This is a genomic window from Caulobacter sp. 1776, from assembly GCF_040545685.1.
Lineage (GTDB): Bacteria > Pseudomonadota > Alphaproteobacteria > Caulobacterales > Caulobacteraceae > Caulobacter.
The window spans coordinates 332,236-437,874 of sequence record NZ_JBEPMI010000006.1 but is presented as its reverse complement, the minus strand read 5'-3'; the positions used below and the strand labels follow the sequence as shown (position 1 = coordinate 437,874).

Sequence of the window (105,639 nt, the reverse complement as noted above, 5' to 3'; positions counted from 1 at the left end):
CTGGAACTTGGCCGGATCCTTCAGGAAGTCGACGACCTCCTGCAGCTCTTCCTTGGCCTCGTCGACGCCAGCGACGTCCTCGAAGGTGATGCGGTTCTTGTTCTCGGTCAGCAGCCGGGCCTTGGACTTGCCGAAGCCCATGGCCCCCTTCGCCCCGCCCTGCATCTGACGCATGAAGAACAGCCAGACGCCGACGACCAGCAGGATCGGCAGCAGCTGGACGAGGATGGCCAGGAAGCTGATCGAGCCGCTCTTGAACTTCACGTCGGCGTTCTTGGCCACCATGCGGTTGACCAGTTCGTCGGAATTGATCGGCGCGTTGACCGTCAGCACCTTGTTGTCGGCGGTCTTGGCGACCACGGTCTGGCCCGAGATCTCGGCCGATTTGACCCGGCCGGCGTCGACGTCCTTGAGGAGCTGCGAATAGCTGACTTCGCCGCCGCTTTTGGTTCGGGCGTTCTGGCTGACGACGAACACGCCCGCCAGCACCGCGACGATCACCAGCCAGATGGCCAGGTTCCTGAAATTCATACGCTTCGTCTTCCCAACGATAGGTCTTGACCAACCAAGATAGGCGGTCAGGAGCACTTGCGCCACGCGCGTGACATCAGGTCACGGATTCTTGGTCATAAAGACCGATCGCCGACCTGAAACGATCCAGAACGAGCAAGCGGATCCATCCGCCTCCTTCGACTGCAAGCTCCGGGCCGTCAAGCGGAGCAGGAACGGGCGCCGCGCCATGCCGCAGGACCAGCGGCAACGAGGGCCGCGCCGCCGCCGGCGCGATCGAGAGGCTCGCACGCTGCTCCGGCGACAGGCTGGAAGCCCGCCCCTTCAGCGCCGTGACGGTCAGGGGCGCGTCGCCGGCCGTGATCTCCCAGCGGCCGTCCCAGACGCCAGTCTCGCCGGGCGCCAGGGCCAGCGGGGCGAGGCCGCCGCGCGCGGTTTCGCCGGCGTCGCGACAGATCAGGACCTCGTCTCCCGCCTCGACCCGCGCCCCGGCCAGGGTGGCGGCGAAGACTTCTCCCGAACGCAAGCGCTCGACCAGGCGCGACAGGCGCTCGCCGCGCGGCGGCCGCTCGGTTCCAGCCGCGCACAGCAGGGCGGCGGCGAGAGGGGCGGCGGCGACGTCGCGCGGCAGGCGGATCGCGCCCGCCGCATCGACCGCGAAGGTCGGCGGCGGAGACCCTGGCGTCTCGACCGGGAGGATCTCGTCCGCCCCCGCGGCGCGCGCCCGCGCCCGGGCGTAGCGGAGGTCGTCGTTGGCGGGATCGTCCAGCCAGGTCTCGCCCTTGGCGGTCAGGGCTTCGCGGATGGCCGCTCGCGTCAGGGACAGCATCGGCCGCAGCAGGAAGACGCCCCGTCCCTCCGGCCAGACGGGCGACGGCGCCCATTCGCGCGGATCGGAGACGCTGGAGCCCTCGGCCCGCATGGCCGCGCCCTCGGCCAGGTCGCTGGCGGTGTGGCCCAGCAGCAGCACCTTGGCCCTGGCCGCGCGGGCGGCGTCCGCCAGCAGGGCGTGGCGGGCGCGGCGGGCGGCGGCGGGCAGGCCGGTCGCGGGCTTGTCGCCCGTCCAGGTCAGGGCGCGCGCCTCGGCGCCCAGCGCACGGGCCTTGGCGAGCGCATCGGCGGTCCAACGGGCGCTGTCGGACTGCAGTTGATGATCGACGGTCAGGGCCAGCACGGAACGGTCATGCGCCCGGGCCCAGTCCAGGACCGTCTTCAGCAGGAAGAGGGAATCACCGCCGCCGGAAAAGCCGACGGCGAGCGGGGCGGCGGAAACAGCATCGAGCCGTCGATCGAGAACGGCTCGAACCGTCCCTACGAACACTTCGCCGCGACGCGGGTCGAGGCGGCGCGCGAGACCACCTGGGCCGGGGCCTTGGGGTAGCGCTTGGTCAGCTCGTCTAGGGTCCGGCACGCCTCGGTGGTCTTCCTCAGGGCGACCATCGAGCGGGCTAGCTTCAGGGTGGCGTCCGGCGCCCAGCTCGTCTGCGGCCAGCCACGGATCGCGCCGATATAGCTTCCCGCCGCGTCCGAATAGGCCTCGCGCACGAACTGGGTCTCGCCCAGCCAGTAGCGGGCCTCCGGCGCCTTGGCGTTGTCTGGATAGTTGGCGACATAGGCCGAGAAGGCCTGCTCGGCGTTGGCGTAGTCGCCGGCCAGCAACAGGTCCTTGGCCTGCTTGAAGGCCACGGCCGGTTCGGCCGGCGGCGCGGGCGGCGGCGGTACGGTTCCGCCAGCGAGCGGCAGGCTCCCGGAAGTCTGGGCGGCGACCTGGGCGGCGGTCGCGGCCTGCAGGTCCGCGAGGGTCTTTTCGACGGCGGCCAGGCGCTGCTCCAGGGCGTCGGCGCGGGCCTTCTGCTCGGCGCTGCTCCGACGAGCCTGGTCGAGATCGTGGGTCACGGTCTCGTTCTGGCCGTTCAGCTTGGTCAGGGTCTGTTCCAGGTCGCCGACCCGCTCGTTCAAGGCGGCGATCTGCGCGTCGGTCTCGGCCGGCTGAACCACCACCGGCTTGCCGGTGTCGCGGCCCTGGAAGACGATCGCGCGCAGCTCGCGCACCACCTTCTCCATCCGCTCGACGCGCTTGGCCGAACGGTCGTCCAACGGATCGGCGGGCGGCAGCGGAGTCTGGGCCACGGCCACGGCGGCCGAAGAGGCGAACAGAACGGCGAGCAGGGCGGATTTCAGCGTCATGACCGTGATTTACCGATACCGACTAGACAAAACTAGGGCGGCCTTGCGTTCGCAGGGCCGCCCCGTTGTAGCGCGATCTTAGCGGGCGCCGTCCGTGATGGCCGTGTGGCCGTTACGGTTCTTGGCCCAGGCTTCCTCGGTCGTGCCCGGATCGATCGGACGTTCCTTGCCGAACGAGATCGTCTCGATGCGCGCGCCGGCGACGCCCTGACCGATCAGGAAGTCGCGAATGGCGTTGGCGCGGCGGGCGCCGAGCGCCAGGTTGTACTCGCGGGTGCCGCGTTCGTCGGCATTGCCTTCGATGCGGACGCGGACCGCCGGATAGCGGTTCAGCCACTGGGCCTGACCGGCCAGGACCGGCTGGGCGTCGGCGCGGACGCTGTATTCGTCGGTGTCGAAATAGACGCGGTCGCCGACATTGACGACGAAGTCCTGCACCGAGCCGGGCAGAACGCCGCTCGAGACGGGCGGCTGGGCCGGCGGGGTGTAGGGGTTGCTCGGCTGGCTCGGCGCCGGCTGGGGAGCCGGAGCGACAGGCTGGGGCTTCGGACGCGAAGCGCAGGCGGCGAGCGAGGCGGCGGCCAAGCCGACGAGCGCCAGTCTAACGGCGCGCTGGGTGTCGAAGCTCATCCAGTTTCTCCTCAAGTCTACGAATTCTGGACCTGATCCATACCTGCGGGAGGCAGGGAATGGACCCTTTAAATGTCTGACCAATCTCACAATGATGTCAGATAGACGTCAAACGGTGCGGATTCACTTGCGGCGCGAATAGCAAACTAGCGCCGAGCTTGCGCCAAGAACGCCTGCGCCAGGCGCAGGTTGCCCTCGGGATGTGTCAATCAGTCCAGCAATGGCGACCAGGCCGGGTCGGAACCCGAGCCGTTATAGGCCGCCGGCCGCAGGATCCGGCCGGTGATGTCCACCGTCCAGAGCTTGGGATTGCCGCTGGCCCCCTCGCGGAAGAACATCAGCACCCGGCCGTTCGGCGCCCAGGTCGGGCCCTCGTCCAGATAGCTGGTGGTCAGCAGGCGCTCGTCGCTGCCGTCGGGGCGCATGACGCCGATGTGGAACTCGCCGCCCGTCTGCTTGGTGAAGGCGATGAAGTCGCCGCGCGGGCTCCAGACCGGCGTGGTGTAGCGGCCGCCGCCGTACGAGATGCGGCGCACGCCCGAGCCGTCGGTGTTCATCACATAGAGCTGGGCCTGGCCGCCGCGGTCGGAGTTGAACGCGATCTTGGTCCCGTCCGGCGAGAACGACGGCGAGGTGTCGATCGACGGGTCGGTGGTGATGCGGTTCGACGAGCGGCTGCGCAGGTCCATCATGTAGATGTCGCTGTTGCCGGCCTTCTCGACCGAGAACGCCACCTTGCTGCCGTCCGGCGAGAAGCGCGGGGCGAACACCATGCCGGGGAACTTGCCGATGGTTTCCTGGCGGCTGGTCTCCAGGTTCAGCAGATAGATCGACGACCCCGTCGGCCGCAGGGCCATGTAGGTCAGCTCCTGGCTGGTCGACGAGAAGCGCGGCGTCATCACGATGTACGAGCCGTCGGTCAGGTACTGCGGATTGGCGCCGTCCTGATCCATGATCGCCAGGCGCTTGACCCGGTTCAGCTTCGGACCGCTCTCGGCGACGAAGGCCACGCGGGTGTCGAAATAGCCCTTCTCGCCGGTCAGGCGCTCATAGACGGCGTCGCTGATCTTGTGGGCCACGCGGCGCCAGTTGTCGGGCGTCGAGCTGAACTGCAGGCCCAGGAGCTGCTGCTGGCTGAACACGTCCCACAGGCGGAAGTCGACTCGCAGGCCGCCGTCGGGGCCGACCGTGACTTGGCCGTTGATCAGGGCCTGGGCCCCGGTCGCCTGCCAGTCGGGAAAGCGCGGCTGGACATTGACGTCCTGCAGCTTGTCGGGAACGGCCGAGACGTTCAGCGGCTGGAACAGGCCCGAGCGCTCGAGATTGCCGGTGATGACCTGGGCGATCTCGGCCCCGCGCGTCGCGCCTGAGAAGGCGGGGACCGCGATCGGCAGCGGCTTGACCGCGCCCTTGTCGATGTCGACCTCGATCTGGGCGCTGGCCACGGTCGGCATGGCCGCGACCGAGAGGGTCACGGCGAAGACGGCGGCCAGGCCGGCGAACACGGACTTGAGGCTCATGTTTTTCGTCTTCCCTATCGCGCGGCGCAGGCGTCTCGCGCCTTGAAGTTCAAGTTCAACGCTTGGCCATAGTAATCGGGCGGCAGGCCTTCGAAAGGCGCCGACTGATAGACCGCGCGGATCGCCCGGTCCGCCGCAGCTTTGACCGTGGAGTTTGGCGAGTTTTCGGCGCCGCCGGCGGTCACTTGGCCGACGATGCGTCCGCCAGTCGCGAGCTTGAACGTCACCTTCACCTGCACGTCCGAGCCGCCCTCGACCTCGCAGTTGGGGTTCCAGCGCCGCTGGATCTCGTCCTTCATGCCGGCGATCGCCGCGGCTTGCAGGCCGGTCATCGCCCCCGCGCCGGGACGCGCCTGGGTCGCGGTCTCCTGGCGGGCGGCGCCGGGGGCGGCGTTAGCGGTCGGCTTGCCGGTCGCCTTCTTGGTCTTGGCGATCGAGGCTTCCAGCGATGAGAAGAAGTCGTCGCTCTTCTTCTGCTGGGTCGGCTTGGTCGGGGTCGGGGTCGGCGCGGGCTTGGGGACTGGCGTCGGCTTGGGCGGGGCGGCGGCCGGAGTCGGCGTCGGGGCGGGCGTCGGGGCCGGCGGCTGCGGCGTGGCCTCCGGAACCGGATCCGGCGTCAGGGCCGTCTGGTCTTCCGGCGCTTCCTCGGCCGGCCGCACGTTGGTCGGGCCCTCGGTGACGATGGTCACCGGCACCGACTCGCCGATGGTGATCGGCTTGGACGATGTCCAGGGCAGGCCGAACACGATCAGCGCCGCCACGGCTCCGTGCAGCGCGATCGAGCCCAGCAGGCCCGGGGACACAGCGTTGTCGCGGCGAGCGCTCATCTAGGCCCTACTGCGCGGGCCGCAGATCGCCCGAGCCCTCCGGCTGGGCGTCGCGCGCGGCCGCTCCGGTGGAGGGACCGCCCGTCTCGGTGATCAGGTTGATCTTGGTGAAGCCGGCGTTCGACAGGCCGGCCATCACCTGGGCGACGACCGCGTAGGTCGCCCCGCCGTCCGCGCGGACGAAGATCGGCTTTGTGTAACCGCTGCCGGCGAGCGCGGTCAGGCGCGGCGCCAGGTTGTCGAACGGGATCTCGGTCTCGCCCACGAAGATGTGGCCGTCCTTGCGGATCGACACGGTGATCGGTTCGTCCTGGTTCTGCAAGGCGGCGGCCTCGGTCTTGGGCAGCTCCAGCGGCACGCCGGCGGTCAGCAGCGGGGCGCTGATCATGAAGATGATCAGCAGAACCAGCATCACGTCGACCAGCGGGGTGACGTTGATCTCGGACAGGGCCCCGCGCGAGCGGCGGCCCCGGCGACGACGGCCCCGGCCGCTGTTGGTGGCGAAGGCGTCGCTGGACGACATCGACATGGGATCAGCCCCGCTCGGCCAGGCGGCGCTGGATCGCCGTCGACAGGTCGTCGGCGAAGCCTTCCAGGCGGCCGGCGTACTTGCCCGCGTCGGTCGAGAATTTGTTGTAGGCGATATAGGCCGGGATGGCGGCGATCAGGCCGACGGCCGTGGCGAACAGGGCCTCGGCGATCGACGGGGCCACGACGGCCAGCGAGGTGTTCTTCGAGATCGCGATGTTCTGGAAGGCGTGCATGATGCCCCAGACCGTGCCGAACAGGCCGATGAACGGGCTGGCCGTGGCGACGATGGCCAGGCTGCCCAGGCCTTCCTCGACCTTGGCGCTCTCGCGGGCGATCGTGGTGTCCATGATCCGGTCGATCCGAGCGACCAGGAAGGCGGCCTGGTTCTCGGAGAGGCTGCCCCGCGCCTTGGCGTCGCGCCATTCCTTCAGCGCCGCCTGCAGCATGCGCGGCAGGGCGTGGCGCGGATTGGTCCCGGCCTCGCCGGCGACGTCCTCCAGCGAACGCCCGCCGCTGACCTGCTCCTCGAAGCGGTCGGCCGCGCGGTTCAGCGTCGAAAAGCGGAACAGCTTGTCCAGAATCACGGCCCACGAGCCCAGCGAAGCCAGGATCAGACCGATCATCACCCCCTTCACGACCCAGTCGGCTTGCATGAACAAGGCGAAGAACGAGAAGTTGGGGGCGGCTGCCGAGGCGTCCATGCGGGCGAGGTCTCCGTTGGGGCGTCTGAATCTTTGAGTCTGCGCCGTATGGCATGAAGCGGCGCTTGGGTGAAACTATGACAATCGCCGAGCGATCCCGAAAATCGATGACGTTTATTCGCTGATCGCCAGCCAAGGCTCCAATTGCGCCTTCATTTCGGCCGTCGGCTTCCGTGGCCGCCCGTCCAGCGTGATGCAGACCGCCTCGCCCGCCGCCTGGCAGATCAGCTCGTCGCCCCGCGTGATCCTCTGGCTGACATACAGGCGCGGCCCCTTGATCCGGTCATAGGTGGTGCGCACCACCAGGGCGTCGTCGACCCGCGCCGAGCGCTTGAAGTCCAGCTCCATCCGCACGATCGCGAAGGCGGTGTCGGCCTTGGCCAACTCGGTGTGCGAGATGCCGACCTTCCGGAAGAAGTCGCTCCGCCCGCGCTCGAAATAGCGCAGGTAGTTAGCGTGATAGACGATCCCCGAGAAGTCGGTGTCCTCGTAATAGATCCGCACGGGCAGCTGATGCTCGCGGCCGTCGAAGACGCCGGCGGTGGGTTCGGGCGGGGTCGTCATAGGGTCCTGCTTAGCGGCTGAACTACTCGTCGAACAGCCCGCCCTGCCCCGTCGGGGTCGGCGGTGCCTTGAGGCCCAGGTGCAGATAGGCCTTGCCGCACGCCACCCGGCCGCGCGGGGTGCGCTGGATGAAGCCCTGCTGCATCAGGTAGGGCTCGATGACATCCTCGACGGCGTCGCGGGCCTCGGCGATGGCGTAGGCGATGGTCTCGACGCCCGCCGGGCCGCCGCCATAGTGCTCGATCAGGGCGCGGAGATAGCGGCGGTCGAGGCTGTCCAGCCCCACCTCGTCGACCTCCAGGCGGGCCAGCGCCAGGCCGGCGGCCTTGCGGTCGATCACGGTCGCGCCGTCGGCGGTGGCGAAGTCGCGGACCCGGCGCAGCAGGCGGCCGGCGACACGCGGCGTGCCCCGGGCGCGCTTGGCGATCTCGTCGGCCCCGTCGTCGGACAGCGGCGCGCCCATCTTGCGGGCCGCGCCCAGCAGAACGTGGCGCAGCTCGGCCGGGGTGTAGAACTCCAGCCGGATCGGGATGCCGAAGCGGTCGCGCAGCGGCGTCGCCAGCATGCCCGCCCGCGTCGTCGCCGCCACCAGGGTGAACGGGGCCAGGTCGATGCGGATCGAGCGGGCCGAGGGCCCCTCACCGATCACCAGGTCCAGCACATGGTCCTCCATGGCCGGATAGAGAATCTCCTCGACGTTCGACGACAGCCGGTGGATTTCGTCGATGAACAGGACGTCGTTCGGCTCGAGATTGGTCAGGATCGCGGCCAGGTCCCCCGGCTTGTTCAGCACCGGACCCGAGGTGGCGCGGAAGTTGACGCCCAGCTCGCGGGCGACGATCTGGGCCAGGGTGGTCTTGCCCAGGCCCGGCGGGCCGAACAGCAACACGTGGTCCAGGGACTCGCCCCGGCCCTTGGCGGCCTCGATGAAGATGCGCAGATTGCCCTTGGCCTGCTCCTGGCCGACGAACTCGGCCAGGGTCTGGGGCCGCAGGGCGCGGTCGGTGGCCGGGACCTGGTCGCCCAGTTGCGGGTCGCCGGAAATGATGCGGGTCACTTGCCCCCTCCGCGCTGCGCGCTCCTCCCCCGGAGGGGGAAGAAGGCTCGCGCGCTATCCTTCCGCCCGCCTTTGGGGGCGGACGACCTGCGCAGCAGGTCAGGTGGGGGGAGCCTCATCGCCCCAGCTCCTGCAGGCCCGCCTTGATCAGCGCCTGGACGGTGGCCTCGTCACCCAGCTTGGCGGCGGCGGCCTCGACGACGCGGCGGGCGTTCACCTCGGCCACGCCCAGACCCATCAAGGCGGCGACCGCGTCGCCGGTCGGGGCGGGCTTGGCGGGCGCGGCCGAAGCCGAGGTCGTGGCCGGGGCGGCCGTCAGCACCGGCCCGTCGGTGATCGGCTTGTCCTTCAGCTCGGTGACGATGCGCAGGGCGAGCTTGGGTCCGACGCCATTGGCGCGGCCGACGGCGACCTTGTCCTCCCGAGCGACGGCGGAGGCCAGTTCCGCCGGCGACAGCACGTCCAGCACGGCCATGGCGGCCTTGGGCCCGACGCCCTGGATCGCCTGCAGCAGCACGAAGGCCTTGCGGTCCTCTCGCGTGGCGAAGCCGTAGAGCCGCAGGCCGGCGCTCTCGCTCCACTGGCTCTCGATGTGCAGCAGCGTCTCTTCGCCCAGGGCCGGCAGGCGCTGCAGCGTGCGGTGGCCGCAGCGGACGACATAGCCGACGCCCATGACGTCGATCAGGGCCTCTTCCTCGCCGACCTCGGCGACCGCGCCCCTGAGCCGGCCGATCATGCCACTCTCCGGGCGGTGCGCGCGTGGGCGTGGGCGATGGCCACCGCTAGGGCGTCGGCGGCGTCGGCCGTCGGCGAGCCGGCGGTCGGCAGCAGGCGGGCGATCATGAAGGCGATCTGAGCCTTGTCGGCCCCGCCCGTCCCGACCACCGCCTTCTTGACCATGGCGTTGGAATATTCGGCGACCAGCAGGCCGGCGCGGGCCGGGGCGATCATGGCGGCGGCGCGCGCGTGGCCCAGCTTCAGGGTCGACTGGGCGTTGGTGTTGACGAACGTCTCTTCGACCGCCGCCTCGTCGGGCCTGTGCTGCTCGATCACCGCGCAGATCCCTTCGAACAGGTGCAGCAGGCGGTCGGAGAAGGCGGCCTTGTCGTCCGGCGCGATCACCCCGTGGGCCACGTGGGTCACCCGCGAGCCGAGCACGCTGACGACGCCCCAGCCGGTGCGGCGGAGGCCGGGATCTAGTCCGAGGATGCGAATGGCGTTCATCATGTGTTCTCGCAACATCGTCTGATCCGCCCCGGAGGAAAAGCCCCTGTATTGCTAACGCGCGGTAAACGGCGCCCCTTGCGCGCGCCCGCCAGGCAAGCTCTGCTGCCGCCTTCGATGGCTTGGGAGAGTACGGATGAAGCGCGTGGTGTGGATGACGGCGGGCGCCTTGATGGCGCTGGCGACGACGGCGAGCGCGCAGACGGCCGAGCCGCCCAAGACCGTCCGCCCCGACCAGCTGGCCTTCCGCGACCTCTACAAGGAGCTGGTCGAGATCAACACCACCCTGTCGGTCGGCAGCTGCACGGCCGCCGCCGAGGCGATGGGCGCCCGGCTGAAGGCGGCCGGCTTCCCAGCCGAGGACGTCAAGGTCGTGGTCGCCGACGGCCATCCCAAGGAGGGGTCGCTCGTCGCGGTGCTCAAGGGCGCGGACGCCAAGTCCAAGCCCATGCTGCTGTTGGCTCACATCGACGTGGTCGAGGCCAACCGCGCCGACTGGACCCGCGACCCGTTCAAGCTGGTCGAGGAGAACGGCTATTTCTTCGGGCGCGGAACGTCGGACGACAAGGCCCAGGCGGCCATCTGGGTCGACAGCCTGGTTCGTCTCAAGCAGTCGGGCTTCAAGCCCAAGCGCGACATCAAGATGGCCCTGACCTGTGGCGAGGAGAGCCAAGCCTATAACGGCATCGAGGACCTGGTGAAGAACCACCGTCCCCTGGTCGACGCCGAGTTCGCCCTGAACGAGGGCGCCGACGGCCTGCTGGACGAACACGACAAGCCGGTGGTGCTGGAGGTCCAGGGCGGCGAAAAGGTCTATCAGGACTTCACCCTGACCGTGACCAATCCGGGCGGCCACTCCAGTCGCCCCGTGCCAGCCAACGCCATCTACCAGCTGTCGGCGGCCCTGGACCGGATCGGCGCCTACAGCTTCCCGCCGCGCTTCAATGACGCCACGCGGGGCTATTTCACCCGCATGCAGGGCCGCGTGACGCCGCCCCAGGCCGCGGCGATGAAGGCCCTGGTGACCGACATCAACGACTCGGCGGCGCTGAAGACCGTGGCCGCAGATCCGATGTGGAACTCGATGCTGCGCACCACCTGCGTCGCCACCATGGTCAAGGCCGGCCACGCGCCCAACGCCCTGCCCCAGCGCGCCGAGGCCAATATCAACTGCCGCATCCTGCCGGGCACGCCGGTCGAGGAGGTCCGCGCCAAGCTGGCCGAGGTCGCCGCCGATCCGGCCGTGGCGATCGCCCTGACCAATCCGCCGAACCCCGTCTCGCCGCCCCCGCCCCTGACACCCGCGATCATGGGCCCGATCGAGAAGGAAGCCGCCAAGCTGTGGCCCGGCGTGCCGGTCGTGCCGATCCTGCTGACCGGCGCCACCGACGGCGTCCACACCAACGCGGCGGGCATCCCGACCTATGGCGTCTCCGGCATCTTCGGCAGCTCGGACGGCGACGGCATCCACGGCCTGAACGAGCGGGTGCGGGTCAAATCGCTCTATGACGGCCGGGACTTCCTCTACGCCCTGATCAAGGACTACGCGGGCGGGAAATGAGCTATCTGACTTGCACTGCCTGCGGTCGGCGCCTGACCCGAAACTGCCGCATCGGAGAGGCGTGGGAACATGACATGACGGTCGGTGAGCGCCAACCGACGACGGCCACCGGCGTCATGGTGCGGCTGCATGAGGAAGCCTCCTCGCCGGTGACTGGTCCCGACGGTCAGGTTCTGAAGATTCACGTCTTCTCCCCAGCCGGCGCGATCTCGATCAATCCAGAGGATCTCCTGCGGGAGGACCTGCGCGCGATCGGGAGCGGAAACGGTTGCTGCGGTCCCGACGGCATGGACGGTCCAGACATCGGCTGCGCCTGTGGGGCCGTGTTGGCAACGGAATGGGGCGATTGCTGGACCCAAGCGGAAGTCCGTTTCCTACCCGAGGCGATTGACATGCACGACTAGCCTAACCCGAGATGTGCATTTCCACTCTTCGGTTGTTGCACCCGGCTTCGGCCTCACCATCTCCCCCGTCAACGACAAGGGAGACGGACGATGGTGAGTACGTCGGACGATGGGATCCTGACCGAGTACATGGTCAGCTACTGGTCGATGAAGCACGAGAAGATCGACCGCCCGACCAAGCTCCTCGAAACCCTCTACATAACCGAACGATACCAGGCCGGCGAAAACCTGCGCGAGGCCCGCTCGGCCTATGACCACGCCGTCTGGAACGGCGTCCCGGTGGCCGAGATGGACCGCCGCCTGGCCGAGCTGGACCAGTTCATGCGCGACCTGGTCCGCGAACGCGCCGCCCAGTGGGGCCAGCCGCATTGAGGCCGACGAGTGTTCAGGTATCCGAGCCGTGAGCAACTTTATAGCTCCGTCATTCCCGCCCTTGTGGCGGGAACCCCTGGTTCAGCTGACACCTGCGATGCAAGCGAGCCGCCAGCGGCTCGCCCCTACTGCAACTGCGGCGGACAGAGGGGTTCCCGCCACAAGGGCGGGAATGACGGAATGGTTTGTAGTGTTGGTGAATATCGATCGGCGCTACGGTCCTAGGCCGCTTCCACCGCGCTCCAGCCGAACAGGCCGCCCAGGATCAGACGCTTGACGGCCGCGACGTCTAGGCCCGTGCAGACCTCGGCGTTCGCGGGCCCGTCAACGCGCTCGACCCGGCCCAGGTGCTCGCCGTCGACGATCACCCGCAGGCGCGCCGGCTCGAAGGCGAATAGCTCGGGCGCGACCAGGCTGGCGGCGGCCACCGCGTCGTGCGGCCGGCAGCCGTCACCGCCCCAGACCTGCTGGTGGAAGGCGATATAGGGCCCGGCGGCCTTGGTCAGACGCTGGGACAACGGCGAGCCGCAGCAGATCGCCCCCTTGGACAGGTCGTCGGTGGTGATCGTCACCTGGTGGCTGACGTCCAGCGGCATCAGGCGCGGCATGACCCCGGCCTCCAGCGTGCGCTGCAGGGCCTCCGGATCGCTCCAGCTGTTGAAGTCGGCGCCGCCCTGGGCCTTGCCCTCGACGGCGAAGGCGCCGGCCATGATCGTCGGGCGCCAGTCGCGGAAGGCGGCCGGATCCTCCAGCAGGCTCTTGGCCAGGTTGGTCAGGGGCCCCAGGAACAGGCCGGCGAGCTTGCGACGCGCGGCGAAGGCCAGGAAGTTGGCCGAATGGCCGCGCTCCAGCTCGGGAAGCTTCCAGCGCTGCGAGAAGCCCGCGCCGTTCAGGCCGTCGACCCCGTGGGCGGGCCGCATCCGCTCGACCCGGCGCTTGGCCAGGCCCGCGCCGGCGCCGATATAGACCTCGGCCCCGCAGCCGGCCAGGCGCAGCACGCCCCGGGCGTTAGCCGCGGCCTGATCCACATAGGTGTTGCCGAACACGGCCGAGACCGAGACCACCTCGACGGCCTGCCGCGAACGCGCCAGCAGGGCCAGCGCCAGGGCGTCGTCCACGCCGCAATCGGTGTCGATGTGAACCCGCAGGACCATGGAGCGCAGTCTAGCCGGACGGCGTGACGGGGAGAAGCTCGGTCCTCGCGCTTGGCCCCTGGGTCCCGGATCGGCCCCCGCGGGCCGTCCGGGATGACACCGAAGCGTTGGACTTAACCCAGCTTCGCCAGGTCCTCGTCGCTGATGTCCTCGTTCGAGTAGACCGCCTGGACGTCGTCGTCCTCGTCCAGCAGGTCGAGCAGCTTCATCAGGGTGGCGACGCTGTCGCCCGTCACCGGCACCTGCATCTTCGGGCGCCAGGCGATCTTGGTGTTCGAGGCCGCGCCGAACTTGGCTTCCAGGGCGGCGGCCACTTCGTTCAGGCTTTCGAAGGCGGTGTAGACCGTGTGGCCCTCGCCCTCCTCGGACATGTCCGAGGTGACGTCGTCGGCGCCGGCCTCGATGGCGGCTTCCATCATCTCGTCTTCCGACGCGACCTTGGCCGGATAGCTGATCTGGCCGACCCGGTCGAAGTTGAAGGTCACCGACCCGGTGGCCCCCATATTGCCGCCCATCTTGGTGAAGTACGAGCGGACGTTGGCCGCGGCGCGGTTCTTGTTGTCGGTCAGGACCTCGACGATGATCCCGACGCCGCCGGCGGCGACGCCTTCGTAGCGGATTTCCGAATAATCGGCCGCGTCGCCCATCTGCGACTTCTTGATCGCGCGGTCGATGACGTCCTTGGGCAGGCTCTCGGCCTTGGCGTTGTTCACGGCCAGGCGCAGGCGCGGGTTCATGGCCGGGTCAGGCAGGCCGGTCTTGGCCGCGACGGTGATTTCCCGCGACAGCTTGGAGAACAGCTTGGAGCGCGCGGCGTCGGCGCGGCCCTTGCGGTGCATGATGTTCTTGAATTTCGAGTGGCCGGCCATTCGGAGGCTCTGTCTCTGGTCTGAAAATGGAGAGTGGGCGCTTCTAACGTCCGCGGGCGGGTTTTGTCACCCCCACGGGGCCGAAGCGGGGTTGCGAGCCGTGGCGCGCGATGATAGTTAGGCAATTACTTAACTATATGGAGACGCCGCCATGAGCCTGTCGCTGCACGCCCACCCGCTGGCCTCGTTCTGCTGGAAGGTGCTGATCGGGCTCTACGAGAACGACATCGCGTTCGAGAACGTGCTGGTCGACCTCGGCGACCCGGCCGGGCGCGAGGCGTTCCTGAAACTGTCGCCGATGGGCAAGATGCCGGCCCTGCGCGACACCGGACGCGACGAGACGGTGATCGAGACCAGCGTCATCCTCGACTATCTGGACGCCCACTATCCGGGCCGCGTGCGGTTCGTGCCGACCAATCCCGACTTCGCCTGGCGTATGCGGTTCTGGGACCGGTTCTTCGACCACTACGTCCAGACCCCGATGCAGAAGATCGTCGCCGACCGCCTCCGTCCAGCGGAGGCCAAGGACGGCTTCGGGGTCGACGAGGCCTATGGTCAGCTCAAGGTCGCCTGCGACCACCTGGAGAAGGAACTGGCCGACGGCCGGACCTGGATGCTGGGCGACTTCGGCCTGGCCGACTGCGCGGCCATGCCGGCGCTGTTCTATGCCGACAAGGTCCAGGCGCTCGAAGGCCACTGGCCGCTGTGCCTGGCCTATCTGGAACGGCTGAAGGCCCGGCCGTCGGTCCAGCGGGTGCTGGCCGAGGCCGAACCGTTCTTCAAGTTCTTCCCGACGGAATGAATCCGCGCTTCCCGGCGCTGGGATTGATGGGAAGGGCGCGGCGTTCCTAGAACCCACTCAAGCGCTCTTCCATCTGGACCCAGGCTTTCGCCGGGGGGCTGAAGATGGGATGGCCTAGGCCACTTCCAGCGCCACATCCACATTGCCGCGGGTGGCCTTGGAGTACGGGCAGACCTCGTGGGCGGCGCGCAACAGCTTCTCGGCCGTCTCGCGGTCGAGCTCGGGCGCGTTCAGCTTCAGCCGAACGCCGACGTGGAAGCTAGTCTCGTCCTTGATCAGGTCGACCTCGGCGTCCAGGCTGTGCTCGCCCAGCTTGACGCCCTGATTGCGGGCCACCAGACCCAGCGCGCCGAGGAAGCAGGCGCTGTAGCCCGCCGCGAACAGCTGCTCGGGATTGGTCCCGTTCCCGTCGCCGCCCATCGACTTGGGGAAGGCCAGCTTGACGTCCAGATGCCCGTCGTCGGACTTGGCGGTCCCGTTGCGACCGCCCACGGCGTGGGCGTGAGCGGTGTAGATGGCGTCGGTCATGGGGAGGCTCCTTGGGGGCTGTGCGCCGGATCATGAAACCCGAACCATGACAGCCGCAAGCCCAACCCAATTGAACGAAACCGCCTAGACCTCCGGAACTGTCTGCTGCAGCCGCCCGCCCACGCGGATCGGTTCGACCCGCACGGCCAGGCCGGTGCGGTCGTCGGTCTCGACGAACACGCCGCACACCGTCGCCGGACCCGAGGCCGGCTGGTAGCGGCCGCCGCTGATCTTGGTGGTGAAGCGCCGCAGGGGCTCGTCCTTCTGGTTGCCGATCACGCTGTCGTAGTCGGCGCAGGCCCCCGCATCGGTCTGGTAGGCGGTGCCGCCCGGCAGGACCTGGCAGTCGGCGGTCGGGACGTGGGTGTGGGTGCCGACCACCAGCGAGGCGCGGCCGTCGCAATAGTGGCCCATGGCCATCTTCTCGGAGGTCGCCTCGCAGTGCATGTCGACGATCACCGCGTCGGCCACCTGGCCCAGCGGGGCCTTATCCAGCTCGCGGTCGGCGGCGGCGAACGGGTCGTCCATGGCGTCCATGTGCACCCGGCCCAGCAGGTTGACGACGAAGACCGTCTTGCCGCTGTCGGTCTGGAACAGGTGGCTGCCGCGTCCCGGAGCGTCGGACAGAATCGGGTAGTTGGCCGGGCGGATCAGGCGCGGCTCGCGGACGATGTAGGTCAGGGCCTCGCGCTGGTCCCAGCTGTGGTTGCCCAGGGTCAGGCAGTCGGCGCCGGCCTCGAACAGCTCGCGGGCGGTGTTCTCCGTGATGCCGAACCCGGCAGCCGCGTTCTCGGCGTTGATGATCACGAACTCGAGGGAGAGCCGGCGGCGAAGATCGGGCAGATGGTCGGCCAGGCCGTCGCGACCCGACTTGCCGACGACATCGCCGAAGAAGGCGAAACGCATCGATAGTCCTTAAGGAGGCCGTCAGCGGCCCATGTCTTTGACGGTCCTATACTCTTTTTCGGTGAGAATGGCGTCCAGCCTTTGATCGTGCGGCTCGTGCGGCAAATTCTCCGCCTGCTGACCGCCATAGGCCAGGCCCAGCACGAACACCGGCTTGCGGGCCCGCAGGGCTTCCAGCGCCCGATCGTAGTAACCGCCGCCCTGCCCCAGCCGCACGCCGTCGGCCTGGAAGGCCAGCAGCGGGGTGATCACCAGGTCGGGCTCCAGCGCCGGCTGGCTCGGCGGCGGCGCGCGCAGGCCGATGGCGTCGTGGATCAAGGGCTGGGCCGGGTCCCAGGCGCGGAACACCATGTGGCCGGTCTCGGCGTCCTCGACCGCCGGCAGGGCCAGGGTCCAGCCGGCATCGCGCAGCTGGTCGGCCAGGATACGCGGCGACACCTCCGAGCCCAGGCCGTAATAGAGCGCGGCCACCTTGCCGGCGGGGTTTGGAAACAGCTTGGCCAGCGGCTCTCGCGCCAGCTCGGCGATCATCCAGTCGGCTTCGGGATGCTCCAGCGCCAGCTGTTTGCGCTGGTTGCGCAGGAAGACGCGCAGGGCGGTCTTGGCCACGCCGGGGTCGGTGATCGTCATTCCGCGACTATAGGAGAAAGGTGGCGGCGCCGCGAAGAACCGTGAAGACGTTTCAATCCACTCGAACCTGTCAGTAACAGGTGGGCCCCGTGTTCCCGCAGCCACGGCCACGGGAGGGAACAGGTCCCGATAGAGAGATTAAGGTCCCTGGGAATAGAAATCTTCGACGAGAGCCACAGCAAGACCCGCCACTGACCAAGATAGGGGTTCGCGGGTCGGATTGCCAGCGGGGCTTTGACGCGGACGGGCTGGTGCCGAGCGATATTCAGCCTAAACACCGCTCATCCCCGCTTTCGCGGGGATGAGCGGGTTGTGGGAGACCATTCCGCTGAATGCGGATCGGCCATAGTCGCCAGCGCTAAGACCTCACCGCTCCGGGAACGCCACCACCGCGTTGCGCACCGGCGTTTCGCTACGCCGCTCCTGGGCGGGCTCGGTCGGTCGCCAGCCGGTTCCGTTGGCCAGCACCTGGCCACGCCGGACTCGTTGCCCGACCCGGACCTTGAGCGACCCCGGCCGCAGGTGGGCGTAGGTGACGAAGCGGCCGCCGCCGATGTTCAGCACCAGGTGATCGCCGGTGGCGTTGTCGACCGTGATCGGGACGGCCTTGTCGTCGGCGACGGGGTTGTTCTCCGGGATCCCGTCGACGGCCTCGACCACGGTCCCGTCGGCCGCGGCCAGCACCTCGGCGTTCCACGGCGTCCAATGGGCGTTGTCGGCCGGGGTCACCGGCGCGAAGATCAGGCGATGAACGAGGGCGCGCGGCGTCGGCGCCGTGGCCGGCGCGGCCACGTCCAGGAACAGGACCGCGCCCGTTCCGCCGGCGATCGCGCGGCGGTCGGCCAGCTTGCCCAAGCCGGGCCGGGCGATGATCGCCTCGAGATCCTTGTCGCCATAGCGAGCCAGCACCGCGCCGCTGGCCGCGTCCAGCGCCTAGACCGCCCGCAGGTCCAATCCCTGGGCGCCCAGATTGTCCAGCCGAAGCGCGTAGATCAGGTGGCGCTGGCCCTCGGCCAGAACCGGGGTCGGCGCGATCGTGGCGCGAAGGTCGACGGGGATGGCCTGCAGCGGCGTCGGGGTCTTGGCGCTTGCAGAAGCGCTCAGGATCAGGGCGGCGGTCAGTCCAATCCGCGCGCCCGCTAGCATGTCAGTCCACCGCCAGCTTTTCGATCTTCTCGGCCGCCGCGTCCAGCGCGCGGATGGCGGCGATCTCGGCCTTGGTGCCCTCCTGCTGCATGCGCAGGATCTCGCCATTGGCGTGCGCCAGGCGCAGCTTCATGTCCGACAACTCGTCGGCCAACAGCAGGGCGCCCATCAAGAAGAGCCGGGTCTCGCCCAGCTGGCCGACGTCCTGGCTGACCTGGCGGACCTGGCGGTCGAACAGCCGGGCCAGCTCGGTCAGGTGCGGTTCCTGGCCGTCCTCGCAGCCGACCATGTAGGGGCGGCCGTTCACGTGGATGGTCACCTGGGACATGGTCACGCCTCCTCGGGATCGTCGAACAAGTCGTCCTCGGAACCCGGCAGAGGCCCCGCATCGTCGTCATGGTCGTGATCGTCATTGGCCACGGCCTCGTCGCCGAGGGCGGCGCGGATCTCGGCGATGGCGCGGCCCAGGGCCACCGACGCCTGCTCGCCAGCCTCCTCCAGCGCCTTCTCGCGCTCGCGGGCCGCCTCCAGTTCGACCAGTAGGCGGGCGCGTTCGTCGTCCCCAAAATGGTCTGGGAACAGGCCGGGCTCACCGGACGCCACCGCCGCGGCGACAGGCGCGCGGGCGGCCTCGGCGGCCTTGGCCGCCAGACGCTGTTCAAGCTGGCTCACCGCCCGCTCCAGGCGGCGCACGGCGAGGTCGAGGGCCGTACCGTCGGCCGGGATCATCGGCGGATTTCCATCATGCAACGCAACATATAGATCGAGAGCGTCTAAGCCATACGGCAGGGCGACATTTGGGCGATGCGCAGCCCATAGCAGCATTCGTGGGGCGGGTCCCAGTTTCTCAGCCCTTGACTTCGCGTCTCCAGCCCGCAAAACGCGCTGCAAAATAGGGAACGTCGGTCGAACCCGACCCGGCGGTCATGACAGGAGAACGACCCATGGCTATTCGCGTCGCCATCAACGGCTTCGGCCGCATCGGACGTCTGGTCCTGCGCTCCATCGCCGAGCATGGCCGCCGCGACATCGAGGTCGTCGCCATCAACGACCTCGGGCCCGTCGAGACCAACGCTCACCTGCTGCGCTACGACAGCGTTCACGGCCGCTTCCCGGGCGTCGTCACCTCGGGCGAGGACTGGATCGACGTCGGCATGGGCAAGATCAAGGTCACGGCGATCCGCGACCCGAAGGAGCTGCCGCACAAAGAGCTGAACGTCGACATCGCGTTCGAGTGCACCGGCATCTTCACCGCCCGCGACAAGGCCGCCCTGCACCTGGAGGCCGGCGCCAAGCGCGTGCTGGTCTCGGCCCCCGCTGACGGCGCCGACAAGACCATCGTCTACAAGGTCAACCACGAGACCCTGACCGCCGACGACATCGTCGTCTCGAACGGCTCGTGCACCACCAACGCCCTGGCCCCGGTCGCCAAGGTCCTGCACGACCTGGTCGGCATCGAGCGCGGCTACATGACCACGATCCATAGCTATACCGGCGACCAGCCGACGCTGGACACCATGCACAAGGACCTCTACCGCGCCCGCGCCGCGGCCCTGAGCATGATCCCGACCTCGACCGGCGCCGCCAAGGCCCTGGGCCTGGTCCTGCCGGCCCTGAAGGGCAAGCTGGACGGCAGCTCGATCCGCGTCCCGACCCCGAACGTCTCGGTCATCGACCTGAAGGTCGTGCCCTCGCGCGACACCACGGTGGACGAGGTCAACGCCGCCCTGCAGGCCGCCGCCGACGGCGACATGAAGGGCGTGCTGTTCACGACCAAGGATCCGCTGGTCTCGTCGGACCTGAACCACATCGCCGCCAGCTCGACGGCCGCCCTGCCCCAGACCCAGGTCATCGAGGGCAAGCTGGTCCGCGTGCTCAGCTGGTACGACAACGAATGGGGCTTCGCGACCCGCATGAGCGACACCGCTCTGGAAATGGCGAAATTCCTGTAAGAGCTAAAGCGCCCCCGCCCTTTCCAAGGGCGGGGGTTTTGCTTGCCATAGCCGCAAGAGACAGATGCCAAGCTCCCGCCTGCGAAGCTGGATTGCGTCGATCGCCCTGACCCTGGTCGCGGCACCGGTCGCTTTCGGCGGTGTGTATGGCCTGGTCCACTGGGGCCTAGCGCATCGCTACCCGGTCGGCGCGCCGAGGCCGCTGCTAGACCTGCCGATATTGCAGACCTCGGGATCGCTTGGGATCGGCCTTATCTGCTGGCTGGTCGCCTGGGCGCTACATCTCTATGCCTCGCGCCGACGCCGCATGCCTCTTGCCCACGTCATCGTTCCGGCGGTGGCGTTCTTGACCTTCGCGGGGCTGGGCTTCTCGGCCCCGCCACCCGTGCCGCCCTCTGAATGGAAGACGCCATGACGTTCCGCACCCTCGACACCGCCGACCTCGCCGGCAAGCGCGCCTTGGTTCGGGTGGACTTCAATGTCCCCGTCGACGGGGGGAAGATCACCGACGACACCCGCCTGCGCGCCGCTCTGCCGACCATCGCTTACCTGTCCAAGCAAGGCGCCAAGGTCGTGCTGCTGGCTCACTTCGACCGCCCCAAGGGCAAGGTCGTGCCGGCGATGAGCCTGGCCTTCGTGGCCGAGCCGCTGAGCAAGCTGCTGGAACAGCCGGTCGCCTTCGCCAGCGACTGCGTCGGCCCGGCCGCCGCCGAGGTGATCAACGGCCTCGAGAACGGCGGCGTCGCCCTGCTGGAGAACGTCCGCTTCCACGCCGGCGAGGAGAGCAACGACGCCGCCTTCGCCCAGGCCCTGGCCGCCAACGGCGACGTCTATGTCAACGACGCCTTCAGCGCCGCCCACCGCGCCCACGCCTCGACCGAGGGCCTGGCCAAGCTGCTGCCGGCCTATCCGGGCCTGTCGATGCAGCGCGAACTGGAAGCCCTGGACGCCGCGCTCGGCAATCCCAAGAAGCCGGTGATCGGCATCGTCGGCGGCTCCAAGGTCTCGACCAAGCTGGACCTCTTGAACAACCTGGTCGCCAAGCTGGATCGCCTGGCGATCGGCGGCGGCATGGCCAACACCTTCCTGTTCGCCCAGGGCCACGACGTCGGCGGCTCGCTCTGCGAAAAGGACCTGGCCGACACCGCCCGCGAGATCATGAAGAAGGCCGACGCCGCCGGCTGCGAACTGCTGCTGCCGGTCGACGTGGTGGTGGCCAAGAAAGTCGCGCCCGGCGTCGAAACCGCTGTCCGCGCGCTGAATGAAGTTCAAGCCGACGACCTGATTCTGGACGCCGGCCCGGAGAGCGCCAAGCGCCTGCTGGCCGCCATGGACCAGAGCCTCACCCTGATCTGGAACGGCCCGCTTGGCGTGTTTGAAGTCCCTCCGTTCGACGAAGCGACCGTTTCGGCGGCGAAACATGCCGCTTCCCTGGCGAAATCGGGTAAGATCGTGGCGGTTGCGGGCGGCGGTGATACGGTCGCCGCGTTGAACCACGCGGGCGTCTCGGCGGATTTCACCTTCGTCTCGACCGCCGGCGGCGCGTTCCTCGAATGGATGGAGGGCAAGACGCTCCCGGGCGTCGCCGCTCTGAACACCTGAAGCGTGACAGCCGAAAGTGGGTACCGGTTTCGGCGACCGTCACGCGTAAAAGATTGAGACACTTCGTTGGCGCGGATCGTGCAGATCCGCGTTCAACCTCTATAAGACTGACCCGGGCAGAGAACGCACAAGCGTCACGGCCCCAACAACAAGAAACGACCAACCTCACTTCACGCTTGCAGGAGAGAATTACGTGGCTCGCATTACGTTGCGACAGTTGCTGGACCATGCCGCCGAGCATGAGTACGGGCTTCCGGCCTTCAACATCAACAATATGGAACAGGGCCTGGCGATCATGGAGGCGGCCGACGCCGTCAATTCGCCGGTGATCATCCAGGCCTCGCGCGGGGCGCGGAACTACGCCAACGACATCATGTTGGCCAAGATGATCGACGCCCTGGTCGACATCTATCCGCACATCCCGGTCTGCATGCACCAGGACCACGGCAACGGCCCGGCCACCTGCGCCACGGCGATCCAGTACGGCTTCACCTCGGTGATGATGGATGGCTCGCTGATGGAGGACGCCAAGACCCCGGCCACCTACGAGTACAATGTCGACGTCACCCGCAAGGTGGTCCAGATGGCCCACAGCTGCGGCGTCTCGGTCGAGGGCGAACTGGGCGTGCTGGGCAGCCTGGAAACCGGCATGGGCGAGGCCGAGGACGGCCACGGCTTCGAGGGCAAGCTCAGCCACGACGAGCTGCTGACCGACCCGGACCAGGCGGTCGACTTCGTCCAGGCCACCGGCGTCGACGCCCTGGCCATCGCCATGGGCACCAGCCACGGCGCCTACAAGTTCACGCGCAAGCCGGACGGCGACGTCCTGGCCATGAACGTGATCGAGGAGATCCACCGCCGCCTGCCCAACACCCACCTGGTGATGCACGGCTCGTCCAGCGTTCCGCAGGACCTGCAGGACATCATCAACCAGTATGGCGGCGAGATGCCTCAGACCTGGGGCGTGCCGGTCGAAGAGATCCAGCGCGGCATCAAGCATGGCGTGCGCAAGATCAATGTCGACACCGACAACCGGATGGCCATCACCGGCGCGATCCGCAAGATCCTGGTCGAGAAGCCGCACGAGTTCGACCCGCGCGCCTATCTGAAGCCGGCCAAGGAGGCCATGCGCAAGGTCTGCCAGGCGCGCTTCACCGAGTTCGGCTCGGCCGGCTGGGCCGACAAGATCAAACCGCTCTCCACGGCCGCCATGGCCAAGCGCTACAGCGCCGGCGAACTGAACGCCAAGTTCGGGGCCAGCGCGGCCAAGGCCGCCGCCGAATAGGGCTTTCGGTCCACTGAAGACGAACAGGCCTCCCGGAGCGATCCGGGAGGCCTTTTTCGTTACTTCTAAGCTAACCTCACCTCACGAAGTGGGATTGCGTCATTATGGTTGGTGGAAGCCCAGCCCTGCACTAAATTGATTGAATGACCGCCATGCTTGCCCCGATGAACCAAGTTCGAGATCTCGTGCTCGATTCCACCAGGAATTTGAAACCTTCCGTAGAGGTCTTAGATGCTGATGTGGAAGAAGTTGTTGGTTCTGACGAGGAACCCGCGCTATTGATCAAGCTACATGTAGTACATCAGAAATCTGAAAAGGATTGGACTCTCTCTCGCGTCCGGATGATTCAGAAAATTAGAGACGAGCTTATTAATTCTGGCGATCAAAGATACCCCTTCGTCACCGTGTTGACCGATGATGAATGGAAAAGACGGCGTAAATGATCGACCCGCTTCGCCTTCTGGTTATTGCGGACGATCTAGCTGGACGGACCAAAAAGGGGGCGCCCAACCAAACTCTACTGAGACGATCGGTTTCCACCGCCTACTACGCGCTGTTCCATCACTTGCTCCAAGCCGGAACAGATGCGCTAGTAGGGAAGAGAAGTCGAAAATCGGCCCGCTATGCACTGATATATCGGTCATTCGAACATGCGCGGATGAAACAAATCTGCCAAGCCGTTGACAAGCCGGTACTAGCGGACAAGGAAAAGATCGCGCTAGGCGTGGCTGCGCTACGGCAAGAGTTGCGTGACGTAGCGAACATATTTGTTCAGTTGCAGCAGCAGCGACATTGGGCGGATTACTCGCCCCACGGGAAAATCACTCGGTCTGATGCGTTGGACCTCGTAAACCAAGCGGAACTAGCCATAAGGCAGCTCGACGCCTGCCCTATCGAAGAGAGAAGAAATTTTCTCGCGCTGGTAATGACTTCGTCCCGATAGACACCATGCCTCTGGCGACACGTTTCACTCGGCCGGAAACCTTAGACGGCGACGGGCGAGCAGCGCGATCGCGCTGGCCCCGAGCGCGCCGCTGGCCAGCATGGCCAGGGTGAACCAGGGACCGACGAAAGCGTAGGTTCCCTGCCAGCAGTGCAGGCCGTCGATGCTCGCCGCCACGCCGCCACAAAACAGGCCGCAGGCGAAGCCCGTGAGCGCGGGTCGCGGCAGGTCGACGTCGCGCAGGCCCGCGACTGTCAACGCCAGCATCGGCGCGGCGAGGATCAGGATGTCGCCCAGGCAGATCGCGCCAGCGGGCCAGAGCAGGGCCGCCAGGATCGCCGGCGCCATGGTCGAAGCTTGGACGGCGGCGGCGATCAGCATGGCGCAGCCGCCCGCGCCGGCGACCGCCAGGGCGATAACCCCGCCGCGCTGGCCTCGCGCCAGCCAGGTGGCCGCCAGCAGGGCGCACGCGGCGACAGCGGCGGGATAGGCCGCCTTGATCCAGAAGAACGCCTGACCCGCCGCGGCGCGCAGGTCGGGCCGCGGGTCCAGCCACAGCAGGATGATCAGCACGCCGGCCAGCGCACCGGCGGCGGCGATCTCGGCCAGTCGCCAGGGCAAGGTCGCGGCCGACCAGATAGGCGCGCCGCCCGCATGGCCCGCGGGAGCGAGAGTGTCGTCGATCGTCACCCGCCTCTCCCCACAGAGCCGTATGGCGGTTGAAGCAAAGCTTATCGCGTCTCATTCGCGAAAAGCAGCGGCACTTCAGTGGCGGAACGATGGTTTGTCAATCGACCAGGCGGCGACGGAACAAAGTTTGATCGGACGCGGCCCTTGTCCCGGTACGGCGCTACCAGCGCAGCGCCCAGCGCCCGATCAACGCGCCCAGGGCGGCCGTCCCCAGCACGCCCAGGCTGTACCAGAGGGCGACGAAGGTGAAGGTGTGCTCGGGGCAATGAAGGCCGTAGACCGTCGCCGCCACGCCGCCCGAGAAGAGGCCCATGGCCAGGCCGGCCAAGGTCGGTCTTGTCGGCGCCATGCCGCGCACGACCCACAGCCCCAGGGCCAGCATGGGCAGGCTCAGCATCAGGATCCGGGGACTGCAGGTGCGCCAGGAATGGCCGCGCAGCATGTGCAACGCCATCTGGATGTCCGGGCTCATCATCGCCTGGATCGCGCCGACCAGGGCGAAGAGTCCCAGGACCACGCCGCCCAGGATCCAGCCGCGCCGGCCCACGCCGGCCGCCGGCCGCGCCAGCCGCTCGACGGCCATATAGCCCGCCACGCCCAGCAGGGCGGTGTAGGCGGCCTTCATCCAGAACATGCCGCCCAGCACGGCCTCTCCGAGGTCGGGGCGGGTGTGCAGCATGGCCAGCAGCATCCCCAGCGCCGCCAGGGCGCCGAGGCCGGCGACCATGGCCAGGCGCTGCAGCAGGCTGAGCCGCCCCCTCGAGGCTTGGGCGTCCGAAGCCAGGGCGTCGATCAGATCATCCGTTCGCACGGCGCATCCTTTCGGCCAGGGACTTCAACGCCCGGTGCAGGGCGACCTTGGCCGCGCCTTCGGAAATGCCGGCCCGGGCTCCGGCCTCGGCCAGGCTGAGGCCTGTCAGTTTGACGTCGGACACTAGGATCCGTTGCCGGTCCGGCAGGCTGGCCAGGGCGCGGTCCAGCTCGAGGCCGACGCCGGGCTCGGGCTCGTCGGCGGCCAGGAACTCGATGTGATCCTCGATCGGCAGGGTCTGGCGGACCTTCCGGCGACGCCAGTGGTCGATCAGCTTGTAGCGCGCCACCGCATGCGCCCAGGCGGTGAACGACTGGGACGAATCCCAGGTCGACCGCTTGAGATGCACCGCCAGCAGCGTCTCCTGCACAAGATCCTCCACATCGCCGGGCGCGCCGGACATCCGTCGCGCGAAATAGGCGCGAAGCCGGATACCGAGAACGGCCAGACACTCGCGATAGGCGGCGGCGTCGCCGTCCATCCCGCGCAGCATCAGCGCCTTCAAACGGGTTTCGGTATCCGTCACGCCAGCCCCTATTCGCGTGCGAGAGGCGGATGGTTACACGGTGTCGCGTCGCGCCGAAACCGCCGGAAAACACGTCGCCGAAATTTTGTTGGCGGACCGTTGTAACCTTCACCTCGGGACCTTCGTATCTCCCATCGACCGAGCGGCGAGAGCGTCGTTCGGCGAAAGAAACGCTTCCCCAGACTGCTTCAAGGAGAACCCCATGAGCCGCACCGCTTCCACCGCCGCCCTCGCCGCCGTCTTCGCCCTGGCCGCCGGCGTCTCGATCGCCGCCGCCGACGACATGAAGAAGGTCGAACAGGAAAAGTGCTACGGCGTGGCCAAGGCCGGCCAGAACGACTGCAAGGCCGGCGCTGGCACCTCGTGCGCCGGCACCGCCAAGGCCGACTACCAGGGCAACGCCTGGAAGATGGTCGCCAAGGGCACCTGCACCACGATCAAGACCCCGAACGGCATGGGTTCGCTGACGCCGAAGGCTTAAGGCGCTTCCTTGAAAACTGTCATCCCGGCCCAGCGCGAAGCGCGCCGAGCCGGGACCGCCGGAAGCTCTGAGCGTGTTGCGGTCCCGGCTCTCCCCCCGGCTTTCGCCGGGGTGCGGCCGGGATGACAAGTTGATGGAATTTCCCATGATCACCGCCGGCCTCGGCCTCAAGCCCCAGCACTACGACGACGCGGTCGCCGCGACCGCCGACGGCCTGTGGTTCGAGGTCCATCCCGAGAACTACATGTCGGCCGGCGGGCCGCGCCTGGCCGCGCTAGAGGCCGTCCGCGCGCGTCGGCCGCTATCGCTGCACGGCGTGGGCCTGTCCCTGGCCGCCGACGCCGATCCGGATCCCGAGCATCTGGCCGCGCTGAAGCGCTTGGTCGACCGGTTCGAGCCGTTCGTGGTTTCCGAGCATCTGGCCTGGTCCACCCATCGCGGCGCGCACCAGCCCGACCTCCTGCCCTTTCCTCGCACCCAGGCCGCCCTGGCCCGCATCGCCGACAATGTCGGCCGGATGCAGGACGCCCTGGACCGCCGCGTGCTGATCGAAAACCCGTCGCTGTACCTGCCGCTGACCGGCCATGACCTCGACGAGGTCGACTTTCTGAAAGCCCTGGTCGAGCGGACCGGCTGCGGCCTGCTGGTCGACGTCAACAACGTCTTCGTCAGCGCCAGCAACCTGGGCTACGCCGCCGAGGCCTACCTCGACGGCCTGCCGGCCGCGGCGGTCGGCGAGATCCACCTGGCCGGCCATGGCGCCGACGAGGGCGGCTCGTCGCTGCTGATCGACACCCATGGCGCGTCGGTCGCCGAGCCCGTCTGGGCCCTCTACCGGCGCCTGATCCGCCGCATCGGCCCGCGTCCGACGCTGATCGAGCGCGACGACGACATCCCCGCCTTCGACGTCCTGATGGCCGAACGCGACCGCGCCGCCGACGAACTCGCGGCGCTGGAGGCCCAGCATGTCTGAGCTGCTGGATTTCCAAGACGCCTTCGTCGAGACCTTGAACGCGGACGTCGCGCCGCTGGCGCGGTGGCTCGCGCCCGGTGAGGGCGAGGCCGGGCTGGCCGTCTATCGCAACACCATCGCCAAGGGCTGCGTCGACGCCCTGGCCGCCAACTTCCCGACCGTGCTGTCGATGGTCGGCGAGGACTGGTTCCGCGCCGCCGCCGCCCTATTCGCCCGCGAGGCCCCGCCGGCCAGCGCCGTCCTGCTGGACTATGGCGAGGCCTTCCCCGTCTGGCTGGATCGCTTTCCGCCGGCCTTGGACCTGCCGTACCTGGCCGGGATCGCCCATCTCGATCGCCTGTGGACCGAGGCCCTGTTCGCCGCCGAAGCCCCGCACCTGACCGCCGAAGCGCTGTCTACGCTCACGCCGGAGGACATCGGGCGGGCGCGGCTGAGGCTGCATCCCAGCGTTCGCTTCGGCGCCTTCGAGGCCGGCCTGCCCAGCCTGTGGGTCGCCTCGCGCGACGGTCGCGAGGATCTCGAGCTCTCCGAGACCCCGGAGACCCTGCTGCTGGTCCGCCGCGACGGGTCGGTTCGAAGCCGGGTCCTCGGCGCGGTCGAGACCGAATTCCTGCGCGCCTGCCGCGCGGGCCAGACCAGCGCCGAGGCCGCCGAGCGCGCGACCCTGGCCGATCCGAATGTACCGCTTGCCCCCTTGTTCGCCGCCCTGATCGCCGACGGCGTGTTCGGCGGCTTCTCTCTGGAAACCGACCGATGACCGCCAACACCCTCTCCCTTCGCACGCCTTTCGACCTCTTCGCCCAGACCGCCCGCAAGGTGCTGACCGAGGACGTCCTGACCCTCGTCGCCCGCCTGGGCGTGGCGGCGGTCTTCTTCCAGTCCGGCCGCACCAAGGTCGACGGCATCCTGCACATCACCGACGGGACCTATTCGCTGTTTGAAAGCGAGTATCACGTACCCCTGTTGCCGCCGGTCGTGGCGGCGCACGCGGCGACCTATTCGGAGCACCTGTTCTCGATCCTGCTGGTGCTGGGCCTGTTCACGCGGCTTTCCGCCCTGGCCTTCCTGGGCATGACCACGGTGATCGAGATCTTCGTCTATCCCGACGCCTGGCCGACCCACCTGTCGTGGGCGGGGCTGCTGCTGTTCCTGATCGCCCGCGGCGGCGGCAAGTTCAGCGTGGATCGGGTGCTGAAGATCGCCTGAAAATACCTTTCATCCCGGCCGTAGCGCAGCGAAGAAGCCGGGACCGCCGCGGGCTCGGAGCTTCCGGCGGTCCCGGCTCGGCGCGCTTCGCGCTTGGCCGGGATGACAGTTTTTCTAATGAATGGTCGGCGTGCGCGGGATCGGCCGGCGCCACAGCTGGGCCGTCAGGGCGTTGGCGATGCCGATCCAGCCGAAGTCCGGAGCGACGCCGCCGCCGACCTTGCGCGCCTCGAGGGCATAGGCCGCCGAGGCCGCCAGCGAGGCCGTCGCCGCGCCCAGCTGGCCGCCGACGCGCCGGGCGCCCAGGCCCAGCCACAGGGCGTTGAAGCCTTGCACCAGGCTCCAGATCGTCAGGGCGCGGGTGCGGGCCGGGCTGGCCGGCGCGTTCCAGGTGCGCAGACCCGACAGGGTCATGGCGATGAACAGCGGCGGCAGGATCAGGCTGGTCAGCGGCTTGGGCTGATGCGCCACCGGCTCGTGCATCTCGGCGAACTCGACCGCGTACATCTCGTCGTCCAGCACGCGCTCGTGCCGACGTCCCATCACCATGGCGGCCACGATCGCCCCGCCCGCCAAGGCCGCGCCGACCGCGATCTGGGCCGCGGGATGGTGGCCTTCCCGCCGATCGAGCTGGAACGCTTCGCGACCGGCCTGGGCGCGCTCACGCGACTTTCCGTTGGCGATATGCATGGCGGGACTCCCTCGTGAACTCGCAAGTCAAACAGTCCAGCTGAGCCTTGGTTCCAGCCTCAGCGGGTCTGCGGCCCATGATGGCCCAGACTGGGGGTGAAGCCACCCGAAAATCCTTGCGAAATGACACGATCCGTCGACTTTCCGACACGAGAATGGCGCGTGACAACCCCGTGACGCATTGACGCGTGACGGCGCTCATCGTTGGGCGCCGTTCAAAGGGAAATTGTTTTTTCTAGGTTTTTTCGCTCGCGGGACCCGCGCTCCCCAACCCGCTTAGGTTTACGGGCGTTAAGGATCTTTTTGAATTTTTCGCCGCAACCTGCCGCCGAAGCGAGAGGAGCGAATGCCGCCAAGGTGGTGGATTCCGAGGGGCCTCGCGCCAGGGAACACCATCGATGTCCTTCCTTCGGGCTCACCGCGCCGACAGCAAGACCAACGCCGCCATCGGCGACATGGAGGCGGTCATCGCCGCCATCCATCGCAGCCAGGCGGTGATCGAATTCAACCTCGACGGCTCGATCATCACGGCCAACGAAAACTTCCTGAAGACCCTGGGCTACGGGCTTTCCGAGATCCAGGGCCGCCATCACAGCCTGTTCGTCGAGAGCGCCTACGCTTCCAGCGGTGAGTACCGCGAGTTCTGGCGCCGGCTGAACGCGGGCGAATTCTTCTCGGACAAGTTCAAGCGCGTCGGCAAGGGCGGTCGCGAGATCTGGATCCAGGCCTCGTACAACCCCATCTTCGACAAGGCTGGCAAGCCGGTGAAGGTCATCAAGTTCGCGTCCGATATCACCATGGTCGAGCAGGAGCGCGCCGCCGCGGAGGCCGCTCGCAAGAAGGCCGATCAGGACAACAACGTCGTGGCCGTTCTGGCCGAGGGTCTGGGCCGTCTCGCGCGCGGCGATGTCAGTACGCCCATCCAGACCGCGATGGATCCGCGCTACCAGCAACTGAAGGACGACTTCAACAGCGCCGTCGACTCCCTGCGCGACACCGTCACGACCATCGTCCAGCGGGCGCGTGGCATGCAGGCCGGCACCGACGAGATCGCTTCGGCCGCCGACGACCTGTCGCGCCGCACCGAGCAGCAGGCCGCCGGCCTGGAACAGACCGCCGCCGCCCTCGACGAGATCACCGCCACCGTGGTGCGCAGCGCCGAGGGCGCTCGCCGCGCCTCGCAGGCCGCCTCCCAGGCTCGCGTCGACGCCAACCGCTCGGGCGAGGTCGTGCAGCAGGCGATCTCGGCCATGGGCGAGATCGAGAAGTCCTCGTCCCAGATCGGCAACATCATCGGCGTGATCGACGAGATCGCCTTCCAGACCAATTTGCTGGCCCTCAACGCTGGCGTCGAAGCCGCGCGGGCCGGCGAGGCCGGTCGCGGCTTCGCGGTCGTCGCCCAGGAAGTCCGGGCCCTGGCCCAACGCTCCGCCGACGCGGCCAAGGAGATCAAGACCCTGATCGCCAACTCGACCGCCCAGGTCGATCGCGGCGTCAAACTGGTGGGGGAGACCGGCGAATCCCTGTCCGGCATCGTCGGAAAGGTCAGCGAGATCGACGGCCTGATCTCCGAGATCGCCCGCTCCTCGCAGGAGCAGGCCACGGGCCTCAACCAGGTCAACGCCGCCGTCAACCAGATGGACCAGGTCACCCAGCAGAACGCCGCCATGGTGGAAGAGACCACCGCGGCCGCCTCGAACCTGCGCACCGAGGCCCATGACCTCGCGGATCTGATGACCCGGTTCAACACCGGCGCGGTCGAGCAGGCTCCCGCCGCGCGCGGCTCCTCGCGCCCGGGTTCGCGCGCCGCCTGAGTCCTTGGCGGCTCGCGAGCTTTCTCGCGACCGCCCGCCGTCCGTATGCGGCAAGTTGGCGCACCCTCGCGACCCCTTTCGGGTTTTTCCTTTCCTGGCGCCGGTTAGCGGCCGCAAGAAACGTTTCGCGGCCACGCTTCCCCTTAAAGTTTTCTTCAGGCTGAAGGCGGACGCTTTGTCGCACGGGAATCGGGGGAAACACCCAAATGCGCTTGCGACTCGCAGGTGCGATGAATCTGTTCGGGGGCGCGCTGGCGCTCGGCCTGATCGTGCTGATCGCCGCCTCCTGGAACGCCATCGCCACCGTCCGCATCGGCGGACCGCTCTACACCAAGATCGTGGCCGGCAAGGACCTGACGGCCGACATCCTGCCGCCGCCGCTCTATGTGATCGAGGCCTATCTCGACGCCCAGACGGCCTATCGCCTGCGTACGCCCGCCGAGACCGACAGCGCCGACAAGGAGCTGCGCCGCCTGAAATCGGAATATGAGGCGCGGGCGACCTACTGGCGGGCCTACGATTTCGATCCGCGGGTCAAGAGCGTGCTGCTGGGCGAGTCGGACGCCAACGCCCAGAAGGCCTGGGCCGCTTCGGAGCGACTGATCCAGGCGCTGCGGGCCAATGACGGCCCGGCCGCCGACGCCGCCTTCGCCGACATGACCACCAGCTATCGCGCCCACCGCAAGGCGATCGACGAGATCGTGCCGATGATCGCGGCCGACAACGCCGCCGTCGAGGCCGACGCCCGCCAACGTCAGATCCTGCTGGTCAGCATCATGGCCGCCCTCTGCGCGTTGCTGGGCGCGATCATCGCCGGCGGCGTCTGGAAGATGCGCCGCTCGGTCGTCAATCCGATCCAGTCGATCACCGGCTACATGCGCGACCTCGCGGCCGGGCATTATGAAAAGCCGGTGCCGTTCGCCGGCCGCGCCGACGAACTGGGCGACATGGCCAAGGCCATCGAGGTGTTCCGCCACGCCGTGCTTGAGCGCCGAACGATGCGCGAGGAGCAGGAGGCCGCCCGCGCGCGCGGCGAGGCCGAGCGCGCCGCGTCCGAGACCGAACGCCACCAGGGCGAACAGGCTCGCCGCGCGGCCATGGAGGCCCTGGGCCGCGGGCTGGACCGCCTGGCGTCCGGCGACGCGGCCTTCCGCCTGACCGATGCCTTCGCGTCGGACTACGAGGCCCTGCGGGCCGACTTCAACGCCACCGCCGAGAAGCTGAGCCGCACCCTGCACGACATCAAGGACGCCTCCAACGGAGTCGGAGCGGGCGCGAGCGAGATCGCTCACGCTACCGACGACTTGTCGCGCCGCACCGAGCAGCAGGCCGCCAGCCTGGAAGAAACCGCCGCCGCCCTGGACGAGATCGTCGCCACCGTCCGCCAGGCCGCCGACGGCGCCCAGCGCGCCAACCAGATGGTCGGCGAGGCGCGCCGCGAGGCCCAGTCGACCGAACGCGCCGTCGAGGACGCCGTCCGCGCCGTGGGCGAGATCGAGACGGCCTCGGCCCAGATCGGCAAGATCATCGGGGTGATCGACGAGATCGCCTTCCAGACCAACCTGCTGGCCCTGAACGCGGGGGTCGAGGCCGCCCGCGCCGGCGAGGCCGGTCGCGGCTTCGCGGTCGTCGCTCAGGAGGTCCGCGCCCTGGCCGGACGCTCGGCCGACGCGGCCAAGGAGATCAAGGGGCTGGTCGGCGCGGCCTCGGCCAAGGTCAGCGAAGGCGTCGGGCTGGTCGGCCAGACCGGCGTCGCCCTAGGCAGCATCATCAGCCGGGTCGGCGAGATCTCGACCCTGGTCGGCGAGATCGCCACGGCGGCCCAGGAACAGGCCACCGGCCTTGGTCAGATCAACACCGCCGTCAATCAGATGGATCTGATGACCCAGCAGAACGCGGCCATGGTCGAGCAGACCACCGCCGCGGCCCATGCGCTGGAGAACGAAGCCGCGCGGCTCTCCAGCCTGGTGGGGCAGTTCGATCTGGGCGGCGCGGCGGTTCGGCGGGCGGCCTAGGCCGGCAGCTCGCCCACCGCCGACTGCAGGTAGTTCTGCTCGCCCAGCGCCTTCACCAGGCCGAGCTGCATCTCCAGGAAGTCGATGTGCTCCTCGGTGTCGCTGAGGATCTCGCGCAGCAGTTCGCGGCTGACATAGTCGCGGGCCTGTTCGCACTGGATGATGCCGGGGATCAGGGTCTCGCGGCCGCCCAGCTCGACCTGCAGGTCGCTGCCCAGGCATTCCGGCACCGTCTCGCCGATCTTCAGCTTGTGCAGGTCCTGCAGGTTCGGAAGCCCTTCCAGGAACAGGATGCGATTGATCAGCTTGTCGGCGTGTTTCATCTCGCCGATCGACTCGTCGTAGGTGATCTTGCCGAGGCGCTTGAAGCCCCAGTTGTCGTACATCCGCGCGTGCAGGAAGTACTGGTTGACCGCCGTCAGCTCATTGGTGAGCACCGCGTTGAGCAGTCGGATGATGCCGGGATCGCCCTGCATGGCGGCCTCCTTGACGACTAGGGATGACGACTTGGGGATTCGATTTCCGGGCGAACCTGAGCCAAGCCGAAAGCGGCTTCAACCTGAATGTGTGCGAGTGTTTCGCGCTCTCACGGAAAAGCGTGCGAGTGCTTCGCGATCTCTGAAAACGCCGAGTTTTCGGCCGCTACTCGGCCGCGAAAGCCAGCGCTTCGCGGTTTTCCTGGATCATCTGGCGCATCTCGCAGACGCACTTGGCGCACTGCGCCTGGCAGCCCTTGTGACGGAAGATGTCGGCCGGACGGGCGGCGCCTGCGTCGATGGCGGCGCGGACTTCGCGCTCGCGGATGCCGTTACAGTTGCAGACGTACAAGGAAGGAACGCCCTACCCGATTGAGTGTCATTCTCATCTAGCCGATGACGCGGCGTTTTGCAACTGACTCTCACTCTGGTTCGCAGCGGCATGGAGTCGCGCCCCTTTCCGAATTGGCCTAAAGCGAGCCCATGACGCTCGCTTGCCGCCTCTATCTGATCACCCCGCCCGTCCTGGACGACCTCGCCGGCTTCGGCCGCCAATTGGCCCAGGCGCTGGACGGCGGCGACGTGGCCGCCCTGCAGATCCGCCTGAAGGACGCGCCGGACGACGTCATCGCCGCCGCCGTCGCCGCCCTGGCGCCGATCGCCCAGGCCCGCGACGTCGCGGTGATCCTCAACGACCGTCCCGACCTGGCCGCCCGCCTACCGGTCGACGGCGTGCATGTCGGCCAGTCGGACATGAGCCTCAAGGACGCTCGCAAGCTGATGGGCGACCGCATGGTCGGGGTCACCTGCCACGACAGCCGCCACCTGGCCATGGAAGCGGCCGAGGCCGGGGCAGACTATGTCGCCTTCGGGGCCTTCTTCCCGACCACGACCAAGGCGGCGCCGACCGTCGCCGAGCCCGACATCCTGACCATCTGGCAGGAGACGATGGAGGTCCCGTGCGTGGCGATCGGCGGCATCACCGCCGCCAATGCCGCGCCGCTGGCCACCGCCGGCGCGGACTTCCTGGCCGTCTCGGCGGGGGTGTGGGCCTATCCGCAAGGGCCGGACGCGGCCGTCGCGGCCCTCAACGCGGCGATCGCCGAAGGCGTGGCGGCGCGGATTAAGGCGAAATAACGGCGTTCGCTTGTGACGCACCGCACACAGGCATAGCCTCTCCCCAGCTAAATAAAACGGGGGAGACGCTGAACATGAAGCGGCTCGTAGTGTGTTTGCTTAGCGTACCCGTCCTGGCCTTTTCGGCCCTGGCTCTTCCGGGGGATGCGATCGCCGAGACCTGGAAGCTCGCGCCGGGCGAGACCAAGACCTACTACGATGCGGACTTCACCCGCGTGGACCAGTCCACCGGACTGATCGTCACTCGCATCGCCGAGGGCAAGGCCAACGGTCCCTATAAGAACTGGCCGGCCAGCAAGGGGCCGATCCTGGTCTTCGCGCTGGATTGCGCGGCCGACAAGTGGATGGACCTGGGCATGGACTTCGACGGCACCAAGGGGCTGCCCAAGGGCTGGCGCAAGGAAGCCAAGATCGAGGACATCTCCGGCGCGGTCGGTAAGGCCGGCAAGCTGGTCTGCGAGACCAAGGACACGTTGCCGAAGGTGGAGCTGCCTTAGGGACCTGGACCCTGTCATCCCGGGTCTACCCCCGGCGAAAGCCGGGGGTAGACCCGGGACCGCCTCAGGCTCGCGCTTCGGCGGTCGCGGCTCTGCGCGCCGCGCGCTTGGCCGGGATGACAGCTTCTATTGCACCCCCTTCAGCTTCTCCGGGTTGCGCATCGTATAGACCGCCGCGATGCGGCCCTCGACGATTTCGAGACCCACGGTCTGGAACACCGCCCCGTCGGCCGCCATCACCAGGCCGGGTTGGCCGTTGATCCGCGCCAGGCGGACCGTCGCTCCCGCCGGCGGCGGCCACTTGCGGCGCACGCCCAGGATCATGGCGATGGCGTTGGCGAGGCCCTTCACCGGGTTGAGGTTGGCGCTGACCAGGCCGCCGCCGTCGGCGTGCATGACCACATCCTCGGCCAGCAGACCCCGTAGCGCCGCCTCGTCGCCGGTCGCCACCGCCTCCATGAAGGCCGTCGTCAGCCTGCGCTCCTCGTCGACGCTGGGCGTGTAGCGCGGCCGGTCGCGGCGCACGTGATCGCGAGCCCGCGAAGCTAGCTGACGGCAGGCGGTCTCGGTGCGGCCCAGGGCGGCGGCGATCTCGGCGAAGGGGGTGTCGAACACGTCGTGCAACAGGAACGCCGCCCGCTCCAGCGGAGTCAGCCGCTCCAGGGCCAGCAGGAAGGCCACCGACAGGTCCGCGTCGCCGCCGGCTTCGAAATCCGGCTCGACCACCGGCTCGGGCAGCCATTCGCCGACATAGATCTCGCGCCGCGCGCGGGCCGACTTCAGCCGGTCCATCGCCAGGCGGGCGACAATGCGATTGAGGTAGGCGCCGGGCTCCTCGACCTCGGCCGCGTCGACCCTGCGCCAACGCAGCCAGGCGTCCTGGACCACGTCCTCGGCCTCCGCCCGCGACCCTAGCATGCGGTAGGCCAGGCCGGTCATGGCCCCGCGCCGCTCCTCGAAGATCGCGTCCGCACCTGTCATGCGTTCACCGCCACCGCCTCTCCGCCCACCTGCACCCGCGAGCACGTCTTGCCGTGTCCCATCGCGTACTTGATCGTGGGATAGACCCGCGCCGAGGCGATGGCGAGGGCGATCGCGGCCAGACCCTTGGGACCCCAGCGCTGCAGAACGGCGCCGCGCAACGGGTCGGCGACCTCCAGGTCGCGATCCAAGGAGGCCCGGGCGAAGCGCCAGGCCAGGCTGGCGTCCGGCCCCATCAGGGCGTGGTCGCCCGTCAGGATGCCGCGCAGCACGTCGGCCGGCACGCGGTTCTCCTCGGCGATCTTCACGCCGATCTGTACGCACGGCCCGCAGTCCTCGGTCATGGTCGCCACGAGCGCCGCCGCCGCGATGGCCGCGGCCGGCGCCCCCTCGCGGAAGCCGGACAGGGTCTGGGCGCCCCGGAAAGCCTTCAGCGCCTTGGGACTGGCCTCCAACAGGTCACGGACATAGGTGGCGTCGTAATCGTAGCGCTTCTCCAGCTGGCCGATCGCCGCGCTCATGATCGCCTTCAGCATCTCAGGACTCCTTGACCGGGCGGAACGCGACGACCGCCAGCCAGATCGTCAGCACGGTGGGCAGGAAGACGCCCGGGACGTCGCGGGCCAGCAGCGGCCAGGGCGGCCCGCCGCCACAGAACGGCGTGATCAGGTGGATCAGGGCGTGGGCGCCCTGGAACGTCGCGGCGACGGCGACGGCCCCGGCGTGACGGCGCAGATCCAGCGCGCCCAACAGAGTCCCGACCCCACAGGCCAGATAGGTCGCCCCGACATCGCGGACGAAGTGGTCGTTGAACGGACCGGTCTGGATGACGCCGGGAATGGTCAGGTACCAGGGATAGGGCGCGGCCAGCATGAAGAGGCCGTTGCCTATGAAGATGATGGTCAGCCCAATCGCGATCCAGCGTGTCATGTCCGCCCTCCTCCATGTCGATACGAACAGGACGAGACAGCCGGCGCGAACGTGACATCGCCAGCGCGAAATCTTCGCCGGCGCCGAAAAATCTGTCATCCCGGCCAAGCGCGAAGCGCGCCGAGCCGGGACCGCCAGAAGCTCCGAGCTTGCCGCGATCCCGGCTCTCCGCTCCGCTGCGGCCGGGATGACAGCTTTCACGGCCGCCTTGCCATCCAGCCTGTGGACGATTAGGTTCCGCGCCCGTTCTTTCACACCGTCGACCTACCGCTCCGCCGCCGGACTTTCCGACGGGCGTCGACGGCATTCCTTGAGGATAAACCGCCCGTGGCCACGCCTTCCGCCCTCCTGAACGTCATGATCGACGCGGCCCGGAAGGCCGCCCGGGGCCTCGCCCGCGACTTCGGCGAAGTCACCGAGCTGCAGGTCTCCAAGAAGGGCGCGGCCGACTTCGTCACCAACGCCGACATCAAGGCCGAACAGACCCTGTTCGAGATCCTGACCAAGGCCCGCCCGGGCTACGGCTTCCTGGGCGAAGAGCGCGGCATGATCGAGGGCACCGACAAGACCCACACCTGGATCGTCGACCCGCTGGACGGCACCACCAACTTCATGCACGCCATCCCGCACTTCGCGGTCAACATCGCCCTGCAGCGCGAAGGCGAGGGCGTGGTGGCCGGCGTCACCTACAATCCGATCACCAACGACCTGTTCTGGGTCGAAAAGGGCAAGGGCGCGTTCCTGGGCGCCGAGAAGCGTCTGCGCGTCGCCGCCCGCCGGAACCTGGACGAGAGCGTCCTGGCCACCGGCGTGCCGTTCGCCGGCAAGCCGGGCCACGGCCAATTCCTGAAGGAGCTGCACCAGGTCAGCCAGAAGGTCGCCGGCGTCCGCCGCTTCGGCTCGGCCGCCTTGGACCTGGCCTGGGTCGCCGCCGGCCGCTTCGACGCCTACTGGGAGCGCAACCTCAACCCGTGGGACGTCGCGGCCGGCGTGCTGATGATCCAGGAGTCGGGCGGCAAGGTCTCCACGATCGACGAGACCGATCTCGACGTCGTCCAGGGCAAGTCGATCCTGGCCTCGAACCAGGACCTCTACCCCCAGATCCTGGAACGCCTGCGGGCGGCTTAAGCTCTCGCTTGGCGCCCCTCCGGCCCTCCGAGCCACCGCCCCCTTTCACGGGGGGAGGAGATCGTGAACCTTCCTGCCCCGCTTGCGGGGGAGGTGGCGCGCCGCGGATACGCGGCGTGACGGAGGGGGCGTCGCACAACGTGAAAAGCGCTCGCCAAACCGTCACATCCCGGCGCTAAATCGCGGCCCATGACCCTGCTGACCCGTCGCGCCATGACCACCGCCGCCCTCGCCGGCACGCTGCTGCCCGGCTTCGCGCACGCCCGGCAGCGTAGGCCGATCGTGATCGGCCACCGGGGCTGCAGCGGCGAGCGGCCCGAACACACGGCCCTGTCGTACGAGCGGGCCATCGACCAGGGCGCCGACTTCATCGAGCCGGACCTGGTCCCGACCAAGGACGGCCACCTGGTGGCCCGCCACGAGAACGAGATCGGCGGCACGACCGACGTCGCCGCCCGTCCCGAGTTCGCGGCCCGCAAGACGACCAAGACCATCGACGGCCAGCAGATCACCGGCTGGTTCACGGAAGACTTCACCCTGGCCGAGATCAAGACCCTGCGCGCCCGCGAGCGGCTGCCGCAGCTGCGTCCGGCCAGCGCCGCCTTCGACGGCCAGGCCCAGATCCTGACCTTCGACGAGGTGGTCGCCATCGCCAAGGCGGGAACTCAGCGCACGGGCCGGACGGTCGGCGTCTATCCCGAGCTGAAGCACCCCAGCTACTTCGCGTCGATCGGCCTGCCGACCGAGGATCGCCTGGTCGCGCTGCTGAAGGCTCACGACCTCAACTCCGCGACCGCCCCGGTATTCGTGCAGTGCTTCGAGGTCGGACCGCTGAAGCGCCTGAAGGCCAAGACCGCCGCGCGGCTGGTGCTGCTGGTCGACGGCGACGGCGGCCCCGCCGACCTGCCGGGCGTCAAGTACGCCGATCTGATCACCGCCCAGGGCCTGAAGGACGTGGCGGTCTATGCCGACGGGCTGGGCCCGAACTGGAACCTGGTGGTCCCCAACGACGGCCAGGTGCTGCTGCCCGCCACCAGTCTGATCAAGGACGCCCACGCCGCCGGCCTGGCCGTGCACCCGTGGACCGTGCGGGCCGAGAACTACTTCCTGCCCGCCGCCCTGCGAAAGGGCGACGCCCAGAGCCCGGCGTTCCTGGCCCAGCACGGCGACGTCACCCCGGTGTTCAAGGCGCTGTACGCCGCCGGCGTCGACGGGGTGTTCAGCGACTTCCCCGCCCTGGCGGTCGCCGCGCGCGCTTGACGCCACGCGGGGCGCGGACCGACAGTCGCGCCGGTCTTCGGGGAGCTATCTGATGCGCGCGATCGTCTTCACGGCGGGGCTTCTGGCCCTGATCCCGGCCTTCACCCAGGCCGACGCGCCGCCGCCCCCGCCCAACGCCATGGGCCTGTGTTCCGGAAGCGCGTCGACGGCCGACGCGCCGGCCAAGGTCGTGAAGCTGATGCCCGGCTACGGCGCGGCGACCTGGAAGATCCGCACGACCTCGCCCGACGCCCAGGCCTTCTTCGACAACGGCCTGCAACTGGGCCACGCCTTCGCCCACAAGGCCGCCGTCGCCGCCTTCGAGGAGGCCGCGCGCCGCGACCCGAACTGCGCCATGTGCCTGTGGGGCCAGGCCTGGGCCGGCGGGGCGACGATCAACTACACGGTCGACGACGCGGTCCAGAAGAAGATGGCCGAACTGATGGTCCGCGCTACGGTGCTGGCCGCCGACGGCCCACCGCTGGAGCGCGAGCTGATCGCCGCCATGAAGGCGCGCTACGAGCACGGCGGCGGCAAGGGCGCCGGCGACGCGGTCTACGCCAAGGCCATGGACGCTCTGGCCCGCGCCCATCCGAACAACGACGAACTGGCGGTGCTGGCCGCCGACGCTCTTATGGTCCCCGCCTCGCTGGCCGGGGCCAAGCAGAACCTGCCCCGCGCCGTCGAACTGCTCGAGGCCGCGCTAAAGCGCTCGCCCGACAGCGCCGCGGGCATCCACTTCTACATCCACGCCACCGAGATGAGCGGCTTCACCGCCCGGGCCGAGCCCTGGGCCGACAAGCTGGAAGGCTTGGCCCCGTCGGCCAGCCACCTCGTCCACATGCCCTCGCATACCTACTACTGGGTCGGTCGCTACGAGGACGCGTTGAAATCCAACGCCTCGGCGGCCAAGCTCGACATGGCCAACGCCCAGGCCCAGGGCTTCGCCGGCGAAGACGGCGTCTACAAGCTGTTCTACCACGCCCACAACGTGCACTTCGGCGCGGCCGGGGCTCTGATGTCCGGTGACGCCGACGGCGGCCTGGCCATCGCCCGGCCGTTCTTGACGCGGGCGCTGAAGCTGGAGCATGGCCAGGCCTGGGACCAGTCGGTGGCCGGCACGGCCTACGCCGTCGAGGGCCGCTACGCCGCGCCCGAAGAGGTGTTGGCGCTGACCGAGCCGACCCTGCCCTATCTGAAGGCCATGTGGCGCTATGCGCGCGGCGAGGCGCTGGCCCGCAACGGCGACGCCGCCGGCGTGCGCCGCGAGCTGGCCCAGGTCCAGCTGGGCGCGGGCGCGCTAAAGCCCTGGGGCGAGTTCGGCGCCGTAGGGGTTGACGCCACGAAGGTCGCCCGCCTGGTGCTGGAAGGCCGCGCCGCCATGCTGGAGAACAATCCCAAGCGCGCCGCCAAGGCCTTCCGCAAGGCGGCCACGCTGGAGGAAACCCGCTTCGCCGACCAGACCGATCCGCCGATGTGGTGGTACCCGGTGCGCCGCAGCCTGGCCGCCGCCCTGCTGGTCAGTGGCGATGCGCAAGGCGCCGCCGACGAGGCCCGCGCGGCTCTGGCCAAGCGTCCGCTAGACCCGGTCAGCCTGAACGTCCTGGCCCAGGCCGAGCGCAAGCTGGGCCTCGTCCAGGCCGCCGACGGTCACGCGGCCCAGGCGCGTAGGGGCTGGGTCGGCGACCTGACGAAGGTCGACCTCGTCCACAGCTAGGCGGGCTTGCCGAACCGGGGCGAGGCGGTGCAGCGTGCCACCACAAAACGCCAAGCCCCGGGGAAGCCCATGAAGATCCGCCACGCCGTTTCCGCGGTCGCCCTCGCCGCCGCCCTTCTGCTGGGCGCGCCCGCCTTCGCCTCGCCGGGTTCGGACCTGCTGGACCGGATCGCCGTCGACTTCGTCCACATGACCCTGGAGGCCGGCGAGCGCGAGCCCGGCTATGTCGACGCCTATTACGGGCCCCAGGAATGGCAGAACGCCGCCAAGCTGGCGCCGCGCCCCGTGTCGGTGCTGCGCAAGGAGGCCGACCGGCTGCAGTTGCTGCTGAGCAAGGTCCCGGACAAGGACCTGTCGCCCGACCAGCGCCGCCGCAAGCTGTTCCTGAAGGGCCAGGTCAAGGCCGCCCAGACGCGCCTGGCCATGCTGGCGGGCGACAAGTTCAGCTTCGAGGACGAGGCAGAGGGCCTGTTCAGCGTCCGCCCGGTGCTGAAACCGCTGAAGAGCTACGACCCGATCCTGGCCCGCATCGACAAGCTGGTCCCGGGCAAGGGCGACCTCGCCGCCCGGGTCGACGCCTTCCAGAACCAGTACGTCATTCCGACCGACAAGCTCGAGCCGGTGATGAAGGCCGGCATCGCCGCCTGCAAGGCCAAGACCGAAGAGCATATCAAGCTGCCGGCCGGCGAGCGCTTCGACCTGTCGTTCGTCACCAAGAAGCCGTGGAGCGGCTACAACTGGTACAAGGGCGACGCCCACAGCCTGATCGAGATCAACACCGACCTGCCGATCTATATCAGCCGCGCCTTGGACCTGGGCTGCCACGAGGGCTATCCGGGCCACCATGTGCTGAACACCCTGCTGGAACAGAAGCTGACCAAGGAGAAGGGCTGGGTCGAGTTCTCGGTCTATCCGCTGTTCTCGCCGCAGTCGTTCATCGCCGAGGGCTCGGCCAATTTCGGCATCACCCTGGCCTTCCCAGGCCAGGCCAAGACCGACTTCGAGCGCGACAAGCTGTATCCGCTGGCGGGCCTCGATCCCGCGACGGCCAAGGCCTATGGCGATCTGCAGGAGGCCAAGGCCGCCCTGGCCAGCAGCGGCAACACGATCGCGGCCGCCTATCTGGGCGGCAAGATGACCAAGGAACAGGCCGTGCAGGCGCTGATGAAATACAACCTCTATTCGCGCGGCGGGGCCGAGAAGCGGGTGGCGTTCATCGAGACCTACCGCTCTTACGTGATCAACTACAACATCGGCCAGGACATGGTCCGCGACCACGTCTACCGCGCCGGCAAGTCCGAGGCCGCGCGCTGGAACGCCATGGAGCATGTGGTCAGCGAACCGACCACGCCGGCCGATCTCAAAAAATAGCCGGCCTCAGAACGTCGAGATGTCGGGCGCGGCCCCGATCTTCTTCAGCCGGTTTCCGCCCCGGAAGCCGGCCCAGAAGAGCGCCATGACGATCACCGCGAAAATCCAGCTCACCCCCCGCTCCCAGATCGAGATGCCGAACGCTTCGGACTGGATCTGGGTCTGCGGGTTCAGGAAGCCGAGCAGGCCCACGACCACGCCATAGGCGCTGAACAAAAACATGATCAGCGGGATCATCGCCGTGCGCCGCCGCCACTGGATGGCGCCGAACACCAGATAAAGCAGCACCATGATCACCGTGGCGACCAGCGGCGTATAGGTGACGAGGCCTTCCATCATGGCGGCGGTCTGCCGCGTGACCTCGGGATCCTGGCCCGGCGCGCTGGCGGACTGACGCGCGATCGCCAGGAGCTGGTCGCGATGCAGATACAGGCGCACGCCGCCGTACAGGCTGCTGACCACGGTCAGGAACGCCCCCACCGCCCCCGCCCGCGCCGCGGCGCCGGCGTCGTCGGCCGCGATGATCGGCTTGAAGGGATTGAGCAGGCGTAGCTTGTCGATCATCGGGTTCCTCATCGAGAGGGCGACAGTCGACCAAGCTCAACCGCAGGTCAACGACTTGGCGATCGTGGTCCGCTAGGCGGGGACGACCGCCTCGACCCCGAACTGCAGGCTGGCCAAACGGGCGTAGAGGCCGCCCTTGGCGAACAGCTCGGCGTGAGCGCCCTGCTCGACGACGCGGCCGTTCTCCATGACCACGATCCGATCGGCCTTCAGCACCGTGGCCAGGCGGTGGGCGATGACCAGGGTGGTGCGGCCTTGCATGGCGGCGGCCAGAGCCTGCTGGACCAGGCGCTCGCTCTCGGCGTCGAGGGCGCTGGTGGCCTCGTCCAGCAGCAGGATCGGCGCCTCGCGGACCAGGGCCCGAGCGATGGCCAGGCGCTGGCGCTGGCCGCCCGACAGGGTCTTGGCGCGCTCGCCGACCGGAGTGTCGAACCCTTGCGGCAACGCGGAGAGGAAGCCAGCCGCCTGGGCGGCTTCGGCGGCGGCGCGCAGCTCGGCCTCGGTGGCGTCCTCGCGGCCGAAACGGATGTTGTCGAAGGCCGAGCCCGAGAACAGCGGCGAGTCCTGGGCGACCAGGGCCATGCGGGCGCGGACCTCGGCGGGCTCGGCGTCGCGCAGATCAACGCCGTCCAGGCGGATGGCGCCGCTGGTCGGGTCGTAGAAGCGCAGCAGCAGCCGCAGCACGGTGCTCTTGCCGGCGCCCGAGGGGCCGACCAGGGCCACGGTCTCGCCGGGCTTCACGGTAAGATCGAAGCCGTTCAGGGCCGGCAGGTCGGGACGGCCGGGATAGGCGAAGACCACGTTCTCGAACGCGATCGCGCCCCGCGCGGGGACCGGCAGGATCGTGGGCGCCGGCGGCGCGGCGATGTCGGGCCTGGCGTTCAGCAGGTCGGAAATGCGATCCATCGCGCCCGAGGCCTTCTGCACGTCACCCCAGACCTCGCCCAGGGCGCCGATCGAGCCGGCCGCCATCACCGCCAGCATGGCGAACTGGGCCAGGGTGCCGCCGGTCATCTGGCCGGCGATGACCAGGCGCGCGCCCGTCCAAAGCAGAAGCGTGATGCCGCCGAAGGCCAGGGTGATGACCACGGCGGTCATGGCGGCCCGCGTGGTGATCCGGCGAACCGAAGCCTTGTAGGCCGCTTCCACGGCGCCGCCGAAGCGACCAGCCGAGGCCCGCTCGCGACCGAACGCCTGCACCGTCTCGAGCGCGTCCAGGCTCTCGCCCGCATAGCCCACGGCGTCGGCGAACTTGTCCTGGGCGCTGACCGTCAGCTTGCGCACGCGACGGCCGATCAGGAACATCGGGGCCAGGATCACCGGCACCATCAGGACGATGAACCCCGCCAGGCGGGGCGAGACCACCGCCATGTAGCCGAGACCGCCGACCAGGCTGAGGATGTTGCGCAGGGCCACCGAGGCCGAGACCCCGACCAGCTGCTCGATCAGCGAGACGTCGGTGGTCAGACGCGACAGCACCTCGCCGGTGCGCGTCTTCAGGAAGTACTGCTGGTCCAGCGTCAGGGTATGGCCGTAGAGCGCGCGGCGCAGGTCGGCCACGACCCGCTCGCCCAGGCGGGTGATGAAGAAGAACCGGCAGGCCGTCGCGATCGCCAGCACCAGGGCCACGGCGCCCAGGCCCACGAACGCGCTGTTGATAGCCGCCGCCTGGCCCTTGGCGAATCCGTGGTCGATCACGCCCTTGAAGGCCGCCGTCAGCCCCAGGGTCGCGCCGGTCGAGAACAGCAGGAAGAAGCCGGCGGCCAGGCCATCGCCCTTGTGCGCGGCCACGAACGGCAACAGATGGGCCAGCGGGCGGATGTCCTTGCGGCGGGGTCGCCGGGCCTTGGCCTCGGCCATGCTCTGGACCAGTTCGGCCCCGGCGCCGGGGCGACCCTCGATCTTTTGCTCGCCCGCATTCACGTCGGTCATCAACAGTCCCTTGCCAAAATCGCGCGGGTTCTTTATAGCCGCGCGTCTTCGAGGGCCACCCCGCACGTGCGCGGGCGACTCTCATCCACCATTCTCAGTCGCCGCCGTAGTCGGTCCGGATCGCCGCCATGAAACAAGACATTCACCCCGACTATCACTTCATCACCGTCACCATGACCGACGGCTCGAGCTATCAAACGCGCTCGACCTACGGCAAGGAAGGCGCTGTTCTGGCGCTTGACATCGATCCGCGCACCCATCCGGCGTGGACCGGCGGCAACGCCCACATGCTGGACCGCGGCGGCCGCGTCTCGCGCTTCAACGCCAAGTTCGCCGGTTTCACCGGCAAGAAGTAAGAAGCTTCACGCTTCTCGCCGTAAGGGCGACGAAAAGCCGGCTCCGCGATCGCGGGCCGGCTTTTTCTGTGTCTGGACCTCAGAAAGCGCCCGGACGTCTTCAGTCCTCGTCCGGCTCGTACGGATCGTCCCCTCGATCCCGCATCAGGTCGGTCGCGACGAAGTCCATGGCGTCCTCGGCCTCCGCGAAGCTCAGCTCCGAGACCGTCTGGTCGCGCACCGACACCCCGGCCTTGTGGGTGCTGTCCGGATCGCCGGTGATCAGCGGATGCCAGCGCGGCAGGTCCTTGCCCTCGTGCAGCCGGCGATAGGCGCAGGACGGCGGCATCCACTCCAGCTCCTCGATATTGTAGGGCGTCAGCTTGATGCAGTCCGGCACCGTCTTCTTGCGGTTCGGATAGTCCTTGCATTGGCAGCGGTGCTCGTCGAACAGCTGGCAGTGCACCCGCGTGGGGATGATTTCGCCGGTGTCTTCGTCTTCGAAGCGAACGAGGCAGCAGAGACCGCAGCCGTCGCATAGGCTCTCCCATTCGGGGACGGTCATCTCGGAGAGCGTCTTCGTCTCCCAGAAAGGTTTGCGTGGCGTCATGGCGTCGTCCTAAACCCGATTTACCTGGCGACCAAACAGAGCCTGACGCGAACCGTGAACGACTGGACGCTTCCGCCCTACAAGTTCGATGACAAGGATCCGTCCAAACGTGGGCGCGAGCCCGCCGCCGGCGCGTCCTCTGGCGCGTCTCCGCCCGGCCACGATCCGTGGGCGCCCGAGCCGCCACTGCAGGACCCGTTCCGCCTTTCGCCGCCCGCTGCGGCCGCGCCGCCCCCTCCTCCGCCCCCACCCGAGGAGCCGTTCCGCGCGGATCTCAAGCACCACGCCGCCCGGAAGAAGGCCCGCAAGTGGGGCTGGATCTGGGGCGTGCTGCTGGTCACGCTGCTGGTCGGCGTGCTCACCGCCGGCGGCGGGGCGGCCTATGTTTGGTTCAAATATCTGAAGGACGCGCCACAACTGCCCTCCCGCGACGCGCTGTTCGCGGTCAATCGCGCGCCCGGCATCCGCTTCGAGGACCGCAACGGCCAGGTGATCGCCACGCGCGGACCGCGCTATGGCCAGCGCATCACCCTGGGCGCGGTGCCCAACTACGTCCCCCTGGCTTTCCTGGCGGCCGAGGACCGGCGCTTCTACAAGCACGGGGCGATCGACGCCCAGGGCATCGCCCGCGCCGCCTGGGTCAACTGGCGCGGCGGCCGCACCAAGCAAGGCGCCTCGACCCTGACCCAGCAGCTGGCCAAGGGCCTGTTCCTGACCCCGGACCGGGTGGTCAAGCGCAAGCTGCAGGAGATGCTGCTGGCCTGGAAGCTGGAGCAGGTCCTGAGCAAGGACGAGATCCTCGAGCTCTATCTGAACCGCATCTATTTCGGGGCCGGCACCTACGGCGTCGACGGCGCGGCCCAGACCTATTTCGGCAAGCCCGCCAGCCAACTGACCCTGTCGGAATCGGCCCTGCTGGCCAGCCTGCCCAAAGCCCCCTCGCGCCTGGCCCTGACCAACGACATGGAACGCGCGCTGGCGCGGTCTCGCCTGATCCTGGCCAACATGCGCAAGGAAGGCTGGATCACCGCCGAGCAGGAGAGCCGCGCGCTGGACGACACCCCGCGCCTGTCGCCGCTGGCCCTGCAGGACGAGGGCGACTACGGCTGGGTGCTGGACTACGCCACCACCGAGGCGGTCAAGATCGCCGGCCAGAACGCGCCGGACCTGGTCGTCCGCCTGACCATCGATCCGGTCCTGCAGCACGAGGGCGCCGAGGTCGTGCGCCAGACCATGGCCACCGAGAGCGAACGGTCGGGCGCCAACCAGGCGGCCCTGCTGTCGCTGTCCGCCGACGGGGCCATCCGCGCCATGGTCGGCGGCACGGACTATAGCGACAGCCCCTTCAACCGCGCGGTCCAGGCTCGCCGCCAGCCCGGCTCGACCTTCAAGCCGTTCATCTACGCCGCCGCCGTCGAGAAGGGCGTGCTGCCGACCGACATCCGCGTCGACGAACCGGTCAAGTTCGGCGACTGGAGCCCGGAGAACTACAGCGGCGGCTATCGCGGTCCGATGACCGTCGAGCAGGCTCTGGTCACCTCGACCAACACCATCGCCGTGAAGCTGGGCAAGGAAGCCGGCGGCCCGGCGATCGGCGACCTGGTCCGCCGCTTCGGCATCACCAGCCTGCCGCCCGCGCCCGACCTGTCAGTGGCCCTGGGCTCCTATGGGGTGAGCCTGCTGCAGATGACCTCGGGCTTCCAGGTCTTCCAGCAAGGCGGCGTGCGGCTGGAGCCCTATGTCATCGAGTCGATCACCACCCAGGGCGGCCAGCCCGTCTTCGCCCACCAGCCTCCGGCCGGCGAGCGCCGCGTCTACGACATCGGCCACGCCAGTATCATGGTGAAGATGATGAAGAAGGTGGTCACCGACGGCACCGCCAAGCGCGCCGCCTTCGGTCGTCCGGCGGCGGGCAAGACCGGCACCAGCCAGAACTGGCGCGACGCCTGGTTCGTCGGCTTCACGCCCGACTACGTGACCGGCGTCTGGGTCGGCAACGACGACGAGAAGCCGATGAACAAGGTGGTCGGCGGCGACATCCCGGCCAGCATCTGGCGGCGCTTCATGATGACCGCCCACCAGACCCTGGCGGTCCGCGACTTCCAGTGGCTGCTGCCCGACCCCGCGCCGCAAACCGAGCCGGACCCGCGCAACGGCTATTACGAGACCCTGTCGGCCGAGTTCGCCCGCGCGGCGTCGGAGCTGGACGACGCGGCCAACGCCGCGCCGCCGGAGCCGGTCCCGGGCCAGCCGGCGCAGGAGAATTTGCCGTACTAGGCAGTTCGCTAGCCCCCCTGTGTCATCCCGGAAGCCTCGCAGAGGCTATCCGGGACCCAGGGGCCAAGCCCGATGCGTTGGCCCTTGGTCCCGGCTCTTCGCTGCGCTACGGCCGGGATGACAGGTGTTTTTCGAGACTACCGATACCCCGTCAGCGACGTCGGACGATCTTGCACCCGCGTCGCCCACGTTTTGTTCGGCGTCGCGCTCATCGTGAAGACCAGCTCGCCGCCGGCCGTGATCTCGTCGTGCTTCAGATAGGCCCGGGTCAGCGGCTTGCCGTTCAGGGTGACCTTGGCGACGTAGGGCTTGGTGTCCGCCATCCCCTCGGCCCGCACGGTGAAGCGTTTGCCGTTCGGCAGGTTCAGCGCCGCCTTGTCCACGAACGGCCGGCCGATGGCGTATTCGTTCGAGGCCGGGGTCACGGGAAAAAGCCGAGCGACGTGAACATCAGCCAGGCCGACATCTGGCCAAGGTCGTCATTGCCCGACAGGCCGTCGGGTGTCGGCTTGTACTGGCTCTTGATGATCTGGGTTAGGCGGGCCTGGGTGCGCCACGGCGCGCCGGCATAGTCGTACATATAGGCCACGTGGTGGCTGGGCTCGTTGCCGTGGATGTACTGGCCGATCAGGCCGGCGATGTCCTCGGCGTGCGAGTAGTCGATCTTCGAATTGTCGAAGTCGAACATGGCGTCCAGCTTCTTGACCGTCGCCGCGTCGCCGCCCAGCGTCTTGACGATCCCGCCCAGGTCCTGCGGCGCGAACCAGGAATATTGCCAGGCGTTGCCCTCGGTATAGTCCGAGCCATAGTTGATGGCGGTCGGGTTGAACGGCTCGCGATAGGTCCCGTCGCTCTTGCGGGCCCGCAGGAAGCCGGTCTTCGTATCGAAGCTGTTGCGCCAGTAGCTGGCCCGCTTCTCGAAGGTCGCCGCCACGTCGGCCTGCCCCATGTCCTTGGCCATGCGGGCGATGGTCCAGTCGTCAAAGGCGTATTCGACCGTCTTGGACGCGGCCTCGGGCTCCTTGTCGATCGGCGCATAGCCCAGCTTCATGTAGTCGCCGAGGCCGCCATAGGGGGCGTAGGTCGCGCTCTTGACCATGGCGTCCAGCGCCGCCTTGCCGTCGTAGCCGCGGATGCCCTTCATCCAGGCGTCGGCGATGACCGGCACCGCGTGGTAGCCGATCATCGTCCAGGTCTCCTGGCCGTGGAACTGCCAGACCGGCAGGATGCCGTAGGGGCTCTGGCGCTGCGAGGCGATCAGCGAATTGACCACGTCGTTGGTAAATTCCGAAGGCTGCACCAGGGTCAGTAGCGGATGCTCGGCCCTGAAGGTGTCCCACAGCGAGAAGGTCGAGTGGAAGGTGAACGACCGGCCGTCCAGCTTGCCCTCGTGCACCTGATCGTCGGGGCCGCGATAGCGTCCGTCGGCGTCGGCATAGACGCTGGGGGCCAGCAGGGTGTGATAGAGGGCCGTGTAGAGGGTTTTCCGCATCGGGGCCGGGGCCTCGATGTCGACGGCTCCCAGGGCCTTCTCCCAGGCCGCCTTGGCGCGGGTCCGCTGGGCGTCGAAGTCGAAGCCGGGTTCGTCGCTGGCCAGGTTGGCGATCGCCCCGTCCTCGCTGACCGACGACAGCGCCACCTTGGCCGTTAGCGGTCCGTCGATCTGGCCGAAGTCGAACACCCCGACCAGGGCGCGGCCCTGGATCTGTGCGCGATCTTCCGGCGTGCGCCCCGGCTGGGTGAAGCCCTTGTAGGGCACGTCGGTCTCACGGTTGTGGAAGGCCTGGCCGACCAGCGGCTTGTCGAAGCGGATGGCGAAGAACAGCTTGCGGCCGGGCGCCCAGCCGCGCGTCTCGCGATAGCCGGTGATCGTCCCGTCCGGCGCCACGCGCAGCCGCGACCACAGCACCTTGCCCGGATAGTTGTAGATCGAGGTCCGTAGGTCGATCAGCACCTGAGCCCGCTGGCCCTTCGGATAGGTGTAGCGGTGCAGACCCGTGCGCAGGCCCGCCGTCAGCTCGGCCCGCACCTGGCTGTCGCTGAGGGTGACGGCGTAGTAGCCGGGCTGGGCGATCTCGGTGTCGTGGCTGTAGCGCGAGCGATAGCCCGAGCCGGGCTTGTCGGCCTCGCCGGGCTCCAACTTGGCCTCGCCGCTGACCGGGGCCAACAGGATGTCGCCGAGATCCGAATGGCCCGCGCCCGAGAAGTGCGTGTGCGAGAAGCCCAGGATGGTCGGGTCGCCGAACCGGTAGCCGGCGGCGCGGGCGTAGCTCTGCTTGAACGGCAGGATTTCGGTGTCGGGGCTCAGTTGCACCATGCCGAACGGGACCACCGCGCCGGGAAAGGTATGACCGTCGCCGCCCGTGCCGATGAAGGGATCGACGGCCTCGTAGGCGCTCGGGGTCTGGGCGTCCGCCGCCCCCGCCACGATCGAGAGGCTAGCGGTCAGGGCAAGGGCGAGACGCATTCGGAAACTCCGCAACTTGAGCGGAGGGCACCGTAGCAGCGCATTTGAACCTGTCATCCCGGCCAAGCGCGAAGCGCGCCGAGCCGGGGACCGCCGGATGCTCCGCGCCTGTTGCGGTCCCGGGTCTACCCCCGGCTTTCGCCGGGGTACGGCCGGGATGACAGCGGAAGCAGCGCCCGCTCCACCGCCGCCATCGCGTGCAGGGTCGTGGTGTCGAACACCGGGACCGGGCTGTCGGCCTGGCCGATCAACAACATGATCTCGGTGCAGCCCAGGATCACCGCCTGCGCTCCGCGCGCCACCAGCCGTTCGATCACCGCCTTGTAGGCTTCGCGGGACGCGTCCAGCACCTGCCCGGCGACCAGCTCCTCGTAGATGATCCGGTGAACCACGGCGCGGTCGTCGGGGTCCGGCGTCAGCACGGTCAGGCCATGCTTCTTCTCCAGCCGGCCGCGATAGAAGTCGTGCTCCATGGTGAAGGCCGTGCCCAGCAAACCCACCGTGGTCAGCCCCGCCGCCTTGATGGCCTCGCCAGTCGGGTCGGCGATGTGCAGCAGCGGGATATGGACCGCCGCCTCGATGGCGTCGGCCTCGCGGTGCATGGTGTTGGTGCAGAGCACCAGGAAATCGGCGCCGCCCGCCTCCAGCGCCCGCGCCGCGTCCGCCAGGCGCCGCGACAGCTCGGGCCAGCGGCCGGCGTGCTGCAGATGCTCGATCTCGGCGAAGTCGAACGACCACATCAGGGTCCGCGCCGAGGCGACCCCGCCCACGCGATCGCGTACGGCCTCGTTGATCAGCCGGTAGTACTGGGCCGAGCTCTCCCAGCTCATGCCGCCGATCAATCCGATGAGCGCCTGTTCCGTCATGGCCGTTTCGCGTCCGATGCCTATCTAAGCTTCGCCTAAAGAACTCGAGGGAGAGACGCCATGGAAACCGTGACCCACAATCCGACCGAGGGCGTCTACGCCGCGACCGACGACTACGTCCACGCCCTTGAGGTGCGCAATCCCCAGCGCTTCCTCTACGTGGCCGGGACCATGGGGCTGGAAAACAACGGCGAGCCAGGCGCGACGCTCGAGCGCCAGCTCGAGCTGCTCTGGGACAACCTGCGCGCCATCCTGAAGAGCGCCGACATGACCGTCGACAACATCGTGCGCCTGACCAGCTATCTGCGCGACGCCGCCTATGTCGAGGCCAACGGCGCCGCGCGGGTCAAGGCGCTGGGCGACCGCCGCATCCCGACCACCGCCATCATCGTCCAGACCTTGTCGGAAGACTGGCTGGTCGAACTGGAGATCGTCGCGGCGGCGTAGGGGGCGACTCCAGGACTTCCTATCCCGTGTCATCCCGGCCGAAGCGCAGCGTAGAGCCGGGACCCAGGGGCGGCCGGCACGGCATCCACGCATCCCCTGGGTCCCGGATAGCCTCTACGAGGCTTCCGGGATGACACCAATTGTAGCGTTGATCGCTCAATGCCCTCTACAGCACCTCCCGCCGCGCCAGGTGAACCATGGCCGCGACCAGCGCGAGCAATCCTAGCCCGCCGCCCAGGGCCAGAGCCGTCTCGACCCGCCAGGCTTCCTTGGCCAGCATGTTGACCGGCATCTGCCAGGGGAAGAACACGCCCTCCTTGGCCGAGGTCGCCACGACCGAGAAGAAGGTCCCGCCGATGCCCAGCGCTAGGGCCGGCACGAAGCTGGCGAAGCGCAGGGCGGTCCACAGCTGGATGGCGATCAGCAGGGTCGCGGCGGTCGTCACCTTCAGGTTCAGCACCAGCATGCGCGCCACATCGATCGTCCCGGTCGGCATGACGGCCGGCTTGATCGCCGCCGCCGCCGAGACCGACGCCCAACTCAGCAGGAGGTTCAGGCCGCTCATGATCGTCACCACGGCGATGACGCAGATCGCCTTGGCGGCATAGATCTTCCAGCGCGGGACCGGCAGCGCCCGCAGGTGATCCCAGGCGCGCGGGCCATGCTCCATATGCGCGACCAGGGCCGTCAGGGCCGTGACGCTCATCGGCAGCATGAAGAAGGCCCAGGCGGTGGTCGAGCCTTGCAGGAACATGTCCCACTTCCCGGCTCGACTGCCGCGCAGCACCAGGAAGAACAGGAAGGCGGCGATCAGCGACGGCGCGGCCACGGCCAGAAGGGCGGCCAACGATCGGTTCAGCTTGCGGACTTCGACGGACAGGACAGCGAGCATCAGGCGGCTTCCGGTTGGGTTTGAGCGGTTTCGGGGTCGGGGATGGCGACGCGGCGGTAGATGTCCTCCAGCGACCGGTCGCGCGGTCCGATGGCGAAGACGGGGACGCCCGCCTGGACCAGGACGCGGGTGAGGGTGGCGGCGGCTTGGTCGACGTCGTCGCCGACGCGCAGCGGCGCGGTCAGACCCGTCTCGGTCCGGGCGGCGATCAGGTCGTGGCCGGCCAGGAGCGCGACGGCGCGGACGTCGTCGCCGGTGCGCAGCACGATCTCAGGCGGGAGATCCGCCTTCAGGCGGGCCAGTTCGCCTTCCAGAACCAGGCGACCGTCATTGACGACGCCGACGTGTGTCGCCGCTTGCTCGATCTCGCCCAGCAGGTGGCTGGACAGCAGCACGGTGGCGCCGGTGCGCTCGGGCAGGCGCTTCAGGAACCGGCGCATGTCGGCGATGCCGTCGGGATCGAGGCCGTTGGTCGGCTCGTCCAGCACCAGCACCGGCGGCGCGCCCAGCATGGCCCGCGCCAAGCCCAGGCGCTGGCGCATGCCCAGCGAATAGCCGGCGACCTTGCGTCCGGCGTCGGCCCGCATCTCGACCACCTCCAGCACCCGATCGATCTCGGTGGCGGGAACGCCCAGCAGGGTCGTGGTCAAGGCCAGGTTCTCGGCGCCGGTCAGGTTGCCGTAGAAGCCGTGCGCCTCCAGCAGAGCCCCGACCTTGCGCGCCGCGCGAATCCGATCGCGAGTGACGTCCAGGCCGCTGACCCGCGCCACGCCGGCGGTCGGCCGGATCAAGCCCAGCACCATCTTCAAGGTCGTGGTCTTGCCCGCGCCGTTGCGGCCCAAGAAGCCGTACACGGCGCGCTCGGGCACGGCCATGGACACGTCGTCGACCGCCCGGCGGGCGCCGAAGCGTCGGGTCAGGCCTTCGGTCTCGATGGCGGCGGGCATGATCGAAGCCTCTTCGTTTAACTCGCAATTAAAGTTGCGAAGTGATCGTCTTTAAGTCAAGATTAAAGATGAGACAGGTTGGAAGCCCGCCATGAACGCCATCGACGCCCAGAAATTCCGCCGCATGTGCGGCCAGTTCCGCTGGCTGGCCGTGTTCATGGTCGTCAGCGTTGGCCTGCTGCTGGCGCTGATGGCCTGGATCGCGCCGCTGCTGCTCATGGCGCTGCACCGGCCATCGGCGCCGTCTCCCACTCGGATACTGGCCGTGACGATCCAGTACGCGCCGGCCGCCTGCTACCTGTTCGGGGTGTGGTCGATCGGCCAGGCGCTGGGCGAGGTCGCGAAAGGCCGACTGATCCAAGCCGCCCTGCCCTCGGCCCTGCGCCGCGTCGGCCTGGCCCTGGGAGTCGGCGGCGTGGCCAGCGTCTTCGTGGTCATCAACCTGATGCGGCTGGTCGGCGCGGACAAGCGCAGCTATCTGAACTTCGACGTGGCCGGCATGACCCTCGGCATGATCGGCGGCGCCCTGTTCCTGCTGGGCCGCGTCATGGACCAGGCGCTGGCGGCCCAGGCTGAACTCGACGAGATGATCTGATGCCCGTTCGCGTGACCCTGGACGCCCTGATCGTCGCCAAGGGTCTGAAAGCCCGCGACCTCGCGGCCGAGGTCGGTCTCAGCGAGACCCAGCTGTCGCTGTTCCGCTCGGGCAAGGTAAAGGGCATCCGCTTCCGCACCCTGGCCCGCCTGTGCGCCGCCCTGGACTGCCGGCCGGGCGACCTGCTGGACTACGACTTCGACGCCAGCGACCTGACGACGCCGGACGAGGGGGACTGAGCCGCCCATCACCCCAATCCGCCGTCATTCCCGCCCTTGTGGCGGGAACCTCTCTGTCGGCCGCAGGTGCAGGAGGAGCGGACTGCTGAGCAGTCCGCTTGCGCCTCACGTATCAGCTGAAACAGGGGTTCCCGCCACAAGGGCGGGAATGACGGCGCTAAGGATGGAGGCCGGCGGCGTTGTCGCCGCCGACCGCGCTAGTCCTTCAACGACCGCAGCCGGTTCACATGCCCCATCTTCCGCCCCGGACGGGCTTCGCCCTTGCCGTAGAGGTGGACGCGGGTCTCGGGTTCGGCGGCCAGCTTCTTCCAGGCGTCGACGTCCGCGCCCAGCAGGTTGGTCATCTCGACATGGGCGTGGGGCTGGGTCGGGCCCAGGGGCCAGCCGGCGACGGCGCGGATATGCTGCTCGAACTGGTCGACCTCGCAGCCATCCTGGGTCCAGTGACCGGTGTTGTGGACGCGCGGGGCGAACTCGTTGACCAGCAGCTTGCCGCCGGCCAGCTCGAACAGCTCGACCCCGATCACGCCGACATAGTCGAGCGCCGTCAGGATCTTGATGGCGATGGCCTCGGCCTGGTCGCGGGTGGCCGGCGTGACCTTGGCGGGCGCGGAGGTGCGCTTGAGCACGCCGCTCTCGTGGTGGTTTTCCGACAACGGATAGCAGGCGATCTCGCCGTCGCGGCTCCGCGCGGCGATCACCGACAGCTCGCGGCCGAAGTCGGCGGGCGCTTCGAGGATGGCGTTCTGCCGGCCGATCCGGTCGAACGCGGCCCCTGCGTCGGTCGCCTTCTGGATCCAGGCCTGGCCCTTGCCGTCATAGCCCTCGCGGCGGGTCTTCAGCAGCGACGGCGCGCCGATCTTGGCCAGCGCCTCGGCCAGGCTGTCAGCGTCGTGGACGGCGGCGAAGGCCACGGTCGGCACGCCGATCTCGGCCAGGAAGCTCTTCTCGACCACCCGGTCCTGGGCGGCGGCCAGGGCCTTGGCGCCGGGCGAGACGACCGCGCCTAGCGACGCGAGCTCGGCGACCGTGTCGGCCGGGACGTTCTCGAACTCGTAGGTGACGACGTCGCAGGCCTCGGCCAGGCGCTTCAGGGCCCAGCGGTCGTCATAGGGCGCGACGATCTGGCGGGCGGCGACCCGGCCGGCGGGCGAGCTCTCCTCGGGGTCCAGGATCACCACGTCGAAGCCCAGCCGCGCGGCGGCCAGGGCCAGCATCCGGCCCAGCTGCCCCCCGCCGAGGATGCCGATGGTCGAGCCGGGGACGAGGGGGAACGAAGCCATGGAGATCAGTCCTCGACGCTCTCGGCGACGCTGTCGGTCTGGGCGGCGCGGAAAGCGGCCAGTCGCTGGGCCAGGGCGCTGTCAGACAGGGCCAGGATCTGGGCGGCCAGCAGGCCGGCGTTCTTGGCCCCGGCCTCGCCGATCGCCAGGGTCGCCACGGGGATCCCGCCCGGCATCTGGACGATCGACAGCAGGCTGTCCAGGCCGCTCAGCGCCTTGGACTGCACCGGCACGCCCAGCACCGGCAGATTGGTCATCGAGGCCGCCATGCCCGGCAGGTGCGCCGCCCCACCGGCCCCGGCGATGATCACCTTGTAGCCAGCGTCCTGCGCGCCCGTGGCGAAGTCGAACAGGCGCTGGGGCGTGCGGTGGGCCGAGATGACCTTGGCTTCGTAGGCGACGCTTAGGGCTTCCAGCGCGTCGGCCGCACCCTTCATGGTCGGCCAGTCCGAACGGCTGCCCATGATGATGGCGACTGGAGGCGTGGTGGTCGAGGCCATGGCGTCGTCCCTTGCGGCGGCGGCGGAAGCGCCCCGTATGCCTCTCAGCCCTATCCGCGCAAGTCCAAAACGACAGAGATCGCCTCCGGGGCGAGCATGCGACCACCGGTCCCTGCGGCTTATCGGCGCCCCCGATTGAAACGAACGGCGTTCCCGTTAACCTTGTTGGAGCTGTGCCATAACGATTCCCGTGACGTGATGAAGATTTCCGGCGCCCGGACCGAACCTTTCGCCGCTATCCGTAAGCGCGCGCTCGCCCGCGCGGGCGCTCAGGTCGTGGCGCGTGAAGTCACCGCGCCCGACAGCGCCGCCTTCCTGGGACTCAGCGAAGCCGACATGACCCCCAAGGTGGTCGAGGCCCTGCAGACCCTGATGACCGAGATCGAGGATCTGCGGAGCGAGGTTTCGGTCCTGAAGCTGCGCCTGAACGAGGCCCAGGGTCTGGCCGACATGGACGTGCTGACCCCGGTGCTGAACCGCCGGGCCTTTCTGCGCGAGATGAAGCGGGTCGCCGCCTTCGCCCAGCGCTACGGCTCGCCGGCCAGCGTGGTGTTCTTCGACCTGGACAACTTCAAGAACGTCAACGACCGCTTCGGCCACGCCGCCGGCGACGAAGCTCTAAAGGCCGTCGCCAAGCGCCTGCTGGGCAATGTCCGCGAGAGCGACGTGGTCGGCCGCATGGGCGGCGACGAGTTCGCCGTATTGCTGGCCCAGGCCGACAAGGAAACCGCCCTGGCCAAGGCCCAGACCCTGGCCGACGCCGTGCGCTCGACCCCGGTCGAATTCGGCGAATGGTCGGCCCCGCTGCATATCTCGTATGGCGTGCGTGAAATCGAGGCCGGCGCGGACCCGGAAGTCGCCCTGGCCGAGGCCGACGCGGCGATGTTCGTCCGGAAGCGCAAAACGGCGGTTTAGCAACCCGCGGTCATGCGACCTTATCGCACGGCGACTCCGACCGGCTCCGTGCGTTAACACGTCTTCATAGTCTGTTAAGCATGACCGGCGTGGGGCAAATGCAGCGTATTCTGGTCGCCGAGGACGATCCTGTCCTCTCCATGATCTACGAAATTACCCTGACCGAGGCCGGTTTCGACGTCCTGCTGTGCCAGGATGGCCAGGAAGCCTTCGAGGCGCTCGACCGCTTCGCTCCGGACCTGGTGATCACCGACCATTCGATGCCGCGCATGAGCGGCGGCGAGCTGGTCAGCGCGGTGCGCAAGGCGCGGCCGGGCGCGGTCACCCTGATGGCCTCCGCCTGCGACGCCCGGCTTCTGAAGGCCGACCAGCACGCCGACGCGCGCTTGGAGAAGCCGATCACCCCCGGTCGCCTGCTGCGGACGGTCCGCGAACTGGAAGCCGCCCACATCGCGGCCTGAGCCTTTATCGAATCCTAGGCGATGATGTCCGGGGTCAGCAGGTCTTCCAGCCGGCCGATCTCGTCCTTCAGGGCTAGCTTCTTCCGCTTCAGGCGGGCGATCTGCAGCATGTCGGGCTGATAGCGCTGCTCCAGCGCCTGGATGGCGTCGTCGAGATCCTTGTGATCCTCGCGCAGGACGCCGAGGCGACGTTCGATCGAAATGTCGGCGTCTTCCGACGGATCATCGTCGTTCATGGACTTGGTCTCAGGTGGGCCCCGATAAGGGAGATAGATAGCAAAGGCTGACGACCGGTAAAGGCGCTCACCCGAAAGGCTTTTCAAGAGCGGACGCCAGCTTTTCCAGCGCCGCGCGGCGCGGCGGGTCGCCCGAGGCCGCGGCGGCGGCCACCAGGCCGTCCAGCACGGAAACCGTCGCGCCAGAAGGCGCCGACAGAGCCTCCAGGCTCTCCATCAGCAGGCGCTCGCCCCGCAGTTCCACAGCCTTGATGGCGTCGCGCAGCGCCTCCTTCGCGGCGTCGTCGACCGGCGGACGCGGGGCTTTAAGCGCCCGGCGCACGCCGCGCAGGGGGGCGCCGATCTCAGCGTCCCATCGGCGCATCAACCCGGCCGCGTCCTTGAGGTCGGCCGAACGCCCCTCCCGCGCCATCCAGGCCGCCCACAGCAGGTAGGGCACGTTCTGGCCGTGAGCATCCTGCAGATGCAGGCAGGCCGCCGCGACAGGTTGCCGCGCATAGACCTCCAAAGCCCAGTCCCACAGCCCCATCGGCGTTAACCCTCTCCCTTGCCCGCGAGGGTCGCGAGGTCCTCGCCCCAGCGCTTCACGGGGCGCCAGGACAGGTCGAACAGGTCCAGGGCCCGGCCCACCGACTGGTCGACCATCTCGGCGATCGAAGCGGGCTTGGCGTAGAAGGCCGGCAGCGGCGGGGCGATCACCGCGCCCATCTCGGCCAGCTTGGTCAGGGTGCGCAGGTGACCCAGGTGCAGCGGCGTCTCGCGCACCATCAGCACCAGCGAGCGGCGCTCCTTCAAGGTCACGTCGGCGGCGCGGCTGAGCAGGGTGGACGTCACGCCGGTGGCGATTTCGCTCATCGTGCGCACCGAACAGGGCGCGATGATCATGCCCAGGGTGCGGAACGAGCCCGAGGCGATCGCCGCGCCGACATCGGCCGCGCGATGCACGACGTCGGCCTTGGCGTTGACGTCGGCGACCGACAAGTCCGCCTCCTGGGCGAGCGTCAATGCCGCCGATTTGGACAGGACGAGATGACTTTCGACGCCCAGCTCGCGCAGGGCGTCCAGCGTCCGCAGCCCATAGACCACGCCTGAGGCGCCGGTGATCCCGACCACCAGCCTTTGGCGATCAATGGTCTTCGAGGCCTCGGTCATGGTGAATTTTCGTCCGTCTTGGGAGCAAACTCGGCCACGTCAAGCGGGACCGATTGCAATCATATGTGATCTGACACCGCCGCGCAGCGGGTGTTCACTTTCTTCTCCAACAGCAAGGAGCCGAGAGCCATGGCCATCGAATCCCGTATCCGCGAGCTTGGGTCCCGACACGAGACTCTCGACCGCAAGATCCAGGAGGAGACCAGTCGACCCGGTAGCGACGGTACGATGCTTAGGGAGCTTAAGCGGCAAAAGCTTCGGCTGAAGGAGGAGATCGAGGGCCTGAGGGCGCGACTTCACTAGCTGCTGAAAAGCAGCCGAAAAACGAGAGGCCCCGCTCCGGCAAGGAGCGGGGCCTTTGCTTTTCCAGCGCGGGAAGCGCGAGGACTAGTCCTCGTCTTCCTCGTCGACATAGGCGCCGGCCTTGCCGAACACGTCCTCGGCCTTGAGGTCGCCGCGCTTGGCGCGGAAGTCTTCTTCCTCTTCCTCGACTTCGGGCTCGAACTGGCCGGCTTCCGAGGCGGGGCGCAGGGTCGGATCTTCCGGAACGATACCCTTCTTCAGGTCGTCCTTGGCCTTCTTCTCGGCGGCCTTCTTGACCAGGGCGTCCAGCTCCAGCTGGCCGACCAGGCCCAGGGTCACCGGATCGATCGGCTTGATGTTGGCCGCGTTCCAGTGCGTGCGGGCGCGGACCTGCTCGATGGTGGCCTTGGTGGTGCCGAGGATCTTCGAGATCTGGGCGTCGGTCACTTCGGGGTGGTGGCGCAGGAACCAGGCGATGGCGTCCGGACGGTCCTGACGACGCGACACCGGCGTGTAGCGCGGGGCCTTCTTCTGCGGCTTCAGCAGCTCGGCGTGACGGCTGACCAGGGCCTTCATGCGGTAGTCGGGATTGGCCTGGGCGCGGTCCAGCTCCTCGCGGTTCAGCTGGCCGTTGCCGATCGGATCGGCGCCGCGGATGTCGCGCGCCACTTCGCCGTCGGCGATGCCGCGCACTTCCAGCGGGTGCAGGCCGCAGAAATCGGCGATCTGTTCGAAGCTCAGCGAGGTGTTGTCCACCAACCAGACGGCGGTCGCCTTGGGCATCAGGATGTCGGACATGCGGTCCTCCAGAAATGACGGCGCCCGGCCTTTCGGCCGGGCGGGATGTTGATCAACGCTATAATCCCGTTCTCGTGAAAAGGGAACGGGGGCCGTGCGGTTCCTGCCGCTTCTATTGAGCGACCAGAGACTTCAGGACGTCGGCGTCCTGCGGCGCGGCGCTCTTGATGTCATTGTCGAAGTAACCGTAGGTGTCGCGTCCCGCCGCGCGCTGGTCGGCGATCCACGCGGCCCAGGCTTCCAGGTCCTTCTTCGGATAGCGTCCGTGATAGTGGCCGCCCGGTCCATGCCCCCGGACATAGGCGAAGTCGGCGGTGACCAGCCACGGCGACGGCGCGTCGTGGTGATCCGAGATGCAGAAGGCCACGCCGTGATCGCGCAGGATCGAATAGACCGCCTCCTCGTACCAGCTGGCATGGCGGAACTCGACCGTGACCCGCTGGCCCTTCGGCAGCCACGACAGGAACCACTTCAGCCGCTCGTCGTCCCGATGCAGCATCGGCGGCAGCTGCACCAGGGCGGGCCCCCGATGTTCGCCGAGCGGCGCCATCCGGCCGAACACCAGGTCGACGCTGTCCTGGCAGTCCTTCAGCTTCTTGTTGTGGGTGATGTAGCGCGAGACCTTCCAAGCGAAGACGAACCCCGCCGGCGCCTGCTCGGCCCAGCCCTTCACGGCGTTCTCGGACGGCAGGCGATAGAAGCTGCCGTTGATCTCGGTCGTGTCGAACCGGGTGGCGTAGTAGGCGAAGCGATCCTTCAGCTTCACCGTCTCGGGATAGAACGGCCCCCGCCAATCGTCATAGGTCCACCCCGAACAGCCGATCCGGATCTCGCTCATGCGGAGCGGAACGCGGGTGGGTGGGGCGAGGTTCGCCGGGTACGCGATTTGAGGACAGCACGCGCTAAAAGCGAAAAATCATCAGTTCACAATTATGAAAGGTTGCGCTTAGCTCTGCCTGTCGGCGAGGGGCCGACGGGGGGAAATCCATGAAGACGCTTATGACCGCGGCCTGCGCCTCGGCGCTGCTGCTCGTATGCGCGCCGGCGTTCGCTCAGACGACGGTGCAGGTTCCGGAGGGGACCGAGATGTCCATCCGCTTCGATGACAGCCTGTCCTCGGAGACAAGTCACGAAGGCGACCGCTTTTCGATCAGCCTGGCCGAGGATGTCACGCTGGCCGATGGCACCGTCCTGCCCGCCGGTCTGCGCGGCGCGGGCGAAGTCACCCACGCCAAGAAGAAGGGCATGATGGGCAAGCCCGGCGAACTGAACGTGCGCTTCGACTACCTGAAGGCAGGTTCCTCCCGGATCCGCCTACGCGGTCAAAAGGGCACCGAGGGCAGCGCGCGCTATGGCACGACGATCACCCTCACGGTGCTGTTCGGCCCGCTAGGCCTGATCAAGCATGGCAAGGATGTCGAGATCAAAGCCGGGCAGCGCCTGACGGCCTTCACCGATCAGGACGCCGCGATCACCACGCCGATCGGCGCTCCGGGCGCGGCGACCGGCGCGGCCCCGACGGCGCCAACTGCCGCGGCCGCCGGAACCAGCAACTAGACACTCATCACCACCTTGCCCACGTGCTCTCCGGCTTCGAGGTGCGCGTGGGCCGTGGCGGCGTCGGCCAATGGGAAGGTCGCGTCGATCAGCGGCTTGACCTTACCCGCCGCCACCCACGGCCAGACCACGCGCTCGACCTCGGCGGCCAAGCGGGCCTTTTCGTCGGCCGAGCGGGGACGCAGGGTCGAGCCGGTGATCACCGCCCGTTTCTGCATGACCTTCATGACCGGGACCTCCAGCACCGCCCCGCCCAGGCTGGCGATGTAGACGATGCGGCCGCCGGTGTTCAGCGCGTCGAGGTTCTTCTCGAAATAGCTGGCCCCGACCATGTCGAGGATCACGTCGGCGCCGCCGGCGGCCTTGACCACCTCTGCGAAGTCCTCGGCCTTTGTGTCGATGGCGATGTCGGCGCCGAGCGCCAGGGCCTTGGCCTTCTTGTCGGGGCCGCGCCCGGTGGCGATGACCTTGGCGCCAGCCGCCTTGGCCATGGCGATCGCCGTTGTTCCGATTCCGGACGTTCCGCCGTGAACCAGCAGCGTCTCGCCGGCCTTCAGGGCGCCGTGCTCGAATACATTGGCGAAGACGGTGAAGACCGTCTCGGGCAGGGCCGCGGCCTCGACCGGACCCAGCCCGCCGGGGATCGGCAAGGCGTGGCGGGCGTCGACGACGGCGTATTCGGCGTAGCCCCCGCCGCCCAGCAGCGCGCAGACCTTGTCGCCGATCTTCCAACGCCCCGCGCCCTCTCCCAAAGTCACGACTTCACCCGCCACTTCCAGGCCCAGGGTCGCCGGCGCGCCAGGCGGCGGCGGGTAGTAGCCCAGGCGCTGCAGCAGGTCGGGACGGTTCACCCCGGCCGCCGCCACCTTGATCAGGATCTCGCCGGGTCCCGGGGCGGGACGCTCTAGCTGGACCGGTTTCAGGGCCTCGGCGGGCCCCTTGCCGCCCTCGATCGCGATCGCGGTCATCGTTTGGGTCATGGGCCGGGTTTCCTCGTCACGCTTGCCTTGAGGCCTAGGTAGGCGTCAGATATCGGACAGAAAAGGGAGAATGCCTATGTTGGAAGAGCCTGCGGAACCCCGCGCCTTCAGCGGACGTGCATTGAACGAGACGACCCACGAGGACCTCGAAGTCTATGGCGTCGCCGAGCTGGAGGAGCGGATCGAGGCCCTGCAGGCCGAAATCGAGCGCACCAAAGCCTTTCTGGCCAAGAAGAAAGCCGGCCGTGACGCGGCCAATGCGCTGTTTGGTCGCCTCGACTAAGGGTTCTTTTAAGGTTTCGGTGAGGTTACTGGCGTCTTAAGCGTTCATCCGCTTTCGGACGTCTCTAGTATCGGGTCGGTTCGAAGGGGGTGGGTCGCAACGGGACGGCGCGGTCTGGCACGGGGGTTGCAGTCCCCATCGTCAGGCGAGACGTCCTCGCGGCCTTTCGAGGGGCATTGAGTAGTTATGACCGAACTGAACGCGTTCGCGGACACGCCTTGGCGCGCTGGAGTGATCCAGGACTTCGCGCGATCGGAACTGTTCGACCGTACGTTCGAGGAAGGCATGCAGCTGGTCGAGGAGACCGCCGCGTATCTCGATGGCGCCGGCCGGCATGACAGCAAGATCCTCTCGCGCAACGCGGCCCTGGCCTACGCCACCGAAAGCATGCGGCTGACCACCCGCCTGATGCAGGTCGCCTCCTGGCTCCTGGTCCAGCGCGCCGTGCGCGAGGGCGAGATGCCGCCGGAAGCCGCCTGCGCCGAATCCTATCGTCTAGGCGAGGAAGCCGCCGGCGAGACCCCGGCCATCGAGGAACTTCCCTTCGGCCTGACCAACCTTTTGACGCGCTCCGAGCGCCTCTACGAGCGGGTCCGCCACCTGGACCGCCGCATGTACGTGGAATCGCCGAACGAAGAGGCCCCTCGCCCGGTGCAGGCCCACTTCGACCGCCTGACGGCGGCGTTCGGGGGCTGAGGCCTCTCCGGCGCTACTTCCCGTAGCGCATCCGGGCCAAGGCCGAGACCACCTCGCTGGCCAGGTCCATCGGCTTTAGACCCGCCTTCCACTTTTCGAAGGCCATGACGTTGTCGATGCGCGCGTCCAGGTGCGACAGCGCCGAGGCGCGGCCCGAGGCCATGTCGACGGCCAGGGTCGAGACCAGAATCCCCGACAGGATCGCCCGCTTGGAATAATGGTTCTCGTCGGTCGCCGTATCGCCCGCCCAGCGCCAGAGGACGTCGGCCGATTCCCAGGTCAGCCGCACGGCCAGGGCCAGATTGGTCGGAAAAGCCAGGAAGGCGGCCAGCGGGCGCAGCACGTCGGCATGCTCCTGGGCCGCGTCCAGCCGGGCGACGACGCCTTCGCGAATCCGCTGGCGAATCTTCAGGGCCGCGACATCGAACGCCTTGAGACGATCAAGCGCCGCCGCGTCATGGCGTCGCGACAACAGGGCGGCCAGATCGCGCGCGCCTTCGGGCAGCAGCAGCTGGCCCTCGGCCTCGGAAAGCCCCGCCGCGGCCAGGGCGCGCGAGACGAGTCCGGCGTTCCAGCCGGCTTTCGGCGCGAGGCGCAGGGCCTCGTCCAGCACGCGCTGCTCGGCCGTATCGGCCCACGATGACCCCGGTTTATCCGAAGCTTGGCTGGAGGGTTCGGCGGTTTCGCTCATGAATCCGAGTCTACACCGTGGTTTAGGCCGCGTCGCGCATGGACAGAGCGCCTCGCCTCTGCTATCAGCCCCGCCTCATCGCCTGGGAGAACCCCTCTCAGGTTACCCGGTTTTGTTCGCCCGCCCGGCCCCTCAAGAGGGACTTGGGAATATTGGTCGGGCTGTCGAATGGAGAGATACCCCTGGTCCAGATTTTCGTCCGCGACAACAACGTCGATCAGGCGCTGAAGGCCCTGAAGAAGAAGATGCAACGCGAAGGCTCGTTCCGCGAAATGAAGCGGCACGTGCACTATGAAAAGCCGTCGGAAAAGCGCGCGCGCCAAAAGGCCGAAGCCGTCCGTCGCGCTCGCAAGCTGGCCCGCAAGCGCGCCCAGCGCGAAGGCCTGCTGCCGATGCCGAAGAAGGTCGCCCGCTAGGGTCCGACCTCTTCACATCGCTGAAGATTCCGAAGGCCGCGCGGCGATCCGCGCGGCCTTCGTCGTTTCGGGATCAGCCCGCCTCCTTGCGCGCGATGCGCCTCAGCAGGGTCCGCAGATCCACCTTGCCCGTCGCCAGCGCGCCCACGTGGAAGGCCCGGGTCGAGAAGGCGATGATCGCCGCCGTGGTCGCGATCATCAGCACCGTCGTCCCGATCACCTGGACCGCCGGCGGGTCGCCGGCGATGCGCACCGGCATCAGGAACGGCGTGAAGGGCGGGAACCAGGACAGGGCGCCCAGGATCGGCGCGTCGGGCGAGCGCAGGGCCTGGGTCATGAAGACCAGCGGGATGGTCATCACGATCATGATCGGCCCCAGCAGGGTCTGGGCGTCGCGCTGACTTTCGCAGAAGGCCCCGACACCGGCGAACAGCGCCGCGTACATCAGGTAGCCGACGACCAGATAGACGCCGAAATAGAAGACGAGGCCCTTGCCCAGCAGCACGGCGACCAGGTCGCCGGCCAGGCCGGGCGCGAAATTGACCAGGGCGAACGCAGCCCCCAGGGCCCAGACGCCCAGTACGGTCAGGGTCAGGCCCGCCACGCCCAGGATCTTGCCGCCCATGATCTCGGGCGCCGAGGCCGAGGACAGCAGCACCTCGAGGATCTTGCTCGACTTCTCCTCGATCACGCTGTTGAGCAGGATGCTGGCCCCGGTCATGGCCATAGACCACAGCAGGAAGCCCGCCATCAGCCCCACGAAGGTCGGCAGACGATCGCGCAGACCGACCTTCTCGCCCGAGGCGGCCTTGGGCGACAGGCTGTTGAAGGCGGGCTTGAGGTCGTCGGCGGCCTTCAGGGTCTGGGGCGAGACCCCGGCGCGGGTCAGGGCCCGCTCGCGCATCAGGTCGACCACGGCGGTCCGCAGGTCGTTCTCCAGCACCGGCGCGCCGAGGTTGCGGCTCCACAGGTCCATGGTGATCGCATCGTCGCGGCCGCTGAGAATCAGCACCGAATCGAGCCGCTTGGCGGCGACCTCGCGGCGGGCGACGAGGCCGGCTTCACGCGCGGTTTTGGCTGTCTGGGCCTCGATCGGCGCGGGCAGGACGATGACCTTGGCCTTGGGGGCGTTGAAGCGGGCGGCGGCGGCCGGGTTGTAGCGGGCCAGGACCTCGCGACCGGCCGCCTCGCCGCCCCGGGCCTGAGCCTTGCTGACCGCCTCCTGGGCCTTGGGGCCCGCCGACGACAGCGCCGCCGAGCGCAGGGCGCGGGCCGTGGCGCGGCTCTGATCCTCGACCAGTGACCTGGCGACGGCGGGACCCAAGGCCTGGCCGGTCAGGTCGACGATGGCCAGCCGCTCGGGCTGGGCCGACTTGGACATCAGCAGCGGGGCCGAGGCGCTGATGGCGATCGCCAGCGGCAGGGCGACGATCGACAGCCAGAAGCCGACGGTGCGGACATAGGCCAGGTATTCCCGGCGGGCGATCTTCAGCAGCCGGCTCATGCCTGGCCTCCCGTCAGGACGATGAAGGCGTCGTGCAGGCTGGGCTCCTTGAGCTCGAACCGGCGCAGGGCCAGGTCGCGGGCGAAGGCGGCCTTCAGGGCGTCCTGACCCGTGCCCATTTCCGGCAACACCGCCACGTGCCGCCAGTCGGCGTCCGGCAAGGCCTCCGAGGTGATCGCGCCCAGGCCCGGCAAGGCCGCGACCTCGTCGGCCGTCAGCCGGCCTTCCAGCACCAGAGCCCGGGGCGCGGCGCAGCGGGCGGCGGCGACGTCGCCGTCGAACACCTTGCGACCCCGCGCCATCAGAACGACCTTGTCGCAGAGACGCTCGGCGTGCTGCATCACGTGGGTCGAGAACAGCACCGTCGCCCCGCGCGCGGCGATCTCGCGGATCATGCCTTCGAGGGCTTGCTGATTGACGGGGTCGAGGCCCGAGAACGGCTCGTCCAGCACCACCAGCTCGGGCTCGTGGGCCAGGGCCGAGATCAGCTGGACCTTCTGGGCCATGCCCTTGGAGAGGTCCTTGATCGGCCGTTTCATGGCGTAGCCCAGGCCTTGGGCCTCCAGCATCGCCTTGGCCCGCTTGCGCCCCTCGGCCTCGGGCACGCCCTTCAGCCCCGCGAAGAAGGCGATGGCGTCGATCGGGGTCATCCGCTTGTAGAGGCCGCGCTCCTCGGGCAGAAAGCCGATCCGCTCGCGAACCTTCTGCGCGTCGCTCTGGCCCAACACCGTGATCCGCCCGGCCGTGGCCGGCAACAGACCCAGGATCATGCGGATCGTCGAGGTCTTGCCCGCGCCGTTCGGGCCCAGGAACCCGGTGATCCGGCCGGCGGGGACCTCGAAACTGACGTCCCGGACGGCGTGGAAGTCGTCATAGGTCTTGCTGACGCCCTCCAGGCTGACGGCGCTGACCATGATCCCGACCTCCCGAATCGGACTGATCTCTCGGTTGTATCAGCCCTTTTCGCGAGCGTCGGCCACGAAGGCGACGGCCCGGACGATGTGGTCGGCGAAGCGCCGGCCGATCAGCAGGGTGTGGGTGGCGGCCTCCACATGGTCGACCAGGCCGTGCCGCGACTGACGCGCCGGCGCGGCCTGCATCGCCTTGCGCAGCTCGCGGCCGGCCACGGGCCCGGCCGTCACGACGGCGACCGGCCACTTGGGATCGAATGGCGGCGCGGCGGCGGCCTGGGCCGAGGCCTGCGGCCACAGGATGACCTCCTCGGCGGCCGTACGGTTGTGGCGGCCGTTGGCGAAGGCCCAGCCCTTCTCGGCCTTGGCGGCCGGCGGCAGGTCGATCTTGTCGCCCAGGCGCGTATGGACCAGCGGCTTGTAGAGCCCAAGCGAGGCCCCCCGCGCGGCCCATTTCGAAGCGCTGGCGAAGGTCTTGATGAAGCCCTGCATCTGCGGGTTCTGGGCGGCCTCGGGCGTGGCGGCGTCGACCAGGACGATGCCGGCCACCTTGTCCGGATTGCGCCCGGCGTATTCGCGCAGGCGCAGGCCGGCCATCGAGTGGCCGACCAGGATGTAGGGACCCGGCTCGCCCGAGGCGGCGACCAGCTTCTCGAAGTCGGTGACGATGGCGATGCCGTCGCGGGGGCTGGGACCGTTCGGCGAATAGCCCATGCCGGCCCGGTCGTAGGCGCACGAGCGCCAGCCGGCGGCGGTAAGAGCCTCCTGCGCACCGCCCCAGTCGGCGGCGAAGCCGAAGGCGCCGGCTTCCAGCCAGACGACGGGCCGCTCGCTCTTGGGGCCCTCGCAGACCAGTCGCAGCTTTCGCCCCGGCTCGATCTCGACCATCTGCCCGCGGGGCTTGGGCGCTCCGGCGGCGCTCATCAGTCCGCCGACGGCGATGTAGGAAACAAGCAGGAGCGCGAAGCCCGCGACGCCACGGCCGAGAAACTGGATCATGGCGTTCAATGTAGTAACGCTTTGTGACGCGTCGAGACGCGTTACGCCGAGACCGGAGCTTTAAATGGCGGCTCCGGCCGAAGCGACCGTCGGCTGCGCCTTCGGCGCCTGAATCGCGACGACCGGGATCGTGGCGCGGACGCGGCCGTTCTTCAGGCGCGCGACGGTGATCCCGCTCTTGGTCGCCTCGGCCTTGGTCACGCCCGGCGGCCACTTCGAAACGGTGGCCACGTGGATCTTGCGCGAGACCTTGCCGGCCGCCTTCAGCGGCAGGTCGTTGGCCTCGGCGAAGCTGCGGCCCAGGAAGAAGCTGGGGTTCAGCGGCTTGTCGCCCTTGCGGATCTCGAAGTGCAGGTGCGAGCCGGTCGAGCGGCCCGAATTGCCGACGAAGGCGACGGTCTCGCCACGATGCAGATAGGCGCCGCGCTTCACGCCCGCCGCCGGCTTGGCCAGATGGGCATAGAGCGTGGTGAGGCCGCCCTTGTGCATGACCAGCACATAGCGGCCGTAGGTCGGCGACAGGCCGGTGGTCTTGACCACGCCGTCGGCGGCGACCTTGACCGCCGCGCCGCCCGGGGCGGCGATGTCGACGCCCTGGTGCAGGCGTCCATTCTCTTCCCACGGCAGTTGACGCAGGCCGAACGGCGAGTTGATCACTCGGCCCGGCAGCGGCGCGTCGAATTGGAAGGCCGGCGGCGGCGGGGCCGGCTCGGCCTGTTCCTCGGCGGTCGGCTCGACCTGGACGATGGCGGGGGTCGGGTCGGAAACCGGGGCGATCCGGGACACCCATTCGCCCAGGGCCATGGCGCCGTTCAGGGCGCCGGCCATGGCGGCGACGCCCAGCATCGTGAACAGAGCAACGCGCAGGTGCTGAGGCGGAACAGCCAGGCTCTTGGAGATCAAACCGCTACCTCTTCGACGTTCGGTCAGTCGAGAGGACCGCGCGCAAGCGATCTAGCTCTCACACCGACCTTTCAGGATGGTGAATTGGCGGGGTCTATGAATGTCGCATGGGGCAAAAACAGGGCGCAGCTTAACCATTCATTTACCAAGCGATGAGGCCGCCTCGCCATCCGTCATGTATTCGTCAAACATTACGTGACATTCACATCATTAAACGACCGTCATTCTTTAAATTACACGTCATGAATGAGGCGTAACGGGACTTCGCGAACTCTTGGCTCTACACAGTATTCATCGGCGCACGGAGAAGCGCCCAACCAGAGGGATACTTCAAATGCGCAAGTTCATCATGAGCCTGACCACCGTCGCCAGCCTGAGCCTGGCCGCCGTTCCGATCCTGGGCCTGACCCAAGCCGCCAACGCCGCCGAGCGCGAACAGACCGTCCGTATCGCCTACGGCGACCTGAACCTGGCCAGCCCGTCGCAAGCCAAGATCTTCAAGGCCCGTGTCGAAGCCGCCGGCGAAGACCTCTGCCGCGCCAAGCTGCGCGCCGGGACCCTGGGTAGCTTGCCGCTGCGGGGCTGCGTCGCCGCCGTCCATCGCGAAGTCGAACGCCAGCTGCCGGTCGCCGAGCTCCACAACCTGACGGTCGCCGCGCATAGCAAGACGACCGAGATGGCGGCCAAGTGATCCTGACGAAATCCCACCTCCCCACACCCCGCGACAGAGGCCTCAGGTAAACCCTGGGGCCTTTGTTTTTGGGCGTGCGCACCGGGCTCTAGCGACGGGCGGAGAATGGCCCCTTCCAATCTCCGCTCTCCCCGGCGAAAGCCGGGGTCAGATCGAACCCACGGATCAATTCACCCTCGCTCAAGCGGTCGGCGCGTCAGCCCCAAACGCTTCGGGTGAATCCGGGCCCCGGCTTTCGCCGGGGAGGGCGGGTGTGGGGCCGTTCGCAACGGGCCGACGGCCGCCACGCTGGAGCGCACAAGAAAAAGGCCCCAGCGTTCACCGCGGGGGCCTTTCCTAATTCCAGGTGAAGCAAAGCCCTACAGCGCTTTCACGATGCCCTCGACCATCTTCTTGGCGTCGGCGAACAGCATCATCGTGTTGTCCTTGAAGAACAGCTCGTTCTCGACGCCGGCATAGCCCGACGACATGCCGCGCTTGACGAACAGGACGGTGCGGGCCTTCTCGACGTCCAGGATCGGCATGCCGAAGATGGCGCTGGTCGGGTCGGTCTTGGCGGCCGGGTTGGTGACGTCGTTGGCGCCGATCACGAAGGCCACGTCGGCCGTCGAGAACTCGCTGTTGATGTCCTCCAGTTCGAAGACCTCGTCATAGGGGACATTGGCCTCGGCCAGCAGCACGTTCATGTGGCCCGGCATCCGGCCCGCGACGGGGTGGATGGCGTACTTCACCTCGACGCCCTCCTCCTTCAGCTTGTCGGCCATTTCGCGGAGAGCATGCTGGGCCTGGGAGACGGCCATGCCGTAGCCCGGGACGATGATCACCTTGCTGGCGTTCTTCATGATGAAGGCCGCGTCGTCGGCCGAGCCCTGTTTGACGGGACGGGTCTCGACCTTGCCGCCGGGACCGGCCGCCGCGGCGTCGGCCCCGAAGCCGCCCAGGATCACCGAGACGAACGAGCGGTTCATGCCCTTGCACATGATGTAGGACAGGATCGCGCCCGACGAGCCGACCAGGGCGCCGGTGATGATCAGGGTGGTGTTCTCGAGCGTGAAACCCAGGGCCGCCGCCGCCCAGCCGGAATAGCTGTTCAGCATCGACACCACGACGGGCATGTCCGCGCCGCCGATCGGGATGATCAGGGTGACGCCGATCAGCAGGCTGAGGGCGAAGATGCCCCAGAAGGCCCACAAGGCCTGGCCGCCGCTGGCCACCAGCACCACGACCAGGGCCACGATAGCCAAGGCGATCAGGATGTTCAGCAGATGGCGGGCCGGAAGCAGGATCGGCGCGCCGCCCATGTTGCCGTTCAGCTTGGCGAAGGCGATGACCGAGCCGGTGAAGGTGATGGCGCCGATGGCCAGGCCCAGCGACAGCTCGATCAGGCTCTTCAGTTGCACGCCCGTCCCGTCGGCCGTGGCGATGTGATAGGCGCCGGGCGTGTAGATCGCGGCCACGGCCACCAGGCAGGCGGCCATGCCGACCAGGCTGTGGAAGGCGGCGACCAGCTGCGGCATCGAGGTCATGGCGACCTTGCGGGCGATGATCGCCCCGACCGCGCCCCCGACGGCGACGCCGCCCAGGATCAGGCCCAAGGTCACGATGTCCAGCGCGCCCTGGCTCCACAGGGTGGCCAAGGTGGTCCCAACGGCGATGGCCATGCCGATCATGCCGTTACGGTTGCCCGTCTGGCTGGTCACGGGGCTGGACAGGCCACGCAGCGCGAGGATGAAAAGCACCCCCGAGACGATGTAGAGAATGGCGGCGAGATTGGCGTTCATTGTTTTGGTTCCCCCTGCTCTCGCTTGCTCACTTCTTCTCTTTCTTCTTGTACATCGCCAGCATTCGCTGGGTGACCAAGAAGCCGCCGAAGATGTTGACCGCCGCGAAGGCCGCCGCGATCGCGCCAGCCCCCTTGGAGATCCAGGTCGAGCCGGCGACGGCGCCGCCGGCCAGGTCGGAATTGGCGCCATGGGCGGCGGCGGCCAGCAGGGCGCCGACGATGATCACCGACGAGATGGCGTTGGTCACGGCCATCAGCGGCGTGTGCAGCGCGGGCGTCACGCTCCAGACGACGTAGTAGCCGACGAAGATGGCGAGCACGAAGATCGCCAGACGGAACACGGTGGGGTCGACGGCTTCCATGGGAGCCTCCCTTTCGATGCTGTGGTTAGGCGGTCTTCAGGTTCGGATGGACGATCGCGCCGTCACGGGTGACGACCGCGGCCTGCAGGATCTCGTCCTCGAAATTGGGGGCGAAGGCGCCCTCCTTCGTCGTGAACAGGGTCGCCAGGGCCACCAGGTTGCGGGCGTAGAGCGCGCTGGCGTCGGTGGCGATACGGCCGGGCAGGTTGGCGTGGCCGAGGATCTTGACGCCGTTGGCGGTCACGACCGTCTCGTTCAGCTTGGCGCCCTCGACATTGCCGCCCTGCTCGATGGCCAGGTCGACCAGGATCGAGCCCGCGCGCATCGAGGCCACCTGGGCGGCGCTGACCAGCTTGGGAGCCGGGCGGCCCGGGATCAGGGCCGTGGTGATGACGATGTCCTGCTTGGCGATGTGCGAGGAGACCAGCTCGGCCTGCTTGGCCTGGTACTCCTTGGACATCTCCTTGGCGTAGCCGCCGGCGGTCTGGGCGTTCTTGAACTCCTCGTCCTCGACGGCCAGGAACTTGGCGCCCAGCGACTCGACCTGTTCCTTGGTGGCCGGCCGCACGTCGGTGGCGGTGACGACGGCGCCGAGGCGGCGGGCCGTGGCGATGGCCTGCAGGCCGGCGACGCCGACGCCCATGATGAACACCTTGGCCGCGGCGACGGTGCCGGCGGCGGTCATCATCATCGGCAGGGCCTTGCCATAGGCCTCGGCGCCTTCGATCACGGCGCGATAGCCGGCGAGGTTGGCCTGGGACGAGAGCATGTCCATCACCTGGGCGCGGGTGATGCGCGGGATGAACTCCATGGCGATCGCGGTCGCGCCGGCCTTGGCCAGGGCGTCCAGCGTCTCCTTGTCCTGGTAGGGATTGAGCGCCGCGGCGACGATCGCGCCCTTCTTCAGCGCGCCGATCTCGGCGGCCTCGGGCGCGCGCACCTTGAACAGGACGTCGGCGTCCTTCAGGGCGTCCTTGGCCGTCTTGGCGATCGTCGCGCCAGCGGCCTCGTAGTCGGCGTCCGGATAGGACGCGGCCGTCCCCGCCCCCGCCTGCACCACCACCGAAAAGCCGGCGGCGCCGAGCTTCTTGACGGTTTCAGGCGTGGCCGCGACCCGCGTTTCGTTCGCGCGGGTCTCTTTCGTGACGGCGATGACGGCCATCGGCAATACCCCTCCCAGAGCGCTGTTTGCTCACCAGCATGGGGTGCTCTGTAGGGGATAGTCTTGCCTCTTGTCGAGGCTAGACATGTATCTCAGGGAGAGAATATGCCGATGTCCACCGGTGTCAGTGGGCGGGAGCGGGCTTTTCGCGCAGAGCCAGGATACCGACCGCGAGCAGCACGACGGCGGCGATAGCGCTACCAACGAAGCCGGTCGGGGTGCAGAACAGCAGGGTGATGAACAGCAGCAGGGTGGCGACCGCCAGCGAACCCCACTTGGTCATGCCGTTGAACGCCGCGAACGTCGCGGCTTGTTCCTGAATGTCCATCTCACCGCGTTGATAGTCGCCGGCCATGTTTCGTCCTTGGAAGCAGAAGGGAGGATACCGAGCCCGCCCGATACAACGGGGGGGCTTAAGCCTCAAGCGTGCGAATTGTCCCACGCCTCCTTAAGGAAGCGGGTGCGCACGGCTTCAACAGCCTGGTCGACCGTGATGTCCGCGATTCGCCCTTCCCCGCCGTCCAGGCGGGTGAGCCAGCGGGAATAGGCCGGCACCGGGGCGGTGCCCATCAGCCCGACGCACGGCGTGCCGACGGCCGCGGCCACGTTCAGCGGCCCGGAGTCGTTGCCGAGGAACCCGGCCGACAAGGCGATCAGGGCCGCGGACTGGTCCAGGGTCAGATCGCACGCCACGACATTGCCCGGCAGATCGCCGATGGCGACCCTCGCGGCCTCCGCCTCATGCGGGCCGCCGATCCAAAAGACCGTGCCGAACAGGTCGGCGAGGCGTGCGGACGTCTCGGCGAACCGCTCCGCGGGCCAGGTACGCGCGGGTTCGCTGGCGCCGACACCCAGGCTCAGCCAGGGACCAGGCTTGTCGGCGTAGCGAGCCTTCACGGCCTCGAGCGCCCTGGGGTCCAGCCTCAACTCGGGTTCGCGGCTGGTCACGACCAGGCCGTGCGCCTTCTCGAACGCCGCCAGCTTGTCGATCCGATGGGCCGGACGCATGGATCTGGGCAGATACGGCCCCGTGGTCAAGAAGCGCTCCTGGCCGTGCCCCAGGCCGAAGCCGCGCCGCTCGGGCACGCCGGCCAGGGCGGCGGCGATAGCGGGGCGGTCGATCTTCTCCAGGATCCAGATGGCGCGCGGCCGCTCGGCCCGGCAGATCTTCCAGAAGTCGATGACCTCGCGGACGCCCTTGAGCTTGCCCTTGTAGTTCAGGGCGTGGAGCACGCGCGCGACGCTCGGTTCGACAGCCAGCACCTCGGAAGCCCGGCTGGCGGGCCGCGCCACCAGCACCACCTTGCCCTCCGGCGTGGTCGCCGCGATCGCCCGGATGGTCGGCAGATGCCACATCAGGTCGCCGATCCCGCGATCGGGCGTGTAGACGAGGACGGGGCCAGCTTGGCGTTTCGCGTTCACGAAGGAGGGCTTAGCGGCGATCCCCGACGCTGTCATCTCCGGCCTCGCCCGCCGACATGGGCGGAGGCGAAAAAGGGGGTTGCCGGCGACAATGCCGCGCCGCAACCTTAGATAGCTTCAGCGAGCGTTTCGCCTGATCCTGAGGCGTGTCATATGTTCGGGGCTTGCATGAAGTGGATCGCGCGCGGGCTCGTCGCCCTGATGCTGTTGGCTACGGCGCCATCGGCCTTCGCGGCCGCCCCCTGGATCAAGGCGACCACGCAGCACTTCAATGTCTATGGCGCGATGGACGAGGCGGAGCTCCGTACGGTCGCCTCGGACCTGGAACGCTATCACCGGCTGCTGGCCGGGGTGATGCATGTGAATGAAAAGCTCGCCGCCGCCCGACTCGATGTCTATCTGGTGGCCGAGCGCGACGACCTGAAAGCGGTCGATCCCGATCTGGACGCGTTGGGCTTCTATCGCGCCGGCCCCGGTGGCCGGGCGGCTTTCGCGACCTGGAACGCCCTCGACCGTGACCAGGCGCGTCACGTCCTGCAGCACGAATACGCCCACCACTTCATCGCCCAGTACTTCACCTGGTCCTATCCGCTGTGGTTCCAGGAAGGCTTCGCCGAATATTTTGGCGCGACCACCGAGGCTGGCGACGCCTGGCGGCTGGGCGGCCCGATCGAGCGCCTGCCGGCGCTGGAGCGGGAGCCCTGGATCGGGATGGATGCGCTGCTTGACGCCCAGACCGACGCGCCGCGGCGGGGCATGGTCTACGCCCAGGGTTGGCTGCTGACGCACTACCTGCTGCGCGATCCGGCCCGGGCCGAGCAGCTCCAGGCCTATTTCACCGCCCTCCGCGAAGGCCAGGTCGAGCCCGAGGCGTTCACCACCGCCTTCAAGACCGACAAGGCGTCCCTGCAACGCCAGCTGACGACCTACGCCAAGTCTGGCATGACCATGACCGTCATCCCGATCAAGCCGCTCCCTGCGGCAGACATCACGGTGGCCGCCCTGCCCCCCTCGGCCGGCGACCTGCTGCTCGACTCCTTGCATCTGATGCGTGGCCGGCGCGGCGAGAGCGACGGCCAGGCCGCCGGCTATCTGAAAGCCATCGGCAAGAAGGCGGCGAAGTATCCCGGCGATCCGCTGGCCATCCGGACCCTGGCCCATGCCCAGCAGGTGTTCGGCGATCCCTCCGTGGCGGTCGAGCTGCTGAAGAGCGCCGATGCGCTCAACGCCGATCCCTACGGTCAGTACCTGCTGGGCGTGTCGTGGTTCGGCGTCGGCAAGCGCGATCCGGCCCGGCTCACCGAAGCCGCCAGCGAAGGCAAGAAGGCGCTGGCTCGGGCCCTAAAGCTGGACCCGACCTTCTATCCGGCCCTCTACCGCTATTCGCGCACCTTGCCAGAAGGCAGCGACGCGGTTCTGGACGCCCTGGTCCAGGCCCATCTGATGGCGCCGCAGGTTGACCAAATCCGAGTCGACGCGGTCATCGCTCTGCTGCGCAAGGGCGAGTACGACTCCGCCGCCGCCTTGATAAAACCGCTGGCCCAGTCGCCGCACCCAGACCTGAACGTCGCGGTCGCTCAGGTGCTGAGCGAGAAGGCCCTTGCCCGCCAGGCGCCCGGCGGCGATCAGGCGTTGATAGCCGAAGCGCGCGGCCGCCTGGAGAAGCTAGCTTCGGTCAAGCCCTAGGCGACGGGCGGGACGCGAGCGCCCTATCCCCACGTCGCCAGCAGTCCCCGCAACCCGGCCACAAACGCCAGCGGCTGGTCGATCATCACGTGGTGGTCGGCGTCGGGCAGGGGCAGCAGCCGCACGTCCTTCGGCATCTGCGCGATCATGTAGTCGAGCGTCTCGGCGTGCATCAGGTTCGAGCGCTCGCCCCACATCAGGGCCGCCGGGCAAGCGATCCTGGTCAGGAGGTCGCCGAGATCGGGCATCTTGAAGCGCTGCCAGATGGCGGGGTCGAACTTCCAGGTCCAACCGCCCTCGACTTCCTTCAACGAGCGCCGGGCGATGAAGTCGGCGATGTAGAGGTTCTCGCACGGCTGCGGCGGGGCCAGACGGAAACGGGTCAGGGCCTCTTCCAGCGTGTCATAGACCCGGTTGCCGGGCGCGGGACGCGGCGGCGGGCCCTTCCAGCGCTTCTCGGGCGGCTGGATGCTGCTGTCGGCCATGACCACCCCGCGCAGCCGGTCGGCGTGCAGGGCGGCGCAATAGAGGGTCGGAAAGCCGCCGAACGAGTGGCCGACCAGGATCGGCTTGATCCCGCCGGCCTCCAGTTGGGCGGCATCGATGGCGGCGAAGATTTCAGCCGCGAAGGTTTCGCCCGAATAGGCCTCGCGCCAGTCGCTGCCGCCCATGCCGGCCCAAGAGATCGCCGCCACGCGCCAGTCCTTGGAGAAGAACGGGGCGATGAAGCTCCACCAGTCGGCATGGGCGCCGTTGCCGTGCAGGAACAGCAGGCCCGGGTTGCCGACCTCGCCCCAGGTCAGGAGCTCGATATTGGCCCCGTCGACCGGGATCAGCGACCGCTCGGGCTCGTGGGCTATGGCCGCGTCGAACCAGGCCGGCGCGGGCGGCTTCGCCCCCGCGAACGGCGCGAGCAGCGAGGCGGGCTGGACTTGGTCGTCGGCCATCTCAGGCCTCGTCCTTGTAGGCCAGCTCGCCGGGGCGCGGCTTGCGGGGCGACAGGGCCTTGAAGACGCCGGTGCCAGTGATCAGGGTCCGATCGCCGGCCCAGATGCGGCCGCGCACGGTGAACAGCAGGTCCTCGTCGCCGATCAGCTCGCCCTCGCCCTCGACCCAGTCGCCCAGCTTGGCGCCCGACAGGAAGTCGCACATCAGCCGCACCGTCACCCAGCTGTAGGACCTCTGCAGCGAGATGATCCGGCCCCAGGCCATGTCGGCGAAGCTCATCAACATGCCGCCGTGGCAGTTGCCGAGGCCGTTGGTGTGATGCTCCTCGACCCGAAAGGCCAAGCGCGCCTGGCCGGGGCCCTCGCGGTGCTCGAACAGGGGACCGATCTGTCGGCCGAAGCCGCGCGACCAGTTCAGTTGGTCGAAGCCTTCAGGGATGGCGGCGGTCTGGGCGTCTGTCAGGTCGTCGGACATAAGGTCAGGCTAACGAGCGTTTGAACGAAGTGGAAGCCTTCCGTAAGGACGGGCCCTTGGCTGGCGTCTAACCTTTCGAAACGGGGAGACGGATGGGCCGAGCTCAAGACACCGATGAAGGCTTCGCCGCCTGGCTGGCGCCGCATCTGCCGATGCTGCACCGGACGGCGCGCGCCTTCGCCGAACGTCCCGACCAGCACGACCTGCTGCAAGAGATGACCTTGGCCCTGTGGAAGGCGCGTCCGAGGTTTCGCGACGAGAGCACGGCCGGGACCTTCGTCCACCGCGTGGCCCACAATGCCGCCCTCACCTGGCGGCGCGGCGAGAACCGCCGGCGGCTGCGCGGCGTGACGATCGAGGCCGAGCTGCTGACGCGCGACGCCGGGACCGACCCGCAAGGGGCTCTGCTGGAGCGGCTCTACGCGGCGATCCGCCAGCTGCCGCCGGTGGATCGGTCGCTGATCCTGCTGTCGCTGGACGGGGTGGCGTATGCCGAGATCGCCCGGCTGCACGGCCTGTCCGAAACCAATGTCGGGGCGCGCTTGACCCGTATCCGTCAGCGCGTCTCCAGCCTCGTGGAGGGCGCCGACGATGGACTTTAACGAACTCGAAGCCGCCTGGCGCTCGCCGGCCAACACGCCCGACGACAAGGCCCAGGCCTATCTGATGGAGACACTGATGCAGACGCTGAAGGCCCGCCGGCGCGGGGAACTGCTGTTCTTCGCCATCCCGGCGACGGCCATGACGATCTTCACGATCATCATGGCCCGAACGATCGCGACTGGCGGCATGGACGTCGACCGCGAATGGGGAGCCCTGGCCATGCTGGCCGTCTGCTGGGCGGTGCTGGCCGCCGTGCTGGTGGTCGGCATCCTGCTGCGCCACCGGGGAAGATCGGGAGACTCGCCCGTGCGCGACACGCTTTCCGACATGCTGGCCGCCAACCGCCGGGCGCGGGCCAATGTCCGAATCTTCTGGATGATGCTGCCGGTGTTCCTGACCCCGATGCTGGTCGGTGTCTCCCAGCTGCGCGAGGTCGGCAAGGCCAGCGAGCGGGACAGCTGGCAGATGCTGTTCGTGTTCGGCGTGGCCCTGGTGGCCAGCGTCGGCTGGAACACCGCGCGGTACTTCTGGGTGATGAAGCCCGAACAGCGGAAGCTGGAGGGGCTGCTGGCGGAGTATGAGTGACTCGCCAAAAGTCCGCTCTCCCCGGCGAAAGCCGGGGCCCAGATGGAGGGGCGCTGAAGCGGACTCCAGGATCGCGGAGCTCCTCCAATCAACTCAAGCGCTCTGGGATCTGGGTCCCGGCTTTCGCCGGGAAGAGCGGGCTAATGGATGCCCACCGCCGCTAACGCTTCCCGCTGCCGCTGCGCCACCGCCGCCTCCGAGAACCCGTCCAGCGACGCCTCGAACAGCGCCCGCCAATTGTGCCGCGCGCCAAGGTGCAGGAACGCCGCGCCTAGGCCGATCGCCGCCCGGTCCATGAACACGAACTCACGGGGAATGACGATGCCGCCCGCCGCCTTCAGCGCCTGGCGCACCTTGAAGGCTTCCCGGCGGCCGTATTCGCCGGGCGGAACGTCGTCGGCCACGGTGCGGACCCGGTCGTCCAGCAGCGGGCCGTAGATGAAGCGGGCCCAGACATTGAGAGTGTCGACCAGGTCGTCGGTAAGGCCCGTGAAGCCCCAGCTGCGGTAAGACTCCATCTGCTCGGCCCGGTCGTCGTTGGACAGGGCCCGATAGAGCCGCACCACGCCCGCCACGAACTTCGGCGGGAACACCCGGATACAGCCGAAGTCCAGCAGGTTCAGATGCGCCGCGCCTTCACCGCCAAACGTGTAGTTCCCCAGATGCGGGTCGCCGTGGATGATCCCGAGTTTGGTCATCGGGCTCCACCAGGCCTCGAACAGCAGAGCGGCGATGCGGTCGCGGACCTCCTGCGGCGCGTCCTTGAAGGCCATCAGGCCCTGGCCGTCCAGCCAGGTCATCGACAGCAGGCGCCCTGTGGATAACTCTGGAACCGGGGTTGGCGTGCGGATGTCGTCTCGCCCGGCGAAGAAGTTCGCGTACACGGCCATCAGCTTGGCTTCGCGGCCGTAGTCCAACTCCTCGCGCAGACGATCGCCGATCTCGACGATGGCCTCGGACGGGTCCAGCGCGCCGTCCATGCGCTTGATCAGGCCGACCAGGGCGCGCAGCTGGCCAAGATCGCTTTCGACCGCGCTCTGCATGTCCGGATATTGCAGCTTCACGGCCAGGGCGCGGCCGTCGTGGGCCACCGCGCGGTGCACCTGGCCGAGCGAGGCGGCCGCGACGGCCTCGTGCTCGAAGCTCTTGAACCTGGCCTGCCAGTCTGGTCCCAGCTCGGCCGCCATGCGCCGGCGCACGAACGGCCAGCCCATCGCCGGGGCGTTGGTCTGCAGCTCGGCCAGCTCCTTGGCGAATTCGGGCGGCAGGAGATCCGGCACGGTGGCGAACATCTGGGCCGCCTTCATCAGCGGCCCCTTCAGCCCGCCCAACGCCGCCTTCAACGCCTTGGCGTTGCGGGCGTCGGCGTCGTCGCCGCCGAACATCCGGTTGGCCCCGTAGGAGACCGCCGCGCCCGACAGCCCCGCGCCCACCTTGGCGAAGCGGGAAAGACGGCCCGACAGCCGGTCGCGTTCAGGATCCCGAGGATCGTCGGCCATCAGGCGAACTGGCTCGGGTCGTAGAAGAACCGCTCGCGGACGATGAAATCGCCCTCCCAATGCTGGTGGGCCAGCTCCTCGAAGCGCCGCGTCTTGCCGTCCTTGCCGGTCATGTGGAACACCCAGCGGATCACCACCTGGTCGCCGTCGTGGATCACGTCGCCGGCCGGCTCGGTCTCCATCTTCGACAGCCGCGCCAGGGCGGCCTTCTCGTGCTCGACCAGTACATCGCGGCCGACACGCGGCGGAGCGTTGTTCTCCTGCATCGTCGCGTGCGGCGCGTAGAAGCGTTCGATCGCCTCGACATGCTCGCCCCGAACCACGGTGGCGATGAAATCGGCCAGGCGTTCCTGGGTGGGCATGTCGCGTCGCTCCGTCAGACGAGGGCCTCGAACTCGTCCACCAGCCGCTCCAGCTGCGCGCAGCCGGCGGCCCAGAACGCCTTGTCCCTGGGATTCAGGCCGAAAGGGGCCAGGGCCTCGACATAGGTGCGCGTGCCGCCCGCCGCGAGGAGGTCCTCGTACAACGGCGCGAATTTCGCCGGATCCTCCCGACGCTTCTCCATCAGGCCGCGCACCAGGAGATCTCCGAACGCATAGGCGTAGACGTAGAACGGCGCATGGCAGAAGTGGCTGACATAGGCCCAGTAGTGCTCGTAGCCCTCGTTCAGCTTCACGGCCGGGCCCAGGCTCTCGCCCATCACCTCAAGCCACAGGCCGCCGATTTGGTCGGGCGACAACTCGCCCTCCTGTCGGGCCTCATGGAAGCGGCGCTCGAACCGGTGGAAGGCGATCTGGCGGACCACGGTGTTGAGGCCGTCCTCGATCTTGCCGGCCAGCAGGCCCTTGCGGTCGGCGGGCGTGGCCTCGGCCAACAGGCGGTCGAACACCAGGCCCTCGCCGAAGATCGAGGCGGTCTCGGCCAGGGTCAGGGGCGTGTCGGCCAGCAGGGTGCCCAGCGGCGCGCACAGGGTCTGGTGGACGGCGTGGCCCAGCTCGTGGGCCAGGGTCAGCACGTCGCGCCGCTCGCCCATGTAGTTCATGAACACGAACGGATGGCGGTCGGCGGTGACGGGATGGGCGAAGGCCCCCGACTGCTTGCCGGCGCGCGGACGGGCGTCGATCCACGGGCGGTCGAAGAACACCCGGGCGGTATTGGCGAACTTGGGGGCCAGGTCCTGGAAGCTTTCCAGCACCATGCCCCGCGCCTCGTCCCAGGCGAAGGCGCGCGGGGCGGCGGCGGTCAGCGGGGCGTTGCGGTCCCAGTAGTCCAGGCTCTCGCGGCCCATGACCTTGGCCTTCAGGGCGTAGTAGCGATGCGACAGTCGCGGATAGGCCTCGACCACCGCCTGCTCCAGAGCGTCGACCGCGTCGGCGTCGACCTCGTTGGCCAGATGTCGCGACTGGGCCGGATGATCGTAGCGCCGCCAGCGATCCTCGACCTGCTTCTCGAAGGCCAGTGTGTTCAGCACCAGGGCCTGGGTCGAGGCGCGCTCGGCCAGCGCCCTGGCCAGGCCGTCGGCGGCCGCCTTGCGACGCTCGACGCTAGGATCGGAGAGCCGGTTCAGGGCCTCGGGCAGGGTCAGGGTCTCGCTCCCGGCGCTCGTGGTCAGCTTGGCCAGGGTCTCGTCATAGAGGCGCACCCAGTTGGCGACGGCCGGAGCCTTGTCGACGATGAAACGCTCCAGCTCCGCCGACAGCTCATGCGGCCGCGACAGGCGCACGCGGCGCAGCCACGGCGCCCAGCGAGCGGCCTGGGGATGGGCTTCAAGCGCGGCGGCGATTTCGCTGTCCTCCAGCTGGTTCAGTTCCAGCGTGAAGAACAGGCTTTCGGCGGCGATCTGCGACGAGCGGGCCCGCAGGTCGCCCTCGAACTTGGCCCAGGCCGGGTCGTCGCGGGCCACGGCGGCGGCCAGGCTTGCATAGGCCCCGACGCTCCACAGGCCGTTGGTCGCCTGCTCGTAGAGGCCGACGCCGCGATCCAGCAGGACGCCCAGGCGTTGCGGTTCCTTGCGGGCCTCCAGGAACATCCCCTCCAGCGAGGCCAGTTCGTCATTGGCGGCCTTGGCGGCGGCGAGATCGGTTTCGATCCGAGGATCGTCACGACCGACATAGAGGTCGGCCAGATTCCATTCGGGCGGGGCGTCGGGCTTGAAGGGGGCGTTCATGGGCGTAGCAGATAGGCCTCCGCGCGGCCCTCGCGCAATGCGTCAGGCGTCGGGATAGCGTTTCTGGATCGGCTTGGGGGCCACGAGCTTCCAAGCCTGTCTCAGCAGCCCAGCCAGCTCGTCCGCCTCCACCCGCGCCAGCCGCACCAGCACCGCCGGATAGCCGCGATAGTGATCGTCGGTGAAGAACCGGTCCGGCGCCGCCTCCAGCAGCAGCTCCTTGGTCTCCATCGCGCAGCGGACGGCGATCACGCCTGGGACGAGCACCCGCTTGGCCTTGGGCTTTTCCCGCGCCAGGTAGCCCCAGGCCAGGCCCTTGCCGCCGACGTCATAGCCGAACTGCCCGCTCGTGCTGACGCTGGCGGTCACTTCCGGCAGGGCCAGGGCCAAGGCCATCAGCTGTTCGTCGTCGACCATGACCGCGCTCTCGCAAGACCTTGTTAAGGCTAAACCTTAAGGATCGCGACACGTCTGCGAAAGCCGATGTTTACCCGGGCCCTGTATCACTCTGAACCAACAAGAGCCCTGCTCCATGTGGGCGTGGCCGGTTCTGGTGGATGTGCCCAATGACCAAAACGGTCCTTGTCGTCGACGACGACCCGACGCAACGTCGGTTGATCCAGGCGGTGCTCGAGCGCGACGGTCGGGCCCTGTATCACTCTGAACCAACAAGAGCCCTGCTCCATGTGGGCGTGGCCGGTTCTGGTGGATGTGCCCAATGACCAAAACGGTCCTTGTCGTCGACGACGACCCGACGCAACGTCGGTTGATCCAGGCGGTGCTCGAGCGCGACGGTTTCGCCGTGGCTCACGCCGAAGGCGGTGACACCGCCATCGCGCACCTGACCTCGGGCGCGCCCGCGGACGTGATCCTGCTTGACCTCGTCATGCCCGGCCTGAGCGGCCAGGAGACGCTGAAGGAACTGCGCGCGCGCGGCTTCACCCAGCCCGTGATCGTGCTCACCGCCAGCGGCGGCGTCGACACCGTGGTCAAGGCCATGCAGGCCGGGGCCAGCGACTTCTTCATCAAGCCGGCTAGCCCGGAACGCATCACCGTCTCGATCCGCAACGCCCTGTCGATGGGCGACCTGAAAGGCGAGGTCGAACGCCTGACCAAGCGGGCCGGCGGCAAGACCACCTTCGCGGACCTGATCGGGACCTCACCGGTCATGACCATGGTCAAGCGTATGGGGGAGCGGGCGGCCAAGAGCGCCATCCCCGTGCTGATCACCGGCGAAAGCGGCGTCGGCAAGGAGCTGATCGCCCGCGCCGTGCATGGCTCGTCCGACCGTTCGGGCAAGCCGTTCGTGGCCGTCAACTGCGGCGCCATTCCCGAGAACCTCGTCGAGTCGATCCTGTTCGGCCACGAGAAGGGCTCGTTCACCGGGGCCAGCGACAAGCACCTGGGCAAGTTCAAGGAGGCTGACGGGGGCACCCTGTTCCTGGACGAGGTCGGCGAGCTGCCGCTGGATGTCCAGGTCAAGCTGCTGCGCGCGCTGCAGGAAGGCGAGATCGACCCGATCGGCTCTAAGCGCTCGCTGAAGGTCGATGTCCGCATCGTCTCGGCGACCAATCGCGACCTGCAGCAGGCCGTCTCGGCCGGGCGGTTCCGCGAGGACCTCTACTACCGGCTGAACGTCTTCCCGCTGGAGGCTCCCAGCTTGCGCGAACGCCGCGAGGACATTCCGGCCCTGGTCGAGGCGTTCATCCGCCGCTTCAACGTCGAGGAAGGCAAGCGCGTCATCGGCGCCTCGCCCGAGACCCTGCAGCTGCTGACCAGCTTCGACTGGCCGGGCAATGTGCGCCAGCTGGAAAACACCATCTATCGCGCCATCGTGCTGGCCGACGCGCCCTATCTGCAGCCGTACGATTTTCCGGCCATCTCGGGCCTAGCCGCGCCGATCGAGGCCGTCTCGATCGCGCCCGCGCCGCCGCCCGCCGCCATGCTGCAAGCCGCCCACGCCGCCATGTCGGCTCCGGCGGCCGACGCGCCGGTGCGCATCCTCGACGACCGCGGTCACCTGCGGACGCTGGAAGACATCGAGCGCGATCTCATCCAGCACGCGATCGACGTCTATGCCGGTCATATGAGCGAAGTGGCCCGCCGTCTCGGCATCGGCCGCTCGACCCTCTATCGCAAGGTCCGCGAGCAGGGCATCGAAGTTGACATGAAGGAAGCGGGCTGATGGCGACCATGATGATCTTCCGGCCCGTCTCGCGCGAGCAGCGTCTGAAGACCCTGCTGAAGCCCGCCCGCCCCGCGTCGGCAAAGCCGACGCGGTCTTGAAACAACCTGGGTCGGCAAAGCCGACGCGGTCTTGAAACAACCTGGGTCGGCAAAGCCGACGCGGTCTTGAAACAACCTGGGTCGGCGAAACCGACGCGGTCTTGAAGGCCGTCAAGCCGACAGCGCGAGCCTAGTCCAGGCCCTTAGTGTCCCGGAGCAACCAGGCTGAGGCCCGGTCGCTCTTCGGACTCTTCAGCCTGTTCCGCCTGCTCCTCGAGGCGGATCCAGCCCGGTCCGGAACGACGGGCCAGACCTTCGACCTCCAGCAGCTCGAGTTCGCGTCCGACGGCCACCGGAGTCACCGGACGACTCCAGCGGTGGTCGAGCTGACGCGCGATCTCCGCCTCGTTCAGGCCCGGCGCCTGGGCCAGGGTCATCAGGATCATGTCGCGGGTCGTGCGACCGCGTCGGCCGCGCTTGCCGGGCGTCGGCGGCGCGGGCGCGACCGGCGCGAACGACGGCGACTCGCCCGAAGACAGTCGCTCGGCCATGCCGGCCTGTTTCAGCGCGTCCAGCGCCAGGATGATCGCGCGCAGCTCACTCTCGAACGGGGCTTGAGCCCGCCGTTGCGCCTCGATCATACGGGTTTCCAGCTCCGTCTTTCGACGCAGCAGATATTGATAGGTCGTCGCCATTGTCCTTAGTCCGTTGAGCCGTGGGGCTCGCTCGGCGGCCGATCCAGGCTTTCGCCCGCGCGCATCGAGACGGAGGTCGCTGTGAGCAGCCGCGACCTAGAACCTCACAACAGGAAAGTCGTTAACTCTTTACAATTATTCACATTTTCGGCCGAGAGCGTTACCAAGGCCTTAACGACAATAGGCGAACGACAGTTTTTGGTAAGCCTTTGAGACGAAATCCTAGAGTGTATTCGTCCGCCGCTCGCGCCACGCCGCGATCATGGCGATAGTGAGGCCGACGGGCACGAGATGCGCCATCAGGCCGTTGATGAAATTGGGCAGCACGAAGTGTCCGCGCGGTCCGACCTGCGACAACGGCAACACGACATAGTTCATCACCAGATAGGTCGCGAGGCCGTAGCCCAGGCCCATGACCACCGGCCGCTTGGTCAGGACCGGCAGGCGCAGGCTGGCCAGCACATAGACCGCCACCATCACCGCCATGATGGCGAAGTGCAGGGTCAGGCCCAGAGCCGCGGTCTGGGCGCCGCCCTTGAACGCCGCCTTGCCCAGGAGGCCGCTGGCCACGGACTGGAAGATCCGCTCGGGCGCCACGCCCTTGGTGACGCCCCAGTAGATGCAGGCGTCGGCCATATCGAGGGTTCCGGCCACCGCGGTGGCCAGCAGAATGGTCAGCGCGATCCCGCGCCGTGACTTGACGGTATCCATGGGTTCCTCCCCGTTCATGGGCAGGAGTTAACCGCGGAACGGCGTTTCCGCCGCCAGGCCCGGTCGCGCCAGAATCAGCCTTCGTCGCTTTCCGGCTCGGCTCGCGGCCGTTCGCGCCGGCCGAAGCCCTTACCGCGCTTCATCGGCTTGGCTTCCCCCTTCGCCTTGCGGGCGATTTCCTTGAGCTTGATGGCCTGGTTGCCTGACAAGGCCTGGCCGCGCGCGCCCTTTTCCGGATCGGCGAAGGCCCGGCCATAGGTCTCGACGCGCTGGGCGACGCTGGTCAGGAACTCACCCTCCCATTCGGAGAGCTCGACGCCGGTCTTCTCGGCGGCGCGGCGGGCGCGCTTGAGCGCGTTCAGCGCGGCCCGCTTGGCCTGTTCTTTCGGATCGGGCGGCTTGGCGCGCATGTCGAGACGACTATCCCCGACCTGGCGCGCCCGCGCACGTCAAAAAACCGGCGACTTAGATCTCGCCGATCGCCGACATGTAGAGGTCGAAGATCGCGTCCTCTTCCTGGCGCTTGGCGCGGTCCTGCTTGCGGATCCGGACCACCTTCTTGAGGATCTTGACGTCGAAGCCGTTGCCCTTGGCCTCGGCGTAGACCTCCTTCATCTGCTCCATGATCTCGGTCTTTTCGACCTCGAGCCGCTCGACGCGGTCGATGATCGACTTCAGCTGACCCTGGGCGGTCGAGTTCAGTACGTCAGCGTGAGGAACGGCGTCGTCGGCCATGCGGAGGTCTCGCGGAAAGGCAGGATTTCAAGAGGCGCGGAACCTAGTTCGAAGCCGCGCCCCTGGGAAGCGCGATTCAGCGACCTTCCACTACCTTCCTTCGACCCTGGCTCGCGCGATCTCGGCGAGAGCGGCGAGGTCGAGGTCCTTGTCGTCGCCGCCCAGCAGCGATTCCAGGCTGGCCTCGGCCAGGTCCGCCAGGGGCATGGACAGGCCCTTGGCCTCGGCGGCGTCCAGCACCAGGCGCACGTCCTTCAGGCCCAGCTCGGCGGCGAAGCCGGGCGGGGTGTAGCGGCGCTCGGCGATCATGCCGCCATAGATCTTGTAGATTGGCGCGTTGAAGATCGTGCTCGACAGCATGTCCAAGAGATCGGGCGCCTCGACGCCATAGGCCTCGCCCAGCGCCACGGCCTCGCCCATGGCCTCGATGGCCGAGACGATCATGAAGTTGCCGGCCAGTTTCAGGGCGGTGGCGCGGACCGGATCCTCGCCCAGCGGCCAGACCTTGGCGGCCAGCAGATCCAGCACCGGCTGGGCCTTGGCCACGGTGTCCGGCGCGCCGGCGGCCAGGACGTTCAGGGCCCCGGCCTGGGCCATGGGCGGACGGCCGAACACCGGCGCGGCGACATAGCCCAGGCCCAGCTCGGCGTGCAGGGCCGAAAGCTCGGCGGCCAGGGCGGTCGAGATGGTGGCCAGGTTGACGTGGATCCGGCCCTTGGGCGCCCGGGCCAGCGCGCCGCTGTCGAGCAGCACCTCGCGGATGGCCTCGTCGTTGGCCAGCATGGAGAGGACGATGTCGGCGGCGAACGTCTCGTCCACGGTCGCGGCGACGGTCGCGCCCTCGGCGGCCAGGGTGTCGACGATGGCGCGCGAGCGGTTCCACACCGTCACCGTCACGCCCTTGGCCAGCAGGTTCCGAACCATGGCCGCGCCCATGGCGCCCAGGCCGATAAAACCGACGTTCATGCGAGATCTCCCTGATCTGGGGTCAGAGCAGGCCGTGCCGCTCCACGACCGCGCGAAGCTCGGTCGGATCGGTGAAGTGGTGCGTGTGGAAGCCGATGTCCATGGCCGTCTGGATATTGGCGGCGCTGTCGTCGATGAACAGCAGGTCGGCCGCCTCGAGCCCGGTGCGCTCCAGCACGATCTCGTAGATGCGCCGGTCAGGCTTGATCACCTTCTCGTCGCCCGAAACCACCGCGTCGCGGAACAGGCCGAAATGGGCGGGCGAGATGGCCTGGACCACCGGCCACTTGCTCTGGGGCATGTTGGTCAAGGCGTATTGCGGCACGTCACGGGCGGCCAGGGCCTCGATCACCGCGGCGGTCTCGGGCACCGGCCCAGACAGCATCTCGCCGAAGCGCTCGTCCCAAGCCCGGATCTGGTCCGCGTGCTCGGGGAAGCGCGCGATCAGCGGCGCGGCGTTCTCCGGGAAGCCGACGCCACGGTCATGCTCGACGTGCCAATCCAGGGTGCAGACATGCGAAAGGAACCGGTCGATATCGACCGGTTCCTTGAAGATCTTCGCATACAGCGCGCGGGGATCCCAGCGCACGATGACGTTGCCGACGTCCCAGAGAACGGCTCTGGGACGACGCGTCATCAGCCTTGCTTGGCTTTGAAGCGCGGGTCGGTCTTGTTGATGATGTAGATGACGCCCTTGCGGCGCACCATCTTACAGTCGCGGTGGCGACCCTTCAGCGACTTCAGCGAGCTGCGAACCTTCATGACCGTCTCTGTCTGTACTCAGCGGAGAGGTTCGGGCGCGCACAAGATGACGGCCGGAACATCCGGGTGTTTCGGAGGCGGTGCGTATAAGCAGGACGCGGGTTGGAGTCAATGCGTTCCGGGGCTTTTCACGCAAGCGTTGGAGGGAACTTCACCCGTCTGGCGCGCTTGTGATTGATGCAATCCCTCGAACGCCGGTAGCTTCCGCCCCATGGCCATGGATCGTCGCGTCTTTCTCGTCCTTCTTCTCGCCGGCTGCGCGGACACCTCGCCGCAGGGGCCGCTGACCGCGGTCACGCCGCCCGCGCTCACGCCGGAACCGCGGACGCCCAGTGCGCCGGCCCCCACGCCGGCGACGCCCGTGCCGGCCGGGGAGCTGGCTTTCGACACCTGGCTGGCCGACTTCCGCGTCCGCGCCCTGGCCGCCGGCCTGTCGGCGGAACTGCTGGATCGCGAGCTGGCCGGCGTCACGCCCGATCCCAAGGTCATCAGCCTGGACAGCCGCCAGCCGGAGTTTTCCAAGCCGGTCGGCGACTATATCAAGGGCGTGATCAGCGACGACCGCGTCGCCGCCGGCCGGCGCAAGCGCGAGGAACTGGCCTTCCTGCCGACCATCGAGGCCCGCTATGGCGTGCCGCGCGACATCCTCCTGGCCGTCTGGGCCATGGAGTCGGCGTTCGGCCAGCTGCAGGGCAATTTCGATGTGGTCCGCTCGATGGTCAGCCTGGCCGCCGACGGCCGCCGCCGCGCCTGGGCCGAGGGCGAACTGATCGCCGCGCTCAAGATCATCGATTCCGGCGAGGTCACCCGCCAGCAGCTGCGCGGCTCGTGGGCCGGGGCCATGGGCCAGACCCAGTTCATCCCGTCCAGCTATCGCTCGACCGCCGTCGATTTCGACGGCGACGGTCGGCGCGACATCTGGGGCTCTGACGCCGACTCGCTGGCCTCGGCCGCCAACCTGCTGGCCAAGGGCGGCTGGAAGCCGGGCGTGGGCTGGGCCAAGGAGGTGATCCTGCCGGCCGGCTTCGACTATTCGGTCACCGAGGGCCCGCGCGACGTTCCGGCCGTCTGGGAGGCCAAGGGCGTGCGCCGCGCCGACGGGTTGCCTTGGACCGCCGCCGACGCCGCCTCGCCGGCCATGCTGATCCTGCCGGCGGGCGCGACGGGTCCGGCGTTCCTGGCCCTGCCGAACCACTTCGCGATCCGCACCTACAACAACTCGACCTCTTACGCCCTGGGCATCGGCCTGCTGGCCGACCGCTTCGGCGGCGGCGAGCCGCCGGTGACCCCATGGCCGGTCGAGACGCCACTTTCGATGTCGGACCGCATGGCCGCCCAGATCGCCCTGGCCCGCGTCGGCTTCAATCCCGGTCCCGCCGACGGCGTCATCGGCGCCGGCACCCGCAAGGCCCTGCGCGCCTGGCAGCAGAGCCAGCAGCTGCCGGCCGACGGTTATCTGTCGAACGACATGGTCGCGCGGCTGAAGGCCCAGGCCGGGATCACGCCGTAGCGACCTCCATCCAGATGCTCCGGCTCTCGCCCGGCGCCAGCGTCACCATCCCCGTCTCCCCCTCCCCGAACGGGTTCGGCCGGCTGGCGCACGGCTCGACGCAGAGATAGGCCTCGCCCGGCGGGACATAGACGTGCAGCCAGCGGCAATCGGCCGAGGCGGTGATCACGGTGTCCGGCGCGCCCGGCGCGCTCAGCACGGCCCGCTGGTTCCAGCCGGTGTAGCAGTGGTCGATCAGATCATGCCCCTCGACCGCGGCGCCCGCCGCCCAGTCCGGTCCCCAGATCCCGGGATGATGCTCGGTCGGAAAAGCGTCCGCGTCGATCAGCCAGACGCCGTCGTTTGCCGCCGTTAGCGTCTCGCCCGGACGACGCGGAAAGTAGGGATGGAAACCCAGCCCCGCCGGCATGGGCGCGTCGCCGGTGTTGATCACCGTCAGCGCGACGCGGCAGCTCGTCTCGCTCAGCACGAACCGCTGCTCGGCGCGGTAGGCCCACGGCCAGGCGTCCGGCGCATGGTCGTAGGACAGCAGCGCCTCGCCGGCCCCGGCCTTTTCCACCGTCCAGGCCGCGCGCCAGCCCTGGCCATGCAGGGCATGCGGATGGCCGGCCAGGTTCGGCGGCAGCGCCACCTCGCGCCCCTCGAAGACGAAGCGTCCGTTCGGGATGCGATTGCAGAACGGGACCAGCGGGAAGCTGGCCGTCAGCAGGGCGTCGCTGGCGCCCTCCGCCATCGGTCGCAGCACATCGCGACCAGCGGCCGTGAAGGCGGCGATCGCGCCGCCGACCTCGGGCGCCAGAACCAGGCGGGCCGGCCCCTTCTCGATAGCGGTCATGCTGGCGGCTCTCTCCAAAGAACTGAAGGGCCGCATCGGTAGGATCATTCGCCGTTCAGGCCAAGTCTCGCGGTCGCGGTCCCGGCGTCTTGCATTGCCTCCCCGACGCAAGTTCAACTGCGCCCATGGTCGAGACCCTCTCCGCAAAAGACGCGCGGCGCATCGCGCTGGCGGCGCAGGGCTTCGGGCGCCCGCGCCCGGCCACGCCCGGCAAGCGCCATCTCCTGTCCACGATCGAAGCTCTGGGCGTCGTGCAGATCGACTCGGTCAATGTCGTCTCGCGCTCCCACTACCTGCCACTGTTCTCGCGCCTCGGATCCTACGACCGGGCGCTGCTGGAGGACCTGGCCTGGGGCAAGAAGCCGGCGCTGGTGGAATATTGGGCGCACGAGGCCTCGCTAACCCCGCTCGCCACCCATCCCCTGCTGCGCTGGCGGATGCGGGACGCGGCCGAGGGCGTCGGCGTCTGGAAGGGCGTGGCCGCCTTCCTGCGCAGCCACGCCGACTTCATCCAGCAAGCCCTCGACACCGTCGCCGAACGCGGCCCTTTGGCGGCGTCCGAGCTGGAGCTGGGCGCCAAGGGCGAAGGCGGCTGGTGGGGCTGGAGCGAGGGCAAGCGGGCCATGGAGTGCCTGTTCTGGACCGGCCGGCTGACCACCGCCACGCGGCGGGGCGGCTTCGAGCGCGTCTACGGTCTGCCCGAGCGCGTGCTGCCCAAAGCCATCCTCGACACCCCGACACCGGATCGCGCCGAGGCCTGCCGCGAACTTCTGAAGATCTCGGCCCGCGCCATGGGAATCGCGACCGAACGCGACCTGAGAGATTACTTCCGCCTGGGCTTGACCGACGCCCGCGATGGCGTCGCGGCGCTGGTCGAGGCCGGTGTGCTGAAGAAAGTCGCGGTGAAGGGCTGGGACCAGCCGGCCTATCTATGGCCCGACGCGCGCCGTCCGCGGTCGATCAAGGCCAACGCCCTGCTCTCGCCGTTCGACAATCTGATCTGGTTTCGCGAGCGCACCGAGCGAATGTTCGGCGTGCGGGTGCGGCTGGAGATCTACACTCCGGCCCACAAGCGCACCCATGGCTACTACGTGCTCCCATTTCTGCAGGACGAGGCGATCACCGCCCGCGTCGATCTGAAGGCCGACCGCAAGGCCGGCAAGCTGCTGGCGCTGGCCGCCCACGCCGAACCGGGCGCAAATGAACAGACCGCTCCCCGGCTCGCCGAACAGCTGGCCCTCATGGCGTCGTGGCTGGGGCTGTCCGGCGTGGAAGTTCGCCCGTCGGGAGATCTCGCACCCAGTCTGGGTGCAATCGTCCGCACGCGGGCGTGATGACGGCTCGACCGGACTGTAAAGCATTGTAAAAAAGCCGCCCAAAGTCGAGCGAACAAGGGCGGGGCAAGGTAGAGATGAAGGGCTGGTCGCCTGCTCGTCGCCCCACCGACGGTGAGCTTCCCGCTGCGCGCCCCGCTCCCCCGCGGGGCGCGCCACTCCCCAGCTTAAGTGAGCAAATGAAAGTCGCCCTGCTCGACGACGACCAAAGCCACAACACGCTCGTCGCCTCGGTGCTGGATCCCGCTGGCTTCACCTGCACCAGCTTCACCCAGCCCTCGCGGCTGCTGGCGGAACTGCGTAAGCAGACCTTCGACTTGATCATCCTCGATTGGAACATGCCGGAACTGTCGGGGGTCGAGACCCTGAAGCTGCTGCGCGAGGATCCCGCCACCGCCCCGCCGGTGCTATTGCTGACCAGCCGCTCGGTCGAGGCCGACCTGGTCGCGGGCCTGAATGCCGGCGCCGACGACTACATCGTCAAGCCATTGCAGCCCCAGGTGCTCCTAGCTCGCGTCAACGCCGTGGTGCGCCGCATCCACCGCCCGCCCGTCCAGCCGCAAACCGAGCAACACGGCCAGTACCGGCTCGATCCCGGCGCCCAGACCGCCAGTTGGGGCGGCCATGTCGAGGCTTTGACGCCCAAGGAATTCCAGCTGGCGTCCCTGCTGTTCAACAACCTGTCCCGTCCGCTGTCGCGTGAATATCTGCTTCGCCGGATCTGGGGTCAGCGGCCCGACCTGGAAACCCGCACCCTGGACGCCCATGTCTCCCGCCTGCGGGCCAAGCTGCACCTGCGGCCCAGTAACGGTTTCAGGCTGAGCACGGTCTACGGTTTCGGCTATCGTCTGGAAGCCTGCGATCCAGAGACCGCGGAAGCGACCAACGCGGTCGGGGGAGATTGACGATATGCTCAAGGCTGCGGGGGCGGGCCTGATCCTTCTGGCGTTGATGCTGGGGGCCGGAAGCGCCAGCGCGCAAGCCCGCGCCCAGACCGCCGTCATCCCGGAGCCGCCGGTGGCCTATGCGGTCAAGCCTGGCGACACCTTGATCGGCCTCGGCCGCGCCTATCTGAACCGGCCTGGCGACTACCGGGCGGTGCAGAAGGCCAACCGTGTCAAGCGGCCCAGACGGATGCGGGCCGGCTCGCAATTGAACATCGACCCGATGTTGCTGAAATCGACGCCGATCGCCGCCAGTCTGTCGGCGTGCACCGGCCCGGTGTTCATCGAGACGAACGGCCGGCAGGCGCCCGCCCGGATCGGGATGGCGCTGAGCGAGGGCCAGAGCATCATCACCGGCCCCAACGCCTTCGCCACCTTCGAGATGGAGGATGGGTCCCGGATCACCCTGCCCTCGAACACCCGCGTGCGGATCGCCAAGCTGCGCCAGGTGCTGATCAACAACGCCCCGCAACGCGTGTTCCAGCTGGACCAGGGGCGCAGCGCGATCTCGGCCACGCCGACCCAGAACCCCGCCGCCAAGTTCGAAGTCCATACGCCGGTCTCGGTCTCGGCGGTTCGCGGCACCGAATTCCGGGTCAGCTTCCTCGATGGCAAGGCCCACACCGAAGTGTTGGCCGGCGCGGTCGGCGTCGACGCCGGAACAGTCGTTACCCACGCGCCGCCGGTGCCGGCCGGCTTCGGCGTCAGCGCGACCCCCGGCGCGGTCACCGTTCCCGTCAAGCTGTCGCCAGCTCCGAAGCTCGACACGGCCGGCCAGAACCAGAGTGACAAGACCGTCCATTTCGCCGTCGAGCCCGTGGCCGACGCCAGCGCCTACCGCCTCCAGCTGTCGCGTGACGCCGGCTTCATCGACGTCTTCGCCGAAGCGACCACGACCAACCCCGCCGCGGACTTCGGCGAACTGGCCAATGGCACCTATTTCGTCCGCCTAACCGTGCTGGACTCGGGCGGCCTCGAAGGCCTTCCGGCCGACTACAGCTTCGACCGTGACCTCGACACCCTGGATACCGCGCCGCCCGTCGACAGCCGCGAGGGCGATCACCGCAAGTTCCTGTTCCGCTGGAGTTCGGCCGGGGATGGCGTGCGTAGCTATCGCTTCCAACTGTTCGCCAAGGACGGGGCCAAGCTTCCCTTGGTCGACCAGCCGGGTCTATCCGAACCGCAACTGACCCTGACCGACCTGCCCGCCGGCGTCTATGCCTGGCGCGTGGCGGCCATCCGCTTCAAGAAGGGCGCCGTCACCGAGAAGGTCGGGCCGTTGCAGACCCTGCAGATCGGCAAGTGACGACCTCGAGTTCCAAGCCTCAGCGTACATCGGGCCGGCTGCTGTCGTGGCTGCTGCTGGCCATTCTCGCCAGCCTGGTCTTCGTCTTCTTCGCGCTTCTGCCGCCCAAGCGGGTGGATGACGTCCTCTACGACGTTCTGGCCCGCGCCAACGGTCGGCCGGCCGACCCCTCGATCCTGATCGTCGATATCGACGACCGCAGCCTGGCCCAGCTGGGCGCCTGGCCCTGGTCGCGCGACGTCCACGGCCGGATGATCGACCGGCTGAACGCCGCCAACGCCCGGACCATCGTCTACGATGTGCTGTTCAGCCAGGCTTCCTCGGAACCGGCCCAGGACCAGGCTCTGGGCCAAGCGATCGCGCGCTCGGGCAAGGTCTACCTGCCTCAGTTCCTGCAGTACGGCGATGACACGCCGCCCCGGATCGTCGGTTCGATCCCCGAGATCGCCCACGGCGCGGCCGGGATCGGCCTGGCCCATGTCCGTTTCGACGATGATGGCGTGGTGCGCCGCATGGCGCCGTTCGAGGCCAACGGCCCCAGCCTGAGTCCCGACCTGATGACCGTGGTCCATCGCGCGACCCGGCCGCCGAACAGCCACGACACGACGCGCGGCGCCGACCAGACCCTGCTGATCCCGTTCGCCGGGCCGCCGTCGATCTATCGCCATGTCAGCTTCTCCAGCGTGCTGAACGGCGAGGTGCCGCCTTCGCTGATCGCCGGCCGCACCGTGTTCGTGGGCTTGACCGCGCCAGGTCTGGGCCCCGCCTTCCCGACACCGGTTACTCCCGACGCGGCCAGCATGACCGGCGTGCAGCTGCAGGCCAGCATCCTGGACGGCCTGCGCAGCGGCCTGATGATCAAACCGGCCGGACCCTGGGGGCGCGTGGCCTTCACCCTGACCCTGCTGTGGCTGCTGATGGTCGGCTTCCTGGTGCTTCCGCCGCGCGCCAATCTGGTGCTGACCATCGGCCTCTGCCTGGTGGGTCTGGCCTATTCGGCGGCGATGTTCTGGCTGGGCCACGTATGGCTGTCGCCGATCGCCACGGTGGCCGGCCTGAAGGTGGTGGCGCTGATCTGGGGCTGGGGACAGCTGGGCCGCGTCAACGACCTGCTGGCTCGCGAGTTGGCGCGCGTGCGCTCGATCGTGCGCGGGCGCGGCGCGGCGCCGAAGGAGTTCGAAAGCGACGTTGTCGCGCGCCACGCCCTCAGCCTCGGCGAGGCGATCAGCCGGATCGACGACCTGCGCCGCTTCTCGGCCGACGCCCTGTTCAGCCTGCCGGACGCCACCCTGGTGGCCGACGCGCGCGGCCGGGTGATCGCCGCCAACGCCGCGGCCCAGACCTTGCTCAAGCCCGCCCAGGTCGTGCTGAACGGCGCCTCCCTGGCCGACCTGATCAACGCCCTGGAACCGCTGGGGCGCCGCTTCGAACTGGACTGGCCGCAGGAGACCGACCGCCACGAGCCGATCGACCTGCACCTGCCCGACGGCCGCGCCTTTCAGCTGCAGACCGTGTTCCGCCGCGACGAGACGGGCGCCAGCGCCGGTTGGATCGTAAGGCTGGCCGACATCTCGATCTTGACGGCCGCCATGCGCCAGCGCGAACAGGCCCTGCAGCTGCTGACCCACGACATGCGCTCGCCGCAGACCTCGATCCTGGCTCTGCTAGCCACCACGCCCGACGCGCCGGCCGAACTGGCCGAACGCATCACCGCCTACGCCAAGCGCACCCTGGCCCTGGCCGACGGCTTCGTGCAGCTGGCGCGGGCCGAGGTGACGCCGGTGTCACTGGAGCCGGTCGACTTGGCCGACGTCGCCGTCGAGGCCATCGACGAGGTCTGGCCCCAGTCGGTCCAGCGCAGGATGAAAATCGAGCAGGTCGGCGGCGACGCCCCGCTGATGGTGCTGGGCGATCGCGGTGTTCTGGCGCGCACCCTGGTCAACCTGCTGGGCAACGCGGTGAAGTACAGCCCCGAGGGCTCGACCATCACCGTCGGCCTGTCCGAGCAACCTTCCGTCAACGGCCCCACGGCCAATATCACCGTCGCCGACCAGGGTCCTGGCTTCTCGCGCGAGGAGGCGGCCACCGCGTTCCGGCCGTTCCAAAGGTTCGAGCGTCCGGGCCAGGAAGATGTCGGCGGCGTGGGCCTGGGCCTGGCCTTCGTGCAGGCCGCCGTCGCCCGTCACGGCGGCGAGGTCTCGTGCCGTAGCGAACCCGGCGTCGGGGCCGAGTTCACTGTGCGCCTGCCGCGCCTTGGCGTGGGATAGGGCCCTAACCCTTGACGGGCGTCAGGGCCTGGACCAGCAGGTCGGCCACGGCCGCCGGCTCCCCCTTGCGCATCCTGAGCGAGGACCAGGCGACCGTCTTGCCCGTACCGGCGTCCAGCACGATCAGGGTCACGACACGAACCGGCGCCTTTCTGCTCCACGGACGCGGGATCGGCGGCTGACTACGCCAGGCCTTGACGTCGAGCGTACCGGCGGCGGTGGAGACACCGACGGGCGGCGGAGCCAGCGCCACCCCGACTTGGACCAGATAGGCTGGTTTGCCGCCGGCCTTGCTTCCAAGGCGATCGATCGCCTGGGCTTGGACGGCCTTCGCGAACGCGGCGTCCTCGCCGTCGGTCTGGCTGGCATAGGCGGCGATCACCACGCCCTTGAGGTTTGCGACATCGCCTTGCCCCAAGGCGTGCGGGCCGGCGCAGGCGCTCAGCATCAATAGGCCGGCGATCGCCAGCCCAAGCTCACGTCCATGCATGATCATTCGCCCCGAAACACCGACCCGCTCGACACTAGCGCGAGCCGCGCCTTTGGTCACGCCAACGAGGGGTCACGCCAACCAGGCGCCCAGCGCAGCGCCACCCAAGGCGATGACGGCCCAGACCAGGGCCGCCAGCACGACGGCCAGGATCAGCGGCGCGTAGCGGCGCCGTTGGGGTCGCTGAGCCGCGACCGTGGCCGGCTTCATCGCGCCCGCTCCATGCGCAGCATGCGATAGCCCCGATCGGTCAGGGCCCAGCGGGCGCTGTGCGGACCAAAGGGCAGGTGCAGCAGACCCGGAGCGCGCGGATCGTCGGCCTCGCCGCAATAGGCGTCGAACGCCGCCGCCAATTCGCGCTTCAGGGACTCCGGCGGGCGATACCAGCCGCGCCGCTGGGCGACATAGGCGGCGACGACGTCGCGATGCGCGGCTCCACCCAGGTCGAGCAATACGCCGGCGATCTCGCCGACTAGGGGATTGAGGAGGGCGACGGCGGCCGTTTGGCCGGCCATCGGTGGAGCGGCCTTCGCCGTCGTTCGAGCGGTCGAGGCCGACCGCTGCGCTACGCTGGACTGACTCATGCTCCCGCGCTCCCCGAACCGCGTTCGCGAAAGGTTAAAGAGCAAGATCAAGAGCGCCACCAGAGGTGGCGTCTCTGTTTTTACAATGGATTACATTGTCGATGTGGACCGGGTGCGGACGATCCTCGCCTTGAGGGGGCTCCGCGACATTTCGCCACGGACATTCAGGTCCTCGCGAGACGCTCCGACCGCATCGCTCCGGAAGAATTCAAGCTGCGCCAAGAAAAACGCCGATATTCCAACTCTAGGGCGCTTTTCCCCTGTTCGTGATCGCCCTATCTGCTTGGCCGAAGGCGGGCGGACCGGTCGAACTAACGATCGTCTTTCGGCCAAAAAGATGGATAGTGCTGCGCCTTGAGGGGCGACGATTGGCCGATGCGGGTGATCTTTTGGGCGTGACGGACTCGGACAAGGCCGCGCTGCTGGGCCTGTACGAGGAAAAGCGCGCCAATCTGGTGCGCTTCTTCGCCGCGCGCCTGGGCTCGCGCGCCGAGGCCGAGGATCTGGTCCAGGATCTGTTCATCCGGATTAGCGGCATGGAGGCCGTCGGGCCTGTCGAGAATCCTTCGGCCCTGCTGCATCGGATCGGCTCGAACCTGATGCTGGACCGGCTGCGCAGCCAGAAGCGGTCCGGCAATCGCGACAACGACTGGCGCGCCGTCAACACCACGCTGGTGGCCGGTCAGGAAATCGCTGACGAGCCGTCCGCCGATGAGGTCGTCGCCGGGCGCCAGCGTCTGAAGGCCCTGGTCGAGGCGATCGAGGACCTTCCCGAGAAGACCCGCCAGGCTTTTCAACTGCACAAGCTGGACGGGCATAGTCACGTGGAGACGGCCCGCCGCATGGGCATCAGCGTCAGCACGGTGGAAAAGCACATCAGCTCTGCTTTAAAGACCCTGACGAGGCGCCTGCGGTGATTTATGCAGTTGCGCATGGAGGACGACGCTCGCGGGCGCCGTCTACGTTCAAGGGGATGATGGATCCTCGTCGGAGCAACGCCGGATGAGCCGGTCAGCGCAACACCTGCAGGAGGCGGCCGATTGGCTGACCCGACTGCAGCGGCCGGAGGTCGAAGAGACCGACTGGCTGGCGTTCGACGCCTGGCTGAGCGAGCCTGGCGCGCAGGAGGCGTATGACGCCATCCAAGCCGTCGACGAGGAGATCTTCCAGCGCGGTGCGGCCGTCCGGGGGGAATTGGCCGAACCGAAGCGCGCCACGGCGAAGCGGGCGTTCACGATCGACTGGCGTTGGCTGGGTGGTCTGGGCGTGGCCGCCGCCGTGGCGGCTGTCGCCATCGTCGTCGCGCCCTGGGGCGAGCTGCTGCCCCAACCCGACACGCTCTACACCACCGCCAAGGGCGAGAACCGCGCCATTCAGTTGGCCGACGGCAGCCACATCGACCTGAACACCGACTCTCATCTGTCGGTGCGTCTTGACAAGGATGCTCGCCGGGTCACCGTCCACGACGGTCAGGCGCTGTTCGATGTGGCGCACGATACCGCCCGCCCCTTCCTGATCACCGCCGGCGACGAGACCGTACGCGTGGTCGGCACCAAGTTCGACGTCCGTCGCCGCGACGGCCAGCTCAGCGTCACCGTGCTGCGCGGCCTTGTCGAGGTCTCGACCGACGGCGAGGATAGTCCGGTGCGCCTGCGCCCCGGCCAGATGCTCGAGCATATCGAAGGCGCCTCCGGCGTCGTCGTCCGCGCCGTGGCGGCCGAGGACCAGGTGGGCTGGCGTTCGGGCCGACTGATCTATCGCGACCAGCCGCTGGGCCGGATCGTCAGCGACATGAACCACTATTTCGACCGGCCGCTTCGCCTCGAGGGTGAAACCGCGGCCAATCTTCGGTTTTCCGGCGTATTGATCGTGGATGGTCAGGATGCGATGGTTCGTCGCCTGACCAGCCTCATGCCCCTTTCGGCGACGCCGACCGATGATTCGATTGTCCTGCGCGGGAAATCCTCCACGCCGAACTGACGCTCGCGCACAGGCCCGATCCTGAGGCGGGCCTCGCTCCTGTTCGCCGCCAGTATCCTGGGCATAGGCGTTAGCGGACGCGGCGCGGCGGCCGCCGATACGCGCACGCGTCTCGATATCCACAAGACCACCGCCGCCGAAACCCTGATCGAGCTGGGCGTCCGCATGGGCGTGTCCATCGGGGGCGTCGAGGCGTGCCAAGGCCCAGGCGTCCCGCTGACCGGAACGTTCGATCTCAGGAGCGCCCTGGACCGGGCCACCCAAGGCAAGGGCTGCGCCTACGTCTTCGTCGACGCCCGGACGATCCGTTTCTCGCGCGTCCGCCTCACGGCCCCGCCCCGGCCGGTGGTCGCCGCCCGTCCCACGATCGCCCTGGAGCCTGTCGCCCCGCTCGCGCCGCTGGTCATTAGCGCCGGCAAGCGACCGCCGCGCCTGGGCAGTCTGCCGGGCGGAGTCAGCGTCATCGGCTCGCCGCAGCTGCAGGACACCGGCGTCGGCGAAACCGGTTCGGTGGCCCGCCAGACCGCCGGCTTCATCACCACGAACCTGGGCGCGGCGCGCAACAAGATCCTGCTGCGCGGCCTCTCCGACGGCACCTTCACCGGACGGACGCAGTCCACGGTCGGCACCTATCTCAACGACGTGCCGGTCAACTACAACGCTCCCGATCCCGACCTGCGCCTGATCGACGTCGACCGGGTCGAGGTGCTGCGCGGACCGCAAGGGGCGCTGTACGGCGGCGGCTCGCTCAGCGGCATCTACCGCATCATCACCCGCCAACCGGAACTGGGCGCCTATTACGGCTCGGTCGGAGGCACGATCGCCACCACTGAGTCCGGCTCCAACAGCTACCGCTACGAGGCCATGATCAACGCGCCGGTCGGCCAGAAGTCGGCCGCGCGGCTGGTGGCCTATCATGACGTCGACGGCGGCTATCTGGACGACGTCAACCTGCGCCTGTCCAACGTCGACAAGACCACGCGTCGTGGCGGCCGCGCGGCCTGGCGTCTCGACCTAGGCGGCTGGCAGGTCAAGCTGGGCACGGCGGTTCAGAACGTCTCGTCCAAGGACACTCAGTACGTCACCCTGGTCGCCGGCGCCCCGCGGCGTGCGAACCAGGTGCGCGAGACCCACCGCAACAGGCTGGGCGAGACCTCGCTGAAGATCAGCGGTTCAGGAGGCTGGGGCCAATTCGAGTCGGTCACCGGCTATGTCACCCACAAGTACGCCAGCCGCTACGACGCCACCCTGGCCTTGACCGAGTTCGCCGACGAGGCCGTGGAGCTGGGCCTCTATGACGAAGCCGCTCGCGTCCGGATGGCCGTCGAGGACGCCATCTACACCGCTCCGGCGATGGGTCGCCTGCGCTGGATGGTCGGATTGTTCACGGCCACCAGTATCGAGGAAGGCGACGCCGATCTCCGGGCCCGGTCCAACAACGTCACCCGCAGCGTCTATAACGAGGATCGCAAGGATCGGCTGAACGAATACGCCCTCTACGGCGAGGCGACCTATGACCTGGGCGCCGGCTGGAAGGTCGCCCTGGGCGGGCGTTCGTTCAAGACCAAGATCCAGACCCGCTCGTACGTCCTCGCCCCGTCTCCGGGCCAATCCCGCGACCTGGACCGCAAGGCCTCGTTCAGCGGCCTCTCGCCGAAGTTTTCGGTGCAGCGCGACCTGGCCGGCGGCGGGCTGATCTACGCCCTGACCTCGGAAGGCTATCGCGCCGGCGGCTTCAATTCCGGGGGCCTGTCCACGCCCAGTGAAGCCCGTCGGGTGTTCCATCCCGACCATCTGCGCAATTACGAAGTGGGGGCGACGCTCAACCCGTTCGCAGGGCGGATGAACTTGCGGGCGGCGCTGTTCTACGACGACTGGCGCGACATCCAGACCGACCAGTATTTCGCCTCGGGCCTGTCCTATACCGCCAACATCGGCGACGGTCGCAACCGGGGTCTCGAGATCGAAGCCGCCTGGCGGGCGACTTCGCGCCTGACCCTGTCGGGCAACGCCCTGTTCAATGGGCCCAAGCTGACCCGGATCGAACCTGGCTACGGCATCGCCGACACCGCCAGCCTTCCTGGCGTGCCCGACGTCTCGTTCGGCAGCCTGATCACCTATCAGCGCCCCGTGAGCGCCAAGGCCACCCTGATGCTGACGGCCGAGACCGGCTACATCGGCGAGTCTCGCCTGACTTTCGACCCGCGCTATTCGCCGTCGATGGACGGCTACTACACCGGCAAGCTGTCGGCCCAACTGATGACCGATCGTTGGCGCGCGGCCCTGTTCGTCAGCAATCCGTGGAACAGCTCGAGCGACACCTTCGCCTATGGCAACCCGTTCAGTTTCGGCCAGGTGCGCCAAGTAACGCCGCAACGCCCGCGGACGTGGAGCCTGGCGCTGTCGGCCAACTTCTAGCCGTCGGCGACATCGATTTGTTGCAAAGCTTACACATTTCCTACCGAGCGGCCGGGGGGCGGCTCTAGCCGGCGCCGTCATCGACTCAGGGGCGATCGCGGGGGCGTGGTCGTTCAATCGAGGAATTGGTGATGGCCAAGCTTTCGGCGCTGATCTGTGCGCACAACGAAGAGCAGCGTCTGCATGCCTGCCTGGCGGCTCTGTCGTTCTGCGACGAGATCGTCGTGGTCGCCGACCGTTGCAGTGACGGCACCGAAGCCGTCGCCCGGCAGTACGGCGCCCGCGTCGTCTCGGGCATCTTCCCGATCGAGGGACCGCGAAAGCACGCCGGCATCGCCCGCTGCACCGGCGACTGGATCCTGGAGCTGGACGCCGACGAGGGCGTTGGCCCCGCCTTCGCCCAGGAGGTCCGTGAGACCATCGCGCGCGCCGACGCCGCCGACTGGTATCAGGTCCCGATCGACAACTATGTCGGCGACCAACTGGTCCGCCACGGCTGGGGCGGCTCGTTCGGCACCTCGTCGGCCGCTCGCCTGTTCCGTCGCGGCGTGAAGTCCTGGAAGGCCGAGCGCGTCCATCCGGGCGCCAAGCTGGACGGCGTCTTCGGCGGCCGTCTGAACGAGCCCCTGCGCCATATGGTCGACGAAGACATCGCCGACATGTTCGCGCGCCTGGGCCGGTACACCGCTCTAAGGGCTCAAGATCTGGCCGACGGCGGCAAGGTCAAGGGCATCGCCGACGACGCTTTCCGCGGCGTGCGCCGGTTCTTCAAGTGCTACGTCTCGCGCAAGGGCTACAAGGAAGGCGACCTCGGCTTCCTGATCTCGCTGATGGCCGGCCTCTATCCGATCCTGTCGAACCTGCGGGCCCGCGAGATTCTCCGGAACCGCGCGCGCGAAGGCGAGGCTGATCGTCCGGTCGTCGCGCCGGCCCCGCTGCCGTTGCGTCGCGCCGAGGCCGTCGCGCAGTAGACTCGCGGATGTCCCGCCTGCCCCTTGTCTTCCGTCTGTTGCTCGGTCCCGAACTTCTGCTCTGGGCGAAGGCCGGCCGCACGCCCGTGCTGTGGTGGCGCGACGACGACGCCCGCGTGCCGACCGGCGCGCTGGAGCAACTGCTGAACCTGGCCCGTCGGCATGGCGCGCCGCTGACCCTGGCGTCGATCGCCGGCCCGAACCTGCCGCTGCTGGTCCGCCGGGTCGAGACCGAGCCCGGCGTCGAGATCGCTGTCCACGGCTTCAAGCACGTGAACCGCCAGCCGGAAGGCCGGGGTTTCGGCGAAATCGTCGAAGAGGACAGCATCGACTGGGTTCGCGCCCAGCTGCGCGCGACGGTGATCGCCTTCCATCGCGCCGGCGCGGCTCCGACCCTGTTCGTGCCGCCATGGAACAATCTGGCGCCGCAGCTGATCGCGGCCTTGCCGGAATGCTCGATCTTGGCCGTCTCCGGCTTCGATCGCCTCAGCGGTATGGAAGGTCCGGTCGCGCGGCTGGACGCGCATCTCGACGTGCTGCGTTGGAAAGGCGGCGGCCGCTTCCGCGGAAGCTGGCGCTTCCTGTCGCGGATGCGCCGGCTGCTCGCCCAACGCCGCCTCACCGGACGATGGGACGAGCCGATCGGCTTGCTGACCCATCACCTGGATCACGACAAGGCGACGTGGCTGTTCCTCGAGCGGTTCCTGGCGGCATTCCGCATGACACCGCGCCGCCAATTGACGGGCGATGCGACGGCGGAACCGGAAGCGCTTCGCGCTTAAGGCGGACGCCTAGGCCAGTTCGGGACGGTCGCGCAGGCACTCGCCGATCGCGCGGGCGCAGCCCGGAAGACCTAGCGCGCCCACGAACGACATGGCCACGGCGCAAACCAGCAGGATCGGTTGGAAGAAGCGCATTGGGAATCTCCACGCGGCGTTCGTCGGTGACACTGTGCCGGAACTGTAAGACGGAAACTTGACGGTTGTTCCGCGCTCGAACGAAAAAATTCAGAACGCGGCTTTTTCGTCGCTCGTCCGGCCAAGCTGATAGGCCGTCCGCGCCGCTTCGATCCGGTCCAGCTTGGCGTAGAGCGGCGCCCAGTCGTCGCGTTCGGCGATCGGCGCCCATAGCGCTTCGACTTCGTCGATGATCAGCTCCTCCGGCTCGGGACGCTGGAAGACGGGATCGGCCAAGCGCTCGGGACGATCCGGTTCGAACCCGGCCAACCGACCACGGAAGGTCAGGAACGTCTCGATCTCATAGAGGCGCGCGCGAGGGCCGGCCAGCGCCCGCGCCTCCGACGCCTCGCCGCCGAACCAGTCGAAGAAGAACGGCTCCCAGCGCAGGGTCTCGCCGCCTTCGGCCAGGGCGCGGAAGGCCGCGTTGACCAGTTCGACGTCCGCGTCGGCGCCGCGGCTTCGCAAGCCCAGGCGGTCCAGCATCGCCCCGCGCAGCGCGAGGCGGTAGGCTTCGGAGAAGCCGTTCAGCGCCGCCAGCAGGCTGGCCTGGTCGCCGACCAGGGTCAGGCAGGCCGCCAGCTGCTGCAGGTTCCAGAACACCGCCTCGGGCTGGCGGCCGAAACTGTAGAGCCCCGAATGGTCGAAATAGGCGGCCGTGAAGTTCGGATCGTTGCGCGGCAGGAAGCGCCAGGGGCCGTAGTCGAAGCTCTCGCCGGTGACGACCATGTTGTCGGTGTTGAGCACGCCGTGCACGAAGCCCGCCGCCATCCACCGCGACAGCAGCCGCGCGCTGGCCGCCACCGTCGTCTCGAGCAAGGCGGCCGCGCGGTCCGGCGCGTCGGCCAGGTGCGGGAAATAGGTCTCGACCACGTGGTCGACGAGTTGGAGGATCAGGTCCCTCTGGTCGAAATAGGCCAGGCGTTGGAAGGTCCCGAAGCGGATGTGGCTGTGCGACAGCCGGGTCAGCACCGCCGAGCGGGTCGGGCTGGGCTCGTCGCCGCGCGTCAGGGCCTCGCCGGTCTCGACCAGCGAGAAGGCCCGCGAGGTCGGAACGCCCAGGGCCTCCAGCTGGCTGGCGGCCAGGATCTCGCGCACCCCGCCCTTCAGGGTCAGCCGCCCGTCGCCCGAGCGCGACCACGGCGTCTGGCCCGAGCCCTTGGTGGCCAGGTCCAATAGGCGGTCGGTTCCAGCCTCGCG

122 protein-coding genes, 1 other RNA gene and 7 pseudogenes (2 of these 130 cut by a window edge) are annotated in these 105,639 nt (G+C 68.4%); 52 read left to right on the top strand and 78 right to left on the bottom strand.

All coding sequences use genetic code 11. The features are described 5' to 3' along the window. The 13 genes and pseudogenes from ftsH to ruvC all read right to left on the bottom strand — a co-directional run. On the bottom strand, positions 1-531 hold the 5' portion of the coding sequence (gene ftsH, locus ABIC66_RS18380; RefSeq protein ID WP_354071902.1) for an ATP-dependent zinc metalloprotease FtsH. Its footprint begins 1,350 nt before the window's first position; the window shows 531 of its 1,881 coding nt (coding positions 1-531); it begins with the start codon at positions 529-531; the stop codon falls past the left edge of the window. 76 nt (positions 532-607) lie between these two features. Continuing rightward, complete coding sequence (gene tilS, locus ABIC66_RS18375; RefSeq protein WP_354071900.1) at positions 608-1,831, bottom strand: tRNA lysidine(34) synthetase TilS; 1,224 nt, start codon at positions 1,829-1,831, stop codon at positions 608-610. After that, positions 1,822-2,697 carry a tol-pal system protein YbgF gene (gene ybgF, locus ABIC66_RS18370; protein WP_354071898.1) on the bottom strand — a complete coding sequence of 292 codons (876 nt, stop codon included), beginning with the start codon at positions 2,695-2,697 and terminating at the stop codon, positions 1,822-1,824. Before ybgF ends, tilS begins: the two co-directional genes overlap by 10 nt. A 78-nt stretch (positions 2,698-2,775) precedes the next feature. After that, complete coding sequence (gene pal / locus ABIC66_RS18365) at positions 2,776-3,342, bottom strand: peptidoglycan-associated lipoprotein Pal (protein WP_354071896.1); 567 nt, start codon at positions 3,340-3,342, stop codon at positions 2,776-2,778. 194 nt (positions 3,343-3,536) lie between these two features. Further along, on the bottom strand, positions 3,537-4,847 hold the full coding sequence (tolB, locus tag ABIC66_RS18360; RefSeq protein WP_354071894.1) for a Tol-Pal system beta propeller repeat protein TolB: 1,311 nt from the start codon (positions 4,845-4,847) through the stop codon (positions 3,537-3,539). 14 nt (positions 4,848-4,861) lie between these two features. After that, positions 4,862-5,674 carry a cell envelope integrity protein TolA gene (gene tolA / locus ABIC66_RS18355; protein WP_354071892.1) on the bottom strand — a complete coding sequence of 271 codons (813 nt, stop codon included), beginning with the start codon at positions 5,672-5,674 and terminating at the stop codon, positions 4,862-4,864. Between the two features lie 7 nt (positions 5,675-5,681). Further along, positions 5,682-6,203, bottom strand: a complete 522-nt coding sequence (locus ABIC66_RS18350; RefSeq protein WP_354071890.1) for an ExbD/TolR family protein — start codon at positions 6,201-6,203, stop codon at positions 5,682-5,684. Positions 6,204-6,207: 4 nt separating this feature from the next. Beyond that, a complete protein-coding gene (tolQ, locus tag ABIC66_RS18345) occupies positions 6,208-6,906 on the bottom strand; it encodes a protein TolQ (protein ID WP_354071888.1) in 699 nt (232 codons plus the stop codon). A 114-nt stretch (positions 6,907-7,020) separates the two neighbouring features. Then, positions 7,021-7,470: a YbgC/FadM family acyl-CoA thioesterase gene (locus tag ABIC66_RS18340; protein ID WP_354071887.1), complete on the bottom strand. Its 450-nt coding sequence runs from the start codon at positions 7,468-7,470 to the stop codon at positions 7,021-7,023. A 22-nt stretch (positions 7,471-7,492) separates the two neighbouring features. Next, positions 7,493-8,527, bottom strand: coding sequence for a Holliday junction branch migration DNA helicase RuvB (ruvB, locus tag ABIC66_RS18335; RefSeq protein ID WP_354071885.1), 1,035 nt, complete (start codon positions 8,525-8,527; stop codon positions 7,493-7,495). A gap of 3 nt (positions 8,528-8,530) precedes the next feature. Beyond that, positions 8,531-8,626: pseudogene (locus tag ABIC66_RS24275) on the bottom strand (hypothetical protein); the annotation flags it as partial. A 16-nt stretch (positions 8,627-8,642) separates the two neighbouring features. Continuing rightward, positions 8,643-9,263 carry a Holliday junction branch migration protein RuvA gene (ruvA, locus tag ABIC66_RS18330; protein ID WP_354071883.1) on the bottom strand — a complete coding sequence of 207 codons (621 nt, stop codon included), beginning with the start codon at positions 9,261-9,263 and terminating at the stop codon, positions 8,643-8,645. Continuing rightward, positions 9,260-9,766, bottom strand: a complete 507-nt coding sequence (gene ruvC / locus ABIC66_RS18325; protein ID WP_354072013.1) for a crossover junction endodeoxyribonuclease RuvC — start codon at positions 9,764-9,766, stop codon at positions 9,260-9,262. The genes ruvA and ruvC overlap by 4 nt, the downstream gene beginning before the upstream one ends. A 121-nt stretch (positions 9,767-9,887) precedes the next feature. Here ruvC and ABIC66_RS18320 point away from each other — a divergent pair, with 121 nt between their 5' ends. The 3 genes from ABIC66_RS18320 (at position 9,888) to ABIC66_RS18310 (ending at position 12,088) form a co-directional block, all read left to right on the top strand. Next, positions 9,888-11,312: a M20/M25/M40 family metallo-hydrolase gene (locus ABIC66_RS18320; RefSeq protein WP_354071881.1), complete on the top strand. Its 1,425-nt coding sequence runs from the start codon at positions 9,888-9,890 to the stop codon at positions 11,310-11,312. Continuing rightward, complete coding sequence (locus ABIC66_RS18315) at positions 11,309-11,716, top strand: hypothetical protein (RefSeq protein WP_354071879.1); 408 nt, start codon at positions 11,309-11,311, stop codon at positions 11,714-11,716. Before ABIC66_RS18320 ends, ABIC66_RS18315 begins: the two co-directional genes overlap by 4 nt. A gap of 90 nt (positions 11,717-11,806) precedes the next feature. Beyond that, the gene (locus ABIC66_RS18310; protein WP_354071878.1) at positions 11,807-12,088 is read left to right on the top strand and encodes a hypothetical protein; all 282 of its coding nucleotides are present in this window, start codon (positions 11,807-11,809) and stop codon (positions 12,086-12,088) included. Between the two features lie 47 nt (positions 12,089-12,135). Here ABIC66_RS18310 and ABIC66_RS18305 read toward each other — a convergent pair. The 3 genes and pseudogenes from ABIC66_RS18305 to ABIC66_RS18295 form a co-directional block, all read right to left on the bottom strand. Further along, positions 12,136-12,270, bottom strand: a pseudogene (locus ABIC66_RS18305) (hypothetical protein); the annotation flags it as partial. 39 nt (positions 12,271-12,309) lie between these two features. Next, a complete protein-coding gene (locus ABIC66_RS18300) occupies positions 12,310-13,242 on the bottom strand; it encodes a nucleoside hydrolase (protein WP_354071876.1) in 933 nt (310 codons plus the stop codon). 113 nt (positions 13,243-13,355) lie between these two features. Continuing rightward, on the bottom strand, positions 13,356-14,111 hold the full coding sequence (locus tag ABIC66_RS18295; RefSeq protein WP_354071874.1) for a YebC/PmpR family DNA-binding transcriptional regulator: 756 nt from the start codon (positions 14,109-14,111) through the stop codon (positions 13,356-13,358). Positions 14,112-14,262: 151 nt separating this feature from the next. Here ABIC66_RS18295 and ABIC66_RS18290 point away from each other — a divergent pair, with 151 nt between their 5' ends. After that, positions 14,263-14,913 carry a glutathione S-transferase family protein gene (locus ABIC66_RS18290; protein WP_354071872.1) on the top strand — a complete coding sequence of 217 codons (651 nt, stop codon included), beginning with the start codon at positions 14,263-14,265 and terminating at the stop codon, positions 14,911-14,913. A gap of 114 nt (positions 14,914-15,027) precedes the next feature. Here the strand turns inward: ABIC66_RS18290 and ABIC66_RS18285 are convergent, their stop codons facing one another. The 8 genes from ABIC66_RS18285 to ABIC66_RS18255 all read right to left on the bottom strand — a co-directional run bounded on the left by ABIC66_RS18285 (position 15,028) and on the right by ABIC66_RS18255 (position 18,852). Next, positions 15,028-15,441 carry an organic hydroperoxide resistance protein gene (locus tag ABIC66_RS18285; protein WP_354071871.1) on the bottom strand — a complete coding sequence of 138 codons (414 nt, stop codon included), beginning with the start codon at positions 15,439-15,441 and terminating at the stop codon, positions 15,028-15,030. 84 nt (positions 15,442-15,525) lie between these two features. Continuing rightward, the gene (locus tag ABIC66_RS18280) at positions 15,526-16,347 is read right to left on the bottom strand and encodes a TIGR00282 family metallophosphoesterase (RefSeq protein WP_354071869.1); all 822 of its coding nucleotides are present in this window, start codon (positions 16,345-16,347) and stop codon (positions 15,526-15,528) included. A 21-nt stretch (positions 16,348-16,368) separates the two neighbouring features. Beyond that, positions 16,369-16,977 (bottom strand): 5-formyltetrahydrofolate cyclo-ligase, encoded by a 609-nt coding sequence (locus ABIC66_RS18275; protein ID WP_354071867.1) that lies wholly within the window; start codon positions 16,975-16,977, stop codon positions 16,369-16,371. A gap of 22 nt (positions 16,978-16,999) precedes the next feature. Further along, positions 17,000-17,162: non-coding RNA, 6S RNA (gene ssrS / locus ABIC66_RS24270), on the bottom strand. A 181-nt stretch (positions 17,163-17,343) separates the two neighbouring features. After that, positions 17,344-17,886: a M23 family metallopeptidase gene (locus tag ABIC66_RS18270; protein WP_354071865.1), complete on the bottom strand. Its 543-nt coding sequence runs from the start codon at positions 17,884-17,886 to the stop codon at positions 17,344-17,346. 24 nt (positions 17,887-17,910) lie between these two features. Next, on the bottom strand, positions 17,911-18,123 hold the full coding sequence (locus tag ABIC66_RS18265; protein WP_354071863.1) for a hypothetical protein: 213 nt from the start codon (positions 18,121-18,123) through the stop codon (positions 17,911-17,913). A gap of 1 nt (position 18,124) precedes the next feature. Continuing rightward, complete coding sequence (locus tag ABIC66_RS18260; RefSeq protein WP_354071861.1) at positions 18,125-18,451, bottom strand: cell division protein ZapA; 327 nt, start codon at positions 18,449-18,451, stop codon at positions 18,125-18,127. A 2-nt stretch (positions 18,452-18,453) separates the two neighbouring features. Next, on the bottom strand, positions 18,454-18,852 hold the full coding sequence (locus ABIC66_RS18255; protein WP_354071859.1) for a hypothetical protein: 399 nt from the start codon (positions 18,850-18,852) through the stop codon (positions 18,454-18,456). A 215-nt stretch (positions 18,853-19,067) separates the two neighbouring features. On the opposite strand from ABIC66_RS18255, the gene gap reads away from it, so the two are divergent. The 6 genes from gap (at position 19,068) to ABIC66_RS18225 (ending at position 23,905) form a co-directional block, all read left to right on the top strand. After that, entirely contained in the window at positions 19,068-20,075 is a 1,008-nt protein-coding gene (gene gap, locus ABIC66_RS18250; protein ID WP_354071858.1) for a type I glyceraldehyde-3-phosphate dehydrogenase, read from the top strand. Between the two features lie 64 nt (positions 20,076-20,139). After that, the gene (locus tag ABIC66_RS18245; RefSeq protein WP_354071856.1) at positions 20,140-20,490 is read left to right on the top strand and encodes a hypothetical protein; all 351 of its coding nucleotides are present in this window, start codon (positions 20,140-20,142) and stop codon (positions 20,488-20,490) included. Then, entirely contained in the window at positions 20,487-21,677 is a 1,191-nt protein-coding gene (locus tag ABIC66_RS18240) for a phosphoglycerate kinase (protein WP_354071854.1), read from the top strand. Before ABIC66_RS18245 ends, ABIC66_RS18240 begins: the two co-directional genes overlap by 4 nt. Before the next feature lie 193 nt (positions 21,678-21,870). Continuing rightward, positions 21,871-22,962 (top strand): class II fructose-bisphosphate aldolase, encoded by a 1,092-nt coding sequence (gene fba, locus ABIC66_RS18235; protein WP_354071852.1) that lies wholly within the window; start codon positions 21,871-21,873, stop codon positions 22,960-22,962. Positions 22,963-23,105: 143 nt separating this feature from the next. Continuing rightward, the gene (locus ABIC66_RS18230) at positions 23,106-23,405 is read left to right on the top strand and encodes a hypothetical protein (RefSeq protein WP_354071851.1); all 300 of its coding nucleotides are present in this window, start codon (positions 23,106-23,108) and stop codon (positions 23,403-23,405) included. Further along, positions 23,402-23,905: a hypothetical protein gene (locus ABIC66_RS18225; RefSeq protein ID WP_354071849.1), complete on the top strand. Its 504-nt coding sequence runs from the start codon at positions 23,402-23,404 to the stop codon at positions 23,903-23,905. Before ABIC66_RS18230 ends, ABIC66_RS18225 begins: the two co-directional genes overlap by 4 nt. A 24-nt stretch (positions 23,906-23,929) precedes the next feature. Here ABIC66_RS18225 and ABIC66_RS18220 read toward each other — a convergent pair whose 3' ends face one another. The 3 genes from ABIC66_RS18220 to ABIC66_RS18210 form a co-directional block, all read right to left on the bottom strand. Continuing rightward, positions 23,930-24,595 carry an NrsF family protein gene (locus ABIC66_RS18220; RefSeq protein ID WP_354071847.1) on the bottom strand — a complete coding sequence of 222 codons (666 nt, stop codon included), beginning with the start codon at positions 24,593-24,595 and terminating at the stop codon, positions 23,930-23,932. Between the two features lie 160 nt (positions 24,596-24,755). Continuing rightward, entirely contained in the window at positions 24,756-25,406 is a 651-nt protein-coding gene (nrsF, locus tag ABIC66_RS18215) for an anti-sigma-F factor NrsF (RefSeq protein WP_354071845.1), read from the bottom strand. Beyond that, the gene (locus tag ABIC66_RS18210) at positions 25,393-25,932 is read right to left on the bottom strand and encodes a sigma-70 family RNA polymerase sigma factor (protein ID WP_354071843.1); all 540 of its coding nucleotides are present in this window, start codon (positions 25,930-25,932) and stop codon (positions 25,393-25,395) included. Before ABIC66_RS18210 ends, nrsF begins: the two co-directional genes overlap by 14 nt. Before the next feature lie 202 nt (positions 25,933-26,134). On the opposite strand from ABIC66_RS18210, the gene ABIC66_RS18205 reads away from it, so the two are divergent. The 4 genes from ABIC66_RS18205 to ABIC66_RS18190 all read left to right on the top strand — a co-directional run bounded on the left by ABIC66_RS18205 (position 26,135) and on the right by ABIC66_RS18190 (position 28,592). Next, positions 26,135-26,413: a BufA1 family periplasmic bufferin-type metallophore gene (locus tag ABIC66_RS18205; RefSeq protein WP_354071842.1), complete on the top strand. Its 279-nt coding sequence runs from the start codon at positions 26,135-26,137 to the stop codon at positions 26,411-26,413. A 145-nt stretch (positions 26,414-26,558) separates the two neighbouring features. Continuing rightward, positions 26,559-27,386: an MNIO family bufferin maturase gene (gene bufB, locus ABIC66_RS18200; protein ID WP_354072011.1), complete on the top strand. Its 828-nt coding sequence runs from the start codon at positions 26,559-26,561 to the stop codon at positions 27,384-27,386. Then, entirely contained in the window at positions 27,379-28,143 is a 765-nt protein-coding gene (locus tag ABIC66_RS18195) for an HvfC/BufC family peptide modification chaperone (RefSeq protein WP_354071840.1), read from the top strand. Before bufB ends, ABIC66_RS18195 begins: the two co-directional genes overlap by 8 nt. Then, positions 28,140-28,592, top strand: a complete 453-nt coding sequence (locus tag ABIC66_RS18190; protein ID WP_354071838.1) for a DoxX family protein — start codon at positions 28,140-28,142, stop codon at positions 28,590-28,592. Before ABIC66_RS18195 ends, ABIC66_RS18190 begins: the two co-directional genes overlap by 4 nt. A gap of 114 nt (positions 28,593-28,706) precedes the next feature. Here the strand turns inward: ABIC66_RS18190 and ABIC66_RS18185 are convergent, their stop codons facing one another. After that, positions 28,707-29,282 (bottom strand): tryptophan-rich sensory protein, encoded by a 576-nt coding sequence (locus ABIC66_RS18185; RefSeq protein WP_354071836.1) that lies wholly within the window; start codon positions 29,280-29,282, stop codon positions 28,707-28,709. Positions 29,283-29,680: 398 nt separating this feature from the next. On the opposite strand from ABIC66_RS18185, the gene ABIC66_RS18180 reads away from it, so the two are divergent. Together ABIC66_RS18180 and ABIC66_RS18175 are read left to right on the top strand one after the other, a co-directional pair. Continuing rightward, entirely contained in the window at positions 29,681-31,096 is a 1,416-nt protein-coding gene (locus tag ABIC66_RS18180) for a methyl-accepting chemotaxis protein (RefSeq protein WP_354071834.1), read from the top strand. 206 nt (positions 31,097-31,302) lie between these two features. Beyond that, positions 31,303-33,111, top strand: coding sequence for a methyl-accepting chemotaxis protein (locus tag ABIC66_RS18175; protein WP_354071832.1), 1,809 nt, complete (start codon positions 31,303-31,305; stop codon positions 33,109-33,111). Here the strand turns inward: ABIC66_RS18175 and bfr are convergent. Together bfr and ABIC66_RS18165 are read right to left on the bottom strand one after the other, a co-directional pair. Then, positions 33,108-33,587, bottom strand: a complete 480-nt coding sequence (gene bfr / locus ABIC66_RS18170; protein ID WP_354071830.1) for a bacterioferritin — start codon at positions 33,585-33,587, stop codon at positions 33,108-33,110. The genes ABIC66_RS18175 and bfr overlap by 4 nt on opposite strands. A gap of 166 nt (positions 33,588-33,753) precedes the next feature. Continuing rightward, entirely contained in the window at positions 33,754-33,939 is a 186-nt protein-coding gene (locus ABIC66_RS18165; RefSeq protein WP_354071828.1) for a (2Fe-2S)-binding protein, read from the bottom strand. Positions 33,940-34,070: 131 nt separating this feature from the next. Between ABIC66_RS18165 and thiE the strand changes: the two genes are divergently transcribed. After that, positions 34,071-34,724: a thiamine phosphate synthase gene (gene thiE / locus ABIC66_RS18160; RefSeq protein ID WP_354071826.1), complete on the top strand. Its 654-nt coding sequence runs from the start codon at positions 34,071-34,073 to the stop codon at positions 34,722-34,724. 74 nt (positions 34,725-34,798) lie between these two features. Beyond that, complete coding sequence (locus ABIC66_RS18155; protein ID WP_354071825.1) at positions 34,799-35,221, top strand: hypothetical protein; 423 nt, start codon at positions 34,799-34,801, stop codon at positions 35,219-35,221. A 126-nt stretch (positions 35,222-35,347) separates the two neighbouring features. On the opposite strand, the gene ABIC66_RS18150 is transcribed toward ABIC66_RS18155, so the two are convergent. Genes ABIC66_RS18150 through ABIC66_RS18140 form a run of 3 tightly spaced genes read right to left on the bottom strand, consistent with a single transcriptional unit; the run spans position 35,348 to position 37,132 of the window. Further along, positions 35,348-36,202, bottom strand: coding sequence for a sigma-70 family RNA polymerase sigma factor (locus ABIC66_RS18150; protein WP_354071824.1), 855 nt, complete (start codon positions 36,200-36,202; stop codon positions 35,348-35,350). Then, positions 36,199-36,738 (bottom strand): hypothetical protein, encoded by a 540-nt coding sequence (locus ABIC66_RS18145; protein ID WP_354071822.1) that lies wholly within the window; start codon positions 36,736-36,738, stop codon positions 36,199-36,201. The genes ABIC66_RS18150 and ABIC66_RS18145 overlap by 4 nt, the downstream gene beginning before the upstream one ends. A 1-nt stretch (position 36,739) precedes the next feature. Continuing rightward, positions 36,740-37,132 (bottom strand): DUF4345 family protein, encoded by a 393-nt coding sequence (locus ABIC66_RS18140; RefSeq protein ID WP_354071820.1) that lies wholly within the window; start codon positions 37,130-37,132, stop codon positions 36,740-36,742. 327 nt (positions 37,133-37,459) lie between these two features. On the opposite strand from ABIC66_RS18140, the gene ABIC66_RS18135 reads away from it, so the two are divergent. Then, a complete protein-coding gene (locus ABIC66_RS18135; RefSeq protein ID WP_354071819.1) occupies positions 37,460-38,260 on the top strand; it encodes an inositol monophosphatase family protein in 801 nt (266 codons plus the stop codon). A 61-nt stretch (positions 38,261-38,321) separates the two neighbouring features. Here ABIC66_RS18135 and ABIC66_RS18130 read toward each other — a convergent pair. Beyond that, positions 38,322-38,392: pseudogene (locus ABIC66_RS18130) on the bottom strand (hypothetical protein); the annotation flags it as partial. A 57-nt stretch (positions 38,393-38,449) separates the two neighbouring features. Between ABIC66_RS18130 and ABIC66_RS18125 the strand changes: the two are divergent. From ABIC66_RS18125 to ABIC66_RS18115, 3 genes are all read left to right on the top strand, one after another. After that, positions 38,450-39,520: a glycerophosphodiester phosphodiesterase gene (locus ABIC66_RS18125; RefSeq protein ID WP_354071817.1), complete on the top strand. Its 1,071-nt coding sequence runs from the start codon at positions 38,450-38,452 to the stop codon at positions 39,518-39,520. 52 nt (positions 39,521-39,572) lie between these two features. Then, complete coding sequence (locus ABIC66_RS18120) at positions 39,573-41,237, top strand: hypothetical protein (protein ID WP_354071815.1); 1,665 nt, start codon at positions 39,573-39,575, stop codon at positions 41,235-41,237. Between the two features lie 69 nt (positions 41,238-41,306). After that, positions 41,307-42,608 carry a hypothetical protein gene (locus ABIC66_RS18115; RefSeq protein WP_354071813.1) on the top strand — a complete coding sequence of 434 codons (1,302 nt, stop codon included), beginning with the start codon at positions 41,307-41,309 and terminating at the stop codon, positions 42,606-42,608. Between the two features lie 6 nt (positions 42,609-42,614). On the opposite strand, the gene ABIC66_RS18110 is transcribed toward ABIC66_RS18115, so the two are convergent. Together ABIC66_RS18110 and ABIC66_RS18105 are read right to left on the bottom strand one after the other, a co-directional pair. Beyond that, positions 42,615-43,172, bottom strand: a complete 558-nt coding sequence (locus ABIC66_RS18110; RefSeq protein WP_354071811.1) for a hypothetical protein — start codon at positions 43,170-43,172, stop codon at positions 42,615-42,617. Between the two features lie 72 nt (positions 43,173-43,244). Then, positions 43,245-45,107, bottom strand: coding sequence for an ABC transporter transmembrane domain-containing protein (locus ABIC66_RS18105; RefSeq protein WP_354071809.1), 1,863 nt, complete (start codon positions 45,105-45,107; stop codon positions 43,245-43,247). A gap of 125 nt (positions 45,108-45,232) precedes the next feature. On the opposite strand from ABIC66_RS18105, the gene rpmE reads away from it, so the two are divergent. Then, positions 45,233-45,460 carry a 50S ribosomal protein L31 gene (gene rpmE, locus ABIC66_RS18100; protein ID WP_354071807.1) on the top strand — a complete coding sequence of 76 codons (228 nt, stop codon included), beginning with the start codon at positions 45,233-45,235 and terminating at the stop codon, positions 45,458-45,460. 100 nt (positions 45,461-45,560) lie between these two features. On the opposite strand, the gene ABIC66_RS18095 is transcribed toward rpmE, so the two are convergent. Then, on the bottom strand, positions 45,561-46,049 hold the full coding sequence (locus ABIC66_RS18095; protein ID WP_354071805.1) for a YcgN family cysteine cluster protein: 489 nt from the start codon (positions 46,047-46,049) through the stop codon (positions 45,561-45,563). A gap of 54 nt (positions 46,050-46,103) precedes the next feature. Here ABIC66_RS18095 and pbpC point away from each other — a divergent pair, with 54 nt between their 5' ends. Continuing rightward, positions 46,104-48,326, top strand: a complete 2,223-nt coding sequence (gene pbpC, locus ABIC66_RS18090) for a multimodular transpeptidase-transglycosylase PbpC (RefSeq protein WP_354071803.1) — start codon at positions 46,104-46,106, stop codon at positions 48,324-48,326. A 137-nt stretch (positions 48,327-48,463) separates the two neighbouring features. Here pbpC and ABIC66_RS18085 read toward each other — a convergent pair. Both ABIC66_RS18085 and ABIC66_RS18080 read right to left on the bottom strand, forming a co-directional pair. Then, positions 48,464-50,793: pseudogene (locus ABIC66_RS18085) on the bottom strand (GH92 family glycosyl hydrolase). Positions 50,794-50,918: 125 nt separating this feature from the next. After that, a complete protein-coding gene (locus ABIC66_RS18080; protein ID WP_354071801.1) occupies positions 50,919-51,659 on the bottom strand; it encodes an aspartate/glutamate racemase family protein in 741 nt (246 codons plus the stop codon). A 60-nt stretch (positions 51,660-51,719) separates the two neighbouring features. Here ABIC66_RS18080 and ABIC66_RS18075 point away from each other — a divergent pair, with 60 nt between their 5' ends. Then, positions 51,720-52,106, top strand: coding sequence for a RidA family protein (locus ABIC66_RS18075; RefSeq protein ID WP_354071799.1), 387 nt, complete (start codon positions 51,720-51,722; stop codon positions 52,104-52,106). A 21-nt stretch (positions 52,107-52,127) separates the two neighbouring features. Then, a pseudogene (locus ABIC66_RS18070) lies at positions 52,128-52,214 on the top strand (hypothetical protein); the annotation flags it as partial. 58 nt (positions 52,215-52,272) lie between these two features. Here the strand turns inward: ABIC66_RS18070 and ABIC66_RS18065 are convergent. Then, complete coding sequence (locus tag ABIC66_RS18065) at positions 52,273-52,998, bottom strand: ABC transporter permease (RefSeq protein WP_354071797.1); 726 nt, start codon at positions 52,996-52,998, stop codon at positions 52,273-52,275. After that, complete coding sequence (locus ABIC66_RS18060; protein WP_354071796.1) at positions 52,998-53,945, bottom strand: ABC transporter ATP-binding protein; 948 nt, start codon at positions 53,943-53,945, stop codon at positions 52,998-53,000. The genes ABIC66_RS18065 and ABIC66_RS18060 overlap by 1 nt, the downstream gene beginning before the upstream one ends. A gap of 91 nt (positions 53,946-54,036) precedes the next feature. On the opposite strand from ABIC66_RS18060, the gene ABIC66_RS18055 reads away from it, so the two are divergent. Further along, positions 54,037-54,540, top strand: a complete 504-nt coding sequence (locus ABIC66_RS18055; protein ID WP_354071794.1) for a DUF2975 domain-containing protein — start codon at positions 54,037-54,039, stop codon at positions 54,538-54,540. Next, on the top strand, positions 54,540-54,779 hold the full coding sequence (locus ABIC66_RS18050) for a helix-turn-helix domain-containing protein (protein ID WP_354071792.1): 240 nt from the start codon (positions 54,540-54,542) through the stop codon (positions 54,777-54,779). The genes ABIC66_RS18055 and ABIC66_RS18050 overlap by 1 nt, the downstream gene beginning before the upstream one ends. A 197-nt stretch (positions 54,780-54,976) precedes the next feature. Here ABIC66_RS18050 and ABIC66_RS18040 read toward each other — a convergent pair whose 3' ends face one another. Both ABIC66_RS18040 and purE read right to left on the bottom strand, forming a co-directional pair. Next, positions 54,977-56,062, bottom strand: coding sequence for a 5-(carboxyamino)imidazole ribonucleotide synthase (locus ABIC66_RS18040; RefSeq protein ID WP_354071790.1), 1,086 nt, complete (start codon positions 56,060-56,062; stop codon positions 54,977-54,979). A 5-nt stretch (positions 56,063-56,067) separates the two neighbouring features. Continuing rightward, complete coding sequence (gene purE / locus ABIC66_RS18035) at positions 56,068-56,562, bottom strand: 5-(carboxyamino)imidazole ribonucleotide mutase (protein WP_354071788.1); 495 nt, start codon at positions 56,560-56,562, stop codon at positions 56,068-56,070. Positions 56,563-56,760: 198 nt separating this feature from the next. On the opposite strand from purE, the gene ABIC66_RS18030 reads away from it, so the two are divergent. Both ABIC66_RS18030 and ABIC66_RS18025 read left to right on the top strand, forming a co-directional pair. After that, a complete protein-coding gene (locus tag ABIC66_RS18030) occupies positions 56,761-57,477 on the top strand; it encodes a GGDEF domain-containing protein (RefSeq protein WP_354072009.1) in 717 nt (238 codons plus the stop codon). Between the two features lie 98 nt (positions 57,478-57,575). After that, a complete protein-coding gene (locus ABIC66_RS18025) occupies positions 57,576-57,938 on the top strand; it encodes a response regulator (protein WP_354071786.1) in 363 nt (120 codons plus the stop codon). Positions 57,939-57,952: 14 nt separating this feature from the next. Here ABIC66_RS18025 and ABIC66_RS18020 read toward each other — a convergent pair whose 3' ends face one another. The 3 genes from ABIC66_RS18020 to ABIC66_RS18010 form a co-directional block, all read right to left on the bottom strand. Next, positions 57,953-58,174 (bottom strand): YdcH family protein, encoded by a 222-nt coding sequence (locus ABIC66_RS18020; protein WP_354071784.1) that lies wholly within the window; start codon positions 58,172-58,174, stop codon positions 57,953-57,955. Positions 58,175-58,241: 67 nt separating this feature from the next. Further along, on the bottom strand, positions 58,242-58,703 hold the full coding sequence (locus ABIC66_RS18015) for a TIGR02444 family protein (protein WP_354071782.1): 462 nt from the start codon (positions 58,701-58,703) through the stop codon (positions 58,242-58,244). A 5-nt stretch (positions 58,704-58,708) separates the two neighbouring features. Continuing rightward, positions 58,709-59,326 (bottom strand): UbiX family flavin prenyltransferase, encoded by a 618-nt coding sequence (locus tag ABIC66_RS18010; RefSeq protein WP_354071780.1) that lies wholly within the window; start codon positions 59,324-59,326, stop codon positions 58,709-58,711. 129 nt (positions 59,327-59,455) lie between these two features. On the opposite strand from ABIC66_RS18010, the gene ABIC66_RS18005 reads away from it, so the two are divergent. Continuing rightward, positions 59,456-59,629: a YdcH family protein gene (locus ABIC66_RS18005; protein WP_223393057.1), complete on the top strand. Its 174-nt coding sequence runs from the start codon at positions 59,456-59,458 to the stop codon at positions 59,627-59,629. Positions 59,630-59,713: 84 nt separating this feature from the next. On the opposite strand, the gene ABIC66_RS18000 is transcribed toward ABIC66_RS18005, so the two are convergent. Together ABIC66_RS18000 and ABIC66_RS17995 are read right to left on the bottom strand one after the other, a co-directional pair. Then, the gene (locus tag ABIC66_RS18000) at positions 59,714-60,427 is read right to left on the bottom strand and encodes a DUF1013 domain-containing protein (RefSeq protein WP_354071778.1); all 714 of its coding nucleotides are present in this window, start codon (positions 60,425-60,427) and stop codon (positions 59,714-59,716) included. 112 nt (positions 60,428-60,539) lie between these two features. Next, positions 60,540-61,265 (bottom strand): DUF72 domain-containing protein, encoded by a 726-nt coding sequence (locus tag ABIC66_RS17995; protein ID WP_354071776.1) that lies wholly within the window; start codon positions 61,263-61,265, stop codon positions 60,540-60,542. Between the two features lie 149 nt (positions 61,266-61,414). Here ABIC66_RS17995 and ABIC66_RS17990 point away from each other — a divergent pair, with 149 nt between their 5' ends. After that, positions 61,415-61,984: a hypothetical protein gene (locus ABIC66_RS17990; protein ID WP_354071775.1), complete on the top strand. Its 570-nt coding sequence runs from the start codon at positions 61,415-61,417 to the stop codon at positions 61,982-61,984. On the opposite strand, the gene ABIC66_RS17985 is transcribed toward ABIC66_RS17990, so the two are convergent. After that, positions 61,981-62,964 (bottom strand): NAD(P)H-quinone oxidoreductase, encoded by a 984-nt coding sequence (locus tag ABIC66_RS17985; RefSeq protein WP_354071773.1) that lies wholly within the window; start codon positions 62,962-62,964, stop codon positions 61,981-61,983. The two genes, ABIC66_RS17990 and ABIC66_RS17985, sit on opposite strands and share 4 nt — an antisense overlap. A gap of 76 nt (positions 62,965-63,040) precedes the next feature. Between ABIC66_RS17985 and ABIC66_RS17980 the strand changes: the two genes are divergently transcribed. Then, entirely contained in the window at positions 63,041-63,247 is a 207-nt protein-coding gene (locus ABIC66_RS17980; protein WP_354071771.1) for a DUF1192 domain-containing protein, read from the top strand. 186 nt (positions 63,248-63,433) lie between these two features. Beyond that, positions 63,434-63,943, top strand: a complete 510-nt coding sequence (rcdA, locus tag ABIC66_RS17975) for a protease adaptor protein RcdA (RefSeq protein ID WP_354071769.1) — start codon at positions 63,434-63,436, stop codon at positions 63,941-63,943. A gap of 13 nt (positions 63,944-63,956) precedes the next feature. Here the strand turns inward: rcdA and ABIC66_RS17970 are convergent, their stop codons facing one another. Continuing rightward, complete coding sequence (locus ABIC66_RS17970; RefSeq protein WP_354071767.1) at positions 63,957-64,634, bottom strand: COQ9 family protein; 678 nt, start codon at positions 64,632-64,634, stop codon at positions 63,957-63,959. A gap of 182 nt (positions 64,635-64,816) precedes the next feature. Here ABIC66_RS17970 and rpsU point away from each other — a divergent pair, with 182 nt between their 5' ends. Next, positions 64,817-65,050, top strand: coding sequence for a 30S ribosomal protein S21 (gene rpsU / locus ABIC66_RS17965; protein ID WP_082009052.1), 234 nt, complete (start codon positions 64,817-64,819; stop codon positions 65,048-65,050). 73 nt (positions 65,051-65,123) lie between these two features. Here rpsU and ABIC66_RS17960 read toward each other — a convergent pair whose 3' ends face one another. Genes ABIC66_RS17960 through ABIC66_RS17945 form a run of 4 tightly spaced genes read right to left on the bottom strand, consistent with a single transcriptional unit; the run spans position 65,124 to position 69,367 of the window. Next, positions 65,124-66,554 carry an ABC transporter permease gene (locus ABIC66_RS17960; protein ID WP_354071765.1) on the bottom strand — a complete coding sequence of 477 codons (1,431 nt, stop codon included), beginning with the start codon at positions 66,552-66,554 and terminating at the stop codon, positions 65,124-65,126. Then, complete coding sequence (locus ABIC66_RS17955) at positions 66,551-67,468, bottom strand: ABC transporter ATP-binding protein (protein WP_354071763.1); 918 nt, start codon at positions 67,466-67,468, stop codon at positions 66,551-66,553. The genes ABIC66_RS17960 and ABIC66_RS17955 overlap by 4 nt, the downstream gene beginning before the upstream one ends. 39 nt (positions 67,469-67,507) lie before the next feature. Continuing rightward, a complete protein-coding gene (locus ABIC66_RS17950; protein WP_354071761.1) occupies positions 67,508-68,464 on the bottom strand; it encodes an alpha/beta fold hydrolase in 957 nt (318 codons plus the stop codon). A gap of 60 nt (positions 68,465-68,524) precedes the next feature. Further along, a complete protein-coding gene (locus tag ABIC66_RS17945; RefSeq protein WP_354071759.1) occupies positions 68,525-69,367 on the bottom strand; it encodes a M23 family metallopeptidase in 843 nt (280 codons plus the stop codon). 334 nt (positions 69,368-69,701) lie between these two features. Here ABIC66_RS17945 and ABIC66_RS17940 point away from each other — a divergent pair, with 334 nt between their 5' ends. Next, positions 69,702-70,058, top strand: a complete 357-nt coding sequence (locus ABIC66_RS17940; RefSeq protein WP_354071757.1) for a UrcA family protein — start codon at positions 69,702-69,704, stop codon at positions 70,056-70,058. A gap of 359 nt (positions 70,059-70,417) precedes the next feature. Here the strand turns inward: ABIC66_RS17940 and ABIC66_RS17935 are convergent, their stop codons facing one another. The 5 genes from ABIC66_RS17935 to ABIC66_RS17915 form a co-directional block, all read right to left on the bottom strand. Beyond that, positions 70,418-71,839 carry an NAD(P)(+) transhydrogenase (Re/Si-specific) subunit beta gene (locus ABIC66_RS17935; RefSeq protein WP_354071755.1) on the bottom strand — a complete coding sequence of 474 codons (1,422 nt, stop codon included), beginning with the start codon at positions 71,837-71,839 and terminating at the stop codon, positions 70,418-70,420. A 28-nt stretch (positions 71,840-71,867) separates the two neighbouring features. After that, positions 71,868-72,203: a proton-translocating transhydrogenase family protein gene (locus ABIC66_RS17930; protein ID WP_047403586.1), complete on the bottom strand. Its 336-nt coding sequence runs from the start codon at positions 72,201-72,203 to the stop codon at positions 71,868-71,870. Between the two features lie 25 nt (positions 72,204-72,228). After that, complete coding sequence (locus ABIC66_RS17925) at positions 72,229-73,371, bottom strand: Re/Si-specific NAD(P)(+) transhydrogenase subunit alpha (protein WP_354071753.1); 1,143 nt, start codon at positions 73,369-73,371, stop codon at positions 72,229-72,231. 118 nt (positions 73,372-73,489) lie between these two features. After that, a complete protein-coding gene (locus tag ABIC66_RS17920; protein ID WP_354071752.1) occupies positions 73,490-73,720 on the bottom strand; it encodes an aa3-type cytochrome c oxidase subunit IV in 231 nt (76 codons plus the stop codon). A gap of 65 nt (positions 73,721-73,785) precedes the next feature. Next, positions 73,786-74,721, bottom strand: coding sequence for a glycosyltransferase family 9 protein (locus tag ABIC66_RS17915; protein WP_354072007.1), 936 nt, complete (start codon positions 74,719-74,721; stop codon positions 73,786-73,788). A gap of 234 nt (positions 74,722-74,955) precedes the next feature. On the opposite strand from ABIC66_RS17915, the gene ABIC66_RS17910 reads away from it, so the two are divergent. Beyond that, entirely contained in the window at positions 74,956-76,473 is a 1,518-nt protein-coding gene (locus ABIC66_RS17910) for a tetratricopeptide repeat protein (RefSeq protein WP_354071750.1), read from the top strand. Positions 76,474-76,496: 23 nt separating this feature from the next. On the opposite strand, the gene ABIC66_RS17905 is transcribed toward ABIC66_RS17910, so the two are convergent. Further along, positions 76,497-77,420, bottom strand: coding sequence for an alpha/beta fold hydrolase (locus tag ABIC66_RS17905; protein WP_354071749.1), 924 nt, complete (start codon positions 77,418-77,420; stop codon positions 76,497-76,499). Between the two features lies 1 nt (position 77,421). After that, positions 77,422-77,895, bottom strand: a complete 474-nt coding sequence (locus ABIC66_RS17900) for a PaaI family thioesterase (RefSeq protein WP_354071747.1) — start codon at positions 77,893-77,895, stop codon at positions 77,422-77,424. A 92-nt stretch (positions 77,896-77,987) separates the two neighbouring features. On the opposite strand from ABIC66_RS17900, the gene ABIC66_RS17895 reads away from it, so the two are divergent. Then, positions 77,988-78,497, top strand: coding sequence for an RNA polymerase sigma factor (locus tag ABIC66_RS17895; protein ID WP_354071745.1), 510 nt, complete (start codon positions 77,988-77,990; stop codon positions 78,495-78,497). Beyond that, entirely contained in the window at positions 78,487-79,083 is a 597-nt protein-coding gene (locus ABIC66_RS17890) for a hypothetical protein (protein WP_354071743.1), read from the top strand. Before ABIC66_RS17895 ends, ABIC66_RS17890 begins: the two co-directional genes overlap by 11 nt. Positions 79,084-79,223: 140 nt before the next feature. On the opposite strand, the gene ABIC66_RS17885 is transcribed toward ABIC66_RS17890, so the two are convergent. The 4 genes from ABIC66_RS17885 to ABIC66_RS17870 are packed head-to-tail and all read right to left on the bottom strand — an operon-like array spanning position 79,224 to position 83,166. After that, positions 79,224-80,582, bottom strand: coding sequence for an ABC1 kinase family protein (locus ABIC66_RS17885; protein WP_354071741.1), 1,359 nt, complete (start codon positions 80,580-80,582; stop codon positions 79,224-79,226). After that, the gene (locus tag ABIC66_RS17880; RefSeq protein ID WP_354071739.1) at positions 80,582-80,944 is read right to left on the bottom strand and encodes a nuclear transport factor 2 family protein; all 363 of its coding nucleotides are present in this window, start codon (positions 80,942-80,944) and stop codon (positions 80,582-80,584) included. Before ABIC66_RS17880 ends, ABIC66_RS17885 begins: the two co-directional genes overlap by 1 nt. Positions 80,945-80,958: 14 nt before the next feature. After that, a complete protein-coding gene (locus ABIC66_RS17875; protein ID WP_354071738.1) occupies positions 80,959-82,749 on the bottom strand; it encodes a M3 family oligoendopeptidase in 1,791 nt (596 codons plus the stop codon). A gap of 42 nt (positions 82,750-82,791) precedes the next feature. Beyond that, complete coding sequence (locus tag ABIC66_RS17870) at positions 82,792-83,166, bottom strand: MmcQ/YjbR family DNA-binding protein (protein WP_354071736.1); 375 nt, start codon at positions 83,164-83,166, stop codon at positions 82,792-82,794. A 149-nt stretch (positions 83,167-83,315) separates the two neighbouring features. On the opposite strand from ABIC66_RS17870, the pseudogene ABIC66_RS24265 reads away from it, so the two are divergent. The 3 genes and pseudogenes from ABIC66_RS24265 to ABIC66_RS17860 form a co-directional block, all read left to right on the top strand. Beyond that, positions 83,316-83,414 (top strand): annotated as a pseudogene (locus ABIC66_RS24265) (hypothetical protein); the annotation flags it as partial. A gap of 53 nt (positions 83,415-83,467) precedes the next feature. Further along, a complete protein-coding gene (locus ABIC66_RS17865; RefSeq protein ID WP_354071734.1) occupies positions 83,468-84,934 on the top strand; it encodes a sigma-54-dependent transcriptional regulator in 1,467 nt (488 codons plus the stop codon). Between the two features lie 8 nt (positions 84,935-84,942). Beyond that, entirely contained in the window at positions 84,943-85,035 is a 93-nt protein-coding gene (locus ABIC66_RS17860; RefSeq protein ID WP_502910374.1) for a hypothetical protein, read from the top strand. 143 nt (positions 85,036-85,178) lie between these two features. Here the strand turns inward: ABIC66_RS17860 and ABIC66_RS17855 are convergent, their stop codons facing one another. The 7 genes from ABIC66_RS17855 to ykgO form a co-directional block, all read right to left on the bottom strand. After that, complete coding sequence (locus tag ABIC66_RS17855; RefSeq protein ID WP_354071730.1) at positions 85,179-85,670, bottom strand: hypothetical protein; 492 nt, start codon at positions 85,668-85,670, stop codon at positions 85,179-85,181. A 222-nt stretch (positions 85,671-85,892) separates the two neighbouring features. Continuing rightward, positions 85,893-86,381 (bottom strand): hypothetical protein, encoded by a 489-nt coding sequence (locus ABIC66_RS17850; protein ID WP_354071729.1) that lies wholly within the window; start codon positions 86,379-86,381, stop codon positions 85,893-85,895. 74 nt (positions 86,382-86,455) lie between these two features. Beyond that, positions 86,456-86,791: a hypothetical protein gene (locus ABIC66_RS17845; RefSeq protein ID WP_354071727.1), complete on the bottom strand. Its 336-nt coding sequence runs from the start codon at positions 86,789-86,791 to the stop codon at positions 86,456-86,458. 55 nt (positions 86,792-86,846) lie between these two features. Further along, the gene (gapR, locus tag ABIC66_RS17840; protein ID WP_354071725.1) at positions 86,847-87,116 is read right to left on the bottom strand and encodes a nucleoid-associated protein GapR; all 270 of its coding nucleotides are present in this window, start codon (positions 87,114-87,116) and stop codon (positions 86,847-86,849) included. 90 nt (positions 87,117-87,206) lie between these two features. Next, positions 87,207-88,082 carry an NAD(P)-dependent oxidoreductase gene (locus ABIC66_RS17835; protein ID WP_354071723.1) on the bottom strand — a complete coding sequence of 292 codons (876 nt, stop codon included), beginning with the start codon at positions 88,080-88,082 and terminating at the stop codon, positions 87,207-87,209. Positions 88,083-88,104: 22 nt separating this feature from the next. After that, positions 88,105-88,719 (bottom strand): HAD family hydrolase, encoded by a 615-nt coding sequence (locus ABIC66_RS17830; protein ID WP_354071721.1) that lies wholly within the window; start codon positions 88,717-88,719, stop codon positions 88,105-88,107. Continuing rightward, a complete protein-coding gene (gene ykgO, locus ABIC66_RS17825) occupies positions 88,719-88,844 on the bottom strand; it encodes a type B 50S ribosomal protein L36 (RefSeq protein ID WP_004616427.1) in 126 nt (41 codons plus the stop codon). Before ykgO ends, ABIC66_RS17830 begins: the two co-directional genes overlap by 1 nt. A gap of 211 nt (positions 88,845-89,055) precedes the next feature. Here ykgO and ABIC66_RS17820 point away from each other — a divergent pair, with 211 nt between their 5' ends. Beyond that, entirely contained in the window at positions 89,056-90,354 is a 1,299-nt protein-coding gene (locus ABIC66_RS17820) for a lytic murein transglycosylase (RefSeq protein ID WP_354071719.1), read from the top strand. Here the strand turns inward: ABIC66_RS17820 and ABIC66_RS17815 are convergent. After that, positions 90,344-91,189 carry an aldose 1-epimerase gene (locus tag ABIC66_RS17815; RefSeq protein ID WP_354071717.1) on the bottom strand — a complete coding sequence of 282 codons (846 nt, stop codon included), beginning with the start codon at positions 91,187-91,189 and terminating at the stop codon, positions 90,344-90,346. The genes ABIC66_RS17820 and ABIC66_RS17815 overlap by 11 nt on opposite strands. A gap of 125 nt (positions 91,190-91,314) precedes the next feature. Between ABIC66_RS17815 and ABIC66_RS17810 the strand changes: the two are divergent. From ABIC66_RS17810 to ABIC66_RS17795, 4 genes and pseudogenes are all read left to right on the top strand, one after another. Then, positions 91,315-92,545: pseudogene (locus tag ABIC66_RS17810) on the top strand (winged helix-turn-helix domain-containing protein). A 55-nt stretch (positions 92,546-92,600) separates the two neighbouring features. Beyond that, positions 92,601-93,428: a response regulator transcription factor gene (locus ABIC66_RS17805; protein ID WP_354071715.1), complete on the top strand. Its 828-nt coding sequence runs from the start codon at positions 92,601-92,603 to the stop codon at positions 93,426-93,428. 4 nt (positions 93,429-93,432) lie between these two features. Next, a complete protein-coding gene (locus ABIC66_RS17800; RefSeq protein ID WP_354071713.1) occupies positions 93,433-94,773 on the top strand; it encodes a FecR family protein in 1,341 nt (446 codons plus the stop codon). Next, the gene (locus ABIC66_RS17795; protein ID WP_354071711.1) at positions 94,770-97,040 is read left to right on the top strand and encodes a CHASE2 domain-containing protein; all 2,271 of its coding nucleotides are present in this window, start codon (positions 94,770-94,772) and stop codon (positions 97,038-97,040) included. The genes ABIC66_RS17800 and ABIC66_RS17795 overlap by 4 nt, the downstream gene beginning before the upstream one ends. Positions 97,041-97,044: 4 nt before the next feature. Here ABIC66_RS17795 and ABIC66_RS17790 read toward each other — a convergent pair whose 3' ends face one another. From ABIC66_RS17790 to ABIC66_RS17780, 3 genes are all read right to left on the bottom strand, one after another. Next, complete coding sequence (locus ABIC66_RS17790) at positions 97,045-97,530, bottom strand: hypothetical protein (protein ID WP_354071709.1); 486 nt, start codon at positions 97,528-97,530, stop codon at positions 97,045-97,047. A 72-nt stretch (positions 97,531-97,602) separates the two neighbouring features. Beyond that, positions 97,603-97,740, bottom strand: coding sequence for a hypothetical protein (locus ABIC66_RS17785; RefSeq protein ID WP_354071707.1), 138 nt, complete (start codon positions 97,738-97,740; stop codon positions 97,603-97,605). Beyond that, positions 97,737-98,114: a hypothetical protein gene (locus ABIC66_RS17780; RefSeq protein ID WP_354071705.1), complete on the bottom strand. Its 378-nt coding sequence runs from the start codon at positions 98,112-98,114 to the stop codon at positions 97,737-97,739. The genes ABIC66_RS17785 and ABIC66_RS17780 overlap by 4 nt, the downstream gene beginning before the upstream one ends. A 368-nt stretch (positions 98,115-98,482) precedes the next feature. On the opposite strand from ABIC66_RS17780, the gene ABIC66_RS17775 reads away from it, so the two are divergent. From ABIC66_RS17775 to ABIC66_RS17755, 5 genes are all read left to right on the top strand, one after another. After that, positions 98,483-99,031, top strand: a complete 549-nt coding sequence (locus ABIC66_RS17775; RefSeq protein ID WP_354071703.1) for an RNA polymerase sigma factor — start codon at positions 98,483-98,485, stop codon at positions 99,029-99,031. Positions 99,032-99,116: 85 nt separating this feature from the next. Beyond that, positions 99,117-100,094, top strand: coding sequence for a FecR family protein (locus ABIC66_RS17770; RefSeq protein WP_354071702.1), 978 nt, complete (start codon positions 99,117-99,119; stop codon positions 100,092-100,094). 165 nt (positions 100,095-100,259) lie between these two features. After that, on the top strand, positions 100,260-102,512 hold the full coding sequence (locus tag ABIC66_RS17765) for a TonB-dependent receptor (protein ID WP_354071700.1): 2,253 nt from the start codon (positions 100,260-100,262) through the stop codon (positions 102,510-102,512). 131 nt (positions 102,513-102,643) lie between these two features. Next, positions 102,644-103,483: a glycosyltransferase family 2 protein gene (locus ABIC66_RS17760; RefSeq protein WP_354071698.1), complete on the top strand. Its 840-nt coding sequence runs from the start codon at positions 102,644-102,646 to the stop codon at positions 103,481-103,483. 8 nt (positions 103,484-103,491) lie between these two features. Then, positions 103,492-104,265 carry a polysaccharide deacetylase family protein gene (locus ABIC66_RS17755; RefSeq protein ID WP_354071696.1) on the top strand — a complete coding sequence of 258 codons (774 nt, stop codon included), beginning with the start codon at positions 103,492-103,494 and terminating at the stop codon, positions 104,263-104,265. 9 nt (positions 104,266-104,274) lie between these two features. Here the strand turns inward: ABIC66_RS17755 and ABIC66_RS17750 are convergent, their stop codons facing one another. Together ABIC66_RS17750 and ABIC66_RS17745 are read right to left on the bottom strand one after the other, a co-directional pair. After that, the gene (locus tag ABIC66_RS17750) at positions 104,275-104,400 is read right to left on the bottom strand and encodes a hypothetical protein (protein WP_082009038.1); all 126 of its coding nucleotides are present in this window, start codon (positions 104,398-104,400) and stop codon (positions 104,275-104,277) included. A 90-nt stretch (positions 104,401-104,490) separates the two neighbouring features. Next, positions 104,491-105,639, bottom strand: partial view of a protein adenylyltransferase SelO gene (locus tag ABIC66_RS17745; RefSeq protein WP_502910367.1) — the 3' portion only. The gene runs 300 nt beyond the window's last position; 1,149 of the gene's 1,449 nt are visible here — the last part of the coding sequence; the start codon falls outside the window, past its right edge; it ends in the stop codon at positions 104,491-104,493.

What these genes read in the sequence shown, in the direction of transcription:
- ybgF (WP_354071898.1), bottom strand. Translation starts at nt 2,697, where the DNA reads ATGACGCTGAAATCCGCCCTGCTCGCCGTTCTGTTCGCCTCTTCGGCC.
- tolB (WP_354071894.1), bottom strand. Translation starts at nt 4,847, where the DNA reads ATGAGCCTCAAGTCCGTGTTCGCCGGCCTGGCCGCCGTCTTCGCCGTG.
- tolA (WP_354071892.1), bottom strand. Translation starts at nt 5,674, where the DNA reads ATGAGCGCTCGCCGCGACAACGCTGTGTCCCCGGGCCTGCTGGGCTCG.
- ABIC66_RS18350 (WP_354071890.1), bottom strand. Translation starts at nt 6,203, where the DNA reads ATGTCGATGTCGTCCAGCGACGCCTTCGCCACCAACAGCGGCCGGGGC.
- tolQ (WP_354071888.1), bottom strand. Translation starts at nt 6,906, where the DNA reads ATGGACGCCTCGGCAGCCGCCCCCAACTTCTCGTTCTTCGCCTTGTTC.
- ABIC66_RS18340 (WP_354071887.1), bottom strand. Translation starts at nt 7,470, where the DNA reads ATGACGACCCCGCCCGAACCCACCGCCGGCGTCTTCGACGGCCGCGAG.
- ruvA (WP_354071883.1), bottom strand. Translation starts at nt 9,263, where the DNA reads ATGATCGGCCGGCTCAGGGGCGCGGTCGCCGAGGTCGGCGAGGAAGAG.
- ABIC66_RS18320 (WP_354071881.1), top strand. Translation starts at nt 9,888, where the DNA reads ATGAAGCGCGTGGTGTGGATGACGGCGGGCGCCTTGATGGCGCTGGCG.
- ABIC66_RS18315 (WP_354071879.1), top strand. Translation starts at nt 11,309, where the DNA reads ATGAGCTATCTGACTTGCACTGCCTGCGGTCGGCGCCTGACCCGAAAC.
- ABIC66_RS18310 (WP_354071878.1), top strand. Translation starts at nt 11,807, where the DNA reads ATGGTGAGTACGTCGGACGATGGGATCCTGACCGAGTACATGGTCAGC.
- ABIC66_RS18300 (WP_354071876.1), bottom strand. Translation starts at nt 13,242, where the DNA reads ATGGTCCTGCGGGTTCACATCGACACCGATTGCGGCGTGGACGACGCC.
- ABIC66_RS18295 (WP_354071874.1), bottom strand. Translation starts at nt 14,111, where the DNA reads ATGGCCGGCCACTCGAAATTCAAGAACATCATGCACCGCAAGGGCCGC.
- ABIC66_RS18290 (WP_354071872.1), top strand. Translation starts at nt 14,263, where the DNA reads ATGAGCCTGTCGCTGCACGCCCACCCGCTGGCCTCGTTCTGCTGGAAG.
- ABIC66_RS18285 (WP_354071871.1), bottom strand. Translation starts at nt 15,441, where the DNA reads ATGACCGACGCCATCTACACCGCTCACGCCCACGCCGTGGGCGGTCGC.
- ABIC66_RS18280 (WP_354071869.1), bottom strand. Translation starts at nt 16,347, where the DNA reads ATGCGTTTCGCCTTCTTCGGCGATGTCGTCGGCAAGTCGGGTCGCGAC.
- ABIC66_RS18275 (WP_354071867.1), bottom strand. Translation starts at nt 16,977, where the DNA reads ATGACGATCACCGACCCCGGCGTGGCCAAGACCGCCCTGCGCGTCTTC.
- ABIC66_RS18265 (WP_354071863.1), bottom strand. Translation starts at nt 18,123, where the DNA reads ATGCTAGCGGGCGCGCGGATTGGACTGACCGCCGCCCTGATCCTGAGC.
- ABIC66_RS18260 (WP_354071861.1), bottom strand. Translation starts at nt 18,451, where the DNA reads ATGTCCCAGGTGACCATCCACGTGAACGGCCGCCCCTACATGGTCGGC.
- ABIC66_RS18255 (WP_354071859.1), bottom strand. Translation starts at nt 18,852, where the DNA reads ATGATCCCGGCCGACGGTACGGCCCTCGACCTCGCCGTGCGCCGCCTG.
- gap (WP_354071858.1), top strand. Translation starts at nt 19,068, where the DNA reads ATGGCTATTCGCGTCGCCATCAACGGCTTCGGCCGCATCGGACGTCTG.
- ABIC66_RS18245 (WP_354071856.1), top strand. Translation starts at nt 20,140, where the DNA reads ATGCCAAGCTCCCGCCTGCGAAGCTGGATTGCGTCGATCGCCCTGACC.
- ABIC66_RS18240 (WP_354071854.1), top strand. Translation starts at nt 20,487, where the DNA reads ATGACGTTCCGCACCCTCGACACCGCCGACCTCGCCGGCAAGCGCGCC.
- ABIC66_RS18230 (WP_354071851.1), top strand. Translation starts at nt 23,106, where the DNA reads ATGACCGCCATGCTTGCCCCGATGAACCAAGTTCGAGATCTCGTGCTC.
- ABIC66_RS18225 (WP_354071849.1), top strand. Translation starts at nt 23,402, where the DNA reads ATGATCGACCCGCTTCGCCTTCTGGTTATTGCGGACGATCTAGCTGGA.
- ABIC66_RS18205 (WP_354071842.1), top strand. Translation starts at nt 26,135, where the DNA reads ATGAGCCGCACCGCTTCCACCGCCGCCCTCGCCGCCGTCTTCGCCCTG.
- bufB (WP_354072011.1), top strand. Translation starts at nt 26,559, where the DNA reads ATGATCACCGCCGGCCTCGGCCTCAAGCCCCAGCACTACGACGACGCG.
- ABIC66_RS18195 (WP_354071840.1), top strand. Translation starts at nt 27,379, where the DNA reads ATGTCTGAGCTGCTGGATTTCCAAGACGCCTTCGTCGAGACCTTGAAC.
- ABIC66_RS18190 (WP_354071838.1), top strand. Translation starts at nt 28,140, where the DNA reads ATGACCGCCAACACCCTCTCCCTTCGCACGCCTTTCGACCTCTTCGCC.
- ABIC66_RS18185 (WP_354071836.1), bottom strand. Translation starts at nt 29,282, where the DNA reads ATGCATATCGCCAACGGAAAGTCGCGTGAGCGCGCCCAGGCCGGTCGC.
- ABIC66_RS18180 (WP_354071834.1), top strand. Translation starts at nt 29,681, where the DNA reads ATGTCCTTCCTTCGGGCTCACCGCGCCGACAGCAAGACCAACGCCGCC.
- ABIC66_RS18175 (WP_354071832.1), top strand. Translation starts at nt 31,303, where the DNA reads ATGCGCTTGCGACTCGCAGGTGCGATGAATCTGTTCGGGGGCGCGCTG.
- bfr (WP_354071830.1), bottom strand. Translation starts at nt 33,587, where the DNA reads ATGCAGGGCGATCCCGGCATCATCCGACTGCTCAACGCGGTGCTCACC.
- thiE (WP_354071826.1), top strand. Translation starts at nt 34,071, where the DNA reads ATGACGCTCGCTTGCCGCCTCTATCTGATCACCCCGCCCGTCCTGGAC.
- ABIC66_RS18155 (WP_354071825.1), top strand. Translation starts at nt 34,799, where the DNA reads ATGAAGCGGCTCGTAGTGTGTTTGCTTAGCGTACCCGTCCTGGCCTTT.
- ABIC66_RS18150 (WP_354071824.1), bottom strand. Translation starts at nt 36,202, where the DNA reads ATGACAGGTGCGGACGCGATCTTCGAGGAGCGGCGCGGGGCCATGACC.
- ABIC66_RS18145 (WP_354071822.1), bottom strand. Translation starts at nt 36,738, where the DNA reads ATGCTGAAGGCGATCATGAGCGCGGCGATCGGCCAGCTGGAGAAGCGC.
- ABIC66_RS18140 (WP_354071820.1), bottom strand. Translation starts at nt 37,132, where the DNA reads ATGACACGCTGGATCGCGATTGGGCTGACCATCATCTTCATAGGCAAC.
- ABIC66_RS18125 (WP_354071817.1), top strand. Translation starts at nt 38,450, where the DNA reads ATGACCCTGCTGACCCGTCGCGCCATGACCACCGCCGCCCTCGCCGGC.
- ABIC66_RS18120 (WP_354071815.1), top strand. Translation starts at nt 39,573, where the DNA reads ATGCGCGCGATCGTCTTCACGGCGGGGCTTCTGGCCCTGATCCCGGCC.
- ABIC66_RS18115 (WP_354071813.1), top strand. Translation starts at nt 41,307, where the DNA reads ATGAAGATCCGCCACGCCGTTTCCGCGGTCGCCCTCGCCGCCGCCCTT.
- ABIC66_RS18110 (WP_354071811.1), bottom strand. Translation starts at nt 43,172, where the DNA reads ATGATCGACAAGCTACGCCTGCTCAATCCCTTCAAGCCGATCATCGCG.
- rpmE (WP_354071807.1), top strand. Translation starts at nt 45,233, where the DNA reads ATGAAACAAGACATTCACCCCGACTATCACTTCATCACCGTCACCATG.
- ABIC66_RS18095 (WP_354071805.1), bottom strand. Translation starts at nt 46,049, where the DNA reads ATGACGCCACGCAAACCTTTCTGGGAGACGAAGACGCTCTCCGAGATG.
- ABIC66_RS18080 (WP_354071801.1), bottom strand. Translation starts at nt 51,659, where the DNA reads ATGACGGAACAGGCGCTCATCGGATTGATCGGCGGCATGAGCTGGGAG.
- ABIC66_RS18075 (WP_354071799.1), top strand. Translation starts at nt 51,720, where the DNA reads ATGGAAACCGTGACCCACAATCCGACCGAGGGCGTCTACGCCGCGACC.
- ABIC66_RS18065 (WP_354071797.1), bottom strand. Translation starts at nt 52,998, where the DNA reads ATGCTCGCTGTCCTGTCCGTCGAAGTCCGCAAGCTGAACCGATCGTTG.
- ABIC66_RS18060 (WP_354071796.1), bottom strand. Translation starts at nt 53,945, where the DNA reads ATGCCCGCCGCCATCGAGACCGAAGGCCTGACCCGACGCTTCGGCGCC.
- ABIC66_RS18055 (WP_354071794.1), top strand. Translation starts at nt 54,037, where the DNA reads ATGAACGCCATCGACGCCCAGAAATTCCGCCGCATGTGCGGCCAGTTC.
- ABIC66_RS18050 (WP_354071792.1), top strand. Translation starts at nt 54,540, where the DNA reads ATGCCCGTTCGCGTGACCCTGGACGCCCTGATCGTCGCCAAGGGTCTG.
- ABIC66_RS18040 (WP_354071790.1), bottom strand. Translation starts at nt 56,062, where the DNA reads ATGGCTTCGTTCCCCCTCGTCCCCGGCTCGACCATCGGCATCCTCGGC.
- purE (WP_354071788.1), bottom strand. Translation starts at nt 56,562, where the DNA reads ATGGCCTCGACCACCACGCCTCCAGTCGCCATCATCATGGGCAGCCGT.
- ABIC66_RS18030 (WP_354072009.1), top strand. Translation starts at nt 56,761, where the DNA reads ATGAAGATTTCCGGCGCCCGGACCGAACCTTTCGCCGCTATCCGTAAG.
- ABIC66_RS18025 (WP_354071786.1), top strand. Translation starts at nt 57,576, where the DNA reads ATGCAGCGTATTCTGGTCGCCGAGGACGATCCTGTCCTCTCCATGATC.
- ABIC66_RS18020 (WP_354071784.1), bottom strand. Translation starts at nt 58,174, where the DNA reads ATGAACGACGATGATCCGTCGGAAGACGCCGACATTTCGATCGAACGT.
- ABIC66_RS18015 (WP_354071782.1), bottom strand. Translation starts at nt 58,703, where the DNA reads ATGGGGCTGTGGGACTGGGCTTTGGAGGTCTATGCGCGGCAACCTGTC.
- ABIC66_RS18010 (WP_354071780.1), bottom strand. Translation starts at nt 59,326, where the DNA reads ATGACCGAGGCCTCGAAGACCATTGATCGCCAAAGGCTGGTGGTCGGG.
- ABIC66_RS18005 (WP_223393057.1), top strand. Translation starts at nt 59,456, where the DNA reads ATGGCCATCGAATCCCGTATCCGCGAGCTTGGGTCCCGACACGAGACT.
- ABIC66_RS18000 (WP_354071778.1), bottom strand. Translation starts at nt 60,427, where the DNA reads ATGTCCGACATCCTGATGCCCAAGGCGACCGCCGTCTGGTTGGTGGAC.
- ABIC66_RS17995 (WP_354071776.1), bottom strand. Translation starts at nt 61,265, where the DNA reads ATGAGCGAGATCCGGATCGGCTGTTCGGGGTGGACCTATGACGATTGG.
- ABIC66_RS17990 (WP_354071775.1), top strand. Translation starts at nt 61,415, where the DNA reads ATGAAGACGCTTATGACCGCGGCCTGCGCCTCGGCGCTGCTGCTCGTA.
- ABIC66_RS17985 (WP_354071773.1), bottom strand. Translation starts at nt 62,964, where the DNA reads ATGACCCAAACGATGACCGCGATCGCGATCGAGGGCGGCAAGGGGCCC.
- ABIC66_RS17980 (WP_354071771.1), top strand. Translation starts at nt 63,041, where the DNA reads ATGTTGGAAGAGCCTGCGGAACCCCGCGCCTTCAGCGGACGTGCATTG.
- rcdA (WP_354071769.1), top strand. Translation starts at nt 63,434, where the DNA reads ATGACCGAACTGAACGCGTTCGCGGACACGCCTTGGCGCGCTGGAGTG.
- ABIC66_RS17970 (WP_354071767.1), bottom strand. Translation starts at nt 64,634, where the DNA reads ATGAGCGAAACCGCCGAACCCTCCAGCCAAGCTTCGGATAAACCGGGG.
- ABIC66_RS17960 (WP_354071765.1), bottom strand. Translation starts at nt 66,554, where the DNA reads ATGAGCCGGCTGCTGAAGATCGCCCGCCGGGAATACCTGGCCTATGTC.
- ABIC66_RS17955 (WP_354071763.1), bottom strand. Translation starts at nt 67,468, where the DNA reads ATGGTCAGCGCCGTCAGCCTGGAGGGCGTCAGCAAGACCTATGACGAC.
- ABIC66_RS17950 (WP_354071761.1), bottom strand. Translation starts at nt 68,464, where the DNA reads ATGATCCAGTTTCTCGGCCGTGGCGTCGCGGGCTTCGCGCTCCTGCTT.
- ABIC66_RS17940 (WP_354071757.1), top strand. Translation starts at nt 69,702, where the DNA reads ATGCGCAAGTTCATCATGAGCCTGACCACCGTCGCCAGCCTGAGCCTG.
- ABIC66_RS17935 (WP_354071755.1), bottom strand. Translation starts at nt 71,839, where the DNA reads ATGAACGCCAATCTCGCCGCCATTCTCTACATCGTCTCGGGGGTGCTT.
- ABIC66_RS17930 (WP_047403586.1), bottom strand. Translation starts at nt 72,203, where the DNA reads ATGGAAGCCGTCGACCCCACCGTGTTCCGTCTGGCGATCTTCGTGCTC.
- ABIC66_RS17920 (WP_354071752.1), bottom strand. Translation starts at nt 73,720, where the DNA reads ATGGCCGGCGACTATCAACGCGGTGAGATGGACATTCAGGAACAAGCC.
- ABIC66_RS17915 (WP_354072007.1), bottom strand. Translation starts at nt 74,721, where the DNA reads ATGTGGCATCTGCCGACCATCCGGGCGATCGCGGCGACCACGCCGGAG.
- ABIC66_RS17910 (WP_354071750.1), top strand. Translation starts at nt 74,956, where the DNA reads ATGAAGTGGATCGCGCGCGGGCTCGTCGCCCTGATGCTGTTGGCTACG.
- ABIC66_RS17905 (WP_354071749.1), bottom strand. Translation starts at nt 77,420, where the DNA reads ATGGCCGACGACCAAGTCCAGCCCGCCTCGCTGCTCGCGCCGTTCGCG.
- ABIC66_RS17900 (WP_354071747.1), bottom strand. Translation starts at nt 77,895, where the DNA reads ATGTCCGACGACCTGACAGACGCCCAGACCGCCGCCATCCCTGAAGGC.
- ABIC66_RS17895 (WP_354071745.1), top strand. Translation starts at nt 77,988, where the DNA reads ATGGGCCGAGCTCAAGACACCGATGAAGGCTTCGCCGCCTGGCTGGCG.
- ABIC66_RS17890 (WP_354071743.1), top strand. Translation starts at nt 78,487, where the DNA reads ATGGACTTTAACGAACTCGAAGCCGCCTGGCGCTCGCCGGCCAACACG.
- ABIC66_RS17885 (WP_354071741.1), bottom strand. Translation starts at nt 80,582, where the DNA reads ATGGCCGACGATCCTCGGGATCCTGAACGCGACCGGCTGTCGGGCCGT.
- ABIC66_RS17880 (WP_354071739.1), bottom strand. Translation starts at nt 80,944, where the DNA reads ATGCCCACCCAGGAACGCCTGGCCGATTTCATCGCCACCGTGGTTCGG.
- ABIC66_RS17875 (WP_354071738.1), bottom strand. Translation starts at nt 82,749, where the DNA reads ATGAACGCCCCCTTCAAGCCCGACGCCCCGCCCGAATGGAATCTGGCC.
- ABIC66_RS17870 (WP_354071736.1), bottom strand. Translation starts at nt 83,166, where the DNA reads ATGGTCGACGACGAACAGCTGATGGCCTTGGCCCTGGCCCTGCCGGAA.
- ABIC66_RS17865 (WP_354071734.1), top strand. Translation starts at nt 83,468, where the DNA reads ATGACCAAAACGGTCCTTGTCGTCGACGACGACCCGACGCAACGTCGG.
- ABIC66_RS17860 (WP_502910374.1), top strand. Translation starts at nt 84,943, where the DNA reads ATGATGATCTTCCGGCCCGTCTCGCGCGAGCAGCGTCTGAAGACCCTG.
- ABIC66_RS17855 (WP_354071730.1), bottom strand. Translation starts at nt 85,670, where the DNA reads ATGGCGACGACCTATCAATATCTGCTGCGTCGAAAGACGGAGCTGGAA.
- ABIC66_RS17850 (WP_354071729.1), bottom strand. Translation starts at nt 86,381, where the DNA reads ATGGATACCGTCAAGTCACGGCGCGGGATCGCGCTGACCATTCTGCTG.
- ABIC66_RS17845 (WP_354071727.1), bottom strand. Translation starts at nt 86,791, where the DNA reads ATGCGCGCCAAGCCGCCCGATCCGAAAGAACAGGCCAAGCGGGCCGCG.
- gapR (WP_354071725.1), bottom strand. Translation starts at nt 87,116, where the DNA reads ATGGCCGACGACGCCGTTCCTCACGCTGACGTACTGAACTCGACCGCC.
- ABIC66_RS17835 (WP_354071723.1), bottom strand. Translation starts at nt 88,082, where the DNA reads ATGAACGTCGGTTTTATCGGCCTGGGCGCCATGGGCGCGGCCATGGTT.
- ABIC66_RS17830 (WP_354071721.1), bottom strand. Translation starts at nt 88,719, where the DNA reads ATGACGCGTCGTCCCAGAGCCGTTCTCTGGGACGTCGGCAACGTCATC.
- ykgO (WP_004616427.1), bottom strand. Translation starts at nt 88,844, where the DNA reads ATGAAGGTTCGCAGCTCGCTGAAGTCGCTGAAGGGTCGCCACCGCGAC.
- ABIC66_RS17820 (WP_354071719.1), top strand. Translation starts at nt 89,056, where the DNA reads ATGGCCATGGATCGTCGCGTCTTTCTCGTCCTTCTTCTCGCCGGCTGC.
- ABIC66_RS17815 (WP_354071717.1), bottom strand. Translation starts at nt 91,189, where the DNA reads ATGACCGCTATCGAGAAGGGGCCGGCCCGCCTGGTTCTGGCGCCCGAG.
- ABIC66_RS17805 (WP_354071715.1), top strand. Translation starts at nt 92,601, where the DNA reads ATGAAGGGCTGGTCGCCTGCTCGTCGCCCCACCGACGGTGAGCTTCCC.
- ABIC66_RS17800 (WP_354071713.1), top strand. Translation starts at nt 93,433, where the DNA reads ATGCTCAAGGCTGCGGGGGCGGGCCTGATCCTTCTGGCGTTGATGCTG.
- ABIC66_RS17790 (WP_354071709.1), bottom strand. Translation starts at nt 97,530, where the DNA reads ATGCATGGACGTGAGCTTGGGCTGGCGATCGCCGGCCTATTGATGCTG.
- ABIC66_RS17785 (WP_354071707.1), bottom strand. Translation starts at nt 97,740, where the DNA reads ATGAAGCCGGCCACGGTCGCGGCTCAGCGACCCCAACGGCGCCGCTAC.
- ABIC66_RS17780 (WP_354071705.1), bottom strand. Translation starts at nt 98,114, where the DNA reads ATGAGTCAGTCCAGCGTAGCGCAGCGGTCGGCCTCGACCGCTCGAACG.
- ABIC66_RS17770 (WP_354071702.1), top strand. Translation starts at nt 99,117, where the DNA reads ATGAGCCGGTCAGCGCAACACCTGCAGGAGGCGGCCGATTGGCTGACC.
- ABIC66_RS17765 (WP_354071700.1), top strand. Translation starts at nt 100,260, where the DNA reads ATGGGCGTGTCCATCGGGGGCGTCGAGGCGTGCCAAGGCCCAGGCGTC.
- ABIC66_RS17760 (WP_354071698.1), top strand. Translation starts at nt 102,644, where the DNA reads ATGGCCAAGCTTTCGGCGCTGATCTGTGCGCACAACGAAGAGCAGCGT.
- ABIC66_RS17755 (WP_354071696.1), top strand. Translation starts at nt 103,492, where the DNA reads ATGTCCCGCCTGCCCCTTGTCTTCCGTCTGTTGCTCGGTCCCGAACTT.
- ABIC66_RS17750 (WP_082009038.1), bottom strand. Translation starts at nt 104,400, where the DNA reads ATGCGCTTCTTCCAACCGATCCTGCTGGTTTGCGCCGTGGCCATGTCG.